112 protein-coding genes (1 of these 112 only partly in view) are annotated in these 115,343 nt (G+C 37.3%); 48 read left to right on the top strand and 64 right to left on the bottom strand.

What is annotated here, in order from left to right:
- Positions 1–252, top strand: partial view of a DUF2813 domain-containing protein gene (locus BTN98_RS14550; protein WP_060997895.1) — the 3' end only. It extends 1,419 nt beyond the left edge of the window; 252 of the gene's 1,671 nt are visible here — the last part of the coding sequence; its start codon lies off the left edge, out of view; its stop codon occupies positions 250–252.
- A gap of 171 nt (positions 253–423) precedes the next feature.
- A complete protein-coding gene (locus BTN98_RS14545; protein WP_060997896.1) occupies positions 424–1,419 on the top strand; it encodes a sensor domain-containing diguanylate cyclase in 996 nt (331 codons plus the stop codon).
- Between the two features lie 35 nt (positions 1,420–1,454).
- Here the strand turns inward: BTN98_RS14545 and BTN98_RS14540 are convergent, their stop codons facing one another.
- The 12 genes from BTN98_RS14540 to rlmF all read right to left on the bottom strand — a co-directional run bounded on the left by BTN98_RS14540 (position 1,455) and on the right by rlmF (position 12,253).
- Positions 1,455–2,027, bottom strand: a complete 573-nt coding sequence (locus BTN98_RS14540; protein WP_231730679.1) for a DUF3833 domain-containing protein — start codon at positions 2,025–2,027, stop codon at positions 1,455–1,457.
- A 43-nt stretch (positions 2,028–2,070) separates the two neighbouring features.
- Entirely contained in the window at positions 2,071–2,568 is a 498-nt protein-coding gene (locus tag BTN98_RS14535) for a chalcone isomerase family protein (protein WP_231730680.1), read from the bottom strand.
- On the bottom strand, positions 2,565–3,080 hold the full coding sequence (locus BTN98_RS14530) for a DUF2878 family protein (protein WP_060997898.1): 516 nt from the start codon (positions 3,078–3,080) through the stop codon (positions 2,565–2,567). The genes BTN98_RS14535 and BTN98_RS14530 overlap by 4 nt, the downstream gene beginning before the upstream one ends.
- A 2-nt stretch (positions 3,081–3,082) precedes the next feature.
- Positions 3,083–4,318 carry an SAM-dependent methyltransferase gene (locus BTN98_RS14525; protein ID WP_060997899.1) on the bottom strand — a complete coding sequence of 412 codons (1,236 nt, stop codon included), beginning with the start codon at positions 4,316–4,318 and terminating at the stop codon, positions 3,083–3,085.
- A 14-nt stretch (positions 4,319–4,332) separates the two neighbouring features.
- Positions 4,333–5,151 carry a DUF1365 domain-containing protein gene (locus BTN98_RS14520; RefSeq protein WP_060997900.1) on the bottom strand — a complete coding sequence of 273 codons (819 nt, stop codon included), beginning with the start codon at positions 5,149–5,151 and terminating at the stop codon, positions 4,333–4,335.
- On the bottom strand, positions 5,138–6,481 hold the full coding sequence (locus BTN98_RS14515; RefSeq protein ID WP_082732141.1) for an NAD(P)/FAD-dependent oxidoreductase: 1,344 nt from the start codon (positions 6,479–6,481) through the stop codon (positions 5,138–5,140). Before BTN98_RS14515 ends, BTN98_RS14520 begins: the two co-directional genes overlap by 14 nt.
- Positions 6,478–7,224: an SDR family NAD(P)-dependent oxidoreductase gene (locus BTN98_RS14510; RefSeq protein WP_060997901.1), complete on the bottom strand. Its 747-nt coding sequence runs from the start codon at positions 7,222–7,224 to the stop codon at positions 6,478–6,480. Before BTN98_RS14510 ends, BTN98_RS14515 begins: the two co-directional genes overlap by 4 nt.
- Positions 7,221–7,658 (bottom strand): nuclear transport factor 2 family protein, encoded by a 438-nt coding sequence (locus BTN98_RS14505; protein WP_060997902.1) that lies wholly within the window; start codon positions 7,656–7,658, stop codon positions 7,221–7,223. The genes BTN98_RS14510 and BTN98_RS14505 overlap by 4 nt, the downstream gene beginning before the upstream one ends.
- Before the next feature lie 38 nt (positions 7,659–7,696).
- Positions 7,697–9,172 (bottom strand): deoxyribodipyrimidine photo-lyase, encoded by a 1,476-nt coding sequence (gene phrB, locus BTN98_RS14500; RefSeq protein WP_060997903.1) that lies wholly within the window; start codon positions 9,170–9,172, stop codon positions 7,697–7,699.
- A 48-nt stretch (positions 9,173–9,220) separates the two neighbouring features.
- The gene (locus tag BTN98_RS14495; RefSeq protein ID WP_060997904.1) at positions 9,221–10,018 is read right to left on the bottom strand and encodes a MerR family transcriptional regulator; all 798 of its coding nucleotides are present in this window, start codon (positions 10,016–10,018) and stop codon (positions 9,221–9,223) included.
- 48 nt (positions 10,019–10,066) lie between these two features.
- Positions 10,067–11,014: a YbgA family protein gene (locus BTN98_RS14490; protein ID WP_060997905.1), complete on the bottom strand. Its 948-nt coding sequence runs from the start codon at positions 11,012–11,014 to the stop codon at positions 10,067–10,069.
- A 216-nt stretch (positions 11,015–11,230) separates the two neighbouring features.
- Positions 11,231–12,253: a 23S rRNA (adenine(1618)-N(6))-methyltransferase RlmF gene (gene rlmF / locus BTN98_RS14485; protein WP_060997906.1), complete on the bottom strand. Its 1,023-nt coding sequence runs from the start codon at positions 12,251–12,253 to the stop codon at positions 11,231–11,233.
- Positions 12,254–12,488: 235 nt separating this feature from the next.
- Here rlmF and BTN98_RS14480 point away from each other — a divergent pair, with 235 nt between their 5' ends.
- On the top strand, positions 12,489–13,622 hold the full coding sequence (locus BTN98_RS14480) for a transporter substrate-binding domain-containing protein (protein WP_060997907.1): 1,134 nt from the start codon (positions 12,489–12,491) through the stop codon (positions 13,620–13,622).
- 43 nt (positions 13,623–13,665) lie between these two features.
- Here the strand turns inward: BTN98_RS14480 and viaA are convergent, their stop codons facing one another.
- Both viaA and BTN98_RS14470 read right to left on the bottom strand, forming a co-directional pair.
- Positions 13,666–15,123: an ATPase RavA stimulator ViaA gene (gene viaA, locus BTN98_RS14475; protein WP_060997908.1), complete on the bottom strand. Its 1,458-nt coding sequence runs from the start codon at positions 15,121–15,123 to the stop codon at positions 13,666–13,668.
- A 58-nt stretch (positions 15,124–15,181) separates the two neighbouring features.
- On the bottom strand, positions 15,182–16,837 hold the full coding sequence (locus BTN98_RS14470; protein WP_060997909.1) for an ATPase RavA domain-containing protein: 1,656 nt from the start codon (positions 16,835–16,837) through the stop codon (positions 15,182–15,184).
- 399 nt (positions 16,838–17,236) lie between these two features.
- On the opposite strand from BTN98_RS14470, the gene BTN98_RS14465 reads away from it, so the two are divergent.
- Complete coding sequence (locus tag BTN98_RS14465) at positions 17,237–18,058, top strand: phosphate ABC transporter substrate-binding protein (RefSeq protein ID WP_060997910.1); 822 nt, start codon at positions 17,237–17,239, stop codon at positions 18,056–18,058.
- Positions 18,059–18,164: 106 nt separating this feature from the next.
- On the opposite strand, the gene BTN98_RS14460 is transcribed toward BTN98_RS14465, so the two are convergent.
- Genes BTN98_RS14460 through BTN98_RS14450 form a run of 3 tightly spaced genes read right to left on the bottom strand, consistent with a single transcriptional unit; the run spans position 18,165 to position 20,473 of the window.
- Positions 18,165–19,022: a sulfurtransferase gene (locus BTN98_RS14460; RefSeq protein ID WP_060997911.1), complete on the bottom strand. Its 858-nt coding sequence runs from the start codon at positions 19,020–19,022 to the stop codon at positions 18,165–18,167.
- Between the two features lie 16 nt (positions 19,023–19,038).
- Positions 19,039–19,593: a nucleotidyltransferase family protein gene (locus BTN98_RS14455; protein WP_060997912.1), complete on the bottom strand. Its 555-nt coding sequence runs from the start codon at positions 19,591–19,593 to the stop codon at positions 19,039–19,041.
- A 31-nt stretch (positions 19,594–19,624) separates the two neighbouring features.
- On the bottom strand, positions 19,625–20,473 hold the full coding sequence (locus tag BTN98_RS14450) for a DUF5718 family protein (RefSeq protein WP_412779401.1): 849 nt from the start codon (positions 20,471–20,473) through the stop codon (positions 19,625–19,627).
- A gap of 182 nt (positions 20,474–20,655) precedes the next feature.
- Between BTN98_RS14450 and BTN98_RS14445 the strand changes: the two genes are divergently transcribed.
- Entirely contained in the window at positions 20,656–21,765 is a 1,110-nt protein-coding gene (locus BTN98_RS14445) for a serine protease (protein ID WP_060997914.1), read from the top strand.
- A gap of 115 nt (positions 21,766–21,880) precedes the next feature.
- Complete coding sequence (locus tag BTN98_RS14440; protein ID WP_060997915.1) at positions 21,881–22,822, top strand: precorrin-2 dehydrogenase/sirohydrochlorin ferrochelatase family protein; 942 nt, start codon at positions 21,881–21,883, stop codon at positions 22,820–22,822.
- A gap of 89 nt (positions 22,823–22,911) precedes the next feature.
- On the opposite strand, the gene BTN98_RS14435 is transcribed toward BTN98_RS14440, so the two are convergent.
- A complete protein-coding gene (locus tag BTN98_RS14435) occupies positions 22,912–23,373 on the bottom strand; it encodes a DUF1097 domain-containing protein (protein ID WP_060997916.1) in 462 nt (153 codons plus the stop codon).
- Between the two features lie 239 nt (positions 23,374–23,612).
- On the opposite strand from BTN98_RS14435, the gene nagZ reads away from it, so the two are divergent.
- Positions 23,613–24,617: a beta-N-acetylhexosaminidase gene (gene nagZ, locus BTN98_RS14430; RefSeq protein WP_060997917.1), complete on the top strand. Its 1,005-nt coding sequence runs from the start codon at positions 23,613–23,615 to the stop codon at positions 24,615–24,617.
- 55 nt (positions 24,618–24,672) lie between these two features.
- Here nagZ and BTN98_RS14425 read toward each other — a convergent pair whose 3' ends face one another.
- The 5 genes from BTN98_RS14425 to BTN98_RS14405 all read right to left on the bottom strand — a co-directional run bounded on the left by BTN98_RS14425 (position 24,673) and on the right by BTN98_RS14405 (position 30,268).
- Positions 24,673–26,181, bottom strand: coding sequence for an EAL domain-containing protein (locus tag BTN98_RS14425; protein ID WP_167390206.1), 1,509 nt, complete (start codon positions 26,179–26,181; stop codon positions 24,673–24,675).
- A 606-nt stretch (positions 26,182–26,787) separates the two neighbouring features.
- Positions 26,788–27,702 carry a cation diffusion facilitator family transporter gene (locus BTN98_RS14420; protein WP_060997919.1) on the bottom strand — a complete coding sequence of 305 codons (915 nt, stop codon included), beginning with the start codon at positions 27,700–27,702 and terminating at the stop codon, positions 26,788–26,790.
- 227 nt (positions 27,703–27,929) lie between these two features.
- Positions 27,930–28,412 carry a hypothetical protein gene (locus tag BTN98_RS14415; RefSeq protein ID WP_060997920.1) on the bottom strand — a complete coding sequence of 161 codons (483 nt, stop codon included), beginning with the start codon at positions 28,410–28,412 and terminating at the stop codon, positions 27,930–27,932.
- Positions 28,413–28,571: 159 nt separating this feature from the next.
- Complete coding sequence (locus BTN98_RS14410) at positions 28,572–29,258, bottom strand: VC0807 family protein (protein ID WP_060997921.1); 687 nt, start codon at positions 29,256–29,258, stop codon at positions 28,572–28,574.
- Between the two features lie 245 nt (positions 29,259–29,503).
- Positions 29,504–30,268 carry a hypothetical protein gene (locus BTN98_RS14405; protein WP_060997922.1) on the bottom strand — a complete coding sequence of 255 codons (765 nt, stop codon included), beginning with the start codon at positions 30,266–30,268 and terminating at the stop codon, positions 29,504–29,506.
- Between the two features lie 558 nt (positions 30,269–30,826).
- Here BTN98_RS14405 and nagA point away from each other — a divergent pair.
- A complete protein-coding gene (gene nagA / locus BTN98_RS14400) occupies positions 30,827–31,960 on the top strand; it encodes an N-acetylglucosamine-6-phosphate deacetylase (RefSeq protein WP_060997923.1) in 1,134 nt (377 codons plus the stop codon).
- A 104-nt stretch (positions 31,961–32,064) separates the two neighbouring features.
- On the opposite strand, the gene BTN98_RS14395 is transcribed toward nagA, so the two are convergent.
- Positions 32,065–32,484: a hypothetical protein gene (locus BTN98_RS14395; RefSeq protein ID WP_060997924.1), complete on the bottom strand. Its 420-nt coding sequence runs from the start codon at positions 32,482–32,484 to the stop codon at positions 32,065–32,067.
- A gap of 888 nt (positions 32,485–33,372) precedes the next feature.
- Between BTN98_RS14395 and BTN98_RS14390 the strand changes: the two genes are divergently transcribed.
- The 4 genes from BTN98_RS14390 (at position 33,373) to BTN98_RS14375 (ending at position 36,609) form a co-directional block, all read left to right on the top strand.
- Positions 33,373–33,996 carry a hypothetical protein gene (locus tag BTN98_RS14390; protein ID WP_060997925.1) on the top strand — a complete coding sequence of 208 codons (624 nt, stop codon included), beginning with the start codon at positions 33,373–33,375 and terminating at the stop codon, positions 33,994–33,996.
- A gap of 200 nt (positions 33,997–34,196) precedes the next feature.
- Entirely contained in the window at positions 34,197–35,117 is a 921-nt protein-coding gene (locus tag BTN98_RS14385; protein ID WP_060997926.1) for a polyprenyl-phosphate transporter, read from the top strand.
- Between the two features lie 175 nt (positions 35,118–35,292).
- The gene (locus BTN98_RS14380; protein ID WP_060997927.1) at positions 35,293–35,910 is read left to right on the top strand and encodes an SCO family protein; all 618 of its coding nucleotides are present in this window, start codon (positions 35,293–35,295) and stop codon (positions 35,908–35,910) included.
- 435 nt (positions 35,911–36,345) lie between these two features.
- The gene (locus BTN98_RS14375; RefSeq protein WP_060997928.1) at positions 36,346–36,609 is read left to right on the top strand and encodes an Lpp/OprI family alanine-zipper lipoprotein; all 264 of its coding nucleotides are present in this window, start codon (positions 36,346–36,348) and stop codon (positions 36,607–36,609) included.
- A gap of 272 nt (positions 36,610–36,881) precedes the next feature.
- On the opposite strand, the gene BTN98_RS14370 is transcribed toward BTN98_RS14375, so the two are convergent.
- The 3 genes from BTN98_RS14370 to BTN98_RS14360 form a co-directional block, all read right to left on the bottom strand.
- Positions 36,882–37,787: a L,D-transpeptidase family protein gene (locus BTN98_RS14370; RefSeq protein WP_060997929.1), complete on the bottom strand. Its 906-nt coding sequence runs from the start codon at positions 37,785–37,787 to the stop codon at positions 36,882–36,884.
- Between the two features lie 289 nt (positions 37,788–38,076).
- Complete coding sequence (locus BTN98_RS14365; RefSeq protein WP_060997930.1) at positions 38,077–39,210, bottom strand: acyl-CoA desaturase; 1,134 nt, start codon at positions 39,208–39,210, stop codon at positions 38,077–38,079.
- Between the two features lie 89 nt (positions 39,211–39,299).
- Entirely contained in the window at positions 39,300–39,785 is a 486-nt protein-coding gene (locus BTN98_RS14360; protein ID WP_060997931.1) for a hypothetical protein, read from the bottom strand.
- 191 nt (positions 39,786–39,976) lie between these two features.
- Between BTN98_RS14360 and msrP the strand changes: the two genes are divergently transcribed.
- From msrP to BTN98_RS14345, 3 genes are all read left to right on the top strand, one after another.
- Positions 39,977–40,990, top strand: a complete 1,014-nt coding sequence (msrP, locus tag BTN98_RS14355; RefSeq protein WP_060997932.1) for a protein-methionine-sulfoxide reductase catalytic subunit MsrP — start codon at positions 39,977–39,979, stop codon at positions 40,988–40,990.
- Entirely contained in the window at positions 40,990–41,661 is a 672-nt protein-coding gene (gene msrQ, locus BTN98_RS14350) for a protein-methionine-sulfoxide reductase heme-binding subunit MsrQ (protein WP_060997933.1), read from the top strand. Before msrP ends, msrQ begins: the two co-directional genes overlap by 1 nt.
- Positions 41,662–41,863: 202 nt before the next feature.
- A complete protein-coding gene (locus tag BTN98_RS14345) occupies positions 41,864–43,195 on the top strand; it encodes an MATE family efflux transporter (protein WP_060997934.1) in 1,332 nt (443 codons plus the stop codon).
- 299 nt (positions 43,196–43,494) lie between these two features.
- Here the strand turns inward: BTN98_RS14345 and BTN98_RS14340 are convergent, their stop codons facing one another.
- The gene (locus BTN98_RS14340; protein WP_231730682.1) at positions 43,495–45,063 is read right to left on the bottom strand and encodes a phospholipase D family protein; all 1,569 of its coding nucleotides are present in this window, start codon (positions 45,061–45,063) and stop codon (positions 43,495–43,497) included.
- 381 nt (positions 45,064–45,444) lie between these two features.
- Here BTN98_RS14340 and pflB point away from each other — a divergent pair, with 381 nt between their 5' ends.
- Both pflB and BTN98_RS14330 read left to right on the top strand, forming a co-directional pair.
- The gene (gene pflB / locus BTN98_RS14335; RefSeq protein WP_060997936.1) at positions 45,445–47,742 is read left to right on the top strand and encodes a formate C-acetyltransferase; all 2,298 of its coding nucleotides are present in this window, start codon (positions 45,445–45,447) and stop codon (positions 47,740–47,742) included.
- A gap of 267 nt (positions 47,743–48,009) precedes the next feature.
- Positions 48,010–49,485 carry a DASS family sodium-coupled anion symporter gene (locus BTN98_RS14330; RefSeq protein ID WP_060997937.1) on the top strand — a complete coding sequence of 492 codons (1,476 nt, stop codon included), beginning with the start codon at positions 48,010–48,012 and terminating at the stop codon, positions 49,483–49,485.
- Between the two features lie 78 nt (positions 49,486–49,563).
- On the opposite strand, the gene BTN98_RS14325 is transcribed toward BTN98_RS14330, so the two are convergent.
- Positions 49,564–50,577: a methylenetetrahydrofolate reductase gene (locus BTN98_RS14325; protein ID WP_060997938.1), complete on the bottom strand. Its 1,014-nt coding sequence runs from the start codon at positions 50,575–50,577 to the stop codon at positions 49,564–49,566.
- Between the two features lie 347 nt (positions 50,578–50,924).
- Complete coding sequence (locus BTN98_RS14320) at positions 50,925–51,269, bottom strand: hypothetical protein (RefSeq protein WP_060997939.1); 345 nt, start codon at positions 51,267–51,269, stop codon at positions 50,925–50,927.
- Positions 51,270–51,422: 153 nt separating this feature from the next.
- Between BTN98_RS14320 and BTN98_RS14315 the strand changes: the two genes are divergently transcribed.
- Both BTN98_RS14315 and BTN98_RS14310 read left to right on the top strand, forming a co-directional pair.
- A complete protein-coding gene (locus tag BTN98_RS14315) occupies positions 51,423–51,779 on the top strand; it encodes a YibL family ribosome-associated protein (RefSeq protein WP_060997940.1) in 357 nt (118 codons plus the stop codon).
- Positions 51,780–51,940: 161 nt separating this feature from the next.
- A complete protein-coding gene (locus tag BTN98_RS14310; protein ID WP_065190246.1) occupies positions 51,941–52,048 on the top strand; it encodes a 3-ketoacyl-ACP reductase in 108 nt (35 codons plus the stop codon).
- Here BTN98_RS14310 and BTN98_RS14305 read toward each other — a convergent pair whose 3' ends face one another.
- The 3 genes from BTN98_RS14305 to BTN98_RS14295 form a co-directional block, all read right to left on the bottom strand.
- Positions 52,049–52,807 carry an SDR family oxidoreductase gene (locus BTN98_RS14305; protein WP_060997942.1) on the bottom strand — a complete coding sequence of 253 codons (759 nt, stop codon included), beginning with the start codon at positions 52,805–52,807 and terminating at the stop codon, positions 52,049–52,051. It lies immediately after the preceding gene.
- Positions 52,808–52,912: 105 nt separating this feature from the next.
- Positions 52,913–54,112 carry an enoyl-CoA hydratase/isomerase family protein gene (locus BTN98_RS14300; protein WP_060997943.1) on the bottom strand — a complete coding sequence of 400 codons (1,200 nt, stop codon included), beginning with the start codon at positions 54,110–54,112 and terminating at the stop codon, positions 52,913–52,915.
- A 164-nt stretch (positions 54,113–54,276) separates the two neighbouring features.
- On the bottom strand, positions 54,277–54,558 hold the full coding sequence (locus BTN98_RS14295) for a hypothetical protein (protein WP_060997944.1): 282 nt from the start codon (positions 54,556–54,558) through the stop codon (positions 54,277–54,279).
- Between the two features lie 255 nt (positions 54,559–54,813).
- Between BTN98_RS14295 and BTN98_RS14290 the strand changes: the two genes are divergently transcribed.
- Positions 54,814–55,950 carry a hypothetical protein gene (locus BTN98_RS14290; protein ID WP_231730683.1) on the top strand — a complete coding sequence of 379 codons (1,137 nt, stop codon included), beginning with the start codon at positions 54,814–54,816 and terminating at the stop codon, positions 55,948–55,950.
- 69 nt (positions 55,951–56,019) lie between these two features.
- Here the strand turns inward: BTN98_RS14290 and BTN98_RS14285 are convergent, their stop codons facing one another.
- The 3 genes from BTN98_RS14285 to ppiC form a co-directional block, all read right to left on the bottom strand.
- Positions 56,020–56,367: a hypothetical protein gene (locus BTN98_RS14285; protein WP_060997945.1), complete on the bottom strand. Its 348-nt coding sequence runs from the start codon at positions 56,365–56,367 to the stop codon at positions 56,020–56,022.
- 123 nt (positions 56,368–56,490) lie between these two features.
- Positions 56,491–56,961, bottom strand: a complete 471-nt coding sequence (locus tag BTN98_RS14280; protein ID WP_060997946.1) for a hypothetical protein — start codon at positions 56,959–56,961, stop codon at positions 56,491–56,493.
- A gap of 140 nt (positions 56,962–57,101) precedes the next feature.
- Positions 57,102–57,383 (bottom strand): peptidylprolyl isomerase PpiC, encoded by a 282-nt coding sequence (ppiC, locus tag BTN98_RS14275; RefSeq protein WP_060997947.1) that lies wholly within the window; start codon positions 57,381–57,383, stop codon positions 57,102–57,104.
- A gap of 772 nt (positions 57,384–58,155) precedes the next feature.
- On the opposite strand from ppiC, the gene BTN98_RS14270 reads away from it, so the two are divergent.
- The 3 genes from BTN98_RS14270 to BTN98_RS14260 are packed head-to-tail and all read left to right on the top strand — an operon-like array spanning position 58,156 to position 60,489.
- Complete coding sequence (locus BTN98_RS14270; RefSeq protein WP_060997948.1) at positions 58,156–58,506, top strand: PepSY domain-containing protein; 351 nt, start codon at positions 58,156–58,158, stop codon at positions 58,504–58,506.
- Positions 58,503–59,162, top strand: coding sequence for a response regulator transcription factor (locus BTN98_RS14265; protein WP_060997949.1), 660 nt, complete (start codon positions 58,503–58,505; stop codon positions 59,160–59,162). Before BTN98_RS14270 ends, BTN98_RS14265 begins: the two co-directional genes overlap by 4 nt.
- Positions 59,152–60,489 (top strand): ATP-binding protein, encoded by a 1,338-nt coding sequence (locus tag BTN98_RS14260; RefSeq protein WP_060997950.1) that lies wholly within the window; start codon positions 59,152–59,154, stop codon positions 60,487–60,489. Before BTN98_RS14265 ends, BTN98_RS14260 begins: the two co-directional genes overlap by 11 nt.
- Positions 60,490–60,580: 91 nt before the next feature.
- Here BTN98_RS14260 and BTN98_RS14255 read toward each other — a convergent pair whose 3' ends face one another.
- The gene (locus tag BTN98_RS14255) at positions 60,581–60,874 is read right to left on the bottom strand and encodes a hypothetical protein (RefSeq protein ID WP_060997951.1); all 294 of its coding nucleotides are present in this window, start codon (positions 60,872–60,874) and stop codon (positions 60,581–60,583) included.
- Between the two features lie 250 nt (positions 60,875–61,124).
- Here BTN98_RS14255 and ltaE point away from each other — a divergent pair, with 250 nt between their 5' ends.
- Both ltaE and BTN98_RS14245 read left to right on the top strand, forming a co-directional pair.
- Positions 61,125–62,129 carry a low-specificity L-threonine aldolase gene (gene ltaE, locus BTN98_RS14250; protein ID WP_060998002.1) on the top strand — a complete coding sequence of 335 codons (1,005 nt, stop codon included), beginning with the start codon at positions 61,125–61,127 and terminating at the stop codon, positions 62,127–62,129.
- A 206-nt stretch (positions 62,130–62,335) separates the two neighbouring features.
- Positions 62,336–62,797 (top strand): hypothetical protein, encoded by a 462-nt coding sequence (locus BTN98_RS14245; RefSeq protein ID WP_060997952.1) that lies wholly within the window; start codon positions 62,336–62,338, stop codon positions 62,795–62,797.
- A gap of 10 nt (positions 62,798–62,807) precedes the next feature.
- Here BTN98_RS14245 and BTN98_RS14240 read toward each other — a convergent pair whose 3' ends face one another.
- The 3 genes from BTN98_RS14240 to BTN98_RS14235 form a co-directional block, all read right to left on the bottom strand.
- Complete coding sequence (locus BTN98_RS14240) at positions 62,808–64,514, bottom strand: SgrR family transcriptional regulator (protein WP_060997953.1); 1,707 nt, start codon at positions 64,512–64,514, stop codon at positions 62,808–62,810.
- Positions 64,515–65,050: 536 nt separating this feature from the next.
- Complete coding sequence (locus BTN98_RS20500; RefSeq protein ID WP_197432876.1) at positions 65,051–65,431, bottom strand: hypothetical protein; 381 nt, start codon at positions 65,429–65,431, stop codon at positions 65,051–65,053.
- On the bottom strand, positions 65,400–66,059 hold the full coding sequence (locus BTN98_RS14235) for a transposase (protein WP_197432877.1): 660 nt from the start codon (positions 66,057–66,059) through the stop codon (positions 65,400–65,402). Before BTN98_RS14235 ends, BTN98_RS20500 begins: the two co-directional genes overlap by 32 nt.
- A gap of 186 nt (positions 66,060–66,245) precedes the next feature.
- Between BTN98_RS14235 and BTN98_RS14230 the strand changes: the two genes are divergently transcribed.
- From BTN98_RS14230 to BTN98_RS14220, 3 genes are all read left to right on the top strand, one after another.
- Positions 66,246–67,037, top strand: a complete 792-nt coding sequence (locus BTN98_RS14230) for a nitroreductase family protein (RefSeq protein WP_060997954.1) — start codon at positions 66,246–66,248, stop codon at positions 67,035–67,037.
- Positions 67,038–67,224: 187 nt separating this feature from the next.
- Positions 67,225–68,397 (top strand): MerR family transcriptional regulator, encoded by a 1,173-nt coding sequence (locus BTN98_RS14225; RefSeq protein ID WP_060997955.1) that lies wholly within the window; start codon positions 67,225–67,227, stop codon positions 68,395–68,397.
- 3 nt (positions 68,398–68,400) lie between these two features.
- On the top strand, positions 68,401–68,910 hold the full coding sequence (locus BTN98_RS14220) for a GNAT family N-acetyltransferase (protein ID WP_060997956.1): 510 nt from the start codon (positions 68,401–68,403) through the stop codon (positions 68,908–68,910).
- A gap of 97 nt (positions 68,911–69,007) precedes the next feature.
- Here the strand turns inward: BTN98_RS14220 and BTN98_RS14215 are convergent, their stop codons facing one another.
- Positions 69,008–72,328 carry an Ig-like domain-containing protein gene (locus BTN98_RS14215; RefSeq protein WP_162271155.1) on the bottom strand — a complete coding sequence of 1,107 codons (3,321 nt, stop codon included), beginning with the start codon at positions 72,326–72,328 and terminating at the stop codon, positions 69,008–69,010.
- A gap of 319 nt (positions 72,329–72,647) precedes the next feature.
- Entirely contained in the window at positions 72,648–73,079 is a 432-nt protein-coding gene (locus tag BTN98_RS14210) for an Ivy family c-type lysozyme inhibitor (RefSeq protein ID WP_060997957.1), read from the bottom strand.
- Between the two features lie 240 nt (positions 73,080–73,319).
- Here BTN98_RS14210 and BTN98_RS14205 point away from each other — a divergent pair, with 240 nt between their 5' ends.
- The 3 genes from BTN98_RS14205 (at position 73,320) to BTN98_RS14195 (ending at position 76,292) form a co-directional block, all read left to right on the top strand.
- Positions 73,320–73,841, top strand: a complete 522-nt coding sequence (locus BTN98_RS14205; RefSeq protein ID WP_060997958.1) for a hypothetical protein — start codon at positions 73,320–73,322, stop codon at positions 73,839–73,841.
- A 175-nt stretch (positions 73,842–74,016) separates the two neighbouring features.
- A complete protein-coding gene (locus tag BTN98_RS14200) occupies positions 74,017–74,556 on the top strand; it encodes a heme NO-binding domain-containing protein (RefSeq protein ID WP_060997959.1) in 540 nt (179 codons plus the stop codon).
- A gap of 2 nt (positions 74,557–74,558) precedes the next feature.
- Positions 74,559–76,292 carry an ATP-binding protein gene (locus BTN98_RS14195; RefSeq protein ID WP_065190245.1) on the top strand — a complete coding sequence of 578 codons (1,734 nt, stop codon included), beginning with the start codon at positions 74,559–74,561 and terminating at the stop codon, positions 76,290–76,292.
- Between the two features lie 39 nt (positions 76,293–76,331).
- Here the strand turns inward: BTN98_RS14195 and mrdA are convergent, their stop codons facing one another.
- Entirely contained in the window at positions 76,332–78,383 is a 2,052-nt protein-coding gene (mrdA, locus tag BTN98_RS14190; RefSeq protein ID WP_065190244.1) for a penicillin-binding protein 2, read from the bottom strand.
- Positions 78,384–78,616: 233 nt separating this feature from the next.
- Between mrdA and BTN98_RS14185 the strand changes: the two genes are divergently transcribed.
- Together BTN98_RS14185 and BTN98_RS14180 are read left to right on the top strand one after the other, a co-directional pair.
- Positions 78,617–79,231: a 3'-5' exonuclease gene (locus tag BTN98_RS14185; RefSeq protein ID WP_060997961.1), complete on the top strand. Its 615-nt coding sequence runs from the start codon at positions 78,617–78,619 to the stop codon at positions 79,229–79,231.
- 129 nt (positions 79,232–79,360) lie between these two features.
- On the top strand, positions 79,361–80,407 hold the full coding sequence (locus BTN98_RS14180; protein ID WP_231730685.1) for an endonuclease/exonuclease/phosphatase family protein: 1,047 nt from the start codon (positions 79,361–79,363) through the stop codon (positions 80,405–80,407).
- Positions 80,408–80,509: 102 nt separating this feature from the next.
- Here the strand turns inward: BTN98_RS14180 and BTN98_RS14175 are convergent, their stop codons facing one another.
- Both BTN98_RS14175 and BTN98_RS14170 read right to left on the bottom strand, forming a co-directional pair.
- Positions 80,510–81,961: a DEAD/DEAH box helicase gene (locus BTN98_RS14175; RefSeq protein WP_060997962.1), complete on the bottom strand. Its 1,452-nt coding sequence runs from the start codon at positions 81,959–81,961 to the stop codon at positions 80,510–80,512.
- 165 nt (positions 81,962–82,126) lie between these two features.
- Positions 82,127–82,330: a DUF2986 domain-containing protein gene (locus tag BTN98_RS14170; RefSeq protein WP_060997963.1), complete on the bottom strand. Its 204-nt coding sequence runs from the start codon at positions 82,328–82,330 to the stop codon at positions 82,127–82,129.
- 184 nt (positions 82,331–82,514) lie between these two features.
- Between BTN98_RS14170 and BTN98_RS14165 the strand changes: the two genes are divergently transcribed.
- Positions 82,515–83,132 carry a DJ-1/PfpI family protein gene (locus tag BTN98_RS14165; RefSeq protein WP_060997964.1) on the top strand — a complete coding sequence of 206 codons (618 nt, stop codon included), beginning with the start codon at positions 82,515–82,517 and terminating at the stop codon, positions 83,130–83,132.
- 11 nt (positions 83,133–83,143) lie between these two features.
- Here BTN98_RS14165 and BTN98_RS14160 read toward each other — a convergent pair whose 3' ends face one another.
- Positions 83,144–83,464 carry a DUF1840 domain-containing protein gene (locus tag BTN98_RS14160; RefSeq protein ID WP_060997965.1) on the bottom strand — a complete coding sequence of 107 codons (321 nt, stop codon included), beginning with the start codon at positions 83,462–83,464 and terminating at the stop codon, positions 83,144–83,146.
- Between the two features lie 145 nt (positions 83,465–83,609).
- Here BTN98_RS14160 and BTN98_RS14155 point away from each other — a divergent pair, with 145 nt between their 5' ends.
- Positions 83,610–85,082 (top strand): hypothetical protein, encoded by a 1,473-nt coding sequence (locus BTN98_RS14155; protein ID WP_146107028.1) that lies wholly within the window; start codon positions 83,610–83,612, stop codon positions 85,080–85,082.
- A gap of 12 nt (positions 85,083–85,094) precedes the next feature.
- On the opposite strand, the gene BTN98_RS14150 is transcribed toward BTN98_RS14155, so the two are convergent.
- Positions 85,095–85,523, bottom strand: coding sequence for a hypothetical protein (locus BTN98_RS14150; protein ID WP_146107027.1), 429 nt, complete (start codon positions 85,521–85,523; stop codon positions 85,095–85,097).
- A gap of 565 nt (positions 85,524–86,088) precedes the next feature.
- Positions 86,089–87,144 carry a 3-deoxy-7-phosphoheptulonate synthase AroG gene (aroG, locus tag BTN98_RS14140; RefSeq protein WP_174545308.1) on the bottom strand — a complete coding sequence of 352 codons (1,056 nt, stop codon included), beginning with the start codon at positions 87,142–87,144 and terminating at the stop codon, positions 86,089–86,091.
- Positions 87,145–87,595: 451 nt separating this feature from the next.
- Here aroG and BTN98_RS14135 point away from each other — a divergent pair, with 451 nt between their 5' ends.
- The 6 genes from BTN98_RS14135 (at position 87,596) to BTN98_RS14110 (ending at position 93,061) form a co-directional block, all read left to right on the top strand.
- On the top strand, positions 87,596–88,333 hold the full coding sequence (locus tag BTN98_RS14135; protein WP_060997970.1) for an amino acid ABC transporter ATP-binding protein: 738 nt from the start codon (positions 87,596–87,598) through the stop codon (positions 88,331–88,333).
- A 7-nt stretch (positions 88,334–88,340) separates the two neighbouring features.
- The gene (locus BTN98_RS14130; RefSeq protein ID WP_082732143.1) at positions 88,341–89,144 is read left to right on the top strand and encodes an amino acid ABC transporter permease; all 804 of its coding nucleotides are present in this window, start codon (positions 88,341–88,343) and stop codon (positions 89,142–89,144) included.
- Between the two features lie 52 nt (positions 89,145–89,196).
- A complete protein-coding gene (locus BTN98_RS14125) occupies positions 89,197–90,012 on the top strand; it encodes a transporter substrate-binding domain-containing protein (RefSeq protein WP_060997971.1) in 816 nt (271 codons plus the stop codon).
- Between the two features lie 2 nt (positions 90,013–90,014).
- Positions 90,015–90,953 carry an amino acid ABC transporter permease gene (locus BTN98_RS14120; RefSeq protein WP_060997972.1) on the top strand — a complete coding sequence of 313 codons (939 nt, stop codon included), beginning with the start codon at positions 90,015–90,017 and terminating at the stop codon, positions 90,951–90,953.
- A gap of 394 nt (positions 90,954–91,347) precedes the next feature.
- The gene (locus BTN98_RS14115) at positions 91,348–92,163 is read left to right on the top strand and encodes a hypothetical protein (protein ID WP_105030025.1); all 816 of its coding nucleotides are present in this window, start codon (positions 91,348–91,350) and stop codon (positions 92,161–92,163) included.
- A gap of 85 nt (positions 92,164–92,248) precedes the next feature.
- Entirely contained in the window at positions 92,249–93,061 is an 813-nt protein-coding gene (locus BTN98_RS14110) for a DUF2797 domain-containing protein (RefSeq protein ID WP_060997974.1), read from the top strand.
- 81 nt (positions 93,062–93,142) lie between these two features.
- Here BTN98_RS14110 and BTN98_RS14105 read toward each other — a convergent pair whose 3' ends face one another.
- Together BTN98_RS14105 and BTN98_RS14100 are read right to left on the bottom strand one after the other, a co-directional pair.
- Positions 93,143–93,844, bottom strand: coding sequence for a RimK/LysX family protein (locus BTN98_RS14105; protein WP_060997975.1), 702 nt, complete (start codon positions 93,842–93,844; stop codon positions 93,143–93,145).
- A 96-nt stretch (positions 93,845–93,940) separates the two neighbouring features.
- Complete coding sequence (locus BTN98_RS14100; RefSeq protein WP_060997976.1) at positions 93,941–94,831, bottom strand: phosphotransferase; 891 nt, start codon at positions 94,829–94,831, stop codon at positions 93,941–93,943.
- A gap of 595 nt (positions 94,832–95,426) precedes the next feature.
- Between BTN98_RS14100 and BTN98_RS14095 the strand changes: the two genes are divergently transcribed.
- The gene (locus BTN98_RS14095; RefSeq protein WP_060998006.1) at positions 95,427–97,073 is read left to right on the top strand and encodes an ABC-ATPase domain-containing protein; all 1,647 of its coding nucleotides are present in this window, start codon (positions 95,427–95,429) and stop codon (positions 97,071–97,073) included.
- 194 nt (positions 97,074–97,267) lie between these two features.
- Positions 97,268–98,566: a DEAD/DEAH box helicase gene (locus tag BTN98_RS14090; RefSeq protein ID WP_060997977.1), complete on the top strand. Its 1,299-nt coding sequence runs from the start codon at positions 97,268–97,270 to the stop codon at positions 98,564–98,566.
- Positions 98,567–98,686: 120 nt separating this feature from the next.
- On the opposite strand, the gene BTN98_RS14085 is transcribed toward BTN98_RS14090, so the two are convergent.
- Both BTN98_RS14085 and BTN98_RS14080 read right to left on the bottom strand, forming a co-directional pair.
- A complete protein-coding gene (locus BTN98_RS14085; RefSeq protein ID WP_231730686.1) occupies positions 98,687–99,706 on the bottom strand; it encodes an HAD family hydrolase in 1,020 nt (339 codons plus the stop codon).
- A 78-nt stretch (positions 99,707–99,784) separates the two neighbouring features.
- Positions 99,785–101,635 carry a beta-ketoacyl synthase gene (locus tag BTN98_RS14080; RefSeq protein ID WP_060997979.1) on the bottom strand — a complete coding sequence of 617 codons (1,851 nt, stop codon included), beginning with the start codon at positions 101,633–101,635 and terminating at the stop codon, positions 99,785–99,787.
- Positions 101,636–101,799: 164 nt separating this feature from the next.
- Here BTN98_RS14080 and BTN98_RS14075 point away from each other — a divergent pair, with 164 nt between their 5' ends.
- Positions 101,800–102,780, top strand: a complete 981-nt coding sequence (locus tag BTN98_RS14075) for a GlxA family transcriptional regulator (RefSeq protein ID WP_060997980.1) — start codon at positions 101,800–101,802, stop codon at positions 102,778–102,780.
- A gap of 78 nt (positions 102,781–102,858) precedes the next feature.
- Here BTN98_RS14075 and BTN98_RS14070 read toward each other — a convergent pair whose 3' ends face one another.
- Positions 102,859–103,140, bottom strand: a complete 282-nt coding sequence (locus tag BTN98_RS14070) for a hypothetical protein (protein ID WP_060997981.1) — start codon at positions 103,138–103,140, stop codon at positions 102,859–102,861.
- A 259-nt stretch (positions 103,141–103,399) separates the two neighbouring features.
- A complete protein-coding gene (locus tag BTN98_RS14065; RefSeq protein WP_060997982.1) occupies positions 103,400–104,014 on the bottom strand; it encodes a histidine phosphatase family protein in 615 nt (204 codons plus the stop codon).
- Positions 104,015–104,460: 446 nt separating this feature from the next.
- Between BTN98_RS14065 and BTN98_RS14060 the strand changes: the two genes are divergently transcribed.
- Positions 104,461–106,347 (top strand): FAD-dependent oxidoreductase, encoded by a 1,887-nt coding sequence (locus BTN98_RS14060; RefSeq protein WP_060997983.1) that lies wholly within the window; start codon positions 104,461–104,463, stop codon positions 106,345–106,347.
- Positions 106,348–106,460: 113 nt separating this feature from the next.
- Here the strand turns inward: BTN98_RS14060 and BTN98_RS14055 are convergent, their stop codons facing one another.
- The 3 genes from BTN98_RS14055 to BTN98_RS14045 form a co-directional block, all read right to left on the bottom strand.
- The gene (locus tag BTN98_RS14055) at positions 106,461–106,751 is read right to left on the bottom strand and encodes a putative quinol monooxygenase (protein ID WP_060997984.1); all 291 of its coding nucleotides are present in this window, start codon (positions 106,749–106,751) and stop codon (positions 106,461–106,463) included.
- 3 nt (positions 106,752–106,754) lie between these two features.
- Positions 106,755–107,408, bottom strand: coding sequence for an oxygen-insensitive NAD(P)H nitroreductase (gene nfsB, locus BTN98_RS14050; RefSeq protein WP_060997985.1), 654 nt, complete (start codon positions 107,406–107,408; stop codon positions 106,755–106,757).
- A 134-nt stretch (positions 107,409–107,542) separates the two neighbouring features.
- Positions 107,543–108,388, bottom strand: a complete 846-nt coding sequence (locus BTN98_RS14045) for a patatin-like phospholipase family protein (RefSeq protein WP_060997986.1) — start codon at positions 108,386–108,388, stop codon at positions 107,543–107,545.
- 284 nt (positions 108,389–108,672) lie between these two features.
- On the opposite strand from BTN98_RS14045, the gene BTN98_RS20365 reads away from it, so the two are divergent.
- Together BTN98_RS20365 and BTN98_RS20860 are read left to right on the top strand one after the other, a co-directional pair.
- Positions 108,673–108,885, top strand: coding sequence for a hypothetical protein (locus BTN98_RS20365; protein WP_060997987.1), 213 nt, complete (start codon positions 108,673–108,675; stop codon positions 108,883–108,885).
- Positions 108,886–108,905: 20 nt separating this feature from the next.
- Positions 108,906–109,136, top strand: coding sequence for a DmsC/YnfH family molybdoenzyme membrane anchor subunit (locus BTN98_RS20860; protein ID WP_412779400.1), 231 nt, complete (start codon positions 108,906–108,908; stop codon positions 109,134–109,136).
- A gap of 74 nt (positions 109,137–109,210) precedes the next feature.
- Here BTN98_RS20860 and BTN98_RS14035 read toward each other — a convergent pair whose 3' ends face one another.
- From BTN98_RS14035 to BTN98_RS20360, 5 genes are all read right to left on the bottom strand, one after another.
- A complete protein-coding gene (locus BTN98_RS14035; RefSeq protein WP_146107026.1) occupies positions 109,211–109,510 on the bottom strand; it encodes a hypothetical protein in 300 nt (99 codons plus the stop codon).
- Between the two features lie 82 nt (positions 109,511–109,592).
- Entirely contained in the window at positions 109,593–109,853 is a 261-nt protein-coding gene (locus tag BTN98_RS14030; protein ID WP_060997990.1) for a hypothetical protein, read from the bottom strand.
- A gap of 336 nt (positions 109,854–110,189) precedes the next feature.
- Positions 110,190–110,822 carry a hypothetical protein gene (locus BTN98_RS14025; RefSeq protein ID WP_146107025.1) on the bottom strand — a complete coding sequence of 211 codons (633 nt, stop codon included), beginning with the start codon at positions 110,820–110,822 and terminating at the stop codon, positions 110,190–110,192.
- Positions 110,823–111,025: 203 nt separating this feature from the next.
- Positions 111,026–111,652, bottom strand: coding sequence for a YoaK family protein (locus BTN98_RS14020; protein ID WP_060997992.1), 627 nt, complete (start codon positions 111,650–111,652; stop codon positions 111,026–111,028).
- 149 nt (positions 111,653–111,801) lie between these two features.
- On the bottom strand, positions 111,802–111,945 hold the full coding sequence (locus BTN98_RS20360) for a hypothetical protein (protein WP_156451833.1): 144 nt from the start codon (positions 111,943–111,945) through the stop codon (positions 111,802–111,804).
- Positions 111,946–112,084: 139 nt separating this feature from the next.
- Here BTN98_RS20360 and BTN98_RS14015 point away from each other — a divergent pair, with 139 nt between their 5' ends.
- The gene (locus BTN98_RS14015) at positions 112,085–112,930 is read left to right on the top strand and encodes a cysteine hydrolase family protein (RefSeq protein ID WP_060997993.1); all 846 of its coding nucleotides are present in this window, start codon (positions 112,085–112,087) and stop codon (positions 112,928–112,930) included.
- 132 nt (positions 112,931–113,062) lie between these two features.
- On the opposite strand, the gene BTN98_RS14010 is transcribed toward BTN98_RS14015, so the two are convergent.
- Complete coding sequence (locus tag BTN98_RS14010; RefSeq protein ID WP_060997994.1) at positions 113,063–114,091, bottom strand: ion channel; 1,029 nt, start codon at positions 114,089–114,091, stop codon at positions 113,063–113,065.
- Positions 114,092–114,721: 630 nt separating this feature from the next.
- Entirely contained in the window at positions 114,722–115,156 is a 435-nt protein-coding gene (locus BTN98_RS14005) for a hypothetical protein (RefSeq protein WP_105030024.1), read from the bottom strand.
- Positions 115,157–115,343: the final 187 nt, after the last annotated feature.

Here is a 115,343-nt window from a genome sequence, read left to right as displayed (position 1 = left end):
CCCGCTAAAGATATCGAACACTTCTTATTTAAAAAAGGCTATGAACCCTTATTTCGCCAACTTGCCAATATTTCAGAAAATGATCATATGCCTATTCGTAAAATTATCTATCGTGCTTTAAAAAAACACGCTAAACCTGATATTGCACTCGCGATTGTAAAATATACTCAAGAATCAGAGTCAGATAAAATGCCGTTATTAATTCGCTGGGTGTTAAAACGAGTGATAATAATGGCAAGAGGTATAATTTAAATGAATATGTTTATTTATTTAAATTATAAATAATGCAAAAAAGCATTATAGATCACTTATTAAAACCAATAATCAATAAAGAAAACTTCTATTGTTTTAAATTATTAGTATAGTATGTCACTAGAAAGCAACTTAGTTTTAACGTGTCATTTATACTATTAGGAATACAATATGTCCGGTGCAGTAATTACAGCATACCGTTCGTTTAATAAAATATTAAAACATTTACCTGTAGAAGGATCACTACCTGAAATGTTATTACGTGTTATTGAATTAACAGAGACTACTTTTAATGGCCGACAAACATCAATTCTACTTTTTGATAAAAACAAAAATAAGTTCATGCCGTTCACTAATAAGAACAGTAATAAAACATGTCGTGAAAGGTTTATGATCAACCCCGCTAAAATTCATTTTGAAAACGTGTGTTCAAAAAAGAAAATAATAATTTCTGAACACATAACCACCAACAATGAATATCGGGAGTATTATAGCCTAAAAACAATTAATCATTTCAATTCTTGCTATGGATTACCGATTATATCCTCAAGAAACAATGTCTTAGGTATTATTTATTCGCATTGCTCACAGAACTCCATGCTGTCTGATGATGAGTATGAGTTACTTGAAATGGCAGCGACAGTATGCTCAATTGCTATTGAAAACAATATTAAACAACAAGAACTTAACCACTTTGCGTCGTATGACTGCTTAACTAATATTTGGAACCGCCGCGCTTTTTATCGACATATAAATAAGGCTATTAAAAATATAAAACTTAAAAATGAATATATTGCCCTATTCTATATAGACATCAACAATTTCAAAAAGATAAATGATCAATATGGGCATCGATTTGGTGATCGTGTTTTAAAAAAATATGCTTCTAAATTACAAAAACTAACTAATGAAAAAACGGGTGTAGCACGTCTAGGTGGTGATGAGTTTATTATCTATAGTGAGGTTCACACACAAATAGAAGCTAACATAAAAAAAATGACTATATTATCTGAATTAAACCATATAGAAATTGATGATATTATTATTACCGCATCGATTGGTACATATTATATTCACGCCAGTAATATTAAGGATGAAAATATTGATTGCATGATTAACCATGCAGATATGAGTATGTATAAAGAAAAGCATTTATTACATTCCTAATAAACCTTTATCATGGAAAACCATTTGATTTTCACTCATGATTTTTGAAAAAATAACGTTACTGTACCAACAGTAAAACCCCATTTTTTCATTTTAGCAATATTGAATAACTGGTTATCATTTTGATAGAACATCCAATCATCAAAATTAATATGGTATGTAGAACCATTAACATCCATTGCTAATACATATTGCCAATTAAGTGCATTACCTTTTTCATAACCTACTGCTTCACCAATAACATCATCAGCAGTACCAAGGTAATGACCATCTGCTTGCTTGGTGATTGTCCAGATTCGTTGTTGCTTTTGGTTATCATCAAAAACAAAATCTTCAGTAAGAACGAGCTGATTGTCAGTAATAACCCCATTAAGTTCAACATTAAATCGGCGTATTTGTTGACCCTTATAATCTTGAACTATTCCCCATGCCTGAGTTTTACCCTCAAAAAATTTAAACAAATCAAACTTAGGTTTAGCATTCTGGTAATCATCAATGGAAGTTGTACAACCATTTAATAACAATACCATCCAGATCATCAGTAACCAATATAAAGGCATATGCATTTTTTGATTACTATTATTGATGTGAGTATGAGGAATATACATAGTATCTCCGTTTGCTGCTTAATCGTAACAAGGGTAATGGCCGCTATTGACCAATGAGTTGTAACCGCAATTTAGGGTATTCAGTATTCGTTGATAACCAAATACTAATAAAGGCATTGCTCAATGCTTTTGAAAGTGGTTTTCCCAATGGTTTTCCATGTTGATAAAATCGCCCTTCTATCGCGTTGGTGACAAAGACTAATCTATCGCCCTGTTTTACACTCGGCCATTGATGTGCTAGTTGGTTCAACCATTGCTGTCGCTGTTGTGATGTAAAACCTAAGTGTTGCCACTGATCATCGGTTGCTTTTAGCAGATCTTGTTTATCAATATCACGCAAATAACGAATAATCAGTGCTAAATCATTTGCATCATTAGCATCATATTTACCCGTCGGTGTTTTAAGTTGCGCGGTATATATCTTCCACCAGCCCCATTTTAATGTTGATTCACCCACGGTTTGCCATGTAACCCATGACGAAGCCTGTACTGGTAAACTCACCGTCATCATTAAAACCAATAGTATCGAATATGTCTTCACGTGGTTCTCCTTTGGGTCATTCGATGTAATAACCACCATAAATAGCCACTGTACCCCCCCCAGACAACGACGATAGCTATAAAGGTTATAACTTCACCATAAGGCCACATCACGGCCTCTAAGGTTAATCCAGTCCAGTAGCTTAATGCGCCACCAAGGCTACCGCCAATGATCACCCCCCATAGTGGTAACCTTTGAATTTGGTCACGCATGATCCATACCATAGAAGTAAACCCTAGCCACAATAAGATTAACCACAGCGGTATTACCGTGCTAAAAGGAGCAAACAATGGATCCGTCGGTAATGGAAACTGCATAACCCCCAGTTTAAACAATATATAATCGCCGCAGATCCCCACAACACTAGCGGTGACAGCAAACGTAAAACTACGGCGGTAAAACAACCAGCAACCGATTAAAAGTGATATCAATATACCTATATACTGATATTGACCCCATACTGCTAACAACCAAAACAGATTAAAGCCAAGTCCTATCGCGACAAATTTCATGATTAACGCCACTGGGGACGACTAGCCAATAATTGAATAGTGCTAATGGTTCGCTCTAAGAATCCGCCTTCGCAATAACAGAAATAATAACGCCACATTCGCATAAAACGTTCGTCATAACCGTATTGGTTTAACGCTTCACTATTACGATTAAACGCCACATGCCAATCAGCGAGAGTTTTGGCGTAATCTATACCGATATCTTTAATATCACGTGTAACAAAATCACTGTGAGCAGTTAAGTATGATTGTAAAACACTGATTGACGGTAAAAATCCACCAGGAAAGATATGCTTTTGAATAAAATCAACATCTTTACTGTAACTTTCATAACGTTGATCAGCGATGGTGATTGCTTGAATCGCAAATAACCCATTGGGTTTCAGTAATGATTGGCATTTTTTGATATAGGTAGGCAAGTACTGTTTACCGACAGCTTCAATCATTTCAATCGATACTAATTTGTCGTATTGGCCGGTTAAATCACGATAGTCTTGCAGTAATAAAGTGATCTTATCCTCTAAGCCTGCTTGTTTTACTTTCTCTTGCGCCCATTGGTATTGCTGTTGAGATATGGTGGTCGTGGTAACATGGCAACCATAATGCTGAGCCGCATAAATTGCCATTCCGCCCCAACCAGTACCTATTTCTAATAAGTGATCTTGCTCGGTAAGTTGTAATTGTTGACACAATCGTGCCATTTTGTTGATTTGCGCCTGAGCTAGCGTATCGGAATCAGATAAATACACACCCGCAGAATAGAGCATATTGTCATCTAGAAAGTGACGATATAAATCATTACCCAAGTCATAATGTGCTGAAATATTATCTTTGGCATTTTGATGGTTATTTCGATGCGAAAAGTGGCTTAATTGCTTTGCTAGTTTGGTTATCCAACCGACTTTCGCTTCAATTTTATCAAGCGTTGTCAGGTTTCGAGCCAAAATGCGCACCACATTGGTTAAATCAGGGCTATCCCACCAGCCATCAATATACGCTTCACCTGCACCAATACTGCCATCAGTTAATAAACGTTTATAAAAATGAGGATTAATAACAGTAAGACTGGCTTGTAAACTGGCTTGCTTATCACCAAAGAAATGGGTATCTCCGCCATGCTCAGACAGCGTTAAGCCAACATTTGATAACTGCTGCAATAAGGTAAAGATAATACGTCGTGACCGCTCATGGTTTAATAATCGAGTTGATGTTACAGGCTCTAATTCACTTCTAAGCATAGTATCTTCCTTTACTATTTATGGTGTTGATTCGGATGATCGTAAATCGGTGCCCCCTTACGCCACAGTTTAAACGCTTGCCAATATATGCCGACCACAACTTTAATGGTCATAATGGGTGTTATTAACAACTGCCGTAATAAGGTTTTAGTGGTAAAGGGCTGTTTCTGCATTGCTAACGTAGCATCAAAGGTTTTGGGTGTAACACTGCCGTTAAGATGGCTTTTCTCGTCAATGTCATTTTTACCCTCTCGATGAATGCTATCTTTTTTTGCGTGAACCTCTAAGTGAATATTTATAATGCCATCAGGCTGAGAAAGCTGCCATACATAGTCTTGATCCATTGGGTTAAACGGTGAAACATGAAACGCTTTATCATCAATATAATGCTTATGTGACCAATATTGCTTGGCTGGTATCGCATAATAATGACGCTGATTCCAAGGCGTATTACTCACTTCTGCGAGCACATATTGCCAAACACCTTGCTGATCAAAAACGTAATACATATTTAATGGGCTAAAATACAATCCACAATATCGCAAATGACACAACATGCTGACCTTGCCAGTAATACGCTTTCCCGTCAGTTGGTGAATTTTATCAGTTACCGCTTGGTTAATATCATCAGCACCAGCGATGTAATCTTGACGACGAAACCGAGCAAAATGGAACCATTTACGCCCAAAACCCGTTACACTGTCACATAGAGTATTAATTTCATCTACATCGAGATACACCATAAACATCGAATAACGAAAACGATGTAATACCGGTGTAAAACGACGATGACGTACATCGCCACTATAAATACCACTATTAATAATGCGCATAATCTTGGCCACTATTACCTACCATCTTGATTGATTCATTGCTGTCAGTAACATGCTTTAATACTGAATGACGAATAGGATCGGTATGTGTAATCGCTTCAATGACATCAAGTGCACTTCTTACGCCATCTTCATGAAAACCGTTATACCAATAAGCACCACAGAACCAGGTGTTATTGATACCATTAATTAACTGTCGCTGTTGTTGAGCATTAATACTGGCACGATTAAACATTGGGTGCGCATAGGTAAATTTACGTAAAATCTTATTGGGATCGATATTTTGAGTTTGATTTAAAGTGACACAAAATGTTTCAGGTGCGTCGATACCTTGTAAAATATTCATGTTATAGGTTAAGGCAGGTAACTGATGCTGTGAGTCACCGTTGATAAGCGGTAAATGGTAATTCCATGCCGCCCACGCTGCTTTGGCATCTGGCAAAATACTGTCATCGGTGTGTAGCACCACTTCGTTATCTTGATATGCCATTGCAGATAACACCTGCTGCTCATCGGCACTACTATCAGCCAGTAACGCCAAGGCTTGATCACTGTGGCATGCAAAAATCACATGATCAAAAACACTCACCGTATCATTAACTGTAATATAAACATGCTCATTTAAACGACTGACCTGCTGTACTGGCGAGTTTAATTGAATCAACTGGCCTATTTGTAATTGCATGCGTTTTACATATTCACGGGATCCACCAGGGATCACATACCACTGCGGCCGATTTACGATATCAAGCAAACCATGATTTAAGAAAAATCGTAAAAAGAAATCTAACGGTATATTACGAATATCTTCTAATGAGGATGACCAGATAGCCGCCCCCATTGGTAAAATGTAATTATCGGTAAAATAATCACTAAGCTGATGCTGGTGTAAAAAATCCCCAAGTGTTTGTTGATCTATCGCAGTATTAGCTGTTTGTTTTGCGAGTCGATTAAATTTGGTAATTTCATATAAGAAGTGAAAAAACTGCGGCTTAAATAGATTCTTTTTTTGAGCAAATAGCGACGCGACATCATGACCATTATATTCCAACCCGTTATTATCATTATGAACACTAAAACTCATTTCACTGGCTTGGCCTTCAATTTCAAGTTCTTTTAATAACTGCTCAAAATTGGGATAGGTACGATCATTAAAAACAATAAACCCAGTATCAATTGCATATTGACCACTGTTAACTTCAACATCGACAGTGGCTGTATGTCCACCAGCATAATCATTGGCTTCAAACACAGTAACCTGATGTTGATGGCGTAAATACCAAGCCGAGGTTAATCCCGATATACCTGATCCTATAATGGCTATTTTCATGATGCTTTCCTTGTCATTCGGTAAATAATTGCCTGTTGAGCAGCGACAGGTAATAAGGCAATTGCTTTTAATAATAAGGTGAATTTTTGGGGAAAATGTATTTCTGACTTTTGCGCAATGATCCCGCGGCGTATTCTTTCTGAGGCGTATTCACAACTAACAATCATAGGCATTGGAAAATCGTTTTTATTGGTCAAGGGTGTAGCAACAAACCCAGGACTAACTAAGGTAACGGCTTTTACTTTTTGTTTTAAATCAACCGCTAAACCATTTGAAAGATATGAAACAGCCGCTTTTGAAGCACCGTACGCTTCTGCGCGAGGCAATGCGGTATAAGCTGCCGATGAACTAATAATCACCAAATGGGTTGCAGCAGTAAAACGATCTTGCATCGCCTCTAAACAATGAATAATGCCAAAAAAGTTAACCTCAAACACACGCTTAAATAAACCACTATCAATCACACCATCATCGATATATTCACATGTGCCTGCATTTAAAATAATCAGCTCAGGCAAAACATCTAATTGTGATAACACCTGCTGAGTTTGGTTTGCATCAGTGACATCAAATATCAATGGCGTAATGTTTCCAGCAGCGGTAGCTACAACATCGATAGCTAACTGCTGTAGCCGTTGTTGGTTTTGGCCGCAGGCATACACTTGCCACCCCTCGTTGGCATAATCCAGTGCCAATTGCTGACCAATACCCGAACTTGCGCCAGTGATAAGTGCTGTTTTCATTGGCCTAACCTCGTTTTAATGTGTTTGATAACACTACCAATGACAGGCAATCCTTCGTATAACATCGCACCCAAATCAAAAAAGTCACGATGATAAATGATCCGTTGCTGCTCAATGGTTAGCTGAGTACATCCAACTAATATTCTCTGCCTACCTTGTTGTAATCGTGGATGTGAAAAGGTCATTGTCCATTGTAGAAAAGCATGCTCATTTTCAACAACAGCCTGATTAATTACAAAAGTACAGCTATTAATGTTGCAATACAGAGCCTTAAAATATTGCTGTAGTGCGTCAATGCCTGCGATATGATGCGCTGGATCTTCAAATACAATATCAGGATGATAAACACTATTGAGTAGCGCTAAATTGTGCTTATCTAGCTGGCTATAAACCTCAATAAAGGTATTAATTACCGTATTATTTGTGTTCACCATAATAATGTCCTTGTTATTGTATTGACTTAAAGCTGATGTTAACTGTCATGCAATGTTTTGGCTTGCTTATAACTATCAATAGCTAGTAATCGCATTTGCTTATGATCAACAATTGGTAATGGATAATTTACCCCGCCAAAACCCGACCATAATGAAGGCGCATGAATATATTTATCAGGAACTGATTCTAGCTCTGGTATCCATTGGCGAATAAACTCACCGTCAGCATCAAAACGCTCACTTTGAGTGGTGGGATTAAAAATACGAAAATACGGTTGCGCATCAGTCCCTGTCGATGCAGCCCATTGCCAACCGCCATTATTAGATGCTAATTCACCATCAATAAGCTGCTGCATAAACCACTGCTCACCGATACGCCAATCACACAGCAAATCTTTTACTAAAAAACTGGCACTGATCATCCGTAGCCGATTATGCATCCACCCCGTTGCCGCAAGTTGGCGCATCGCTGCATCGACAATCGGATAACCGGTTTGTCCTTGCTGCCATGCTCGTACATGGTCACTGTTTTCTAACCACTGAATATTATGGGTATATAGCTGAAATGGCTGGTGTTTACTTAAACGATTATAACTATCAAGTAAATGGTTATAAAACTCACGCCATACCACTTCACTGAGCCACACAAAAGCGCCGTTGTGGCTATTTATTTCGACACACTGCGGCTGTGTTTCAATTAAAGCCGCTAAACACTGGCGCGCAGATAATGCGCCGATAGCTAAATAAGGAGAAAGACAACTGGTGCCATCGATAGCAGGAAAATCTCGTTGTTGCTGATAATATTCAGCTTTGGTTTCACAAAACATTTGCAACCGTTGCTGAATGGCTTGTTCATCAACGGGCCATAATAAGCTGTCTTGTTTACTGTAATTAAAAGGCTGAAAAGAAGCGTTATCGTCAAGATTATCGTTGATTAAACTCAAGCAATGCTGACTAAACGTTACCTTGTCACTATTTGTAGTCGGTTGATAATTATGTTGTAAAAACTGTTTTAACCATGCCGTACGAAATGGCGTAAACACTTTGTACATTTGTTGTTGCAGTGTTACTACTTGACCTGGCGGTACAACACAATAATCATCACTGCAGTACCAGTGTTTATTGTCAGTAATTAATGCTTGTTTAACAGCGATATCACGTTGTTTTTCATTCCATCCATGCTGACGATTGCAATAAACTGCGCTAATTTGATGCTGCTGACACAACTGTATAATAGTCTCAGGTACGGTAGAAAAATCGTCACACTCAAGCACTAATAAAGGAATATTAATATCGTTAAGCTGTTGTTTAACAATTTTTAATCGTCGTTCGATAAGATCAACTTGTCGACCTGAAATATGATGCTGATACCACTGCATAGGCGTTGAGATATAAATCGCAATTACAGGTAAACCCGATTCGATAGCGCAATTTAAAGCTGTATTATCACTAATGCGTAAATCAGCTCGTAACCATAACAGCGCATGGTTTGTAGATTGAGGCTCAGAATTCATCATTATCCCCTTGTTAATACGACTTTAACGCGCTTTAAACTTACTTGGTTACTGCCCATGAATAGTTTTAATACTGCCGACAAAATGTAATTTCACTCCCGTTTCTTGCGCTATCATTTCAATATCTGCTAATTGACGGCGACTTAACTTTGTCTCACCTACCACGACCATATTTTGAATATCACTATCGCGAACAAAAGCTGAAATGCCGGTTAAGCGACCTGATAGATTATCCATAATAGTGACACCGTCACCTTTGTAGCACCACGCCAATGCTTGCTGCCAAATGTTATAATTTTTGTGCTTATCAAAGCTAAGTAGTAAACAATTGAGTTTTTTTTCATTATTAATTTTAGTAATAATATTTATAAAACTTATAGTTAGAGTTGTTGACCATAGACTTTTTTGAATAACAGATAACGGATTGTCTTGGTGCTCAATAACAAGATTAACTTCGGGTAATAATCGTTGTTGGATCACCTTATAAGGGTAAATTTTCAATGCTTCATTGATCAGTCGCTCTAATTTAAATCCATTAAGATCATGGATTGCCGTCAGTATTTCAGCAGTAATATCTAAGGTTTGTTGTGGCTCTAAGATTGGATCACAATTACCGGCTAATAACGGTTTCACCTTACCAATAGATACACCTTTGGATAGCCAATCGAGAATTAATTGAATTTTGACAATATCGGCTTGAGTATATAGACGGTGACCTTTCGGTGTTCGTTGTGGCACAAGTAATCCATAACGACGCTGCCAAGCTCTTAATGTTACCGAGTTAACCCCAGTAATTTCAGAAACCTCACTGATTGCAAACAATTGATTTTCAGTAAGATGACTCATAAAACCCCTTTAGCATTAATGATTAAACATCTATAGTAATTAATGTTTTTATAACGAGTAACGTAACTTGAGACTTTCTGGATAAAGCTCTAGATAGGTTTGATCGGCTAAATAACTATCTGGATGTACTTTTAAATGGTGATTTATCAAGGTTAATGGTGCTATTAACGGTAAATTTCCTTCGCGATAACGCATAATCACATCACGCAGTTCCGCTTTTTGTGATTTGTCTAAATCCCGCTTAAAGTAGCCCTGAATATGCATTAATACGTTGGTATTATTTTTGCGGCTAGCTCTGTTCTTCAATGCATCCATAAATGACTGACGGTATTCAATAAAGAATGCATCCAAATCATCCCATTGATGAATATCAGAAACAAAACGGCCTAAGTCACGATAAGCTTGCTGATCATGCGCCATCAGACATAATTTATAACGCGAGTGAAATTTGATAATACTGTCACGGCTTACGCCATCAGCTACCGAGCGATATAAATCATCTAATGCGTAAATGCGGAAAATAAAATTCTCGCGTAATACTGGATCTTGTAAGCGGCCATCTTCTTCAATCGGTAGCCATGGCATTTTATCCATTAACCGTTGAGTAAAAATACCGACAGAGCCCCCCGGTACTGAATTACCATTGTCTAAGTATAATTTAACCCGTTCCATGCCACAGCTTGGCGACTTAGCACACACAATATATCCACGCAGATTCTCGAAGCTCGGTAATTGATTATCAGTAAATGCGATCATTTTATCTGTGTAATCAATACTATTATCTTTACTATCAACAAGACGAACATCAATGGTGTTATCAAGTAAACGAATAACTGGACGCGGTATCGTCATTCCAATACCGACTTCAGGACATACAGGTTTGAAGTCAAAATGTTCGCTTAATTCTTCATCAGCAAAACGATTTCGTTTATGACCACCATCAAAGCGAACTTTCTGCCCTAATACACAAGCGCTGATACCTACTGGAATCCCCATATTGCCTCCAAATCACACTCTAAAGTTGTACAATTGTTAAATGTTGTACAGTAAATGTAGCGAAGATATTTTCGTTGTACAACTTTTTTTTTGTATAACCCAGTAATGGGTTTATCAATAAAGATAAGCTCAAATCGCAGCCATAAAAAAAGCGACCATGATGGCCGCTTTAAGGAAATGTATGTAACGATTGAAAAGTTACAAAATATTAGGCAGTTACGCCCAACGCTCTGCTTGCCACTCTGCTTGCTGTTCTTCGTTTAAGAATGTCCACGCCACAACACGTGAGATTTTCTGTCCTTGTGACATTTCAATGGTTTTTACTTGGAATGCGCTAACTTTTTCAAGCTGCTTATAAATCACACCAAGATTTTCTTTCTTAGAAACCAGTGTAGTAAACCAGAAACACTGTGTTGCTTTAGTCGCACTTTGGTTGATCATCTTTTTAATAAAGCCAACTTCGCCACCTGTACACCACAACTCGGCTCTCTGACCACCAAAGTTAAGCACTGGCGTTGTAGATTCTGATTTGGCATTAAATGCCGAAAGCTTATTACTACGACCATGTGCTTGGCACTTTTTGCTTGAGTTAGAGGCAAGGTTACGCACTTTGCGTTCTGAACCTGCCATTGCTTCCGCTTCTGAACCGTGGAATGGCGGATTACACATGGTGAAATCAAACACTTCTTCTTCATTGATCATATCCGTAAAGATATTATCAACATTATTTTGCAGACGAATCTGAATCGCACCCTTTAAGCGAGGGTTATTTGCCGCAATGAATTTCGCCGATTTAACCGCTAATTTATCAATTTCAGAGCCAACAAACTGCCAGCCGTAAACACGATGACCAATGATCGGATAAACACAGTTAGCACCGATACCGATATCTAAACCACGAACACCTTTACCTTGAGGCACAGCACCGCCATTAGATTGCGCCAATAAATCGGCAATGTAATGAATGTAATCAGCACGGCCAGGGATTGGTGGGCACAAAAAGCCTGCTGGAATATCCCAGTAATCAACTTGATAAAAATGCTTTAACAGCGCTTTATTTAAGGTTTTTACTGCGAGAGGATCAGAGAAGTTTACGGAAAGATCACCATAAGCATTTTCACTAACATATTGTGCCAACTCAGGTGTAGATTGGGTTAGTGTCGCAAAATCATAACGCGCACGGTGTGGGTTACGTGGATGTAGGCCTTGTTTAGGCTGTGCGGCTTTCTTTTGGGTCATCTTTGCTACTCGCAGGAATCAAATACAATTGAGCGCAGCATTGTACATGCTAAACCCAGATAACCTTAGCACCTTAATAGTCAAATGCGCAATAAACACACAATTGGCATCAAAAACTGATCTCTTAGTTTTAAAAACTTGCCACATCATCCAATAAACAGCTCATTGTAATATCTATTATTGTTAAAGAAGCACTTATACTTAAATATTAATCAATCTTATTTGGAGTGATATTATGCCAATTAACTCCCTATCGTCTGCGCCTTATCTAGTACGTTATTGTTGGTTATTATCTATTATCGCTATGTGGGTGTTGATCGCACCTTATTCTGCTAATACTCATGCTGAGGCTAACATCAGCAATAAAACACTGCGCGTCGGCACCTATTCTTGCCCTCCCTTTGTAATGATTGATGATGAAAATAGCTATCAAGGCTTAAGCTTTTTACTGTGGAATAATATTGCGACCAATCTTAACCTTAACTATTCGGTTCAAGTTCTGCCACTCAAAGAGCTACTGGATGGTGTTGCTAATGGCAGCCTTGATATTGGCTTATCGTGTATATCTATCACCCCTGAACGCGAAGAAATATTGGATTTTTCACATTCTTTTTACGAGACCAATCTAGCCATCGCAGTTAAACAAAAAAGTCATTGGCAAACGTTTAGTCATATTATTTTTAATAAAAAACTGTTGCAGATCCTAGCCATTATATTGATAACCGCAGCGACGGTTGGTGGTATTTATTATCTACTTGAGCACCGTGTTAACCGTAAACTTTATTCTATGAAATCACCTCTAGCTCGATTAGTTGAAGGATTTATATTAGGGCTATTATTTATCACCAAAGGCCCGTTTAATTATTATGAATTTAAAACGTTAACTGGGCGAGTGCTCACGGTGTTATTAGCGGTTGTTACAACCTTATTTATAGCCAGTATCACTGCGGTTTTAGCAAGTTCATTTACTTTAGGTCTGATTAATAGTGATATAAAAAGCCCCAATGATTTAGATAATGTGCTCACTGGTGCCAAGCAATCATCAACCGCCTCAAATTTTTTAACGAACCACAGCATTAGTCATAAAACTTACCCGACCGTTGCCGCAATGCTGGTGGCTTTGAATAACGGCGAAATCAATGCACTTGTCGATGATGATGCTATTTTAAGGTATCAAATTAAAAAGGCGAAAAGCCAAGGTGATTACCAACGATTACAAGTACTTCCATATCAATTTGAAAAACAAAATTATGGTATCGTGCTGGCAGAAAATAGCCCTTATGATGAAATCATTAATCGTGAATTATTACAGTTTCGTAAAAGTAACCAATGGAAAAAGGCACTGACTGAGTATTTCAAAATAAAATAAAGGAGCCTCAAACGTGCTCCTTAAATCACAGCGTAAATAGCCGTTAACGCAATTTAAACAGCCGTCCAAGATGACTTAACGTTGACGGATGATAAGACCAACAATGATCAAATAATTCCAGTAATTCAGGATTACCATATTTTGATAAATTGACAGCATGAAACCGGTTTTTTTGCTGTTTTAGCTTTTGTACTCGTGACTGCATCGCGTCTGGCTGACTCGGCGCAATAAAATCTGATAGCACCACCAAATCAGCATTTTTGTATTTCCCTTCAGCCATAAGATCGATTGATTGATCCAATACTGGCCCTAAATCCGTTCCACCATGAAATGAGTATGACAAAAAGTTAACCACTTCATGTAATCCATCTTGTTTGGTTAATTCATAAGTGATTTGTTGGGTTGAGAACATGATCACAAAACAATCTCGCTCTTCAACGAGCGCTATTTGCATTAACCCATATGCAAGTGCTTTGGCACAATTTTCAGGAAAACCAGACATTGAGCCAGACGCATCAATACAAACAATAAATGGTCCTTTTGGCTGATCAACCTGTTTAGTTTGACGCTGAAAAGCCTTTACCTTGCGTAACTTTCGCTGTGTGCCTTGCATGCGATAATTCATTAACTGCTTATCAGCTAAGTGTTTATAAAAGATCACTTCAAGTTCAGGGTACGCTAAAAACATCGCTTCATTGGGTAATAACTTCGTCAAATCATCACTTTCATGGATACCAACAATATCATCGGTGACATTGTCACTAATTTCTTCCACCAGCTTCATTTGCTCAGCTTTTACACGCTCTTTATTAGGATCATCAACTTCATTTGCCATTCGACCTAATTTTTCAGCGATATCTTGCAGGCCATTATTCTTTTTTAAGAACGCTGCGATTTTTTTCATGACATCAACATCTGTTTTAGTCAATTTCGCTTGCGCCATATCCCATAAACGCCCCGCTTTACTTGCATCACCAGCATCTGTCACTGTCGCCATTTTTTTCATGGTTTCAATGCGTTGATAGAGATCTTGCAACAATTTGTCTTTTTGATCTTCTACTTCAGACTCTTGAGCTTCACGCAAAGCATGAGCAAGGTAGTCATACCATTTATCACAGAAGAAACGTTGAAACATAGGATTATGCTGATTTTGTTCTTTTGCAAATAAGCTTTTAGCTTTGAAATAAAATGCCGATTGGCCTTCTAATCGCTTAACGATCTGCTCAGAATGAGCAATAAAGTATTCTTGATTCCAAGTGCAAACCTGTTGGTAAAAATTGATCTCATCACTGAATTGTTCAACAACCGTTCCTTTTGCTGTCTTCTTTAGCATTTGACCACGCCATTTCATGATTTGATTCTTCATGGCGGTTTTCACTCCAGGACTCGCTTCAGCTGCCATTAACAATTGTGGCCGTACCATGACTTCATGTACAGCCGAATCAATAACACCCGACTCTGCAAGCATCAAAGCAAAATTTAACCCTTCAGATACTGGCATAGGCATCTATCCTTACTGTCTTTTTCATTATCTATAGCAATGTTGCTTACTATCTCAATCACTGTTGCGAAAAATATTCATCCATGTGAGTAATTCTAAAAGCACTTTTTTCAGCGACGAGTTTGACTTCTGCGACCTCTTCAACACAATCACTCAAACTTTGCTCGATCATTGCAGGAAAATCACCACTAATAAAATTATGTGGTAATGCGCCATGAAACGAAGTTCGCGCTTTAATTATATTATGTTCAGACTCAGTAATTTTCGCCATTGCCTGATCAACATCTTGTTGCCACTGTTGCTGTTGTGAGGCCTTTAAGCCTTTATTACCAGTCACACCCACAAGCACTGGTCGATTGGCAATATCTTTAATCACTAATCGATTTTCGGCATCTATTTCAAACTGTAGTCGACATAGATGAGTATTTTTATTTACGAAGCCATAAATATCGCATTTTCCAGTACGAATTTTTTTATCAAACTCATCCCCATCAATATAAACCCAGCGGCTATCACCTAGTTCTTGTTCTGACACCGAAGTATTTTGCTGCAACATCACGAGTTTGATCATGCGTGGATTATTATTAATATTAAACCGCGTTGCTGTGGCAAAGTTATATTTAAACCACTCTTTGCGCATTGTGCTCTCACGCGTAAAAGTTAACGCAAGCTGAGTACATATATCCTGATTAATGGCATCAATCAGCACCAAGGTTTGTTTGGCATCAGCAACGGCATCTTTCTGATCAAACGCATATTTTGTCGCAAATTCTTGCATAATAGTAACAATAACATTGCGTGATTCAGGGCTGTGCCATAAACAATCTTGAAGTAGTAGTAAATCAAGTGGATTAATTTGATCTCGTCCATTAAAGAATGCACTTGCTTTCAATAACCGTACTGACTTTTTCCAGCGTCGATCTGAAATATACAACTCGCTCTCTGCTGCATGTTCGGTAATTTCACCTGAACGTGCTTCTATCATTGACTTTAACTGATAAATTTTTTCAAAAAGGGTGTCAGTTAGAGTGACATCTTCAATATGCTGTTGCCAGTTTTGATACTCATCATCTTTGATGGTTAATGCTGGATCTATTGAAGTTAGCCCGCAACCATCCCCCATTAACATTGACTTAAAGTTGCTTTTTTCTTGAATGCGATTAACAAATACTCGTACTAACATACGATCATACAATGCATCTAACCCGCTATCTGCATCTGGTAATTCATTAGACGCAGTAATCAATAGTCGCATCGGTATTGGCAGAATATCCTGACCATTTTTAAATGTACGTTCATTAACAACAGTTAATAATGTATTTAGAATAGCTGGACCTGCTTTCCAAATTTCATCAAGAAAAACCACTTGAGCGGTTGGTAAATAACCATCAATTAAACGGACATATTTGCCATTGTCTTTTAGTTCTTGAATAGACAATGGACCAAATACTTCTTCAGGAGTCGAAAAACGGGTCATTAAATAATCAAAGAATTTACTATCATCAAAAGCTTGGATTAATCGTTTAGCAATTAGGCTTTTAGCAATACCTGGAGGTCCTAATAAAAATACACTTTCCCCTGCCAATGCGGCTAAGAGGCATAACTTGATCGTTTCTTCACGTTCATAAACGCCATTAGATAACCCACTAATCAGTTTTTGAATACGTTCTGATAAAATAGCTTTATTCGGTGCTGCTGTTGCGACTGTAAGCATATATCCAACCTTGAATTCTTTTCCTACCCTATATTGGTGTTTCGCATACTACTTGTTATGCGTAAAGTCATACCAATACGTTACTGCTTTGTTACAGTTATAGCATGATTTTATATCTGATACATCTTATACACTTGTTTAATAATAAGGATTAATTGAAGGTTGATAAACAAAATAACAGCAGCTCTGTAAATATAGCCGATATAAATGCAGTGAAAGCTAATAATATAATAAATCAGATAGTTGTAAGTCAGTCTAAGATTATAGAGCTCTTTTAAGACTCGGTTACGCATAGATTATCACGTTATTAAGTTCATAAAATCGTGGTTTAAGTTTCACATTAACGTCATGTTAGCGTAATAACATATTTACTTATCATTAAATTAATGGAGTAAATAAATGCTAACCAAGGCAACTACTTTATGCGTGCTCTGCACAACACTCGCATTTAGCGCTCAAGCTAACGATACCGTCACTGTTGCCGGTTCAACCTCTGTCAGTCATATTATGGATATTCTTGCTGAACACTATTCAGTCAAACATCCTGACACTAAAATCAATGTGCAAGGGATAAGCTCATCGGCAGGGATCGTCGCCCTTAAAACAGGTACCGCTGAAATTGGCATGAGCTCGCGCTTTATAAATTCAACGGAGCTTGATAATAATTATACGATCACCCCTATCGCTCATGACGGTATTGCGCTGGTGGTAAACCCTAACAATCCTGTTAATAATATTACCCGCTTACAAGTGGATAATATTTATCATGGTGTCACTAAAAACTGGCAACAGGTAGGGGGGAATAATAATCCAATAGCGGTTGTCAGCCGTGAAAATGCATCAGGTTCACGTTTTTCATTTGAACACTTTATGAAACTGACTAAAGATATAGCGGGTTTTACGGTATCAGACATTAACCCTGAAGTTTTGATCGTAAGCACCAATGGTATGGTAAAAAGTTTAATTGCTCGCAATCAACAAGCTATTGGCTATTTATCTTTTGGCTCTGTTGATAGTTCAATAAAGCCGTTATCTTATAATGGTGTATCTCCAAGTATTAAAAATATTCAATCTGGTGAATATAAAATGGCACGTCCATTTTTGATTATGTATAAGAAGCAAGGTTTATCAGCTAACGCAAAACAATTTATCCAATTTTTAAACTCTGATAACGCCAAGAAAATCATTAACGATAATGGCTATATTGCCGAGCAATCTTAATCACGGTTGATTTTCAGAGTAACAGCCACTCGTGATAAGTAGTACGTTTTAACAAAAAAGGTAAAAAGGCTTTTAGTTAGTAAATCTCGCTAAAAGCCTAAGTTGATTATTTAACTACTGGATAGTTTTCGTTGGCGCCCCATTCTGTCCATGAGCCATCGTAAACAGTGATGTTGTCACGCCCAGCTTGCTGTGCTGCAAGTGCTAAAATACAAGCCGTTACACCAGAACCACAACTAAAGATCAACCGTTGCTGATTATTACTTAACGCATCAAACTGTTGTTTTAATAGCTCTGTCGCTAGAAAATGACCATTGACTAATAAATTACCAAACGGTAAATTTTTAGCGTTTGGCATATGACCACTACGTATTCCCGCCCGCGGCTCTTTTACTGTAGCTAAAAAGCGAGCACTTGGACGTGCATCGATAATTTGAATCTGTTTATCATCCAGTTTTTGACACAATCTATCAGCATCAATCACCCAATTAGGACGAAATTTAGCACAAAAATCACCGCTTTCAATTGCAGCTGGCTCACCCGTTTGGGTTGCATAACCTGCTGCTAACCATGCCGGTAATCCACCATCAAGTACTGAAACGTTATCATGCCCCATTACTTTAAACATCCACCATCCACGCGGCGCTGAAAACATGCCTTGGCTATCATAAATTACGACATGGCTAGTATTATTGACGCCTAATTTTGCGACTTCAGTCGTGAATAAATCCGCTGGCGGCAACATATGCGGTAAATCAGTGTTTGGCGCCGCTATTTGGTGATTAAAATCAAAAAATTGTGCCGTTGGAATGCGAACATCAATAAATTCTTGCTTAGGATCACGAGGAACATCAGGCATAAAAGCACTGGCATCCAACACCACAATTGATGCAGCTAACACAGCATCAGATAATTGTTGATTGAGCCATGCAGCAGAAACGATATTATTAGCAGGCGATATCATAAAACAGTCCTTAGGATTAATCCGCAGTCATAATCATTAAATTAGGCCACAATACCTGCCAATTTTTGTCTTGAATACGCTGTTGATAAATGGCAGGTCTTGGGTAATGTGGATTGATGCTAACATGTAATGACCAGTTATGCTCTAACCCATAGGCTGCAGTAAAAATTAAGCTATTATCTGCTATTAAGCGAACGCCAACACAGGTTGGAATTTCAACCCAGCGTGAAATAGCGTCGGCACTATTTTGGTAAGCTTGGTGCTGATGCTTAATGTGCATTCGCGCTTGGTTTTTCACTTCCCAATTAAAATGCGGTAATTGCTGTTGTAACAATGCCGCGTAATGCGCTTCTGTGGCTAATGAACAATCATGAGGATCAAAATAAACCACATCAATATCATTTAAAGGTGTCATCGGTAGATCGTGTAGATGATCCCATATGGCATTACGGACAAACCCAGCAGCAATAAACCAATCAGGTAAATTAAGCTCACGTACTGCCCGTAAACATGCCATTCTGATTGAATCTCTCTCGATGACAGCAGCGGTCTCAAAAACTAAATCGGTCATCGTATTTCAATCTCTTACGGTTAATAGCACACTACAATGGATTAACTTGCTGAATTAATACAGACATACTATCGTCAGTTAAATCGTTGGTGGTTGCCATCTGCATAATTTCGTCAGCACTATAACGTCGACCATCATAAACAACCACGATACTCGTATCACCATTTTGCAAGAAATGGGTTTCACCATATGGCGTATAACGTGTTGCACCAATACTGATCACAGCTTGTGTTGGGTACTGACTTTGCTGTAGAAGTTGAGCAATATTTTCTGTTGGGCCAAGATCTTGCTGATGATTCATGCGCTCAACAATCCAATCTAATAGTGTATTATGAAAGTAACTATAACCGACGACTGCACTGTCTTCACCATAACGATGAATATCCCCATCACGGTAATGAAAACTCGCAATCCGATGATGATCTAAAATACCGCCTTCAGCAAAGTGATCAATAGCAATAAGATTGTCACTGATACCTTTACTATTGATACCCCAATTTTTCTTTTCACTGATCTTTTTTGCATGAGGTTTACGAATAGAACAATCGTTATAAGCACTAAAATAACGCGGCACTAACGCAGCGACGGTTTGGGTTACACCATCGGCATCAAGGTTATATACCACATCACAAATCAATGCGACTTCAGGCTCAATTTGCAGATTATCGGCATCATTTGGTGGTGTAATAGTAGTTGACGATAGCGGGTAAACGGCTAATTGCCCACTTTCAAGATTGGGTAAATAAAAAGGGAAAATAGCTTTGGGTTGGATAGCTTCTTTCACTTCAACAGTAATAAAATCAGCAGCCTCACCAGCTTGTTCCAAGTGCCCTGCAAAATTACCAGCAACACCAAAACCAATATCTTGATTAAACACAATTTATCCCAAAATACTCATAAAAAATAGGTCGCTATAATAACCATTAATATGACTATTTTCCGTTATCAAGTTAACAATTATTGGCCACCATCGCATAACATTCTTATTTTTGATTCAAGCCTGATCACAATTTAGTCATACGGTAACTACCCTTAAAATAACAGTAGTAATAAGGGATTATCATGCCGTTACTTCATTTAAAGCGTACAATGCGTCATTTGCTATTATTAGTTGTCATTGCTACTGGCCATATTTCACAGCATGCTAATGCCGCGCAAGCAATTCCTAAAGCAATTAACAGTAATCCAGCCTCTCTTTACGCGCCATTATTATTGCCTTGGCAAGCGGCATTGACCTCATCAAATACAACCGATGTCTACTGCGGCGCTGTTGTCATTAGTGACCACTGGCTGATAACAGCTGCCCACTGCAATAATAATTATATTCATCATGTGATTGCAGGGGTGTCATCTATTCCACAGTTCGGCTCTCAGTCACTCCCTGGGCAGTATAAATTCAATATTACTCATCGAGTTAGTCACCCTTATTACGATGAGACAATTTTTGCTAATGATATCGCGTTAATTCGAGTTGATCGTTCATTACTCACTGTAGCAAAACCGATACTTATCACCTCTCTTGCGGAACAACAAACAGCTGACAATATTTTTGCTAATCAATGGGTAACGCATCAAAACTCAAAAGCAAACCTTATTGCTTCAGGTTGGGGAAAAACCAATATAGATTCAACATTTAGTTATCCGGCACAATTACAACTGATTACATTAGCCGGCGTACCTGATGATCTTTGTAGCGGCTTACGCACTGATAATTCCAATATTATTTGTGCTGATTCCAACATTGATGGCTTAATTAAAGATGTTTGTAGTGGTGATTCTGGTGGGCCTTTAATTTGGCAGGATTCGCAAAAAAAAGCGGATAATGATTTTGGACTACGCGTTATTGGCATCACAAGTAATGGCGAACAATGTCAAGATCGTCTAAATGATCCGACTCACCAATACCAACAACTTCCAGGTCAATACACAGAATTAGCCCCTCTGAGAGCATGGTTAGAGTCTTATATTAAACAATACGATCAGTTAACCGACTTTTCGCTTTCCACACACAATTCTGCCCCTAATTACAATCAAGATCCATTCGTCGTTGCTAACGACTACCCTCAAGATTACCAATTGGTAGAAACACATTCCTCATCAGCAGGTAGTATTCCGTTAAGCATTTTTATTATGCTCTTAGCGATAGCTTTATTTCGAATAAGGAATAAATGATAATAATAAATAACAATTAACACACTATTTTTAGATAATAAAAAATACAATATTGCCATCAAGCTTTATTAAGTAATAATAGAGAAATATTGATACTTATAATGGATATTATAAAATGGATTTCTTCCCAGTATTTCTAAAAGTAAATCATAAACAAATTATCGTCATTGGTGGTGGTGAAGTTGCCTGTCGAAAAGTAGACTTATTATTAAAAGCACATGCCAATGTTACAGTGGTATCACCGCAACTGCACCCTCACTTACAAACGTTACTTGAGCAACAGCTAATTGTGCACATTAATCAGCCTTATCAATCTTCACAATTAGTCGGGGCAGATCAAGTTTGGGCAACAACAGACTCATCGACACTTAATCACCAAATTTATCATGATGCTAATGCATTAAAAATTTGGACCAATGTGGTTGATGACCCTGCATTTTGTGATTTCATTACACCGTCAATGGTCGATCGCACTCCAATCCAAGTCGCGATATCGAGTGGCGGAGCTTCTCCGGTTTTAGTGCGCTATTTACGAGAACGCTTAGAGACCTATTTACCACAAAATTTAAGCTTATTGGCAACTTTTTCAGGTAATCAACGTCAACGTATTAAGCAGCACTTCAACACCGTAGATGAAAGACGCAAGTTTTGGGAACAATTCTTTCGCTTGAGCGCTGTAGAACATGCACGAACAGATGAAGCATTAGAAGAAGCTTTTCAGCAATTATTAACCGAAAAAAGTAATCACAATGGTGGCAATGTTTATTTAATTGAAACTGGCCATGATCCTGAATTATTAAGCCTTAAAGCCCTACGCTTAATGCAACAGTCAGAACATGTGCTTTACCATGATGATGTCGCAGAGGTGTTTGTAGATTTATGTCGACGAGATGCTGATCGTGAACGCTGTGATTATAACAATGTTCAAACACTTACAGATAAATTGGTGCAACAAGGTGTTCGTGTATGCGTATTAGCAACCAAAGATAATCATCGCCCAGCAATTAAGAATTATTGCACCCATAATAAAGGAATTTTCGTGCCTATTTTAGGTTAAGCTAGCCCCTCTTTTAACCAAACAGCTTTAAACAAAAACGCAGAACAAAAGTTCTGCGTTTTTATTATCACTATTTACGAAACACGACTTTATTCATAATGCGGTGACATTTTTGCATGCAACCAGATACCGGTTGTTTTCATTAAATAGCCAAAGATCACACCAACAATAAGCGACGGAATAACTAATTGCCAATTACCTGCTGCTGCAAATGTTGCACATGAACCAATAAATGTACCAGGAATAAAGCTCAACCAACGCTTTTTAGCTTGAGCACACATCATAAATGCAACTAAAGCCGTGATAATATAGCCAACAATCTCCAAATTAATGATTGAAGATAATTTAATAATTACCATTGCCCAAAATACACCACTAAGGTTAGTTGCAATACTTAATCCTACCCCTTTGATGCCATCACGTTGTAAAGCAAAATATGTTGTACATCCTAAAAAGCCGCCCCAACTAAGCAAACCAAGAGAAACAGCAACCCAACCCCAAATACCAGAAAGAATACCTGTCGTTAAGGCGATAGCGATAAGCAAAGACATTATTGATCCCACGTCAGTTTTTTAACAATGCGTAGTCTATAGGAAGCTTCATCGTACTTAAAACGATTTAGATCACATATGGACAAATAAACTTACATTCGGTTACCTTTTTTCGCGACAAGTCTCACGTGATCATTTGCCACTAATACGGCACAAACTAAATAAAATAGAGATTAGAAATTGCGGTTACAGCAAACTGTGATAATTTATTCGCTCTATTTGTTTGCCGGAGTACCTTCATGGGACCTTTAATGCTTGATGTTTCAAGCTATGAACTTGATGCAGAAGAACGTGAAATTATTCAACACCCTACAGTGGGTGGCATTATTTTCTTTGCCCGTAACTATGATAATCGCGATCAACTTCGAGCACTGATAAAAGATATTCGCCAGACAGCAAAACGTCCACTAATTATTGGTGTTGATCAAGAAGGTGGCCGCGTGCAACGTTTCAGGGAACAATTTACTATACTCCCTCCTGCACGTGCATTTGCTGAATCTGACAATGGCTTAGCATTAGCTACCACTGGCGGATGGTTAATGGCTGCTGAATTATTAGCCATGGATATTGATATTAGCTTTGCACCTGTTTTAGATTTAGGCTTTGCTTGTAAAGCAATTGGTGATCGTGCTTTTTCAAATAATCCAGCTGATATTATTCGCTATGCATCAGCCTTTATTGATGGAATGACAACAGCAGGTATGGCTGCTACAGGTAAACATTTTCCTGGTCATGGTGGTGTTATTGCAGACTCACACCTCGAAACACCTTACGATTCTCGTGATAATATCAAACAACATGATATGTCGGTGTTTAGCCATTTAATCAGTAACAATAAACTTCAAGGGATTATGCCAGCCCATGTCGTGTTTGATGCCTATGATGAGCGTCCAGCAAGTGGTTCTGAATATTGGCTTAAACAAGTACTTCGACAAGAGCTCGGCTTTAATGGTGTTATCTTTTCTGATGATCTTAATATGAAAGGTGCAGATGTATTGGGCAGCTATAGTGAACGCGCTATTGCTGCTCAGCAATCGGGCTGTGATATGGTGATGTTATGTAATAACCGCGAAGGCGCAGTACAAGCTCTCGATGGGTTACCCCAAACACAAGTACCTATTCTTAATAGCTTATTAAAACAACCGACTGCTGAGTTTAAGGCATTAATGCAAACTCGCGAATGGAAACAAGCTCAACAAGCTATTTCCGTTCTAGTTGATAAGTGGCATAACAAAAACAGTTAATTTAATTATATTTACAACAACACCTTATGCTTTGCACATAAGGTGTTGTTAAATATTACCTTTGGTCTTCTTTAAAATAACGACTAAACTGCTCAAATTTAAGCGGCTCTGAAAAATAAAAACCTTGCTGTAAATAGACACCATGTTGTAATAAGTAATCAGATTGTTGTTTTGTTTCAACACCTTCCGCAATCATCTCCATTCCTGCCTTTTTACCAAAAGCAATGATTGAATCTAATACAAATAGTTTATGATCATGTGTACCAATCATATCAACAAACATCTTATCTATTTTCAAACTTTGTAAATTTAAGTTTTGTATGTAACTAAAGCTTCCATAGCCTGTACCAGCGTCATCTAGCTTAACATTAATACCTTGCGCTTTTAAATAATCAATCACACTTGCAGCTTTATCTAAATCAGTAAAAGACATTCTTTCTGTAATTTCAAATGCAATTTGTTTCGGTAAAATAGTAGATTTAATAATTAAATCAACAACTTTCCTCATACTCTGTTTATTTTCTAATTGTTCAGGTACTAAATTTATACTAATAATAGCTGAACTCTTTTGCCAATTTAATGAACTTAATTGTATTAATGTTTTCTCAATTAAAACATTAGTAATATCTATAATTAAACTACTTTTTTCTGCATAAGGAATAAAATCATCAGGTGATATCAACTCTTTTTTATTAAACCACCACCTTACTAATACTTCACAACCATACATTTTATTATTATTAACATTTATAATAGGCTGGTAGTAAGGAATAAACTCTTTGCGTGTTATTCCTTTTTCAATTAACGAATGTAATGATAACTTTCTTTTAATATGGAAATTAATAACTAAAAAAACAAACAAACCCAATATTCCACCAATAATAAATAACAATGGTTTCAAATCCATTGAAATAATTGATAGTAATTTAGGATCAACATAATTACTTAATATTAAACCATTACTAAATACTATACTTGTGATTGGTTGTAATTTTAATAAACTTTTTTTATCTTGATGGGAGTATATTTTTTTTTCTGTATTTTCGACTGTCGAGATCACACTCAAAATACAATTATCACAATATTTATTGTGTATAACATTCGAAATAATTGGCTCAAAACGGATAACAACTTGGCCTAGTTTACCTTTCCATATCAATGAAAGTATAGATTGTTGATTAACACTATTTACAGTAGCCCATAGAGAAAGATTCTTATCTAGCTTTTTTATAAATACTGACGTCGAATTAAGCTCAGCTTTATTATCAAAGCTTGAACAATACTTATTATTATTCGTTTCAATATCAATATTCCTAATATAATAATTATCATATGTTATTTTTTCTATGTAATTTTTATCATGACTTCCACAATCAAATCTAATATTTTTGACAATTGGTTTTATAAAAGATTGATAATCTCCTATCGTCGTGGTGTAATTATCAATTAGATCACTGGATATTGTATTCAGCGTAGAAGATAGTTGTACTCTGGCAAAATAATGAGAAAATAACGTAAAACACACAGCCATAATAATAACAATTATAATAGCAACTAAGCTCATAGTTGTAGAGTACTTAGCTATTAACTGCGTTTTAAGCCATGATTTCACTTTATATATTACACTCATTATATTAATAATATTAATCTTCTACTGAAATTTTCTTATGATGGATAGAATCTTAACTGAAATATTTAATTACAACAATAATAATATTCATAAGTTTTAAAGACAATCAGAAGCAAATTAATTAATAGATTTAATATAATAACATTTGTACATTATTAATACATAAAAGTACCTCTCGGCACTTTTATTATATCATTCAGTAATAATAACTATAATACTTAATTATATAACTAATACTATAAACTATCTTTTGAATAATTAACGGACTTCGAGCATTTCTTTTTCTCTTTCAAGATAATATAAAATGCACCAACAATAAACGCTATAGTGAGTAAAATCTCCATAATTAACCTTTATATCTATAATAACAAATTTTAACTGAATAACTTCAGATAATAACTAATTGTGATTTGACTGTATTGCCACCAAATTCTCTATCAATTTACATGATCGTACTAGTAATGCATCAATTAAGTTATAAAGTTGTGATAATTCGCGGTTAAAATTTAGGGGGGCGCAAAAAGTTGCACACAAAACAGGCTACAACCACCGTTCTTGTGCTGTAAAGCTCACCGACAGCCATGTTTCACCCAGTTCATCAGAGAGTCGATCCCATAGTTGCTGACGAATATGATCTTGTCGTTTGGTTGGCCATTTGTAATCATCTTTTACCAAAATATTTATTTCTAAATCGTACTGTCGCCCTATTTTTGCAAAATGGTGGGTATAATCATCAAATCCATACTCTTTAGACAATGCTTCAATAACTTGATCAACATGTCGTTGAGCACCATCCTGAGGAGCAACAAGCAACACCTCTTTCAGATTTCGACGTAAAACATTAATTGGTAAGATAGAGGCGAATAGAGCTAATGTGGTAACTAAAATAGGATCAATATAGGCGTTCCATTTACTGTAGCCTAACCAATCACAAATCATCACAGAGATAAAACCAATTAAAATAGCGGCACTTAAAATGCCATCAATTAACCATTCTTGAGAGTCGACTCGTACTAATTCTGAGTCAACACTTGATGCAATGTGCTTTTCAATTACATAAATACTAAAACAGCTAATGGTTGATAACACAGCATAAATAAGTGCATCTTTCAGTATAATATTATGACCACCATCCATAATTGTAAGAATACCTGTAATAAAAGCAAACACACAAGTAACTAAAATCATTATGCCATTAACAACATTAATTAATGGTTCTAAATGTGCGTAACCAAACTGAAATTGTGCATCATCGGGTTTACTGACCAAATAAGCGGTATATAAACTTAACCCTGTCATCCCCATACTGAGCAATGAAAACATACCATCAAGTAAAATTGCATTAGATCCAACATAAAACCCGTAGCTAATACCAAGTATTGACACAAAAATAGTACCAGCTAACGATAATTTAAGTGCTGCACGTTCTTTACTAACTTTACGGTAAGTAACCATAATGTCCTCCCAAAAGACAATATCCTTATTATTTTTAAGGTTGTATATTATTGTTACGCCGTAAATATAGTTAAAATGGATAACGACGATATAATGACTGTTGTATTAAATATAGTATTTAATACAAATTAAGTATTGTCGTTGATAAGAATTTATAATCTAACAAAAAACAAAAAAGTCATTACTAATCATAATTTTAATTAATATTCACTATAAAAGAAAAGCTGCTATTTTTGTCGAATTAACTCTAGACGCTCAACATCTGCATAAAATGTTACCATTTTAACGCGACTAATAGCATATTCAAAACTGCTTCTCTGACACATTATTTGCGATGAAGAAGAGATTCGATTCCGAGGCTTTCGCTCAATATGACGATTATATTGCTGTTCTAATGCGGTACAATTCGCATGACGTTGGCAAGCATCATAACGTGCCTCTTTCAACGTCAACCAATAGGCTTCAAATTGATATAATGCTTTGTGTAACTCATTCATATTATCTTTAGTTATCTCTCCTTCTAATGCATTAACTTGTTGTAGCTGTATCGCGATAAAGTCATTAAAATAATCATGTTTTTGAGACGAAAAATAATTATCACAATGAACATCTCCATTACTGACACTAATATTTTTATTTAATTCTGCAACATCTGCAGATGAGCATGCTATTGTCAGCAACAATGTGCAGAGTAATGGAAATGGCTTCATATTACCCTCCAATAATAAATAATAATATCATTATGGCGCACTCGTTATAGCACCGCATTAATTCTACAAAATATCTTATAATTGAGATTTTACAGATATAAAAAAGCCAATAGTGTTTAATAACATTATTGGCTATATTTTACTTTAAAACACTATCCTTTATTGTGTTTTAAAAATTTGTACTGTTTCAAGTTTAGTCATTTTGCGGATTTGACGCCAAACAAAATAAAATATCCCCATCATCATCAACATTGATGGAATAGCAATCACGGGATAACTCAATAACGTCATTCGCCCTAACTCTTCGTTAAATGCTTCAGTTCCTGCCGGGCTCGTAACAATCACGGTAGCAAGGATGTAATTCATTATTGATGAGAAAGCGAAAGTACTCGCAAATAAATAATTAGATTGAACTAAGCAACGATCAAAAGCTTGCTGCTGGTTAGATTCCATTAATTTTTGTTTAATCAGACCTAAATTTAAAATACTATCGTTAAAAATCATTTTAGTAACAATAGGATATTTAGTAAACGTAGAACCAAGAACAACAATACCAATAATACCAGGAATTAACGCCTCTTTAACAGCAAGCCATTGGGTATCAAGTTCTAACACGCCAATACCGCCAGTAAGTAACACGCTCACGATACCAAGTATCGCAATAAAATTGAATTTCTTCTTCTTGAGTAACTCATAGCCACCAAATACGACAGGGAAAGCTAAAGCAACCAGCAATGCCCCTACCGAACCAAGACGATCATCACCGCTCATTTTCATTAAGATGATGGATGGAACAACGACGTTAAAAATAATTTCATTTAACGGATTGGTTTTCTTTTCAGCCATAATTCCTAATAATTTCCTTTATTCATAATTATGTCACTTTGCACTTAACACACTAACAATATCTATTAATACTAAACAATACTTCCAAACTTATTGCTCTTATCATAGTAATTCTAGTAAAAGCTTAAAGTCTGTTATTTCCCTACTTTGATTGTTTCGTTTATCAATATAACTGTAAAGAACAATATCGTTACAAACCATTAAAAACATAATCATCATATTGATAAAACAATGACTAACAATAACTAAAAACTACCACTTACGGTTAAGCTTGCTATAAGTGCTAAAGTACATGCGCATGCTAACATCGCCAACACTGGCTTGGTTTTTGTAAATAATGCCATTAACCATAGTCCTGTTGCGATTAGCAGGCAGCCAATACTGATCACACGCCAGATAAACGGCAATAAAATATCATGATGTGTTTGTCCAATAATCGTTTCTACATCTAAACTTGCAACAATCAGTACTACAACAGCGATAAAAGCACCAAAGATAGGCAAAGTGATATTTAGTGGATCAACTTTATGCTGCGCTTTCACTAGCATTGCATGTGCTAATAAAGTACCACCAAAACCAACACTAAATATAATGGTTGTTACATTACCAACATTACCGTAATTAGCACTAAAACTTAAGATGTTGATAATATAAGCGACACTCCATAGCAACATAATAACAACAATGCTTTTTCGTGTGCTTTCTTTACCAAGCAGACGATTTTCACATAAGCTATAAATTAATGTTAACGCGACAAACACTAACACAAACACAACTGCACCAGAGTTTGCTACATTAATAGTTGATTGCATTATCATCAATGTGGCTTCACGAATTAATAACGAAGCAATTAATAGCCAACTGATTAAAGGTAAGAGCTTCATTACACGATCATGTTGCCCAAAGCATAATTTACCCGACAGCATTACCCCACCAATAATGATAAATGCACCTATCGCAAATTGTGCTAGAACATCTGATAATACTATTGGCCAATCATTCCACTGCATTTTGACTCCTAATACAGTCTTACTCTAAATACCATTATTGACAGAACCAATCCAATTCAAAATGCCATAATGGAGTTTAATAAATGGTTATTTTGCCTAATTGTAAGAATGAGTGCAAAATTCTTGACATAAAAACATAAATTCAGACGCAAAAAAATCACTTTGAGAATCAATTAGACCTACAAAGTAAAATTTCACGATATATTTCCTCTGGGAGTATATATTGGAGTATTAATTAGTAAATAATATCATTAATAAAAGCTACAATTAGCTTTTGTATGACATATCGATAAAAAAAAGCGATAATCATACAAATTTTACTAATTAATCAGATAAAAGATTGACGAAGGATGATTGAAACAGGTATCTTATTTTTCATAGTGAAATAAGATTTTATACTCAGTGTTAAATCTTATTTCAAACCAATTATTCGGTACTCTATATATCATTTACACCGTGTCGCTCTCATCTGAATGAGGTCCCACTCGACATAGAGTAAAGTCACTACTTTGTCTGCTGATTAATGATCAGACTATAAAAATTAAAGTGAGTAATCATATGTTTGCAATTATTAACACTAACGTATTTGATGGTAAAACTATCCAAGAAAACCAAGCCATCTTTATTGAAAATGATATTATTTCACGCATTGTTCCAATGTCAGATGTTTCAGCAACTGAGTTACCAGCAGAAACATTTGATGCTAAAGGTTTATTAGCATCAGCAGGCTTTATTGATGTACAGCTAAATGGTTGTGGTGGTGTTTTACTGAATACTGCTATTAGCAAAGAAACATTAGATATCATGAATCAAGCAAACCTAAAGAGTGGCACAACACAGTTTTTGCCTACTTTTATTACTAGTGATGCAGAATCAATGGTTGAAGTGCTTAACATGGTTGATGCTATTGACGATCCAGCACAACAAGGTGTTCTTGGTTTACATCTAGAAGGCCCTTTCATCAGCACAGAAAAGAAAGGTGCACACCGTGAAGAGTTTATTCGTGAATTAGACCTAAAAACGGCGCAATATTTAGCTGATAATGCAGATAAAATCTGTGTACTAACAGTAGCACCAGAAAATACTGCACAAGAAGTTATCGATATTGTGAGTAATGCTGGCATCACAGTGTCATTAGGCCACACAAATGCAACTTATGACCAAGTTGCAGAAAAAGAAGGTCTAACTATGGCAACTCACCTTTATAATGCCATGACACCACTTGGCTCTCGTGAACCAGGCGTTGTAGGTTACATCTTCGATAAAAAACCACACGCTGGTATCATCGTTGACGGTATCCATGCTTCTTTCCCATCAGTTCGTATCGCCCATGAAATGTTAGGTGAACAACTATTTATGGTAACAGATGCTGTAGCGCCAGCAGGTACAGATATGACTGAGTTTGATATGGCTGGTTTACAAGCTTACGTAACTGATGGTAAATGTCATTACAAAGATGGCACTATCGCAGGTTCTGCCGTTACTATGATTCAAGGTCTAAATAACTTGATTGATCATGTTGGTCTTAGCCGTGAAGAAGCACTACGTATGGCAACATTATATCCAGCGAAAGCAATTAAAGTTGATAACGAATACGGTCTATTAAAAGCAGGTTATAAAGCAAACATTACTTTGCTTTCAGATGATAACCAAGTTAAGCACGTTTACCAAATGGGTAAAAAAGCATTCTAATTTAGGTTAACTCTCTAATAATAAATGTAATATAAAAGGCTGCCTTCGTGTGAACGGCAGTCTTTTTAATACTATTTTATTTTATGTTATCCGTATAATCTTACTTAAATCTTCGCGGTCATCGCTGATGTAACAACTGTTGATGAAGGCTGAATTGACGTAGAAAATACAACAGTATTACGTTTTGCTACTACAGACATTTGATATTCACGTAATTTAAAGTAAGCGTAACTCACCACGATAGAAAAAAACAGATAAGACAATGAGAACACAAATGGTGAACTGAGTATGCCAGCTTTAACTACCCACACTACTCCCATAACTGTAATCGCTAATTTTGCTGCCATCGCAACAAGCAGCATCAATAGTGCGAGTTGTGGATGACGTGTTGTACGAAAAGCTAACCAATAAGCTGTTCCTATCGCAACAGCTGCAATACCAAAACCTGCCATAAATGAATGAAAATGCTCACCTGACAGTATACCTGCTACTACGGATAACAACATAATCAACCCAAATATCATATTCATCCTCTCTATAATACTATCTACAAAATGTTTAAAAATAGTCTCTGAAGGTATTTTCTCATCTAAAAGCCGCATTGTATATATGGAGTAAAAGATTCCACTTATGAAAGTGGTGTCTCAGATAATGAAAAATAATAACCTAATGCATTGTTATTAAATAATTATAGTTAAAATATTGAGTGATAGAACAGTTAATAGTAATAAATCTCACTACCTAAAAAAAACATGCTTTATAGCAATTAATCCTGAAAAATAGCTGTAATAGGTGTTTTATATATCCTCTCCTCACGAATAACACCAAGTAATCACTATTTGATCGGGAGTTTAGCCATTATCGCAATTTATTTCTAAATATAAAAAACCACTACAAGCATTATCTACTTATAGTGGTTTAAGAAACTAATGAATAACGGTAAGCATAAAGATACTGACAGCAAGTACTATCGCCCCCACCGTCAACAATAATTCAAAGATATGTTTTGGCATATTACACCACTGATTCAGCTACGCTGTAACTTATTGCAGTTAATAAATACCATCTGCTTTCATAATAAGTCTGAGGAATTAAGTCTTTGTTTCTATGACAATAGTATAACTATAAATACTAAATATTAGCTGAACAACATACTGCTGAATATTGAATATGATATAGATATTCACCCAATAGGTTGATGTATCTATTTTAAAATTTACGAGTCATAGTTTGTTAACGATGTTATGGAACCGTAGTAACGACATTGTAATTCAATCGCTATCACATAATGACTGAATAAAATTGTAATTTATTTCGATAATTCACATACTTAACACTTTATTACTTATATTATAAGTTATATGCATTTATTTTTTTTAGGTTGTTTTGTTATTACTACAACGAGCTTAATAATGTCGGTAGCGGTAGCTGCACCGTTAAAAGCTATCATTAAATTATCACCCGAACCTATAACTCAGCAAACGGTTGATCTTCCTCTTAATGAGTATCATGCATTAAAAATTTTGGCTTTAAACAACGTAAGTAGTAGTCAGGCTCCTCGACCTTTCGACACATCTTCACATTCAGCACCATCACTAATATCTGATTACGATATCGGCATTGATATTAATAATAACAATATAAGGGATGACTATGAACGCCGCTTGCTCTATCAATACCAACGCCCTGAATATGTAGCGATGGGTATATTAGCAGCAGCACATTGGGACAGATTAACAGCGAGTTATTATCAAGATGATCGTATACCATCCATAACTGCAATCGCCTTACTTACTAATAATATAGCGATTAATCAATGCTATTACTCATTACAGCAGATAGATAACGCATTAGTTTCACCGATCTTCGATTACTTCAATACCGAGCACCGACTAGCGATAAAACAACATGCTGAAGATAAATTATTAGATATTATCGCCACATCGGCTTTTACGGTGCATTTTGATCCACAACCTTGCCAACGTTTTGTCCTATTAGCAGAGTCGATGTTGCAAACAACCTTAACCGTAGATTAACTAACACACTAATCTGACATAAATAAAACACCATTATTTATACGTTATGGCACCATAATAAATTAAATACTATCCACTATTCATATATTTCTATTGTCAGTCATAAGTAAATACTATACTTATGATTTTATAGTGGTTTTTAATCGTTCGCTGTATAATGCACAACCTAAATTATTCAGCTATCACTGTTACGGAATCCAATGAGTAAAATATCAACCTTCTTAAAAGGCATGGCAATGGGCGCAGCTGATGTTGTTCCTGGAGTGTCAGGTGGCACTATCGCCTTCATTACTGGCATTTACGATACGTTGCTTGAAAGTATTCGTCGTATCAACCCAAGTTTAATCGGGGTGATCCGCAAAGGTGGCATTAAAGCTGCCTTTGAGCACGTTAATGGCACGTTTTTAATCTGTCTCTTTGGTGGTATTTTAACGAGTGTCTTTACCCTCGCTAAATTTATCACTTGGATGCTACATACCCACCCAATTCCATTATGGTCGTTCTTCTTTGGCTTAATCATAATATCTGTGATTCACATGCTTAAACAAGTCGAAAAATTGAACATTGGGCGCATTATTTCAATTGCCATCGGTGTTGGCTTTGCTTACGGTATTACCGTTCTTCACCCTGTTGCAATGGATCCTACACCATTAAATCTTCTTATTGCTGGTGCGATTGCGATTTGTGCAATGATTCTTCCAGGCATATCTGGTAGCTTTATTTTACTACTACTTGGTATGTACGCGCCTATTCTAGCAGCAGCAAAGTCAGTCGATGTCGTGACTCTAGGTATCTTTGCTATCGGCTGTGTACTAGGACTACTAACATTTTCTCATGTATTATCATGGGTATTACGTAACTACCGTGATATCGCGCTTACTTTCCTTACTGGTTTAATGGTCGGTACTTTAAGTAAAATTTGGCCGTGGAAAGAAGTTATTTCGTGGCGTACAAACTCACATGGCGAGCAAGTACCACTTATTGAGCATAATCTTTCACCATTAAACTATGAGCATGTTACAGGCCATCCTGCGTTATTAGGCTATGCCATCTTTGCGATGATTTTAGGCCTTGCTGTAGTATGGGGTCTTGAAAAATACGCTGAACGTAACAACGACTAATTTTCCTTTCAAACGACCTATTAAAGCAGCCTTCGTGGCTGCTTTTTTTTGTTGTTTTTTACTATCAATGTAGCTACATCACAAAAAATTACTTCGTGCCTACCTTTTATAGACATCTCTATTCATAATTAGCTTATCCCAACGAAATTATTAGGGAATATATAAGGATGAATAAATGAAATACCAATGGATTATTCTTGCTCTTGCTTTAGTTGCAGGACTATTTACCAGTTACATGATGGACAGTAACGATCCTGATGTAGCTCGTGAACCTTATTATCCCATGAATTTTTTAGAATCAGGTACAGAAGCTATCGATTTATTTAACCCTGAGGATAAGCGTATACGTTTAGTCTATTTTGGTTACACGCAATGTCCTGATGTATGCCCGACATCATTAGCTGTATTATCTGCGGCTTTAAAAGCGCTTCCGCAACAACAGCGAGATCAATTATGGCCAGTTTTTATCTCACTTGATCCAAACCGTGATACCGCCATGATAAGTGCTCAATATGCAGCTCATTTTGATAATACAATTACCGGAGCAACCGGCACAGAGCAACAAATTAAAGCTTTAGCTGATACATATGGTGTACTTTATATTAAAAACACCTTAGAGAATTCAAAAATAAAATACGTTATAGATCACAACTCTTATTTTTATTTTTTAAAACCAAATGGAGATCTAATTAAAAAAATACCTCACTTGGCTAATCCCTCTCAATTAATTGCAACAATACCAACAATAACCGCTGAAATGACGAACAACGGAATAATAGAGAGGAACGAATAGTTAAAAAAATATATTATATATGATGCATATTGGCGGTATTTAATAATTAAGGTTCCTTTTCTCTTTACTATTAGTAATAAGTTATCAAATATTTTCACTATCGCTTTTTTAGTTTATTTTTTAACCAATTGTGTTATTTATTTGAGTATTGGCAAAATTTTACATTGCCCTGACTTTATCTATCATTAAAAACAAGAAATTACTTATAAGTCCTTATATTAAGCGGGTTTATGCTCCTTCATAATTAAATATAAATTCAAAAAAATGGTTAATTATGTAGTTTTTTTATTCAAAAACGAGATATTAATCAGATTTTTTTTCTTAGCTAAAAAAAATTAATGAGCAATTATAATAAGTTATGCCATAATGAATTTGCCAACTCAAACTTTTATTCAACAGTTGTAGTGGCTAAATCAATATGGAGATTATATAAAAATGAAACGTACTGTATCTATCTTAGCTGGTGTTTTACTAAGTGCTTCACTTGTAGGTTGTTCTAGCTCTAATGAAGTAAGTCAAATGCAGCAACTAACCAACAAAGTTGACACGCTATCTCAACAAGTTAGTGCACTACAAGGTCAACAAGACCAAATCGTAGGCGCAGTAAATGACTCTCGCGCAGCATCTGACGCAGCATACCAAGAAGCAATGCGTGCTAATAAGCGTATTGATCACATCGCTGGTTCATACACTAAGTAATCTATATTTAGTCGTAAAATACCTAAAGAGATGGCCTAGGCCGTCTCTTTTTATTTATAGTTATTTCTATTACTGCCCCAGTTTATACTTCTATTATTAAATACCTACTATATTATATCGAATAAAAAACAACGACAGTTCACAACTTATACCTTCGATACAAATACACTTTTATAATAATTGTATTTGTATTTATTATAATACTAAATACAAACAAATAAACGAGATAGTTATATCTCGTTTATTATTAATAGTTACACTCTAAGACTTAGTTATGATTTGATAATAACAGGTAAACCCGATTGCTTATCTAATTCAGCATTTAGTCTTTGTGTTGCCTTAGTATCACCTGCAATGTCATCAAGTAATGCTTTTGGTGCCTCTACATTCTGCTTAACACCAACTTGAGACTCATCTTTAGATAATGGTGCATGCACTTCAACAATCAACTCACCATCTGCAACACGGGATGTCTTTACTGGCTGATTAATAATTTGAACTTGCGTACCAAGGGGAACTTGTGGGAACAACCATTCAACATCCCAAGGGTTCATACGAATACACCCTCCACTAACACGCATACCAATACCAAAGTCTTTATTGGTACCATGAATAAGGTATTCGCCATGACCATAAGCTAGTCGCATTTTATAGTCACCCAATGGATTATCAGGACCCGCAGGCACAACCGCAGGTAAAATATCACCTTTTGCAGCATGCTCTTTACGAATTGATGCTGGTGGTGTCCAGGTTGGGTTTTTTACTTTTTCATTGATGGTTGTCGTCATATTGGGTGTGTCACGACCCACTCGACCAATACCAATAGGAAAAACATAAACAATGGAGGCATCATTTTTAGGGAAATAGTATAGACGTAACTCAGCAAGATTCACCACAATACCTTTATGGGCGACATCTGGCAGTATAACTTGGGTCGGTATTTGTAATAGCTTTCCAGGTTTAGGTAAAAATGGATCTACGCCTTTATTAGCAGCCATCATACCAAGAAAACCTACGTTATATTTATTTGCAATATCAGAAAGGCTATCATCTTGTTTTACTTCGTAATATTCGGTTGTACCAACGATGTTACTACCATCGCTAGGCAGTTTATATTCAATTGCATGCGCTGCGGATGAGGCTAAACATGTGAGTGACAAAAGTAATGCGCGGTACACGACAATATCTCCGGTTAAGATTTACAAACATACAATCATGGATGTAAAACGCTATAATTAATTATGCACATAGTAACTATATTTAATGATTACATGTACTTTTAAGCTTTACAGCCATACTACTTGATATCATTTTAATCTACTAGCTTATCGCTAACAGTAAATCTACAATAATATAAATAGTAACATGCTAACTAAAAGCATAATGACGCTATATAATTATAACTGTTAATAAAAAGAGCTGTTAAATCTTAGTAAGATCTAACAGCTCAATAACGATTATTTACTATTAAACGGTATATTGTTGTACTAAATATTTCCAATCACGACGTTGTTGGTTTAATTTCTGTTTAATCGTTTCATATTGTTGCATAAATTCAAAATTCTCATAATCATTGGCCAATTTCTGTTGCCGCAAATCGATCAGGCGTTTCTTCACTTGATAATAATCAGAAATTTTACTGATCAGGGCTTCATACTCGTATTGTAATTGCAATAAACGCGCACTGTTATTTGGCAATGCTTTAAATTGATATTGCAACCGCATAAACTCCATTTTCGCACGTGTTTTCTCAATTCTATCGGCAGAAGTAATTTTTAGATTTGTCGTCCATCCTAACCATGAGCAACTCTTGATCAACCATTTAGTTGGATCAAACTGCCACCAGCGAATACCGTTGCGATAATCATTCTCAAAAATATGGTGATAATTATGATATCCCTCACCAAATGTTAGCCATGCAATTACGCCATTATCACGGGCTGTATTCCTATCGGTATAAGGCTGAGAACCCCATTTATGCGCTAACGAGTTAATAAAAAATGTCGTATGGTGGCTTAACACCAACCGTAATACGCCTATAAACAATAATGCTCCCAAAACATTACCAAGTAGCAATCCGATAATGACTGGTACACCAATATTCATCATTGCCGCTAGTAGGAAGTAATATTTATGCTGCCAAACAACAATAGGATCATTTTGTAAATCAGAACAATTTGAATAATCGTGATAACGACTAGCTTGATAGTGTCGTAGCATCCAGCCAATATGACTATAAAAGAATCCCATTTTAGCTGAATAGGGATCTTTAAGATTATTATCTACATGGCGATGGTGTACACGATGATCAGAACACCAATGTAAAATGCTATTTTGCAACGCAAATGCACCACCAAGGGCAAATACCAATCGCAAAAAGCGGTTTGCTTGATAGCTTTGATGCGCCCATAAACGATGATATCCGGCAGTAATTGACATACCGCAGTAACAAAATGCCACCACTGTCATTACGATAAGCGCAACATCAAGGTGATAAAAATAGAGGTAGAGTGGAACACCAATAACTGCAATGGCAAATGTCAGTGTAAATAGACTCACATTCAACCAAATAATTGGCGGTTTTTGCTGTTGAGGTATCATCCTTTTTCACCTTATTTCAGCGTACACATGTAAGCTTGATTATACTGAGCACTTAGGGTGATTCAACCAACCAACAATATAAACCGTTATTACAACATCAATAATGTGATTCCAGCCGCATCAAAGCGTGCATTAACACAACGGTAATCGTTATGTAATGGTTGATAGTAACTTACTGGCATCGTCTCTTTTACCCCAGCTTTTATTAATGCATGGTGTTCATCCCGTGTCATGATGACGTATTCAAGATGATCATCAATAATAGTTTTAATGCTTTCAATCGTCACTTCATCATCGCGTACTAGTGTTTTGAAATGCCCTATAATCACTAACAATGGCATCATCATCTCTCTAACAAGCAATTTTCGTTCCTGAATATGCGCAGCAGCAACGGTTCGTTTACCTACATTAAAAATTTGTATCCAATCGGGTTTCCCTTGTTGAGTCACTAACCCATGTTGGTAACAATAATAAGCTTCTAAAAATATCCGTAAATGGCTATAACGCTCAGAATACACTTCGAGGTAAATATGCTGTAATTCAATACCTGCATTAAATTGATTAACTGCGTTCATGTAAATTATTACCTTTAAAATTAAAACTTAAACCTATTTACATTGGTACAAATCACCATTTAAGTTATTGTTTTATAAATACACAAATAAAAAAACAACTAAACATTATCAACTATTGAAATTTTAATCATCAACTTACGGTCTACTTAGGTAGTCGTTATTATTGATTTAAATATCGCAATAGGCACCTTATGCAAATAAAAATACGTCCTCGTTGGTCATTATTAGAAAACCAAGCTACTCCAGAATCGGTGTATCACCAACGCCGAGATATTTTGAAAAAATTAGGTATTGCCGCTGTCGGATTGCCACTATCAGCCAATGCTCATGCGGGATTATTTGATTTTATCTCATCATCACAACAAGAGTCTGTCGATCTCCGCCGCCAACTTAGTGGCTCACCGTCATCACTCTCTAACTCAACATTGTCACTGACACCTGAAGATAAAGTGCTTCACTACAATAATTTTTACGAATTTGGTACCGATAAGTCATCCCCTGCTATAAGGGCTGAGAAGTTTATCACTGATCCGTGGAAGGTCACTATTGATGGAATGGTAAATAAACCATTTAGTCTTGATTACGATGACTTATTTAACCAATTTACCTTAGAAGAACATATATATCGCCTCCGTTGTGTTGAAGCGTGGTCAATGAATATTCCATGGATTGGTTTTAGTTTACGCGACATCATTAAAAAAGCAGATCCGCAGCAACGAGCCAAATATGTTGCTTTTGAAACCTTATACGATCCTAAACAAATGCCAGGCCAAGCATCATCGCGTCTTGGCGGGGGTATTGAATACCCTTACGTAGAAGGCCTACGTATTGATGAAGCAATGCATCCACTGACGATGATCTCAGTAGGTTTATATGGCAAGACATTAGCCCCACAAAACGGTGCACCGTTACGCTTGGTTGTGCCTTGGAAATACGGTTTCAAAAGTATTAAATCTATTGTGCGAATTCACTTAACCGATCAACAGCCACCAACAACATGGAACCGCCTTGCTGCTAGTGAATATGGGTTTTATGCCAATGTTAATCCTAACGTTGATCATCCTCGTTGGAGCCAAGCAAGTGAACGCTTTATCGGTCAAGGCAATATCTTTAGTAGTCGCCGTCAACCGACACTGATGTTTAATGGTTATGCAGAAGAAGTGGCTTCGCTATACCAAGGCATGGATTTAAAAAGGAACTATTAATGCTCACTCGAAATGTTCAATCATACCGTCTTACGCCTACACGTATTTTGATAATTAAGGTCGTTATTCATGCGATTTCATTATTGTTTGTTGCGCTGTTGGTTTATAACACACTTAACGGTGGCTTTGGTGCAGATCCCATTAAAGGTATTGAACATTTCACAGGCAAAGCAGGATTAAATACGCTAATTCTAACCTTACTATTATCACCACTGGCGAAACGATATAAGCAAGGCGGATTAATTCGTCTCAGACGACTACTCGGGCTATACACGTTCTTTTGGGTTGCATTGCACCTTGGCGCCTATCTTGTGCTCGACCTTAATTTTGATTGGGCACTATTAGGTAGTGAAATTGTTAAACGTCCTTATCTTGCGATTGGTGCGGTAAGTTGGATCATTTTGTTATTGCTTGCGTTAACATCCCCAAAGTCAGCACAACGCCGTTTAGGTAAATCTTGGCAAAAACTGCATAATTGGGTTTATCTTACGTTGTTATTAAGTCCAATTCATTACTATTGGTCGGTTAAATCAGGCCTTGTTGAACCTACTTTTTACCTGTTTATTTGTCTCTTTTTACTCTATTGCCGTAAGCAAAAACTAACAACCTGGCTTACTAAAAAAAATATCCTATCCCCAGCTAGACCGATCTCAAAAACTTCTCACCGCTAACCCTCACTAGTATTACAGCAAATATACGAGCTTAATTTGTTGTAATCGATTGCTTAAGGATCGACCATCATCATAATTGATACTCAAATCGCGTGATCTCGACACCATAAATACAGATTGTTAGATTGACTAAGCTACTGAATCCACAGACAATGCGCACAATTTTTATATCTACTTCTGCGGTTTACATGGAATTTCTCCGATGACAGTATCAACAACTCAGCCATTATCCTTACGTGATGATTCGATTTTTCGCCTTTTTTTGCGTTATACCTTACCCACTATTGCGGCGATGCTTATTACTGGCATCTATGTTGCCGTTGACGGAATGTTTGTTGGTCACTTTATCGGTGAAGATGGTCTTGCTGCAATCATACTTGGATACCCTATCGGCTCTATTTTATATGCCGTTGGTGCCATGATAGGTATGGGAGCATCTGCACTTGTTTCGATAAAAATGGGTGAAGACAATATTCAACAAGCTCGCCAAATAGTTGGAAATGCACTAACACTGTGCATTATTGCTGCTATTATTTTTTGTAGTTTCGGCTTGGTCTTTGGAAAAGATATTCTGATTTGGATTGGCGCAAAAGATCATATCTTAACCATGGCCACAGACTACCTATTTTGGTACTTCACCATGGGTAGCTTTGCTATTGTTTCAATGGCATTTTCTGCACTACTGCGAAATGATGGTCAGCCTAACCGTGTTACCTTGATTATGATTTTAGGCGGCGTACTTAACATCTTTTTAGATTGGTTATTCATTGTTGTTATTCCGTGGGGATTAACCGGAGCTGCTATTGCAACAATGTTATCGCAAGCGGTGACCTGCCTACTGTGTTTACAGCATTTCTTTTCTGATAAGACTCAATTACGTATTGGCTGGGATAGCCTTAAAATTAAACTTGATACTGTGTTACAAATCCTCAAATTAGGTACTTCAAGTTTATTAATGTACATGTACCTGTCAGTAGTATTAATTCTTCATAACAAAGCATTTTTGTTGGTTGGAAAACCGATCCATGTTGCAGCTTATAGTATTGTGAGTTACACCGAAGCTCTGTTTTATTTAGTTTTTGAAGGTATAGCTTTAGGTACTCAGCCTTTAATTAGTTTTAATACCGGTGCTGGTCTTAAAGATAGAGTTAACAAGCTTCGTAATCTTGCTTTTATAACCACCCTATTAATTGCGGCAATTGGCGTGATCACTTTATACAGTATTCCAGAAATCGTGGTGCATATGTTTGCAGGTGATAATCCAGTACTCCAGCCTGTAGCAATTAACGGCATGTCACTGTATTTTTGGGGACTTCCTTTTGAAGGAGTATTGCTGGTTGGAGCAACTTACTTTCAGGCAATCAATATGCCAAAAGAAGCCTCACTGCTCACTGGTGGTAAGTTATTTTTGATCTCAATTGCCATTTTTGTATTGGCTTATAGCGTGGGAGTTAATGGCGTTTGGCTAGCATTACCACTTTGTAGCGCTGCGCTTACGTTATGGATGGTTTATCGATTAAAAAAACTCGCATAAACAGCTTCGATTAACAACAACCAACACCACGAAACGTAATAAAGAAAACCGATAGTCTGTCTTAATAACAAATACAGCTATCGGTTTTTTATTGCTAATCAGCTGTAGCGAATATATTAAACTTCTGCGATAACCGCTTCTTTCTTTTCAACAAGATGACCTTCTGCGCCATGCATCCACTGAAATACACAACTCACCTAAGGTATGGAAGAAATAGGAAGCCAATTGCGAGGAATAACAATGCAAATACAAACTTTTAGGAATAAAAACAGCGGCTATTAGTGTAGAAGGACAATCAATTATAATAAAAAATTAAACATCCATGACGGCAACCACATATATTTCATCTTGGTAAGATCAGGATCTCCAGCACCGTAAACATTAACTTTATTACCTTCATGATCGGTTGCTTCATTCTCGGCAACAATTTTATAGCCTTGCTGAGCTCGTGAGAGCATACTTCTTTCCACTGCTTGAACCAGTTCATCATTACCCTTACAAAATAACCCCATTTCAGTATTATAATGATTAGAGCGGTTATCTATATTATACGTACCCACCATCACCTCATTGCCAAGGCTGCGTTTATAAACCTGAGTTTTTGCGTGCATGCCCCATCTAGCTTGTTTTGTTTTAGGATAAACCACATCCGTTTCAGCGATCCACTCACCTGCATGCACATAAGTTGTAATACCTAATTTCTGCCAATCATAAACATGGTGATACAATTGCCCTGCGACATAGGAGGCGTCTGTCGATGACAATGAATTGGTATAAAGAATGAGTTTAACCTGCTTATCTAACATAGTTTGCATGAGATGCTCAGACTTACGGTTATTGAGCAAGTAAGGCGATGCCAAAATAAGTTCTTGATCAACTGACATCACTTTGTCAAAAATAGTCTTACGTAAAAATCGGTAATTATCACTGTATGGTTCTTTAAAACGCGTCCAAAATGAGCCACCGGGAGCATCGGTTGTAAAGGTAATTTCTGGGCATAAATAGCGTTTTTTTTGTAATAATAGTGGCCGTGCAATCGCTTCTATTTTAATTCGAGCAGCTTGCTCAGCCTCATTAGGCGCTAAAAAATCAGCGACTTGTACTAATCGTCGTTCATATTTTTGTAATTCAACCCTAAAAGTCGGTTTTTGGGGTGATTGGAAACGTTCACTTATACTGTGTTCATAAAAAGCATCAAACGAATCCGCCATTGCAGTAACAATAGAGCCTTCAACATATAAATCCCGATCAAGAAAATTATAATGCGTAGATAAATCAAAATAATCGTTTTCTATATTGCGCCCACCAGTAATCGCTTCTCGATCATCAACCACCAACAATTTGCGATGATTTCGAAAATTAATCGTTGAAATATAATAAATGGGTGCCGCATTGTAATAACGCACCTCAATATTATATTGCTGCAACGCCTGTGCATAAAACTCATCAAATTCAAATACCGTCGCTGACTTATCAATTAATATTCGAACATTAACACCGCGTTTAGCTGCTGCCACCAACTCACGAACGATAATCTTGCCACTTAAATCAGGCGAAAATATAAAATATTCGACATCAATACTTTGTTGTGCTCGACGAATCATATCAATGCGTATTTGTAGTGCTACAACACCACTGTTTAATACTTGGATTTCATTTCGATAAAGATCGGTATTTGGATCGTAAATATCCACTTGATGGTAAGGATAAGGATTCGTTTTTGATAAGTCGTGATAACTATCAAAGTCTTCATCCCAATAGACAAGATTACACCCAGCCAGTCCACTAGCAGCGGCGATCACAGGCAAATACATTAACCGATAATACCATCGACACTTGGTACGATTACTGCTCTGGTTCCAATTCACGTGCCCTCCTTACTTGCTGTCATAAAAACGTATCGCTACATCAACTTGTTATAATTATAAACCCCTCTTATTTTATAACACTCCATCAACAAACAGGCGATATTGCCAACATATGCATATTACGCATTAGAAAAATGAAAAGCATTCATTTTACTCATACAGATATTAGTCATATTATGAACTCAGGCAAATAGGCAGCATATTACGCCTCAGTTAGGTTTGATTTTGCAGCAATAAAAAAAGCCAGCTTATTAATATATAAAGTAATAATCAGCACCTCGATTCAACACTTACAAGGTTGAATGAACCGTAATCAATCATATAGCGATCAGTTATAACTGCTGATCACTGCATTCAAATTTTTAGTTAGAGGTAAGTATTATGACAATCCCAACAACTGATATGCTTGAAGCATGGCGTGGTTTTAGTAAAGGTGAATGGCAGACTAGCGTTAATACGCGTGATTTCATTCAAACTAACTACACCCCATACGAAGGCGATGAGTCTTTCTTAGCCGATGTAACAGATGCAACAACATCATTATGGAATGATGTAATGGAAGGCATCAAGCAAGAGAGCAGCACTCACGCTCCGGTTGACTTTGACACAGACTTGCCTTCAACTGTTACCTCTCATGGTGCAGGCTATATCAACCAAGATCTTGAAAAAATTGTTGGTCTACAAACTGATAAGCCACTAAAACGTGCAATTATCGCCAATGGCGGTATTCGCATGGTGAAAAACTCATGTGAAGTTTACGGTCGCGAATTAGACCCAATGGTTGAAAAAATCTTTACTGATTACCGTAAAACACATAACAAAGCATGTTTTGACTTATACACTAAAGAAATTTTAGCTTGTCGTCGTTCAGGTATTATCACAGGTTTACCTGATGCGTATGGTCGTGGCCGTATTATTGGTGATTACCGTCGTTTAGCACTATACGGTATTGATTTCCTTAAAGCGGATAAATTAGAGCAATATAATTCGACGCAATCTTTCCTTGAGCAAGGCCAAGATTTAGAAAAAACCATGCGCCTACGTGAAGAACTTGCTGATCAAGTTCAAGCACTAGAAGACATTCGCACAATGGGTCTTGCATACGGCATTGATATGTCTATGCCAGCTAAAACAGCACAACAAGCGATTCAGTTTACCTACTTTGGTTACCTTGCTGCGGTTAAATCACAAAATGGCGCTGCAATGTCGCTTGGTCGTACGTCAACATTTATTGATGTCTTTGTTGAGCGTGATATTGCTAACGGTTTAATCACCGAACAACAAGCGCAAGAAATGGTTGACCATTTCATTATGAAACTGCGTATGGTGCGTTTCCTACGTACACCTGAATATGATTCATTATTCTCTGGTGACCCAATCTGGGCAACAGAAGCAATGGCAGGTATGGGTGTTGATGGCCGTACTTTAGTCACTAAGACCACATTCCGCTACTTGCATACATTGCATACAATGGGTCCTGCGCCTGAGCCAAACATGACGATTCTTTGGTCAGAGCAACTGCCTATCGCTTTCAAACAATACGCTGCTAAAGTATCAATTGAAACATCATCTGTTCAATACGAGAACGATGATCTAATGCGCCCAGATTTCGACAACGATGATTACGCTATCGCATGTTGTGTGAGCCCACAAATTGTTGGTAAGCACATGCAGTTCTTTGGTGCACGTGCCAACCTTGCTAAAGCGCTACTGTATACCATCAATGGTGGTGTAGATGAGAAATCACAAGTACAAGTAGGTCCTCAGGTTGCAAAAATCACTGATGCAGTACTTGATTTTGATACCCTGATGCCTCGTTATGATGCCATGCTTGATTGGTTAGCGACTCAATATGTGACAGCACTAAACATTATTCACTACTCACATGACCGTTACAGCTATGAAGCATCACTTATGGCATTAATGGATCGCGATGTACGCCGTACTATGGCATGTGGTATTGCAGGTCTTTCTGTTGTCGCTGACTCATTAGCAGCCATCAAGTTTGCTAAAGTAACACCGATTCGTGATGAAAATGGCGTTGCTATCGACTTCAACATCGAAGGTGATTACCCTAAATTTGGTAACAATGATGCACGTGTAGATGACATTGCTTGTGATCTAGTTGAACGCTTCATGAAGAAGATTCAAACTATGCACATGTACCGTGAAGCGATTCCAACCCAGTCAATTTTGACAATAACATCAAACGTTGTATATGGTAAAAAGACCGGTAATACACCAGATGGCCGTCGTGCTGGTATGCCATTTGGTCCAGGTGCTAACCCAATGCACGGTCGTGATGAAAACGGGGCGGTTGCATCACTAACATCAGTATCAAAACTACCATTTGCTTATGCGAAAGACGGTATTTCTTATACTTTCTCTATTGTTCCAAATGCATTAGGTAAAGATGAAAATACACAAAAGCAAAACCTTGCGGCATTAATGGATGGTTACTTCCACCACGAAGCAGCAGGTGCAGCAGACGGTATTGAAGGTGGCCAGCACCTAAACGTGAACGTATTAAATCGTGACACATTATTGGATGCTGTTGAACACCCAGAGAAATACCCACAGCTAACCATTCGTGTTTCTGGTTACGCAGTGCGCTTTAACTCACTGACTCGTGAACAGCAACAAGATGTAATTACACGTACATTTACTAGCAAGATATAAAGACGATAATAAGAACGCTAACTACCAGCAAACAATAACAACCAAACAAAATGGCATGACTACCTAATTTTGTTTGTGCTTTCAACGCCACTTAATCTGTCTCTTTCTCTTTGAAAGTATTTAAGTGGCGTTTTTTTATCATAAAACACACTATTTTTGATATGGGATAGACATTCACTGATTAATATAAAATTCAAATAATTTTACAGTGAGAATTATTTGAATTTTATATACCATAAAGACATATAAAACCTTACTAAGAACCCAATGAGCGCTATATCCCCTAATAAAACAGTTTCATCTGCCAAAGCCCCCCTGTTTGCTATCAAAGTTATTCCTACAATCTTTATTATATTGCTGAGTGCGCTTTGTTGGCGTTATATCACCATACCTATAGAATTAAATATTGCTGCATTTCATACTGCGATTATTTTTATTGCAACGATTGTCGCTATTGTAACTAATGTATTGCCCACAGGTGCGGTTGCCGTTATCGGTGTTTCTGCCTATGCATTACTCCATGCAGGTGGCGAAACATCCGCTAAAGCCGCTATCATGGCTGCGACCAGTAATTTTAATAACGTTCTGATTTGGCTCATTGTGATTGCATTTATGATTGCACGTGCCTTTGCTAAAACAGGATTAGGCAAACGAATCGCTCTCATTCTATTGAGTTGGTTTGGTCAGTCATCATTACGCATTGCTTATTGTTTGGGCATTGCTGATTTTCTTATCGCTCCAGCAACCCCCAGTAACACTGCTCGTTCAGCAATTATCTCCCCTATTGCCGATTCACTCGCGAAAGTCATTAATAAAGATGATCGTAAGTTGGGTCAATACCTTATTTCTTCGGTAAGTGCAATGAACGATGCTTCAGCTGTAGGTTTTCAAACAGGCTTTGCTGGTAACCTTGCTTTAGTCGGGATTGCCGCTTCGGTTGCTGATATTAATATAACATTCAGTCACTGGGCGCTTTATTTGCTAATGCCTGCTGTCATTTTACTATTAACCATCCCTTTTATTCTGTTTAAGTTTATCAATCCAGACACTAAACATACGCCACAAGCACCAACTTATGCAAAACAGGCTTTAATGCTTTTAGGTCCTGTCAGTGTTGCAGAATGGAAGCTAATCGCAGTCTTTATTGGATTAATTATAATGTGGGTTGGCGGACAATCGCTCCATTTACATGCAACCACTGCGGCATTTATTGGCTTGTCAGCCCTGTTGATATTAGGAGTATTAACCTGGGATGATGTTAAATCAGAAAAAGGGGCTTGGGATACACTGATTTGGTTTGCCGTATTGATGGGAATGGCGAGTCAACTGAAGACTCTCGGCTTCACTACATGGGTCGGCCATGGTGTATCAGATTTAATCAGCCAACATATGGGCCATGCAAGTCCAACTGTTATTTTAATTGTTATGATGATTTTCTATCTGATCACTGCCTACTTTTTTGCGTCAGGTACCGCCAAGGTTGTTGCACTGGGGCCAGTAATCATTGGCTCATTAATCGCGTTAGGAGTTAATCCACTTATTTCAATTTTAGCGGTTGCGGGTATTACCAACATAGGCTGTAACCTCACCACCTATAGCCATGCGCGTAATCCATTATTAATGGGTTACCAATATCATAATGATAAACAATGGATGTCAATTGGTTTGATTATCTCTGGTGGTGGCGCAATTATCTTTATGACCACAGGAATTATTTGGTGGTCTATTTTAGGCTTAATGTAATTATATAGAATACTTCAATAAATCAAATCAGCCGCTGCAAATACCACTTGCAGCGGCTGGTTAATTTTAGCTTGTTAATTATACAGAAGTCAGTTTATTGCGCTGTAAAGTACGAAATTCATGCTTAGCTAGATGACTGTCCATCGAAGCACGTAACAACTTATACAGTAAAATTGAACCATCTATTTCTTCTTTACGGTTAGTCAAACTTTCAATGTTTAATCCTAACGGAAGATCATATTCAACCACTGCATCTAAAATCTGATTAAGACTATTACAGCACATTTTAATTGATTCATGTAATGGGTTCGATGCATTAAGAATACGCAAACTGGTTGCTTCTGGCACGCTCACACCAAGCCACTCAATAAACTCTAGTGTCTTTGCACTGCCACATGGCGAAAACGTCAATAAAATACGCTGTGGTTTGATACCATCTTGTTTACATTCAATCGCATAACGCGTCAGAATATCAATAGTTGCTTGAGTATCGTAAATCGCTTGAGAAATAAAGAAATTACAGCCTTGCTGATATTTTTCTATTAAACGGGCATGTTCATTACCTTTTTTAGCATGGCGTTCTGCAATCATTATGCCGCCAGTAAAAAAGTTATTATTATTTTCAGCCAACGTTTGATAAGCAGCAGATAAGGGTAACGATACCTCATTTTTGGCCGATGGACTGCCCACCAGCACAATGTCACGCACTTGGTACTCATGCCAAGCTTCATTTAACCACTCATCAAATGCATCGGTTTCTGATTGAACAACACTTTTATAAGTAATAACAGGTCGGCCTGTTTTCTTATTTAATAATGATGAGTAATAACGTGGATCATGCGTTGATTTAAATGGGAATGGGCGTGGTTTTTGAGTACGCGAAACTTCATCCTGAATGTCGTAAACAATCAGGCCATCAATCGCAAGATCTTTAATACGATTCACTAGACGATCTGCAATGCCCTCGACTTCCTCTAAAGGAGTACTCGTCTTAGGTGGTGTTGTTCCAATAAAATACACGCCACGGGTAATATCGTTATAGCGTACCCGTAGTTCTGATTCTGCTTGTGTCGTTTGATCTAAATTTACCATTAATAATCACTTCCATGTGTTGTAGTAGACGGTAAGCAAAGCCTTTATTGATATCCCGCCGACTATGACAAATACTGCTTAACAGTTGCTAAATAACACCGACAACCGCTACATCCTTAGGTTAAAACGATAACAACATTCAACCAACTGTTAATTATGTTGGCAGCAAATTGGCTATTTTTTTATAAAAGATTATTTACTTGTACCTAATCAGCACTCAGAAATCAAAATATATTAACTATATTTTCAATAATATAATCTTGCCAGCAGACTTAGTTTATCCATACTAAACACGCTGTTGGGTTATTATAGAATTAATGACCATTACTAATTAATCATGATAGTTTTCATCTACCAGCCTTCATCATCTTTAACCAAAACTGTTGCTGGCAGCGATTATAAAATGATTTTTTAGATAATGTGATTGCTTCAACAGGATCAGTAATAACGTGGTAATTGATCCAACATTCCGGACAAACATTGTCATCGATAGTTACATCATCATATTCAATGACATACCTAATTGTCACACCATCAGTAAAGTCATAGTCTGTTTGCTTTCGAATAACATCAAGATTGTCATCAGAATAGGAACAATCAACTGTCGAATAGCAATGAATAGTTGTACCAGTGTTACCACTTTGTTGATGGTGTTCGATAGCCGCTATATATTTAAATAGTGAATGTGGCATATATGTCCATAAAAATGTAATTTATAACAAAAATAGTTGCTGGATAGCGATCCAGTTAGCAAAAATATAATGTATACTAGCGGCAACTCAATACCTATTCATCGTAAACACTACGATTTAGTGTATTGCGAGTGTAAATACAAAGGTAATGACATGAATTTAAACCAAGAGCTTCAAAATCTTAACAACCGTATGGACAAGTGCCAGCGTAAACTTGCTGCTGCTATTCAACGTGATGATAAAGTTATCATCAAGCAGTTTAAAGATGAGCTTCTTAGCCTAAACAAAAAAGCGCAAAACGTTAAACACCGTAAGTCATCAGAAGTGAGTGGCAAAAGTAAAGATGTTAAATCTCTTGCTTTCAATCGCGTGTTAACTAAAGCAGAACAAGCAGATATGGGTAAACTGAAAAAATCAGTAAAAGACCTTGTCGTTGTTCACCCAATGACGGCATTAGGCCGTAGCATGGGCATTAAAGCTGTTACGGGCTACGCACCAAAAGCATTCTAATTATTGCTTAGTCACATTATTGACTAAACAATAATGGCCGAATCGGCATAAAAAGATCGTCTAATGGCGATCTTTTTTTATGTAAAAAAAAACAGAAAACCTCAACATTAGCGCTAATGTTGAGGTAAAATCTATTCTTTAATTGCTACTTGGACTTACCAATGGAAAAATTAATGCCGTATATGGCAAAATTCGCGTTTGGCTTATCAATGCTCATGTTTGCCGTTGGTGGCGTTTTAGCATTAATTGCATTATATAACCACGCTTGATTACAACCGTAACCCACCATCAATTTCAAGTACCCTGCCGGTGAAATAATCATTTTCAATAATATATCTCACCGAATGGGCAATTTCGGTTGGCTCGCCCAAACGTGCTAATGGCACCATAGATAACATTTTCTCAAGCTTGTCATCATTAATTTGCATTGCCATTGGCGTATCAATAAGACCAGGTGCAATAGCGGCTACACGAATACCGTATTGGCCTAATTCTCTTGCCCAGCCAACCGCCATAGTAGTTACAGCAGCTTTAGATGCTGCATAGTTTGTTTGACCGATATTTCCGGCACGAGCAGTACTTGAAATATTAATAATAACGCCTTTGGTTTCATTCTCAATCATCCACTTAGCTGCTTCTCTACCGCATAAGAATGTACCTGTTACATTAACATCCATAACTGTTTGAAACTGCTCTAAAGACATTTTACTGATGCCTGGTTGGCTTTTTTGCACTAGCAAACCATCATCAAGGATCCCTGCATTATTAATTAGCGTATCAATATGCTCAAAATCCTCAATAATATTCAAAAAAGCTTGTTCAATTTCTGCTTCATTAGTGACATCAGCCTCATAAATACGTGCCATGCTATTTAGCATATGGCATTGATCTTGTGTTTTCCGTAACCCTGCCGTATTCACATCAATTAAAGCAAGTTGTGCTCCCATCTGCGCAAGCGTTACAGCCATCATTTGGCCTAGCCCTTGACCGGCTCCTGTAATGACAACAACACTATTCTCAATGTTCACGTTAATTTGCTCCTAAACCTGTTTATAAAATATTCTAAAGACACTGATTAACATTAATAACGACAAAAACAGAGAAAACACAACACCGTTTAATTCTGATTGTAATTAGACTAAATCAGCTAATGGATTTTGTTGCTGGTGCCATAAAGGTGTAAATAAACAATCGACAAGACGTGTATCTACATTCGAAAGCGTTTTATATAACCACTTAGGCTGATTATCTTTCTCTATGAGTCGTGCTCTAACACCCTCTTTAAATTCTCCCAACAAACCACAGCGAACAGACAGCGATAACTCCATTAAAAAGCAGTCAGCCAAACTGACTTGTTGATAGTGCTGCATTTGGTGGAAACAAATATGGGCAGATAATGGACTGCCTTCAATCAATGTTTGTTTAGCATTTTCAAGCCAAGATCCCATGCCAGAAATAGCCTCAATTTGTCCATAAACAATATCAAGTGTTGGCGCAACACACGCCGCTTGAATTTGAGGGAAATACGGGATCATTTGACTTGGCGGACGTTGTTTTTCTGAATCAGTTGCTATAGCTGTCAGAATTTCAGTAATAACAGTGCCAATACGCTCTTCTGCAATATTCTGCCAAGGATAATGTTTTAACTGTTTAATTAAACGTTCACGATCATTATCAACAATTAGATGATCTGCCATTGCAAGATCTAACGCATCACTGGCATTAACATCGGCAGCTGTTAAACCAAGAAATAAACCGATTCCAGCGGGCAACTGATTTAAAAACCATGTCGCACCAACATCCGGATAAAGACCAATTTTTATTTCGGGCATAGCTAGGGAAGCAGAAGGCGTCACAACTCGATGACTTGCTCCGATAAATAATCCTAACCCTCCCCCCATAATTAAGCCACTCCCCCAAGCAATAATAGGCTTAGGGTAATTATGAATTAAATAATCACAGCTATATTCAAGTGTAAAATAATCAATTAAAAATGGCTTAGCTAAATAACTTTGTTCATTATTAGTTTGATGAATATAACCATCCATTGTCGCAGCAACACTCTGATTAATAGCTGTTACTGCAGGATCATTTTCTAATGCATAATAAAGCGCGCGAATATCAGCACCAGAACAAAACGCCTTTTCACCAACAGCTTGAATAATGACACTCACTATATTTTCATCATGTTGCCAATGTAATAGCTGCTGCTGAATCGTTTTTAGCATCGTCAAGGTTAATGCATTGAGTGATGATGTATTATCTAACTCCAATACACCTATTGCATGCCCACTACCACAACGAATTTCAAATATATTTACTGTTCCAGTCATCCATAAACCTCTCGATAAGAATCCATTTATTTAGCAATAATATGCTCTTTATAGCCTCTCGCTTACTGATTGTTAATAAAAAGTGTTGAAAACAGAGTTTTCAGTTTTATAACAATGACATTGATTACTAACATATCGCTTCTATAAATCTGTCATGATACATATTAACAATCACTATCATGGCGAAGACGAACCTCTGCCTCAAGTTCAGTTACCGCATCCCATAACGATTTTTCACGTATTCGTTGACGCTCTAAATTAGTATTAATACCATCAATAGTATTTTGCTCCATCGGGCCTAAATAATTATCTGCAGTATCAGCAATAATAACGCGAAACTCTTCCATCGTAGGTAAACGATTATTTGACTCTTCAAAATCATCAAAGATAGCATTCACTTTTCCTGACATTTCTTGTTTGATTTTTTTAAATTCTGAATTATCCATATCACCCTCCAACAAATTCACAATAATGATAGTCAAAAATGATGTTTAAAAAGCGATTGTTCTGTATTATTTATTGTATTAACATCTCAAAAACAAACTACAAATATAAAATATTATTCTTATCAATTAACACAATAAATATAACAATCTTCATCTACACTGTAGCTAATAATCGTTAACTTCTTAATTAGTATAGTTGCCATACATGATATAAAAATTAAAATTCAGCGACAAAAGTAAGGATATAAGACTACATTGAATACTTTTAATAACATTATTCTCTCTTTCCTTTTTTTGCCATTATGCTTTTGCTATACGGCGACGATTGATGCTGCAACGATTACTCAGCAAGATGCAGGTACGCCTAAACACCCCAAGAAAAGTGACGGCGTAACACATACATTATCGCATACCCTACCAACTGCCAATAACAACACTTACAGTGGCTCACAAACAATACAGCAATGGGTAGATCATTCTCAACAATCCATTTGTGACTCAGTACATGATATTGGAAAGTATATCGATCACAGTCTAACCAAAGAAGATGATCGAGCTAAACTAACCAACCGCAGCTACCTACGTATTCGTCATCGATCAGTTTACTCACATCGAGGAAAACTAGAAAATGACTTCAAGGTCTACTTTAAGCTCGATTTACCGCATGTTAAACGTGATTGGAAATTGATCCTCGACTCAGAACCAAGTGATTACGATAGTCTTGAAAGTAAACAGCGTGGTATTGCATCTGGTAGTAAAACTCAAACAGGCGATACAATTGGCGGATTTAGGTTACAAGATGCACAGTTTGGCAACTGGACATCTGATTTTGATATTGGTATCAAAATAAAACTCCCGCTTGATCCTTTTACCAAAGCTCGCCTTTCTCGTGTTGATAGCATTAGTCAAAATTGGACCACCCAATTTGACCAAGAAGTCTTCTATTATCATTCAAAAGGGCTTGGAACACTTACTCAAATGAGTGGCTTTTATGCTCTAACGCCTAATCAAAAAAACATTTTTAGAGCCACAACCAGTGCGCAATATTTACAACAAGATAATAAATGGGAACTAGTACAACAATTCAATATTTATCAACGTGTAGCTGATAAAGATTTATTTGAATATTCAATAGGAATAAGTGCAGATACCGATGAAATAAAAGAAGTGACTAACTATTGGATTTCCGCAGAATGGAAACGTCGAGTATATAAAAACTGGCTTTATCTTGCAGCTCGACCACAACTTGAATTTCCACGAGATTACAATTATCACGCAAATCTTGGCATTATGCTTGAGCTTGAAATATTCTTCTCTAAAAACCGTAAAATTGATGAATTAGGCCGTTATATTCCAAAACCTGTAAAGCAACGGACCCAAACTCATCAATAATACATAATATCCTAAGACATAGCGTTTACGAGACGCTATGTCTTAACAACAAAACCATTGCCACTTAGGTTACTTTTGTTGATGTGAAATTGGCATTGTATCGTTGATTTTTACTGGCCCTAAGCCAACAACACAACGCTTATAGCCTTGCTTCCAACCTTCAACATACCGCATTTTCTCAACGCCTCTCATGTCATCAAGGATCATTTTTGACGGCTGCCATTGATTATTCACAGCATCTTTACAACCATCATTATAACCATGCTGAATAAATTGCTCAGTGAGAGTTAGTGGCTTGGTGGTTTGGATTGACGTTGGTTTTTGCGCTGGTGTTGTAGAAGGTGTAGAGGTTAAAGATGCAGTACTACACCCCGATAAAAGTGCAACTACACCAACCATCATTAATGCGTAACGCATACCTTTCCTTAAACATAAATTTCAATAATTAAGGTTAAGCATACCCTTATATCGCTCAATGGAATATTAATATTGGTTGCGACACGCTGCCACAACCAATTTGACTCGTATCAAGCGCGAGCTTTACGCGGTTTTTACTTTATCGACAATAAGGTTATTTACCCACATCACCACAAATAAAATTATCAATGTGCCGATAAACGTTGTCACTCCGTACTGCAAAGATAGCGTACTAAGGTCAGTCAAGGTTGATGAAATCAGCGAACCTGAAGCAAACTCTGATAAAACAATCATGTTAATCACACTTAAACCTGAAAATAAGCTCAGCATGCACAATGTCATCATTGATTGTCTTTTAATGGTAAATAGCTTATTGCTACGGCTACCTTCATACAACAGTTTTTGCCCTAAAGAATACGATACAAACAATAATAAGGTGCTATATCCAAGCGAAAACATAAAAATAGAAATCGGATACAACGCTTTACTTGAGCCTAATAAAAAAACAAATTTTGCCGCTTCTAAGGCACTGAAAAAAACAATTGCCGCGAGAGTGTAAAAGACTGCTCCACGAATAAGTCGATCTTTGTTCATTTTAATAACCCTACCAAAACATCACCATAAAACTGGTTGACTAAATGCGTTAATTTAACCTAACCATACTCTACTAACCGCAGCTACAAAAAAGCGCCGAATCATCAGCGCCTTGTTAAACATTATCACAATCTTATCGATTAGGTGCGGTATAACACTTTGATAATATGGTAACCGAATTTAGTCTTAACTGGACCGATTGGCTCTAGCACTTTACCGCTAAATACCGCTTTATCAAACGCTGGCACCATCGCGCCTTTTTTAAATTCACCTAAATCACCACCTCTTTTACCTGATGGGCAAGTTGAATACTTTTTAGCAAGCGTCTGAAATTTAGCACCTTTTTTAAGCTGCGCAAGAATATCGTCTGCTTGTTCTTTATGTTTTACTAAAATATGAAGTGCTGCTGCTGTTGAAGCCATGCTAATCAACCTATTATCGCTATACTATGAAGGTTTAACTTATGCGGTGATTATCGCATTAGTTATTATAAAACGCTAATGACGAACATTATATTGTAACTGTCGCTGAAAGCATAACGAGCCCTAACGACCTCATTATAATCAATTAGTTAATAAACTCGTGAAAACATAAGATATTCTAATTCTATTCTCATGTTAAAAGTTAGCGGATAGTTCATTAGCTCAGTTAAGGTACGACAGAATCGCTTGGTGATCACAGTGAGTCGGCCGTGCCGCAAGCACGAAGCTGGACAGAAATGACTTAGAGTATTAACCCCAAGACATTCTCTTTGGATACCCCCTGTTTGGGCAAAGCGAGAAACATGGAACAACCATATTTTTATAAGGACTATCCGTAAACTATTTAGCCCATGTTTGAGCATTAAAGAAGCCAGCGAAAATAGCTCTACAACGCGCGGATGGTAGATTCCCTATCGCTCTCGCGGGCATTCACTGTAGGGAATGACGGAATTTGGACGCGGGCATGTGTTGTAGGAAGAGACAGAGTGTAGACTCGGGTATATGCAGTGGATTAATCAACTTTAGTATTGCTAACTTAACGTGTAATAAAACGACTAAACTTAGTCTAGGCATCTTAAAAAGACACTTTTATGCTTTCAGCGACAAGTGACTTTAAAAAGCTGAAAAAATTTAAAGGCTTACAAAACAAATAATCTATCTATAATAAGGCCATTCATTTTCCATTCATGGCTAGTTAGTTACAGTTATAAATATGAAAAAACATTACAAATATTTATATCTTATTGGATTTATCAGCATCCTTAGTTTTCAGGTGGTTGCCGCGCCGACGACGGATATTGATGAACATCATGATAATGTCATGGATGCTGTTGCCCAAGGACTTATTCAACCTTTTTCTGCATTGCAACATCGAGTCCACCAGCAGCTATTAGCCCGTATTATTCGTGTCGAATTAGATAAAAATGATAATGAATGGATCTACGAATTAAAGCTTATTGATGCTAACAATAATATTATAAAAGTCGAGTATGAAGCCCGTACTCTTAAAATGATAGAAATAAAAGGACGCCACCTTGAAAGTGTCCTTAAGGTTCCAAAATGAAAATTTTAGTCGTTGAAGATGATGTTACATTAGGTGAGCAAATTGTCACCGGTTTAGAGCAAAATGGTTGGGTTGCAGAGCACTCTGCCGATGGTATTGATGCACTTTATCGTGCGACATCTGAACCCTGGGATGCGATAGTGCTTGATTTAGGCCTACCCAAGCTTGATGGTATCACTGTTTTAAAAGGCATTCGTGAAGAAAACGTTAATTGCCCAGTCGTGATCCTCAGCGCACGTAATGAGCTGACTCAGCGTGTTGATGGTTTAAACGCAGGTGCCGATGATTACCTCACTAAACCTTTTCAAATGGTTGAATTAATTGCGCGTGTCCGTGCTCAATTACGCCGCGCAACAGGCAATGTTTCACCAATCATTCAAGCTGGAGAATTGAGTTTAGATACTCGAACGTCAAAAGTAACTTGGCAAGATCAGGTGGTTGATTTAACGGCTCTTGAGTTTAAAGTATTGTCATATTTAATGCACAATACCGACAAAGTTATCTCTCGAACTGAATTAGTTGAACACATTTATAAGCAAGATTTCGATCGCGATTCTAATACTATTGAAGTATTTATTGGTCGTATTCGTCGCAAAATTGGAAATGATGTAATCAAGACTGTACGTGGTCTTGGATATCGTATCAATGCTAACTAACCCAATAAAAAATCGCCGACCAAGTATTCGTAACCGACTGCTGATTGCTGCAGCAGTTTGGTTATTGGCGATTACACTATCTGCAGGTTACCTTGTTCCCTCTTTTATTAAAACCTACTTAATTGAACAAGAAAAATCACAGCTATACCTCTACATGGATCAAATTACTGCTCAGGTAGATATTGATAAACACGGTCAACTTTTTGTTGATGGCCGATTATCAAACCCTCGCTTTAATTTCCCATACAGTGGCTTATATTGGTCATTAAAACTTAATAAACAAGTTTTACGATCACGCTCATTATGGGATACCACCATAAAAGGCAATGACAAAAAAGGATTTGAAGGCCCAGATAATCAATCACTTATTGTTGTTAAGCGTAAATTTAGCTTGCCCGATAGCGATTATCCTATCGAATTATCGGTGGCGGTTAATCAAGATAAACTGTTAAAAACGCTGCAGCAATTAACCCATGGATTGTGGGTAATTCTGACCATTATGGCGATTGGTATTTTAGCGTTAACAACATTACAAGTGAGTTGGTCTTTGTGGCCACTGCGTAAACTGCGTAAAAATCTGATTGAAGTACGTGAAGGTCATTCAACCGAACTAACAGGCCTTTATCCGGTTGAGATCCAGCCCGTTATTGATGACCTAAACGCACTGTTATTTCATTATCAAGAGTTGTTATTGCGCGCGAGAAACCACTCAGGGAATTTATCCCATGCGTTAAAAACACCGATTGCAATCCTTAATAATGAAGTGTCGTTATTAGATCCAGCCACACAGGCTAAACTCGCACCGGCATTACAACAATTGCAGCAACATATTGACTATCATTTAGGTCGTGCTCGCATGGCTGGCGCGATGAATATTCTTGCGACCAAAACAGCGCTATCACACCGTATTGATGCAATCTCATTGGCGATGGATAAAGTCTATGCCCATCGCGGCGTAGTGCTGGTGAATGAACTTGATAGTGATGTAGTAATTGCGGTAGAAAAAAGTGATTTAGACGAAATGATCGGTAACTTGATTGAAAATAGCTATAAATGGGCCAATAGCCTCATTCGCGTTTATCAAGAACCTATTGTTGATGGTCATATTGCATTAATAATTGAAGATGATGGCCCCGGTATCGCTACTGAAAAATGTAAGCAAGTACTAAAACGTGGGGTTCGGTTAGATGAAAATACGCCAGGTACTGGACTTGGGCTCAATATTGTCAATGAACTTGCACATAGTTACCGTGGTGATTTAGTCTTAACTCGCAGTACGCTAGGTGGCTTAAAAGCTATGCTTTACCTTCCGATTCCACGAAACTAACATCTGAAATATAACCATAAATAAAAGCCCTACAAAGTACGACATTTGTAGGGCTTAATTCGATAACATCAACATATTATTGTCCTAGAACCTACAACGCACGCATCAAAATTTCAAACTCTTCTTGTGCTGATTCAATTAACGATTCAAGCTCTTTGGCATCCTTATTAGTGAGATCTAATTGCCAACAGACTTGCTCTGCTTCACGACATACTAACAATGTTTTCATTCCCGCCTTGTTAAACCACAATTGTGAAAATTCTGCCTCACATAAAGAATCATCGTCAGCAATAATAACCTCTAACTTCCCTGTTGGAATCACTCTTATACAAGCATTACCTTGTTTGTTACCACATAACGTAAAATTTCGTTGTTCCACTAACATTACGGATCTCTCCCTGTTTCTTATAAAATCGAGTGTTATGCACCCAGTCATATAGCTTTAATAAGTGTAGATTCATATATTGATATTAGAGGGATTTTTATGATTATTAATCACTTTTTTTATTTCATTAGATTGCTTATTCATGCATGGTTAGGGCCATAAAAAGTCAAGATCGCTATAGATTATTCAAATGACAGAATGATATATTAAAAATATTATGGAAATCCAAATAGGAAGATAACAATAAATGATAGATTTTCGCTCAGATACAGTAACCCGCCCATCAGAAAAAATGCGTCAATTAATGGCATCTGCTGCAGTTGGTGATGATGTTTATGGTGATGACGCAACAGTTAATGATCTTGAACTGTGGGCAGCTGAACGTCATGGTTTTGAAGCGGCAATTTATTGTAGTTCAGGAACACAAGCTAACTTACTTGCATTGATGGCACATTGTGAGCGTGGTGATGAATACCTTTGTGGCCAACAAGCACACAACTATAAATTTGAAGGTGGCGGTGCCGCTATCTTGGGTTCAATCCAACCTCAACCTTTAGAAAATGATCCTGACGGTAGCATTCCATTTACAAAACTCACTGCCGCCATTAAACCACTCGATCCTCACTTTGCACGCACTAAGCTACTTAGCCTTGAAAATACCATTAATGGTAAAGTGTTACCGCTTACGTATATTCAACAAGCACGTGAGTTTGTTGATCAACACGGCTTGCAACTGCACCTTGATGGCGCACGTGTCTATAATGCTGCAGTAGCAATGGATGTTGATATTACAGAAATCGTTAAATACTTCGATTCATTTACGATTTGTTTATCAAAAGGTTTAGGCGCACCTATCGGCTCTTTATTATTAGGCGATAAAACCTTAATCGCTAAAGCGCGTCGCTGGCGTAAAGTGCTGGGTGGTGGTATGCGTCAAGCTGGCATTATTGCAGCCGCTGGTAAACTTGCATTAACAGAAAATGTTGAACGTCTTGCTGATGATCACCGTAATGCGCGTTATTTAGCAGAGCAGCTAAACACTGTTGAAGGCTTTAGCGTAAACCTTGATCATATTCTAACCAATATGGCATTTGCCAAAGTAGATCAGCATATCGATCAAGCTCAATTAATCGATACCTTAAAGCAACAAGGTATTTTAATTAGTGGTGGTAATCCAATGCGTTTCGTTACTCACTTAGATGTTACAACAAACGATATTGATACTTTTATCGCTGCATTAAAAAGTGCGTTATAACTGATTAAGACTCACTTATTAGCCCATATATCATTCACTCATATATATGGGCTTTTATGGCAAAGATTGATATTCATCACAACCTAATAAATAAAATCTCTTTTTAGCCCCCAATAGGCGCAGATAAACTACGCTTATAGTTAATCAAGATATTAGATATACGAGTCTATAACATAGGTGTTAGCACCATCGACAAGGATGATGATATGGATGATATTCAATTATGGTTAGCCACAATTAAAGCATGGTATCGTGACGATAATCCCAATAATATACCCCCTCTTACCGCTATTATTGCCACCACACCAACAGCGTTATTTACAACATCTGAACACAATAACACTGCCGTTAATCAACAAGAAGAAGCCCTAGCATATTGGCTTGATGGCTGCCAAAAAATCTGTCAGTTTTATCACCACCAACAGCCGCAACTTGCCTTTACTTATATTCAACTCCCCTATGCAAAATTACAGGCTTTAGTCTGCGACCCACACCAAAACGCTACCACTAAACGCTGGGGATTAAAAAAACTCGATACCGTTATCGTCACATTACTTGAGTTTTGCCAATGTCAGCCACAACCAGAATGGCTGCAACAAAGCCAAGATTTAATTGATTTGCATGTCACCTTTATGGCAGCGCAACAACATCTTAATCTTAGATATTAAATGGTAACAGTTAGGCATTTTGCTGTTTACTCCACACCGATTTAAAGTCAAACCAACCGAGTAAATTCGATTCCATCCCTTGCAACTGGACACTATCATTCACACCTAGCCAGTTATGAAACAACGGGATCGTTTGTCCTGTTTGCGACAAGGTTTGGCCGATAATATCACTTGGAAATGCCCTTTTTGGTGTTGAGCGCCACTCACTGATCACCAACTGTAACTGTTTAAACTCATTGGTAGGCATAACACGTTGAATATGATCAAAATTATGCAGCCATGACAAGATAGCATCACTACGGGTACTGCCAAGGCTCATACCATTTAGCCAAATATCAATTTTTTCAACCTGCTTACCAAGAATAATATCCTCATAGCTCAATTCTATAATTTTTAATCGTATGCCATCTTTAGCTAACAATTTTTCAATCAAAGCAGCAATATAAGGATAAATAGGATGCTCTTGCTGATAAGCCAATGTCACCAGCCTTTTATTTGGAATAACTACAAGCTCAGGTAATTGTTGAGTGTGGATCCAACCGGGCAATAATCCATAAGCATTGAATAATTTAAAATCCCCGACTTGAGTTAAATCCATTTCACGCATCACATTAAGACTATACAAACGTGACTGAAAATAACTCAACCAATCAGCCTGTTGTGCCAAACCTGAAATTCGATTTAATAATAAAAATGTACAACCTTGATCCATCGATAGTCGTGATGAAATATGGACATTGTGTTCTAATGTGTCGCTACTTGTAGGCTGTAAATAGCAGGCAGCAAAACTGTTTAAGATCCACACTTCGACTACATCAGTTAATGCTCTAAAACCAAAGTATTGCTCAAAGGCTTCTAATTTAAAGCGCTGTTTATCATTTACCACCACTTTATAAGGCCCTGTACCAATAGGAAAAGTCTCATAATCGGTCAATGATGCATGGTTAGCAGGTTGGATCATGGCATTTATATTGGCGAGTAAATCAGGAAAATGATAATCATCTTGCGATAAATGAAAATCAATAATATTACTAAACGGTGAAGTAACTTCATCAATATGAGCAAACAACGATAATTGCTTCACCTTAGCAAAAGTTGCAAAAATGTCGTGACTATCTAACAAATGCCCATCATGAAAGCGAATTGCAGGTCGAAGGTAAAATCGCCAATGACGTGGTGTAATAGGTTCCCATGTGTGAGCGATATCACCAACAACAGTTCCTTCTTCCCCTTTTTCCTCATTTAGCTGTGTTAATCCGCTAAAAATTTGTCTTACCAAGTGTTGCTCTGAACGACGTAATGGCTTTAATGGGGTAATATTTTCAAAGCTGCGATAATAAGGTAAACGAACAATTTGCTTACCTTGATGATGTGAAATACCGAGTTGTTCTTGAATTAATTGAACCAGTTTTTCAGCATTATGTTCTAAAGTAACTAAGGCCGGTTCCAGTTTACCTTCAGCCACTAGTTTTCGAGCATAATTTAACTGTAACTCACTGTCTGTATTATTAAAAATAAGTCGAGATTGTTTACCTCTCCCCACTGCTGGTTGCCAATCAATCCAACCTTCAGACACCATTTTATTGATCACCATTCGTACGTTGCGTCGAGTACAAAATAGGACTTCTGCAATATCTTGTAGATTAGTCTCAATGCTATCGCCGCCGAAGTGATTATAAAGACGCTGAAATTGCAATTTAAGCCGTTGACCACTCATAAAAGGGGAACCTTATTTATTAATTTATGCTCTTTTAACTTTTCTACTTTAACTTAAAATAGGTAGGGTCAAAACAAAAACGTACGACTACAGAGTAAAAATACACATGCTTACTCTACGGCGTTAATGTACTGACAAGGTTAATGAACATTGTCTTTAATAAGTTCCCCCAACATATTATGACTCCTGAGTGATCATTAATAACGCTGGCTGATGTAATACTCATATTATATCAGCCAGTTTTCCTCTTTTTAGAATCAACATCACCCACATTGCGATCTGAACTGATTATTTAAGTCACATACAGATAATAAAGAGAACTTTAAAGAACTTTGGACAGCCATATATTTTATTATTAAATCAAGTCCCTAAAAAATTAATCTATTTCGCCAACAGCAGATGCTTTCACTGTAAAAGTTACCGCTTATTATTTAATTTATTAGTAAAATAACCGCTATTATCATATTTCACGATCGACAATACCCACAATCCTAACGGCTATTGCGGCATTTTCATCCTACACTAAAAATCTATATCTATTTGGGATGCAACTGGTGACTCGCTGATTTTCCTTTGCACCAATGCCCACCTGCATGTTGTTTAAAGGCACACATTCTGGACCATTTACCGCTTACATAAGCGTAACGTTCCATAAATTGCTCGCTATGCTCAAGCCAAGCGTCTGGCATTATTCCCAATTGCTGTAAAATCTTAGGTTGATTCGATGATATAAACCCTTGTTTATCTTCACGAATACAACGACCTGTCCAATCTATAAGTTCAAGATAGTCGGCAAAAGCAAAGTTTATTCCCGCCGTTTTAGCCTGATGCTCAGCGCCAACAAAAGGTAATAATTGAAAATGACCTTTATTTGATGGTGATTGTTTAGTGGGGGGTTCTAGGCTGCTGATATTCACGGATCCGTTGCTGAATCGAGGTGAAGTCTGATTTTTCTAGTGACGGTGTAACGCCTGCCCTGATCGGGTTTAAATCAACATACATCATGCACGATAGTAATGCTTTTTCATCCAATAATGCTTGAGACTTAAATCGCCCTTCCCAAAATGCGCCTTTACATTGGTCTTCTTTATTGGATTTTCGTGCTATTTCCTCATTAAGGCAGCGCATAAACCAGCTAATACTGCCTAATCGTTGCTGCCATTCAATGACTAAATTTGATAACGCCTGCTGTTTATCTGCGCCTATTTGACCTTCTTTTAAGAAATCGACCGCAATAGGATGACCATTAAATAACTGCAACCAACGCGATATTACCGCTTTCGGCGTTAGCTTTTGTTGCTGTTCGGTATCTATTTTTAGCACCAAATGGTAATGGTTACTCATTACCGCATAAGCGCAAACATCGATACAAAACACAGCGGCTAATTGTTTGATTTTATTTACTATCCAACCTCGACGATGGTGATAGTTTTTGCCGTTATATGGATCGTCGCCACACAAATATGCACGCCGCACACAGCGATTAATCACATGATAAAAAGGCGTGATTTGAGGCTCGATCAACTTGCGTCTTGAGATTGTCATTGGTTTCACCATAAGCAACTTAAAGCTTAAGTGTAGTCACTGATGGTTGATGTGCAATATTATGGCTGTCCTGTGCTCTCTCTAGAGCAATATGCGACTTAGTAAACCGTCACAAACTTGCTTAACAAGCCAATTACAGGTAGAAATATGAGCAATTATTTTTATCGATAAATAGGTTGTTTTGCCATGATAGAAACACCAGAGCAACAGCAGTCCAAGCCTGTTGAACCTACTCCACGTCCAAATGAAGTTTCCAAAGCTGAACAATATGCAGCATTAGTCCATAGCCGTCGTTCAGTGCGTAAGTATGACGCTGATAGTGCTTTTGATCATGATGCTGTACAACGTGCACTTGAATTAGCGGTGCTTTCGCCTAACAGTTCCAACATGCAGCTATGGCAATTTCATCGAGTGATTAATAGCGATAAACGCCAGCAATTAGCTAAGCTATGCATGGGTCAAAATGCTGCCAAAACTGCACACGAGCTAATTGTTATCACTACCACGCCTTATAAGTGGAAACAGCGTACTAAAATGAATGCGGCGCAAGTACGACAGGCGTTTGAAGGCCGTGAAGATGCCACCTCAAAACGAGCACTTAAATATTATGAAAAGCTGATCCCGTTCTTATATCGTAATGATCGCTTTGGTCTTTTTGGTATCGCTCGTAAGGTAATTGTGGCGTATTTAGGCCGTAACAAGCCGATGGTGCGCGAAGTCAGTAAAGCAGATTTACGGGTATGTTTACATAAAAGTACCTCTCTTGCGGCAATGACGTTTATGACCGCAATGCGTGCTGAAAGTTACGACACCTGCCCTATGGAAGGTTTTGATTCTAAACGGATAAAACAACTGCTAGACTTAAACGCTCAAGATGAAATCACCATGATCATTGGTTGTGGCCCTCGTGCGCAAGATGGTATTTATGCTGAGCGCCACCGCGTGAACAATGCAGAAACCATCATTACTCATGTTTGATAACAGCTCTTTATAATACATGGCGGATATCAATCTGCTCTCCGCCAATGTTTAACACATCATTTTTCTCTTCACTATCTCCTATTACACTCATTCTGATAGATAAAATGGCCTTATTATTCATTGGGGCTTGACCTGTCTAAAGCTTTATAGTTTATGATGCCGCATCTGTTGAGAGGACTCCTTTATGTACCATATTTCTGAATTAGCCCAGCACGTAAATTTAAGTCGCTCAACACTGCTTTATTACGAAAAACTTGGGTTAATTAAGGCTAAAAGACAAACCAACGGCTATCGGTATTATTCTAATAACGATCTCCAGCGCATTAGATTATTGCAGCAATTACAAGCAGGTGGACTCACCCTTAAAGAATGCCAGTCTTGTCTTGACGGTAAAATAAACCGCGACATGTTAATGGATAGGTTGCAAGTACTTGAGCAAGAAATAGCAACGAAACAGCACGCTAAACAATTGCTCTCATCAATGCTGGGAATGAACGCATCATGTAATTGGCACGAAACCATTGAACGTACTGCTCCTTTAGCGCATTTAGAGTGGCTAAAACAACAAGGATTCAATGAAAAAGAAGCATTAAGACTCAAATGGTTATCAAAAAACATCAATGAGCACGAGCAGTATATGGCTGATTTTGAAAGTATTTTTTATAGGCTAGATCGACTAGGCCCTAGCGACGATGATGACTCGCTGCAAGCCCTACATGCCTTACCTATTAACACTGGCAACGCATTAGACGTTGGTTGTGGCAAGGGGCTCACAACCTGCCTACTAGCACACCATTCTGGTTTTAGTCTAACGGCACTGGATAACGATGAATATCACTTAAGCTGTTTAAAAGAAAAGATAAAACATCAGCCAATTAACGAACGTATTACAACCAGTTGTAGCAGCATGATGGCAATGCCATTTGAAGAACAACAGTTTGATGTGATTTGGGCTGAAGGCAGTGCTTATATCATGGGAGTCAATAATGCACTGAAACAATGGCAGCGATTTCTCAAACCGCATGGCTACGTAGTCATAAGTGACTTGGTATGGTTGACCGAGACTCCTAGCATTGAAGCATATGAGTTTTGGCAGAAAAATTATCCCGACATGACCTCAAAACAACAAAGAACGACTGACATCATAAATGCAGGCTATGAGGTCATCACCAGTTTTACCCAAAGCGAGAAATCATGGCTGAATTATTTAGTTCCACTAAAACAAAAACTTAATGACATTGGTGATAACGATTATAAATCAAACGCAGTTAATGATTTACGTCAAGAGATCCACATTCACGATCAATACTTAGGTGAATACGGATACCACTTATTTGTATTAAAAAGCAAAAGGTAACGCATGGAAATTAGAGCAGAAAAAGCATCAGATAAAGAAAACATTACCGCATTAACGTATTGTGCATTTGAAAACCATCCCCACCATGAACCAGGGGCAAAACCAACCGAGCATTTGATTGTTGATAAACTACGGAAAGCCAACATGCTGGCACTTTCTTTAGTTTGCGAAGATAAAAATAACATTATCGGTCATATTGCTTTTTCTCCGATCTTGATCAACGGCGAGCAATCATCATGGTATGGATTAGGTCCACTATCAGTCACACCTGAACGCCAAGGAGAAGGTATTGGTAGTGCGCTAATTCGTTTCGGATTATCGCAACTAAAAACACAAGGCATTGAAGGCGTGGTATTACTTGGTGAGCCACAATATTATGCGCGTTTTGGGTTTGAGTCACAGCCAAATTTAACATTAGCAGGTGTCCATGCTGAGTATTTTATGGCGAAAGCACTCGCAAATAGCATTCCTACAGGTGAGATTGGCTTCCACTCGGCATTTTTTGAAAGCTAACAACAAAAAAGAACCCTACTTTAACAGCAGGGTTCTTGATTATTTACAGCTTATGTTTACCAATAATTGAGTGTAAACCAGAGCTATTAGTTAATCTTTATTGTGGATTAAGACCTAACTTCTGAAGTACTAACTTAAAGTTCTCTTGACGCTCTTTAACGTTATGTACATCCCCCGTTGAACAAGTTGAATCAGGACAACCACGGTTTACAATACCTGATACATCATCAATGAACTCTGTGCCAGTTAAACCACCATCAACATACTTTTTCAGTTCGTTGTAGTAATTCCAACCTTCGTATGGACCACCCTCATTTGAGTAGGCTTGTACTGATGTTACCCAGTAGAATAAGCCTGCAATCCACTTAATTTCTTTGTTCTCTTCTGAGCTACAGATCAAGCCTGGGTTTGAACAGAAATCAAGATCGGCATACAGAGGGTTCGCCGGTGGTGCTTCAACAGTTACCCCATCAATAGTTTTACCAATTGTCGATGGATCAACGTGTGAACGACCTAAATAATGGTTAAGGGTACCGAAGTTCTGACGACCTGTGGTTTGGATTACACCACGTCCCCACCAACCACAACCTTCAACGCTGTCTTTACTGCTGCCATCCCATAAGAATGTACCTGCTTTTTGACCAACGTAAACCTTACATTCACCACGTTCCCACACTTGCTTAGAGGTATCGACACTTTCTGGCTCTTCATTACAGTGACCATTGTTCGTCCAGCGACCAACATGTCCGTTCACTAGCAGGCCGCGCTCTTCTAAAACAGCATCAGGTGCAGCAAAGACTGGCGCTGGTGCACCGTACCACTTCGCATGCGTTAGAGCACTGACTTCCATCTTATTATCACGAGGACAAGAGTAAGCGTAATCTAAACCAGATACTGGGTTAACACCGTAATCTGCATATTTCTGCCCTAGCTGACCACAGCTTGCCGTCATCGGATAATCCGTTGGCGCGCCATATTTCACTTCAGACCAGTTATTTTCATCACAGGCGTTATAACGAATCGTCTCTTGCATACTTTGGGCTAAGAATGCTGCAATCGCAACTTTAGCGTAGATAATATTAGTCGCATCATCCGCTTCATCGGTCAGTAACCAGAACTTATTACCAGCAACACCAATGTTGTGCATTGCATTTAAGCCATCAAGGAAATCATTCCACTTATACACAGTTGATGGTACCCACTGTGATTGCGGTGTTTCGTATAAGAAAGCTTCATTATCCATTACATCAGCAGCATTAGATAACTGTTGATTCAACGCTTCAATACGGGTTAGTGAGCCTTTTTCTAGCTCTTCACCAACATAATATAATGGTACTTTGGCAGCTTGATAAGCTTCAATCTTAGCGGTTAAGTTAGCGTTATTATCATCAAACAAAATCGCAAAAATATTACTGTGTGCCGCTTTACGGATTTTCTGCTCAGCGGTTGTGTTACCCATAAAGTAGTTTGCAGCTTGAGATGTTGGAATATTAGCTAGCATCGCTGGCGTATTCACATAATCACTAACTTGCTTTACATACTCTAGCGCATTATGCCATTGATCAGCGGATAATGCCGCAGTAGCACTCGATTTCGTAAAGCTAATAAAATCAGCTTTAGTGGTACTATCAGCTTTATACAGTGTAAATGTCTTTAATAAATCAGCAGTGTAACTAGATGCAGCATTCCATACTGACTGACGACCAGAATGGGTATCAAACGCAAACTCACCCATCGATAATGACCAACCAAATGGTGCTTGTGGAGCAACAGTTGATACAATCAAATTGTGTGCTTGCGCCCAACCTTTAACATCATTACTTAACGCATTAACCGCGGTAATATCAATCTTACTACCTGTGATATCAATGGCATTGGTTAATGCTTGTTTTACTTCAATCGAGCCTAATGCTAAACCTTTATCACGCGTTGCTTGATCAAGTACATCACTATTAATGATAATCGATGCTTTATTTGCTTTATTTGCCAGCTCAATAACAGTAACAAATGCAGCAGTTAACTTATTAACGTCGGCGAGATCAGCACTGTTCGCTGTCGCAATGGTGATGGTTTCAGGTGCAGCTGTTGATGGGCTTGCTACTACAAAGGTATTTGGCCAACCTGCTACTTCTAGACGAACCGGATCCATTGGATTCGGTAATGAAAGAACGGGAGCTGTACCCGGTTCTGAACCATCACAATTTAAGTGCAGAGCCCATGAACTATCACTTCCCGGTAAAGTTTGTGTCCAATAAATCGCAGAATATGCAATATTATTATGAACCATAACATCACCACCTGTTGCATGGTCGCCACGCGTCCAATCCGGGTAAACATTAAACTCTTCACACAACCCGCCAACCGGTGGTGTTACTGGTGGCTCAACGATATCTTCTTTAATGGTGATATTTAATGACGTTGAAGAAGACAGATTTTGCGCGTCTGTCGCAACAGCATTAAGGGTTACAGTACCGGTTTGGGTTGGTTTCCAATCGCAGCTAAATGCATCGACAGCAGCGGCATCAAAATTACAAATTTGTTGGTTATTCGCCTTAACAACTACAGAAGTTAAATCATTATCAGCATCTGATGCACTAACAGAAATAGACACGGTATCAGTTTCGTTAACCGTTGCACCATTGGTAGGAGCCATAAAGTTAACCACTGGAGCAGTAAAGTCTGTTCCACCAGCAAGCTCTACTGTTACTGCAACAGATTGTTGTTTGATTGATTGATTATTTTTATCAAGCACAACCACCTTAATTGCAGCATTACCTGTATCTGTAGGTGTCCATGTTTGTGAATATAGAGTATTGCTTGAATCAACGGCTTTTTGAGCTAACTTGATATTATTTGCCCAAAACTCAACGCTTGATGCCAGTTGTCCTTCAATACGAGTTTGAATAACAAAAGGTTTATCAACTGTTAGAATTTGGTTTGCTGTTGGTGAAACAATTGCGACCTCTGTCACTCCTGGCTCAGGTTCACCTGCACACTCTGTTAATTCCCAAAACCATGAACTTGTACTTGGAGCTTCCCAAAGCCCAGGGCTATTTTGCGCAATAAAGCACTGACCTTCATAAGAAACAATATCGCCATTATTAACTTTTGTCTTTCCTGGTACAAATGGAATAATACTAGATGAATCAGGCAGTGGATCAGGGACGGGATCTGGATTAGGTGTTGGCTGTTCTGAACACTCCGCAGCCTCCCAAAACCATGAGTTTACTTTTGGTGACTCCCATATTCCTGGGTTATTTTTTGCAACAAAGCATTCACCATTATAAGAAACTACATCGCCATTATTAACTTTTGTTTCTCCTGGCACAAAAGCAATAATTTCTGCGTTAGCAGCATATATATTACCGCTAAACATCACGCTAAATAGCGCTAATGTTATTTTGTTTATATTTTTCACAATAAGATCCCTTCCATTGCCACGCACTCAATAACCAAACATTGATTATTGATACCTGAACTCCACACAACTCATTTGAGTTATAATATTGTTAACACATGTAAAAACACGTCACAATATTGCTTTTATTCTCAGCGCGAAATATGGTGGATTGCTCTAAGAATATGTAAGTAAAATAAGTATGGTGAATGTATGAAATGAGATATTACTCAAACATAAGTAGCAGAGGTTATAAGGACGATTATTAGTGAATAAAGAGTGTTCACTACCACTAAACACTCTTTTATTTAACAATTAGTTACTGATAATAATTGCTACTTTATTGCCAATTCGGATTTTGGCTCAGTGCTTGGGTAAACACACTTTTCACTTGTTGATCAGGATCACCAATATATTGATAAGTAGCATAAATACTCGGAGTATTCAGTGCATCGGGTACATCTTTTACATGTACAATCATCGAATATTTTTTATTATTATCAGCAGTTAAGGTGATCATAAAATCACTAGCACAATCATGAGGCTTACAATAAGAAACGGCATCATAGGTATGCCCGCCCATAACAATCGCCTCTAATGGAGAGGTGACTGTATTATCTTTAATCCAATCTGGAAGCTGTTTCTCAACACTCGCTATCGATTGTACAGGATTCGCAGCAGCATTATTATTTGTCTGAGATGGTGTCGAGTGAGAGCTATTACATCCAACCAACATCAAGCTGATACCAGCTATTAGCCACATTTTTTTCATTTTAACTCTTTTTTCCAAAGTTAGGTTTATCATTAAAATTTAAGTAATCAACATGATATAGTGATCCCATACTTAATAACCATTATTTTATTCGCTAAGTGTAAGTGGCATTTTAGATGGGAATACGTTATCTATTAGTGATATAAATATCGAATGATTTAATCAAAAACAACCAAATAGCATACCTTCTTATGTGAATTTAGGTTATGGTGTCGATAATTGAATAAAAGAAGTGATGATATGCCACTAATTACAGAAAAACTGATTACTTTAAAAAACGCGTGGATGGCTAGCCATATTACTGATGCTGAATTTCCAACCCCATTAAGTGAAAAAGGTTTACATCTGTATCAACTCGCACATTCTGAATTATCAACGCAAGTTGTTGACTCAGTCATCTCTCCTAGTGAATCATCGTTAACTTTCTACCCTGTCGATTGTCATCCTCTGACTATTCGCTATGCATTAGTATATTCAAGCTACTGGCAACAAGAAGAACAACAACAAGCACTCGTAGAGTATCTCACGCAAATAATGTTTGAAGCGGGTGCAAATGCACAACTTTATGTCGGTTTCTATAAAGGTAAACCTGCTGCAACAGGTATGATTTATACCGATCTCGATGAAGGTAAAAAAGTATCCTTAATCAGTGATATACATGCACTGCCGTTACCTAATCAAACTCAGCTTATGCAGGATATGGAACATTATCTATTAGCTCTTGCTCATCAAGTCTCAGCAACGATTATACTGCAAAAATAGTATATGTTATCAAGGTACAATCACATTGTATCTTGATATTTTTATTACCTATATCTCAAAAATACAACCTTGTTAGTACTCCGTTTTGACGCATTAATAAACTCTGCCATAATTAGTAATACAACTTCATGAATAGTGGTTAATTGCATAACAAATTAATCGAATAAGGACTGATATGAAAGGGATTATTTTTACTGAGTTTATTTCGATTGTTGAGCAAAACTTTGGTTTAGACATTAGTCAGCAAATGTTTGATGATGCTAACGATAGTGGTATCTATACTGCCGTCGGAAGTTATGATCATCGCCAACTCATTAAATTGATTATCAGTTTAAGCAACATCACAGGTATTTCTCCATCGCAGCTTCAGCAAACTTATGGCCGACTGGTTTTTCCTTCACTATTAAAAGCACTCCCTATTCCAAATATTGAAGCGGATGATACCTTGAGTTTTATTAGAAAAGTCGAGCAACATATACATCTAGAAGTTAAAAAGCTCTATCCTGATGCAACACCGCCTAAATTTATCTTTAATAATCAAACACAATCGACCATGACGATGGATTATCATTCCTCACGTTGTATGGGACATGTTTGTATGGGACTTCTTGAAGGCTGTGCGCATTATTTTAATCAGTCACTCACCATTATCATGCAACCCATGAATGACTCTCAAAACCACGTAAGATTTTCATTAACACTCACTGGTAACTAATTATGGATGCCAAGCGTCAGATTATGTTATTAGAGCGAAAGTTAGAACGAGAACATGCTTCTCGAGTAATGGCTGAAAAATTATTAGAAATAAAAAGTCGTGAGCTTTTCACAACCAATAAGATTTTAGAAGCATCATTAGCAAAACTACGGTTGCAAGCTGAATTAGACTCAGAACAACTCGCCTACCAAACCAAAATTGAAAATTTGCTGTTAACTTATGCTCGGCTGTTTTTAAAGCAAGCCCCTTCCCAACAAAACATTCAACAATTGATCGATAGTTTAGTTGATGGCCGCTATATTAGTGCCTGCCATATCTCTATTATACCGATTGAAAATATTGCTATCAGTGGCCACTATAGCAGTGGACGACAACAAGTTTGGCAACCACCAGCAGACCTCAATAATAAGGTCTCATTTTGGGATACTAATACTTGTCTTTATTGGATCCCTCTTATTAAGAGTCGTGGTACTGTCGGCTATTTTGCAGCTAAAATCTCAAGCCCAAAAATCAATATTATAGCGATCCAACAACGTTTAGCTTTATTTTGTGAGTTATTCCGCTCCGCAATAGGCCGTCAAATTACATTGAGCCAAGCCATTCATGCGCGCAAACGTGCAGAAGATTCCGAACAATCAACCCGTGATTTTTTAGCGATGATCAATCATGAATTACGTACACCACTCAATGGCTTATTAGGCTCTGCTGAGTTATTACAAGATACACCATTAGATACCAACCAAACTAAATTGCTCACCACACTAAACCATTCAGGGGAGTTACTACGGGCGATTATTAATGATTTACTTGATTACAGTAAAATAAATGCGGGCATGTTAGAGTTAATTGAAAAACCGTTTGATAGTCATCTATTGGTCATTAATCTTAGGGATGTATTTTCTCACCGTGCACTAGAGAAACAGTTAGATTTTAAGATTGAATATAGCACTAATATTCCACGATCTATTCGTGGCGATGAAGATCGTCTTAAACAGATTTATGTCAACCTTATTGCCAATGCGATAAAATTTACTCAGCAAGGATTTGTTCATGCTAAATTTGATTGGGTCGACGATTGTCTCATCTTCACCATTAAAGACAGTGGTTGCGGTATAGAACAACAACTGCAACATAAATTATTTAAGCCCTTTAGTCAGATCGATATTTCAAGTAAACGTAGCCATGAAGGAACAGGGTTAGGGCTCGCAATTTGTAAGCAGTTATGCGAACAGATGAACGGCAATATAACCTTAACCAGTGAGCCCGATCTTGGTTCCACATTTTCAGTATCAATCCCCTTAGCAATTAGCGCCACTGAAAATACGCAGCCTAATCACTCTCCTGCATCGCATAAGGCATTACAGCAGTTGAAAATTTTGGTTGTAGAAGATTTAAAGACTAACCAAATGATCATTGAACTGATGCTAAAAAAGTATCAAATTGGTATCACTATTGTTGATAATGGCCAAGCTGCTTTAAATATTATCGACAAACACGATTTTGATATTGTGTTAATGGACTGTCGAATGCCCATCATGGATGGTTATAGTGCAACTAAAGCACTGCGTAAACAGCATTTCAATATGCCTATTATTGCGTTAACAGCAGGCACCACAACCGCTGAGCGTGATGCTTGTGTTAATGCTGGCATGGACGATATTTTGTGTAAACCTTACATGGCTTCTGAATTACTGGCGATACTTCATTTATGGTCAAATACCAGCTCTGATCACTAGCCCAACCGCAAACACTACACCACAGCATTCACATTGGTACTAATGTGTTTTCATCACTGTCGAGACTGTCGACGCCGTCAAAGGTACAGCAGTATGTTTAGTATCAGCCTTGTTATCTACCTTTGTGGTAACGACACCTGTTAATCTCGCCAATGATGGCGATGGTTGCTGCACTAGTTCATTTGGCTGTGGGCTTAATGTCGGTTTAACTAATACATACTCCATAATATCACGTGCAAATGGCGCAGCATGCCACCCCCAACCACCATGTTCTAATACAACGGAGACTAAAATACTCGGATCATTAGCAGGAGCAAAACCGGTAAATAAAGCATGATCTTTAAAATGCTCAGCGACTTCATTAGCATCATAATGCTGAGTATCTTTTAATGAATACACCTGACTAGTACCGGTTTTACCTGCAACTTGAAACGGCATATTTTTGAACATTTGACTGGCAGTTCCTTTTTCAACCACTAGCTCCATGCCTTTTTTAATGATCGCCCAATCTTTTTGAGGCACCGATGTCAACGGTTTAAAATCAGCAAAGGTCACTGGCTGTTGAATTTTACCGTCGATAATGTCTTTCAACAAATGTGGCCGATGTTCAACGCCATCTTCAGCAATCACAGAAGTTGCTTTGGCTATTTGTATTGGTGTTGCCGTCCAATACCCTTGCCCAATACCAAGCGGGATGGTATCGCCCTGCATCCATGGTCGATGAAAACGTGCCATTTTCCAAGCGCGAGTCGGCATAGTACCGGTAGAATCTTCATCGATATCAATTCCCGAATGTTGCCCATAACCAAATTTTGTCATCCATGCCGATAACCGATCAATACCTAAACCATAAGCAACTTGATAAAAATAAGTGTTTACAGAATCTTCAATCGCTTTATAGATATCAACATTCGCAAATCCTTGTACTCTATCGTCCCTAAACTTACGACTTTTACTATTAGGAATTCGCCACCAACCGTGGTTGTTACGTATAGTGTGAACAGTAATAACCCCTGTGGTTAAACCAGCAGCCGCCAGTTCAGGTTTTACTGTCGAACCCGGTGGGTATAAACCCAATGTGTCGCGATTGATCAATGGATGCGCAGGATCATTTAATAATGCCGCATAAGCTTTAGATGAAATCCCATTCACAAACAAATTAGGGTTATAACTTGGACTTGATACCATGGCTAAAATAGCCCCATTTTTAGGGTTCATTGCCACAATTGCACCACGACGAACTTTGGTAACCATTAAGCCTGTAGTGGGATCTTTTTGTTGTAACGTCAGCAGTTTCTGCGCATACAGTTGTAAATTAATATCAATGGTTAATTTAATATCTTTACCTGCAACAGGCGGCACATAAGATAGCGTTCGCACTACACGACCATGGCTATTTACTTCAACGGTTTCATAGCCTGTTTTACCGTGCAGCATATCTTCATAATAATGTTCAATACCTAACTTACCAATGCTACGAGAAGCTTTATAGTTATCGTATTTACCGCTCTTTTTTAACGCCGCAATATCACTATCATTAATTTTGCCAACATAACCTAATAAATGGGTTAATGATGCGCCGTAAGGGTAATAACGCTCAAGATGGGCATCAATATTAACGCCTGGATACTCAAATTCATTAACTGAAAATACTGCGACCTGCTTATTATTCATATGCGCAATAAGCACAACAGGTTTAAAGGATGGTGTTTGTTGTTTCGCTTTATTAAACGCCGCTATATCTTGATCAGAGATACCTAATAGCTGTTGCAGTTTAAGCAGCACTTGCGGCAAGTTTTTAACTTGATCGGCAATAATCTCTAATGAACAAACAGGAATATTATCCGCTAATATCACTCCATTACGATCATAAATACGGCCTCGATTAGGCGCAACGGGAATCAACTTAATACTATTATTATTAGCGCGCGCTTTATATTCACTGTAATCTTGAACTTGTAAATGATAAAGATTACCAATTAACACACAAGTTAAAATAATAATAGCAATGAAGGCTTGAATAGCTCGACGTATAAATAATGCTTTTTCTTGCTTATGATCGCGGATTTGATGACGGATGTGTTTTTTCATAGAACGATTGATAAGCTCATAATCAAGAGGGTAAGTACATTAGGCATCAAATAATAACACTGTAACGATTCCCTCAGGGAATAAAAAACGCAAATATGATTTAAAAGACAGTAATTTTGCATGTATTTGTTGTAAATTTAACCATTACAAGTCAAATAAAATTAACCAACTATGATTTACAACTTCATCGATAGCGCTACAATACTGCCCTTCTTATAGCTAAAGATTTAAAAATGATAAGTTCTCGTTCTGCAAATAGCGTTATCGTGCTCGACTTTGAGACCACTGGCTTGTCACCAACACAAGGTGATCGTGCAATAGAAATTGGTGCGGTAAAACTTGAAGATGGTCATGTTGTGGCGCATTTTCAACAATTAATGAATCCTGGTTTTCGTATTAGTCATTTTATCGAAAACTACACCGGCATTAGTAATAACATGCTTCGTACAGCTCCTTGCTGTGAAGATGTTATGGCTGAATTTGCGGATTTTATTGGTGATGCCAATCTTGTTGCCCATAACGCTTCTTTTGACCAACGCTTTCTCAATGCCGAGCTGGAATTGATCAACCGCAAATACAGCGACCAATTTGCCTGTTCAATGCTCATCGCTCGACGTTTATATCAGCATGCCCCTAATCATAAACTGGGTACGTTAGTCGAATATAAACATATTCATCATGATGGTGTATTTCACCGTGCATTAGCCGATTCTGAAATGACTGCTCGGTTATGGCTTACTATGATCGATGACATCAAACAGCAATATGGTATTAACGACGTTCCCTTTTCATTAATGCAAAAATTAGCTAAAACGCCCAAAGCCAATATCAGTAAACTGTTTCGATAACCTACCATTATGGTTATCTACAACCATCACTGTTATTAAGCTGTCACTCTGGTATGCTACTTATCAATAATGTAGCGTAATCCTAAAGCCGAAGTTATGCACTTTGGCTATATTTACTGAGAGTGTAGTGTGCCAAACATCAATAAACCCTCTTATGAAGTGCCTGTATCTACCGTTAAAATTGCCAGTTTTAACTTATTAAATTATCTTGAGCCACCAATGGCTTATTATGATTTTCAGAATATTTACACCACTGAACAATGGCATAAAAAGCAGGCGTGGATCACTCGTTTTGTCACTAAAAACCAACCTGATATTATTGGTTTTCAAGAAGTATTCAGTAGTGATAGCCTGCAAGCATTACTAAAAAATGCCGGTTATCCTTATTACGCAGTTATTGATACACCAACCGTTATTGACGATTTTATCTATCGCAGTCCTGTTGTTGCAATCGCATCAAAATATCCTATCGTAGACATTGCACCTGTAGTTGCAGATCAACAGGCAGCAGCATTACTCGGTTTAACTGACTTTAATTTCAGTCGTCAACCTTTACGCGCTACTATTGATATTCCGCATATTGGTTTAACTGATTGCTATGTTACACATTTCAAATCAAAACGTTCGTTATTTGATGATCCACTGCCCGGCACTATTGTACCAACAGATACCACATTATCGCGCTTTGTAGGTCAACGATTAGGAAGTTGGGGATCTGCCATGTTACGTGGCACAGAAGCTAACCTATTATTATTAGCGATTTTAAAACAACGTGAAGCAAGCACGCGCCCAATGTTATTAATGGGTGATTTCAATGATGAACTCTCAAGCTCATGCTTAGAACAACTGATTGCAGGCAACGTTTTTGGTATGTCTGACAGTGAGATTGAACGTTTGATTGGTTATTACCGTCTTTATGATAGTTGGAACTTGTTTATCCAGAATACTGAACAACCTGACTTACCTCGCCCACCTACTCACTATTTTGGTGCGAAAACGTCGGTACTTGATTATATTTTATTGTCTCAAGAATTTAATGCCCAATACTTAGGATCACTGTTTGAAGTTAGTGACTATCACACTGAAAATAAGCATTTAATTAACAGTAGCTTTGATGAAGATGGTTACAGTACCGATCACGCCATCCCCTGTGTGACGTTGTCACTGAGAAGCTAACGCCAAATTTACGATAAAAAAACCAGCGCGATGATTATTCGTCATCACACGCTGGTTATTTATCAGCTGATTAAACCGACCTATTAAACTATAGACACAAGATTAACTTGCTGTAGTCGCTGCTGGCTTACGGTTACGTTGAGGAGCACGACGACCATCGGTCTTTGGCTTTTCATCATTGTAACGACGTGCTGGCTTACCATCTGTTGCTATAGGCCTAGCATCCGTAGGACGCGGCTTACGGCGTGCTGGTTTGCTCTCTGAACGTGGAGCATCATCACTACGCGGCGTTGGTTTACGACGCGTTGTTGGCTTGCCGTTAGAGCGCGGACGTTTTTCACCATTCGCTGAAAATGATTGTGCTTTCTTTGGCTTTTTAGCGGCTAATGGACGAGTGTTCAATCTTGAAGCTGGTAAAGCGATCGATGGCTCAAAACCTTCAACGATTTCGCGATCTAACACTTGTTTAGTTAAACGCTCAATAGCACTCAAGTCACCAAATTCATCAGCACAAACTAATGAGATTGCTTCACCAACACAACCAGCACGGCCAGTACGACCAATACGGTGAACATAATCTTCAGCAACATGCGGTAATTCAAAGTTAACCACTTGTGGCAATTGTTCAATGTCTAAACCACGCGCTGCAATATCTGTTGCAACAAGTACGCGAACATCGCCTGATTTAAAATTCGCCAATGCTTTAGTACGTGCGCCTTGGCTCTTATTTCCATGAATAGCAGCAGATGAAATACCACGGCTTTCTAAGTGAGTAGCTAATCGGTTTGCGCCATGCTTAGTTTTAGTAAACACTAACACTTGTTTCCATTTGCGCTCATTCAACAGCTTAGTTAGTAAGTTTGCTTTTTTCTTTTGATCAACAGGGAAAATCCACTGCTTAACCGTCGGAGCAGTTTGGTTGCGTGGGTTAACATCAATCTCAACCGGATTATTTACTAATCCTTTAGCAAGCGCACGAATATCATCAGAGAATGTCGCTGAAAACAGTAAGTTTTGGCGTTTTTTAGGTAGTAACGCTAAAATTTTACGAATATCACGAATAAAGCCCATATCCAACATACGGTCAGCTTCGTCTAATACTAAAATTTCAACATCGCGAAATTTAACCGCATTCTGGCTGTGTAAATCCATTAAACGACCCGGTGTGGCAACTAAAACATCAGCACCTTGGCGCAGACGGTTGATTTGTTGATGAGCCTTTACACCACCAAAAACAACCGCTGAATTTATTGGTAAATTTTTGCTGTATTTTGCAACATTATCACCCACTTGAGCCGCAAGCTCGCGCGTTGGTGTTAGAATAAGTGCACGAATATGATTTGAACGAGCAGATTGACCACCAGACAATTTTTCTAGTAGTGGCAATGTAAAACCTGCTGTTTTGCCTGTACCCGTTTGTGCCGCCGCCATGACATCCTTGCCTTCGAGAATCGCTGGTATTGCTTGCGCTTGAATTGGGGATGGTGTTTCGTAGCCTTGCTTAGCAACAGCTTCAAGAATTGGGGCGGATAGGCCTAAAGAGGCAAAACTCATAGCATCTCTCTTGTATAAATTAAACGCATAATAGCGTAGTAGATTGCTCATCTACTGATAAGCAAGCAATCACCCTATAAATAATCATAGGCATGATGCGAAAAAACAGAAAAACGACCAAAATCATATTTCTGTTTAGATATAAAGTGGATCTTTGTTTCGCTATTATTTAGCGTCAGACTCAGTATTAACGTCGTCAATAGCATCAGAGACAACATCTGTGGTCTCAGCTACCAGTGCGGCTTCTGCATCAAGCTTGGCACGTTCTGCTTTAGAAATATAACGAGGCTTCGTGCTTTTATTAAGCTTCGCGTTCGCCTTCTTCATTTTCTTTTTTAGCGTTTCGTTAATTTTTTTCTTTCTATTCATAATCGTGTCAGCTGATATTTTGAGCCATTTTTAAACAGGGGGCTGATTGTAATCATTCACCGCTGAATAACAAGCATTATCCTCATAATGCAATTATAAAAGCTAAATTATCATCTCCAACACAACCAAACATAACTTATTAGACTATTACTAATTACATTATCTTTATTACAAGGTATATAAAATGGCTACACGACAAACTGTTACTATTTTGCTTTTTGAACAATTTGAGTTACTTGATGCATTAGGCATATTACACATGTTTGGTTTATTGCCTGAATATTACCAATTACAAATAATCACCACAGACGGTAAAAACGTTAGTAGTACGCAAGGTGTTAGCCTTCAGCCAATGCTTAGTTTTAATGACAATATTGCTGCGGGGATTCTGATTATTCCAGGCGGCGTTGGGATTCGATTTGCTACCCATAATAAGCATATTTTAAGTTGGTTAAAAAAAGTGGCCCCTCGACAACAAATTATATGTTCGACCTCAACAGGTGCTGCATTACTTGCTAATGCTGGCCTACTTAATAATTGCACCGCAACAACAACCCAAAAACACATCGACTGGGTATCTCAGTTTGGACGTAATATACAATGGCAAACATCTGCTCGCTGGGTGCATAGTAATAACATCTTTACTGCATCTGGCAGCTCAGCGAGTCTAGATATGTCACTGGCGATTATCGGTCATCAATACGGTGATGCCACTGCGCGTCGTGTTGCTGCCGATACTGAATATCTTTGGTTAAACGATCCTGACGATGACCCATTTGCACCATTACACTTAGTAAAATAAAACTTTAGATCTTATTCCCACATCACATAGCTTTTTGCTGAAATAGCTGCTTTAAGTAAATCGATAAGAGGAACGGCACGAACAGCAAGGCTAATCTGTATTTCAGTTTCGTTTTCATCCTCATTATCAATCTCTGGTACTATTTTTTCCGGCTGTTGCTGCACTATTTGTGTGAGTTTTTTTTCTAAATTTGCCAGCGCACAAGCGACATCTTCTGCTCTAATTGCCCCTGGTACATCGATTCCAACCCCCATCATCGTAATTAATGAATGAGCTACATCACCAAACATAATGACATTACCATGAGATTTAGTACTAAATGTTACTAACATTGTCACCTCCAATCTTAATATTAGATGTTGCCATATTTAACCATATAACTATTATTCATTACATGGCAACTACAGTAAACCACCAATTAACCACAAAATAAGAACAAGTATTATGCACCTTGTATATGGGAATTACATAGGTATAATGCATAACATTGACAGGGAAAAATCTAACTATTTAAAAATGAACATCTTTTCAAGCTTTTCTTTAATTTTTTTATGCATCATTACAGGGTGTGATGATTATAACCATATTGATTATTCATCTTTTAATATCGATCCTGAAATAATCACATCAAAAGAACAGCAAGGGTTCATTATTACTGATACATATAGCCCTTTTAAGGTCCCACCGGATTTTACTAACCTTAAAAATTCATCACAATTATTAATCAACTCAAATTGGTTATCTAACCCACATTATCTTGAAGATATTTATCATTTAATTTATCAATTTAATCAAACTCATATTGATAATTCAAATATTTTTGTACAATCACTTTATAACAGTGCCTTAATTTATAAAAGAAATATGATTGAAGTTAATATTTTAAAAAGACAACTTCAAACCGATATTAATAACAAACTGCATTATTACCAACAAGAAATTACATTAATCAATACACGTTTATCGATCATGGATATGAATGAAGAACAGCATATTGAAAACGTTGCGATGATAAAAAACACTATAAAAGAAAAACAACAATACTATGCGAAATTACGCCGAGAATTAAAAAAAGAGTTACACGCAATTAAACTAAATAATGATTTAATTTTCACTTTAATATCTGATCTTAAATTTAAATATAAAGCGCATAATACTATTAATTGTTCAACATATTTAGGTGATTATAAAAAACTAAATCTCGTTTCACCTTATGCTTGTATTTATTATAATCGTGATGAATTGATCACGAAAGTTCCAGTTAATCACCAAAAACAAATCAATGCTATTTTTGACTATTATGCTCCAAAACTATGGCATACAATGGTAGAACTCAATGGTCACTTTGAGCCAAATTATGATAAACAAGTTTACGACAGTTACTTACAGAAAGATTTAGCCATTGCTAACAATAACTTAGCTGAAAGACGTCTTATGAATACCAAACCGCTCCCTTGTGATGCTATTGGTTTAGAAATAAAGCAACTTAAGAAATTAAATTTGGAGATGAATGCTGACATCAATAGAGCCTTACTTGATGATAATAATCAGATAAACATATTAACACCTAGTTTCTATTCTAAATTAGCGCCATTATTTACTAATGGAAAAATAAAAGACCCTATAATTAATTTCTCATTACTCTGTGAGAATAAAAATTTAATTGAAAAATTCACTCATAAATACGCAGAAAAAATACTGAATGAATACCCTAAATCACTTACTTTTCATATAGAAAATAATGGTACTTTTACTCTACCTAAAATAAGAGCAAAGCATTATAAAATCGTTCTCAATGTTAATAAAGATTACAGTGTTATTTATAATGGTCATCGAGTATTAACACCACCAACAGATTTTACTCAAACTACGCCAAATACTACTACAGTACAATATGATCTTAATCAACTTATTAGCCAGCAGTTGTTTGAAAAATGGATCGATAGTTAATCAGCTTATTGATTAATATCCTAAACTTTGGGCTGTTTGCAACCATGCTTTCGCTATGATTGGATCTTTATTGATCATTGGTAATACTTCAATAATCTGTACGATAGTTGCATGATTCGTCGTACAATTAGCATCATAATCACTCACATCCGTATAAAAAAGCGGTTGCCGTATTTTCGAAATTACGCACCAATTATTGGTTAATTTACCCCCTCTTTTTAGACAAATATCAGCAATAAAACGCTGGTAGTTAGTTATTGCCTGTTGCTGATCATTATTACACCAAATTTGTTGATACTCCATGTAACCCAATGTTGGATGGTAGATAATATTCTGCTGCGGCTGCCGCATCTTCGTCTGATGGTTAATATAAGCCTGCGTTACTGAAATCACTGTTGGCGTAGAAATCATATTTTGAGCATAAGATAATTGAGCACACATGCTAAAAAAAACCGTGACTATTAAGCTAATATTTACTATACGTTTCGATGTTAAATTATGCATCATTTCTTCCTCGCCAATAATGACAATAAAACGCTTCCCGCACTATAAGCATACACTCTGTAAATTATTAGCAACTTTAAATTAAAAAGAAAAATCTCCTTAGTAAATAATAATAATGAATAGTGTCCTATTTACTGTACAAATTGGATGATTTATTTGCATGCCAACGTCACATCAATTGTACACTTATATAATAAACAACATTTTTTCATAATATGACTTATTAACTACCGCCTTTAGGAATCATTATGAATAAAAAAACACTTATAGCTGACACTCATGATATTTTTGATGCTTTTATCATTAATGGGCTACATCATAACTACAATATATATTGTCAATTCCCGTTTAATGAGAACCTCGTTAATCAATATCACTATGGGGAACATTTTGATATTGAATTTAATGATGGCTGTAGACTCCACCAATAAAAAAGCCCTTACTTTATATAAGCAAGAGCTGTAGTTTTGTTATGATGTTGTGTGTACTTTAAACCACTGACTTATTTTTTTTGACGACGGGCTCTAACATCACTAGCTAGTTGACGCAGAACTTTGTCGGTATCATCCCAGCCAATACACGCATCAGTAATGCTTTGACCGTATGTTGGTGTTTCACCCTCTACGATATCTTGACGACCTTCAACTAAATGACTTTCAATCATCACACCAAAAATAGCGCTATTACCATTCGCAATTTGTTGACCGACATCAGCCGAGACTACCACTTGACGTTGATATTGTTTTGAACTGTTAGCATGGCTAAAATCAATCATAAGCTTATTACGCAAACCAGCATTTACAAGCTGTTGCATAATATGATCGACATCATCAGCACCATAATTCGGTGTCTTACCGCCACGTAAAATAATGTGGCAATCTTCATTACCAGCCGTTGCTACAATCGCAGAATGGCCGTATTTGGTGACAGATAAAAAGTGATGAGGTGCGCTTGCTGAGCCAATAGCATCCGTTGCGATTTTGATATTACCATCTGTACCATTTTTAAAACCTACTGGACAAGAAAGCCCCGATGCCAGCTCACGGTGTACTTGTGATTCGGTGGTACGTGCGCCGATAGCTCCCCAACTGATAAGATCCCCCATATATTGAGGTGTGATCATATCTAAGAATTCACCAGCCGTTGGCAATCCTAAATCGGTAAGATCTGCGAGTAGCTTACGTCCAATTCGTAAACCATCATTAAGCTGAAAACTATTATCCATATACGGATCATTAATCAGCCCTTTCCAGCCAACCGTCGTACGTGGTTTTTCAAAATAGACTCGCATAACAACCTCAAGATCGCCTTTAAGTTCATCTCTTAGTTGTTTTAATTTCTTACCGTACTCTAATGCAGCCACAGGATCATGAATAGAACAAGGGCCAACAATGACCAATAACCGATCATCTTCATCATTTAAAATGTTATGAATCGCTTGGCGCGATTGGTAAACGGTTTCAGCCGCTTTACTAGATGCAGGAAACTTCTCTAACACAGCGATTGGTGGTAAAAGTTCTTTAATTTCACTGATTCGAACATCATCCGTTTTATGCATTTCCATACTTCCTATAATTCCTTTTAATACACAGTAATTAGTCGACCAAGACAAATCACCATATAATCTTTAATTTGACACATTTGTTTAACTTATCGTTTAAAAACTTAGAGTGCAAACAGTTATTTAATCAAAAACTGAATAAACGCTGACATTTTCTTATAAGCATTGCGTTATTCTGCGTACAAATGACAGTATATGAATAGAAAACATTAAAAATATAAAATAATTATTACACGGGAGAATCGAAAGACTGTAAAATATACCTATACTGACTAATTGTTGTGAAGTTTACAGTTAAAAAAAAAACATACACACACTCAATATATTTATAATATAAATATTGATAATTATTAATATATGAATTTAATAATTATGTGATTCTTTAATCATAAAAAAACATAACTAATGATGTATAAGTAGATATCAATTACATTTAAAGGATGCTGCATTGTCTGAAAACAATATAATCACATTTAATAATGTTGATAAATGGTACGGCCATTATCATGCATTAAAAAATATTAATCTTTCCATTAAAAAAGGTGAACGGTTAGTCATTTGTGGGCCTTCTGGCTCAGGAAAGTCGACCTTAATTCGCTGCATTAATGGTTTAGAGAAATATAATAATGGTGAAATAACCGTTGCTGGGCATTCATTAAACCATAAAGAGCTTCATGCAATACGAGGTCAAGTAGGCATGGTGTTTCAACACTTTAACTTATTTCCTCATATGAGCGTATTAGATAATTTAACATTAGCGCCTCGCCGTGCATTAAAAATGTCTAAAGCTGATGCTGAAAAACTTGCCCGTAACTTTTTAGAACGTGTGCATATTGGCCACCAAGCGGATAAATTTCCAGGGCAACTTTCAGGTGGGCAGCAGCAACGTGTTGCGATCGCTCGTTCCTTATGCATGAAACCTAATATATTGCTATTTGATGAGCCAACTTCTGCACTTGATCCTGAAATGATCCGCGAAGTTCTTGATGTAATGAAAGAACTTGCCGATGATGGGATTACAATGGTATGTGTTACTCATGAAATGGGATTTGCACGTCAAGTTGCTGATCGGGTTGTGTTTATGGATCAAGGCGAGATTGTTGAAATGGCGGCTCCAGCGCAACTTTTTGACCATCCTCAGCATAAACGTACACAACAATTTCTCGAAAATATTCTTAGTTATTGAGATCAAAATGATGACCCAAGATAGACGATCTCGAATCCCTCACCTCATCGGTATTGTATTACAGGTGATTTGCGTTGTTTCAATTATTATGTTTCTGCTTAATAGCGGTGCAAAAGCAATGCATTATCATTGGCAATGGTACCGTATTCCTGAACATCTTTGGTTTTATGAAGATGGCCAATGGTATCCAGGTGAATTGATTGAAGGTTTAATGGTAACGCTGAAAATATCAGGCTTCAGTTTAATCTGCACTATCGTGATCGGTTTTATTACTGCATTATTACGAATGTCGGATTCGATCGTTGGTCGCAGTCTTGCTCGTGGTTATATTGAAGTTATTCGCAGCACACCTTTACTTGTACAAATTTACTTACTGTATTTTGTCTTTGGGCCGGTATTAGGTCTCGAACGCACAACTACAGCAATCTTAGCATTATCGTTATTTCAAGGTGCATACAGCGCTGAGATTTTCCGTTCTGGTTTACAAGGAATACCTAAAGGTCAACTTGAAGCCGCAGAAAGTTTAGGTCTATCACAAATAGATAGTTATCGATTTGTTGTTATTCCGCAAATGTTTAGAAAAATTATTCCACCGCTCACAAATGAAGCAGTGTCTTTAGTAAAAAATTCTTCCATTGTCAGTATCATGGCTATATTTGATTTGACAACGGAAGGACGAAATATTGTAGCTGATACTGCGATGCCATTTGAAGTCTGGTTTACTGTCGCAGCAATTTATCTTTGTATAACATTAACATTATCAGCACTAGCAATTTGGTTAGAACATCGTTTAACTATTCCTAACCACTAATATACTAATATTCTAATATTTATATGAACCATATGAACCAATGGAGAAAGCTATGAAACGCTTCATTGCGGTATTACTTACCGTTTTTACTTGCTTATTAGGGGCTACCAATGCCTTTGCTTCAGACGATACAAATGCTTTACAGCAAATAAAAGAAAGTGGCACATTACGGGTCGGTTTATCTACATTTGTCCCTTGGGCGATGCGCGATAAACAAGGTGATTTGATCGGCTTTGAAGTTGATGTTGCAAAACGTTTAGCTGCTGATGCGGGTTTGAAAATTGAATTCGTACCTACCGCTTGGGATGGTATTATTCCAGCACTATTAGCAGGTAAGTTTGATGTTATTATTGGTGGATTAACGATTACACCAGAGCGAAATATGAGTGTTCTTTTCACCCACCCATACTCATATTCTGCCGTTCAAATGGTTGCAAACAAAAAGCTTGCATCAAAAATGACAACAATTGCTGACTATAATAAACGTAGTGTAACTATTGCTGTTCGTAGTGGTGCCTACCCTGTTCAAACGGCACGTAAATTATTTCCAAAAGCAAAATTACGTCAGTTTGATGATGAAACTCAAGCTTTCCAAGAAGTATTAAATGGCAATGCTCAAGCAGCACTAGCATCAACACCAACGCCAGAGCAAATGGTGCTTAAAAATCCAAATAGTTTATTTATGCCATTTAAGAAACCATTAACACGTTACGCAACAGGTTTTGCTATTCGTCAGGGTGACTTTAACTTACTTAACTTCCTCAATAACTGGATTCAAGTGCGCACTGAAGACGGTTGGTTAAATAGTCGTTACCAATACTGGTTTAAAACCATGAAATGGCAAGATCAGGTTAACGAGACTAAATAATAATGACTGTAACTAAAACGTCATGTAACAACGAATCACAGGCGGGTTCTCCCCCGCCTGTGAAGCGTCGTTTTAATTTTAAGCTAAATAAACTCGATGTTATTTTACTCATCATTATTAGCTGTTTTATTGGATGGTTAGCCTACCGCTCTTCGGTAGGTATCCACTATAACTGGCACTGGCATCGAGCACTTGAGCTTGTATTTACGTGTAGTCACGATGGCGGTATCCCTTACTTTATTCAAGGGATTATTAGTACAATTCGAGTAAGTATATGGGGAATGATTTTTGCGGCAACAATGGGTTTATTGCTTGCGCTTGCACATCGTTCATCATTTAAGATCATCAACTTGATTGCGAGTAGTTACATTCAAGTTGTACGTAATATACCCCCGCTTGTTTTTGTGTTTATTTTTTACTTTTTCATTTCAAATCAACTTATTCCACTACTAGGATTAAGTCATTTATTCCGCCACTACAGCGGTCAAGAAAATGTATTGCAAATAATATTATTTGGACACAGTAACTTATGGGAGAACTTATTTTCAGGTGTTTTATGTGTCGGGCTGATTGCTGCGGCTTATATTGCTGAAATTATTCGCTCTGGTATTGATACAATTAGCAAAGGTCAATGGGAAGCAGCTGATTCATTAGGATTATCTACGTACAGTCGATTTCGATTTGTGATATTCCCACAGGCATTTTCTGCTATCGTTCCCACGCTGGCTGGACAGTTTATTTCCATCGTCAAAGACTCATCAATTATATCATTGATTTCTATACAGGAAATGACATTTACCGGCTCAGAAATAGCTAACTCTTCTGGGTATATTTTTGAGATATGGCTCATTGTGGGTGCTGTTTATTTTATATTATGCTTTAGCTTATCGCTATTATTTAGAAAACTAGAAAAACACAGTTCACGTCATCTACAACGTTGATAACAACTTAGGCATCCCTAAATATTAATTATTTGGGGTGTCTATTTTCTATTTGCAGTATTACCATTAAATATATTCACTTATACAGATTATATATTTTTTTCTTACTGACTAAATCTATATATTTATTCATCCACTCTAGTATAAAAACCCTCACATTATATCACCTGTATTAATAAATTTATTAAAGTATAGTATTAATTCTGATGTTTGATATAAAGATGACGCTTTTTATATAAATAAAAGATCGAGACAAATAATACGATGTAACACACACTGTATGCATAAAGCTTTATAAGTGTAAATATTCATTATTTGTGACTAATATATATCATATATAGTATGAGTAATTTTGAATGATTAGTTGTTGTTTTAATAATGGGTAGGAATCATCATGAATAGAATCCAACGGTTTTTTATTTCATTATTTTTATCGATAAGTATCATTATTACAGAGGCGATTATACTTAGTCATATGTCAACAGGAGCTGGGATTATCATAGGATACCCCCTTTCATGCGCATTGTCTGTTATCGTATTTATCATAAGCTATAATTGGATACTTAAAACCATTAGATCCACATTACAAAAATTCTCTATTATCGTTACTATTTTTGTCTTCCAATTTTGTGTACTTTTTTTCTTTCAACCAATGGAAGTAAAAACACCTTATCGTCTAACAGCAGATGTTATAAAGGTACTTTCAAAATACAATAGTTTATCCATCGAAGACTTATTCTCAGGATCAAGTGAACAAAAAATGGTGGTAAGTTACAAATTCCAACATTTTTTACCTGGATATCTGGTTTTTTTTTATACTAAAGAAAACAACTGTCATAAAAAAGCAAACTATAACATTGCTAATATTTATATTCACAATGATAATTACTACTTTAGTGATAAACATATAAAAATAAATAAAAAAAATAACACTCTGATTATTAAAGATAATATAGTGGTAAACCTAACATTATTATCTGAGATCCCGATTAATAACAAACCGCTTGCCCTTGAGAGCATAAAACAAAGTTCCAACTGCTCTGATCACAATCCCATATTATTTGTAACTAAATTCAAGTTATATAATTCTAAAAAATATGCTCAATTAGATATGCGTAGCTTTATTTCAAAAAAAAATATTAAGCATTTTTTCTCTCCTCAAGAAAAAACACAGCCACTTCAATTAAAAGTAATATCAAAAGCAAAGTAAGTTAATACTGTAAATTATTAAGATATCTAGGGGTTAATACCAATCCCTGATACACTCATAACAAAAATAAACAGTGAGCAAGAGCATGCAAGGTACACTCAGCAAAATGAAATCATCGCTTGGAAAGGTTGTCGATTACTACCTTCCAATTGGCGATCAGCAACTTCACCTAAACCCTTTCATAGGTAAACAATTAACCCTTACTCATACTGGCAATATATTCTGCTGTTCATGCGGCAAGAAAACCAAAAAGAGTTATTCACAAGGCCATTGCTTTCCGTGTATGAAAAAACTGGCAAGTTGCGATATGTGTATCATGAAGCCAGAAACTTGCCATTATGCAAAAGGAACCTGCCGAGAACCACAATGGGGAGAGGAAAACTGCATGGTGCCTCACTATGTGTATCTTTCTAATACCTCTGCACTAAAAGTCGGTATTACTCGTCATACTCAGCTTCCGACTCGCTGGATAGATCAAGGTGCCACACAAGCACTGGCAGTATTAAAAGTAAAAACACGTCAAATCTCTGGTTTAGTGGAAGTTGCTATTGCTGAAATGGTGGCAGACAAAACCAACTGGCGCACCATGCTAAAAGGCAATAATAGCAATATCGATTTACACCAACAAGCGCAATTACTATTGCCTGAGGTAAAACAAAAACTGGCCGAGATCTGCGCAGAGTTTGGTGAAGATGCTATCGAATATTTAAATAATGATATTGTTGATATTCATTATCCTGTTGATCATTTCCCAACCAAAATAGCGTCTCACAATTTTGATAAAGAGCCTGTTGTTAGCGGTATTCTTGAGGGAATTAAAGGCCAGTATTTATTATTTGATACTGGTGTGATTAATATTCGTAAATTTAGCAGTTACGAAGTAATCATTGCAGAATAAGCATACCGGTAACAACTAAAAACGGCATTGATCTTAATTAAGAGCAATGCCGTTTCTTATGCGTTATGCTAAGAATAAAGCTTATTTCGCTTTTGGCTGTACATATTTACGTTGGCTATTTTGGATTGCGATATCACGCATAAAATTTTCACCTAACACTACACCATTGCCGCCATCTATCAATTGGTATTCAACTTCATCATTTCGATCGCCTAGCTTTGTGCGTAATAAAACAATCGGTAAACGGGCGTTATTGTCAGCTTTTGACCAGGCCTCTACAGGATATTTATATTCTTTACCTTGGAACACAAATTTAACCCAGTTATCGCCGTTACGTTCAAATTCAACCAGATTTTTAACCCCAACGCGAGATGTAGAAGATTTAGGATCAACATAAGCAGAAACATGTTTAGAACCTGGCAACATCAACACCCACTCATGATGACCTAGCACTAACATACCGTCTTTGGTTTTAGAGCTCGCTTTATGATTGACTGTAGTTAATTTCTTTGACGCCGTTGAAGCGGTGATTTTATCGGTTGTTACTTCAGTTACAGCTAAGGCCTGTTTTTTAACTCGGTGAGCTTTTTTTTCAGCAGCAATAGTTTGAGCTTTTGCAGCTGCTTGCATTTCAGCAGCGGTCACCATTGAAGCAAACACTAAAGGTTTAGCTGTTGGTTGTGACGTTGTTGAAACTGTTGGTTGTGATTGGTCTTTTAGTGATGGCTGTTGAGCACAACCAAAAAGCGACAAGGCCAATAAACCTACTGCAGTTTTCTTCATACATTCTCTCTTCTATTACATTTATACAGGCAGTAATTAACCATAATACGTGGTTTAACGTTATGCCAAATAAATCATCTGCCACCAGCGGCCTTTCTAATGTGCTGCCGCTTCATATAATGAAAATTTATTGGTTAACCATTTTTCATTATACCACCCCATATTGCGGCTATGTTTAGCATCATCCCATAGACTGAAAAAATGGCGACGTTGTTCAAAGCCATCATCTAAATGACTTTTTTCAAGATAACGCTCTGCAATATGTAAGTCACTACGGACATCAAACAGATGAATTACATCCAGTTCTCGATGTTTAAAACCACTATCGCAAGGATCTAACAAACCAGCGACTTTAAAAGTAGTAGGATCAAACAACACATTAGCAATATGACAATCATCATGAACAAATGATGATGACTCATGAGCAATCGGAGCTAATACTTTGGCTCTATCTTCCCATAGGGCGGTAAATTTATCTTTTAGAGCAGCACTAAAGGGAGAGCCTATGCTCATCAAGTAGTGATATACGCTTCCCATCCAATCATCAAATGCTGCTCCCAAGTTTTGACTAAATTCGCCATTTGAAAGCTCAAAACCTTGTGGATGCTGATGCTCATGAAGTGCCAGTAAAATATCAGTATAATCTTCTCTAAATGTCATCACCGCTTTAGAATCTTCAGGTAATTGGTGCGCAGAGACCCCTTCTAACCAATCTAAAACGATATAATCATAACCACTTTCTCGGCCAAACAAATAAATCTCAGGTACAGGGCATGACACAATTTTACGTAACTGCTCTAAACTCGCGACTTCTTTTCCTATACGACCGACTTCACGTGAAAATTTAACTACAATTTTCAACTTCCCTGAGGCCAGAAAAACGACCCAACCATAAAAGGTTTCCTGAATATCACACACGTCAGCTTTGCGACGAAACATTGCCATAAACGCATTTTCAGCAATGACTTTTAGCTGGGGTTTATTCATCTTTAGTACCTTTGATCATCATGGTCACACAACACAATCACTTATACCCTCAAGGCATAAGCGATTGTTTTTATGTGGCTTTTCGTTGTTTTATATTTTAAGAATGCATCATAACAGCAAAGATAACCAGTATTGAGAGATAGAAAAGACGAAAATAGCTTACCTTTAGTTACAATTTCATTTTTAGTAATAATAATCACTTTTTTTTGATGATAATTTAGAGTTCTAAACTAAGTAATTTTATCATATAAAAATAACTAATTTATAACATGAAAAATCAAACAAAAAATCATATAGATATTAGGTATATCTATACCATAGAGGGATATTTATATTGCGTATTGTCTTTGAGAATTGACACATTATAAAAAACACTTCGTTTTGTAACGATATAATCGAATTGTGTTTTTTATTCAATATAAAATGACTTTACATTCCTATCATTATAGTCGTTGAAATACGCCTACTTTTTAGCTGTTTTTTGTGAGCTAGCTAAAGTTTTCATGCCAAAAGCCAGTGTTTAGTGTAATATCCAGCGACCAGAGCCGACCTCATTATGCGCTCTGCATTCAATAACGAACGATATCGGGGCGATATGCAATTACTCGAAGCCAAACTCCATAAAATTGACCGTCATAACTACCGCAGCTATTCAAGTATGCGCGGTGAATATCACTTTGTTGATTTCGACTTTTTTATCGATACCGTTCAGTCGGATCCCTTTGCGCCAGCTTCTCGCGTTCGTGCTCGTCGCGCATGGTCACTCACTGACCTTGAATGGCTACGTGGAAAATCGACTGATTATCAGCGTGCAGCTCGTGATTTTATTGCACGCTTCTTTGCTGATTTATCCCAGCAAGACAACGCTGTCTTAATTGACATGCCAGGACAAACAATTCTAGATCGTACCTCTGTCGTATTTGATGATGAAGGTATTGAATTACGTTTCCGCATTAATCTGCCATCTGATGGTCGTACTATTATTGCGAAAAAAACGCTAAACCTACTGACATTCTATTTACCCAAAATGATTCGACGTGCCACTATCGCACGTGAATTACCAATGGATGAGTTACAACGTCACTGTGAGGCAGTTGAAGATCAAGTTGCGCTACGTAGCCAACTAAAACAACATAAATTATTAGCCTTTGTTGCTGATGGCAGCTTATTACCTCGTATTGCAGGTAACAGTGATTTGCCACTACCTGATGCTATTCCATTCCTAAGCCCTGATAACCTAGCGGTGGAGTTAGAAGCACCGCATAAAGGTAAGATTCGCGGTATGGGTATTCCTGAAGGTATTACGCTTATCGTTGGTGGTGGTTTCCACGGTAAGTCAACACTGCTAAGTGCTATTGAACGCTCTATCTATGATCATGTTCCTGGCGACGGCCGTGAATATGTTGTAACCAATGATGCTGCAGCTAAAATTCGTGCAGAAGATGGCCGTTGTGTTCACAATGTTGATCTATCGCCTTACATCAGCAATTTACCTATGGGTAAAGATACTACTGCGTTTAGTAGTCAAAATGCGTCAGGTTCAACCTCACAAGCATCATGGCTGCAAGAGTCCATTGAAGCTGGTGCTGAAGCTTTATTGATTGATGAAGATACCTCTGCGTCTAACTTCATGATCCGTGATGAGCGTATGCAAGCATTGATCTGTAAAGAAGATGAGCCAATTACACCATTAGTTGACCGTATCGCACTACTGCGCGATCAACACAACATTTCAGTGATGCTGGTAATGGGTGGCTCTGGTGACTATCTTGATGTCGCAGATACTGTTATTCAAATGCACAATTATGATGCTATTGATGTAACAGAAAAAGCACGTGCGGTTGTTGCTTCTCACCCAACACGTCGTAAGCAAGAAGGAACAGAGGTTATTGTTCACCCTCGCACACGACAAATAAACCGTAGTGCCTTGCAAGCAATGCTAGAAGAAGGCAAATTCCGTATTCAAGTAAAAGACAAAACATCACTACGTTTTGGTCGTGAATACATTGACCTACAAGCACTAGAACAAATTGCTCACTCAAGCCAACTGTTGGCTATTGGTTACTTGTGGTTCCAACTTGCACAAACTAAAGGTTGGGAAAAAAATCCTAGCCATGCATTTGCCAAGATGTTACACGACAATTGGGCAGATATGATGCCTAAATACGGTGAAATGGCTAAGCCTCGTGTTATCGAGGTAATGGCTGTTTTAAACCGAATGCGTAAAGCTGAATTTAAGTAAGCCTTAGGCTAAACTCGGTTATTCTCTAAACCCCGCTCAATGCGGGGTTTATGTTAACTCAGGATACAGTAGCGAAATAAGCTACAATCAACTATAATATGCGGTCATTTTATTCGCAGATTACATTCATAAGCTGAAAATAATCATTAGTTTATGAATGTAATCGGCATAGGCCGACAGTTTAGGAACACAGCATGTCATTTTTATCTCAAGGTTTTTCTCAAGATCTCGTTAAAGCATTAACTGAGATGGGTTATGAGAAATTAACCCCAATTCAGCAAAAAGCCATTCCTCAAGCACGACGTGGTGCTGATATTTTAGCTTTAGCACAAACAGGTACAGGCAAAACAGCAGCCTTCGCACTACCTATTATTCAAAAGTTGTTGGATAAACCAGCAACCAAAACCCGTTTTAACGTTCGCGCATTAATTCTTGCACCAACGCGTGAATTGGCTGAACAAATCTCAGTAAATATTAACGATTACGCAAAATATACTGACATTAATTGTGCCGCTATCTTTGGTGGTAAGAAAATGTCATCGCAAGAAAAACGCCTAGAACAAGGTGTTGATATTCTTGTAGCAACACCGGGTCGTTTAATTGAGCACATGGAACAAAATAACGTTTCATTAGCTAACTTAGAATTTTTAGTGTTTGACGAAGCTGACCGTATGCTTGATATGGGCTTTATCGGCGCTATTCGCGTTATTCTAGAAGATATTCGCACTAAGCCACAAACAATGCTGTTCTCTGCAACCTCTTCTGCACAAATGAACGCATTAGCGGCAGATATTCTACGTAAGCCACAACGTATTACTGTAACACCAGAAAACAGTACAGCGTCAACGGTTGCACACGTAGTCTATCCTGTTGATGAAGATCGCAAACGTGAAATGCTATCTGAATTGATTGGTAAGAAAAACTGGCCACAAGTGTTAGTTTTTGTAAACTACAAAGAAACCGCAAACCAACTAGTTAAAGAACTAAAGCTTGATGGTATAAAAGCGGTGCTTTGCCATGGTGATAAAGCACAAAGTGCCCGTCGTCGTGCATTAGAAGAGTTTAAAGAAGGTAAAGCACGCGTTATGGTTGCAACAGAAGTTGCTGCTCGCGGTCTAGATATTCAAAACTTACCGTATGTTGTAAACTACGACATGCCTTTCCTTGCTGAAGACTATGTACACCGTATTGGCCGTACTGGTCGTGCAGGACAAAAAGGTAATGCAATCTCATTTGTTAGCCGTGAAGAAGAACTTACTTTAGTTCAAATCGAGCGTTTGATTAATCAACGCATTCACCGCGTACAATTAGAAGGTTACGAGCCAAAGAGCCGTGAAGCATTAGTTGAGCGCATGAACACTAAAGCAGCTTATCGCGATCGTGCGGGTCGTCAAAATAATCCGACTCAGGATCAATCTGCTGCTGAGCGTCGTGCTCGTTTACGTAAAGCAATTAGCAGTAAAGCAACTAAAATCACTCGTTTAAAGAAGTAATTTAATCGAATTGTTTAAGTATCACAAAAAGCCGAGTTAAGATTGCTATCTTACTCGGCTTTTTTAGTTTTGCTTCTGTTGTACATTTTAGCTATAGCACTACATCATATAGCTAACTATCTATAATGAACGACGTTCCGCTTTGGTTGGAAAGATTCGGCACCAATCTTTTTTCATATCAACTACTTGCCACTGATGTTTTTTTGCTGCTTGCATCAATGCAGGGGTAAATTTACCTTCAAAAGAATCAGCGCCATATTGCCACTCACGTTCAGCATCGGTGTGGTGGATCAACATGCCTAAACTGGCACCTTTTTGAGATGTCGTCCATGATAGCATCGCTTTATCACCCGTTGAGTTACCAACAGCAAGAATAGGACGCTTACCGATAATCGTCGCAATATTGATCGCTTTTTGTGGGCCGTCATCAATGTAGACTAACTTATTATTTTTAATCAAAGTGCCATCTTTATAAGTGTAACCAAAGGCAGTACCAATCACGTTTTCAGCGGGAATGTGATAGATAGCTTCGCTCCACGGTTTAACAAATGCACCACCAGCACCCGTTACAATAAAGACTTTAAATTGATGTTTATGCAAATAATCAATCAACTCAATCATCGGTTGATAGACTAGATCAGTATATGGACGTTTAAAACGGGGAGACTGCGCTGTTGAGAGCCAATTTAAGATATCTTTATTATATTGCTCAGGCGTTAACCCTGCTTGAGATGTTGCAAGAATAGGTAATAATGCACCCCAGCCTTTTGCAAAAATAGCTTTGGTGTTGTTATCGAGTACCCACTTATACGGTGTTTCTGTTTTCCACTCAGGATGTTGTGCACTTTCATGCTTAATCTGACTAAAGGCAAACAAAAACTGCGTATAAGTTGGCTTTTCAGGCCACAAGGTACCATCGTTATCTAACACCGCAATACGTGCACTGGGCTTGACGTAATCGGGATTACCGACGGTTGTTACATCGTTAACAAACTGAGTAATAGCACTACGACTCGCACTGCTATTCCATAATGGTAAAACATCACCATCATGACTGCATGTTGCACTATAAGCCGATGTTGATGCCGCAAGTAACGTAGCGATACCCACCCATATTGCTACCCTTTTTTTTCTAGTCACAAAGCTAGATCCTTGTTATTCGTTTTTATGGTAATAAAAAGCAGGTCATTAATAACCTGCTTGTTGTTTTCTTTGATTCTAATTGTAATCTTCGTAAGGGTTAACACTATCAAACACAATAGCGTGTTCAAACTCAGACAATTTAATCGCATCAGGTGTAATGGTTACTGAATGCTCATCCATCACCGCTTCACCAAAGTGATAACGAATGGTTTCTTGTCCTTGGCATGCATTAGCATCATTACTGCTTGTAACAGCTTTAACAGCCTGATTGCGCGTCTGATAAACAGCCATAGCATCATTACCGTATTTAGCGGTTAGCATCGCAATAGTTTGTTGTGGTGATAACACTAAACCCGATGCATTATTGCCACCAAAACCTTTGGCGTTAAGAATAACTGCTTTGTAGTTTTGACCATACTCACCGGCATAGGTGTGATCCATTAAAATATTAAGATTAGAGCAATGCACATCATCAGCAATATGATCTATGGTATTAATCGCTGGTAACCAACCGTATTGCCATACACCAAGAGAAGCAACAAGTTGATCACCGGCAGCAGCGCTCATTGAATGACCTACATACGATTTAATTGCAGCAACAGGCCAACTTTCAATGCCAAACGTTTTAGCAACTTCGTTAAGAATATGACTTTCTGTTACGCGGTTTTGTGGTGTTCCGGTACCATGTGCTTGGACAAATGTTTGCTTCATGCCCTCTTCGCCAAGGATCGCCTTTGCTAGTGCCGCCGCTTTTGCCACAGTGACATAGTTACCTACACCTGGCGCTGAAATTGACTTTTTATTGGCATCCGCATTTACAAATACATCTGCCACAGAACCATAAATATTAGCGCCTAATTCAAGGGCTAACTCATCATCCATTAGCACCACAAATTGTGCTGACTCTGCCATTGTAAAACCAGCATTGGATGAGAATGGACGACAAGCTCGACGGTTATCGACACTGTCTATACCATCAAGCGCTTTTAATTGTTCGTCTTCAGCCAGAGCACCCATCACTCTAAAGCCTTCCATGATCTCAGGCTCTACCGGTGCTTCAGCATTACCGACAATCACAACTTTTGCTTTGCCATGCTGAATATCATGCATACCTTGGCGAAGGTTATAGAGGAAAGTTGCACATGCCCCCATATTCGTGCCTGTTGCGCCAATACTATTGATCACATAGCCGTTAATAAAATCTGCTGGCATTTCAGCAAAAGATAAAGCCATCATCTTTGAACTAACACGCCCACCAGTAAGGTGCGCAGCAATCATGCCTCCTAACGAGTTATCATCAATTTGTGCTAGCCCACTTCCAGCGTACACTGATACTTCATCCGGGCGAATATGACGTAACACTTCATTCCACTCAAAACCTAATGAATTAAGGGCATCTGAAGCGCCATATACCGTTAACGACAAGCCTCGTGGGTGAAAACGAGAGTTATATAATTTGCTTGGCTCAAAGCCAGTAGGAATATTACCGCCACTTGAAACAGGGAAAGCAACACGGCCTTCTACTAATGCGTCAAGGTTTCCCATTACGGTGATCACCGCTTTTGTTCCTTGAATATCAACTTGCCAGTTTGACGGAATATGATTAGGTAATTTAGATTTACGCAATGTAAATGTGATCTGATCATCTGCTGAATTTAAATTCGCTTTATATTGATACAGCAAATTATCAGGATCGAAAGAATGGATACGGCGCACACAGGTGCCCGCTTTAATCGCGGTAATAATATCTTCGGTAATAGCGCCATCGTCACTCAATCCCATACGATGAGCGAGATCTTGCCATGTTGATTGCATTACATCATCAGATAGTACATCAGCGATCATCAGCTTATAACTATGAAAGCCTGAACTACGACCAGCAGCATTGATGCCACCTAAACCCACAATTAGCGGTAATTTTGCCATTTTAATATCCTGAGATCGATTTAATACACCGTTGAAATCAGAATATCAGTATTAACCTATGATTCATTCTACGTTTGTGCCAAAATTACTTGTATTCCAGCCAAACTAACCAAAATATTACACTAACGTATGTTTTGTAATCAATTATCATGGAAACAAAAATAATGCGAGTAGGTTTTATTCTTTTCCATCGGGCACTTATCACTGGAATCTCATTAAGTGCAGAGATGTTAACTAGTGCTGCAAGTCTGCGTGATCGTAAAACTCAGCAACAATCGCCGTTTGAAATTAAGCTAATTGCTTCCAGTTTAGCATCGCCCATGTTAACCGCAGGTATTCGCATTCAACCCGATATTACCTTTGAAGATGAAACAAATTTTGACATTATTATTGTGCCACCGATGTGGGGAAACCCTATCTCTTCAATCGCAAAACACCCTCAAATACCCGCATGGCTAATTAAGCAATATCATAATGGTGCGCAGATAATTGCCACAGGAACAGGCGTTACATGGCTAGCTGAAACTGGATTATTAAATAACCAAACGGCCACAACTCATTGGTATTTTTATGACAAATTTTCCCAACGTTACCCACAAATAAAACTTAATCGTCAAGCATCTATTACCTCAGCTAATGGTCTTTATTGTACTGAAAGTATTAACTCACAGACAGAAATGGTGCTGTTTTTAATTTCTAAATACTATGGTCAGAAAATCGCTAATACCATCGAAACTCATTATGGCCATGAAATAAGTAAATCAGGTCATCAACCTTTTTATGAGATTGGTGGTCAAGTACAATTTGATGAATCTATCGCTCAAGCGCAAGACTGGATGCAGCGTTGTATGTCACAACCATTAACGACTCAGCAAATTGCTCAGCATTGCGGTCTACCTCTACGGAGCTTCAATCGTAAATTTAAAGATCAAGTGGGACAAGCCCCCCATCAATATCTGCAAAAAATACGAATGGAAACCGCTAAGGAGTTGTTGCGTGATTTTGGAATGTCATTGTCTGATGTATCAGAACAGGTGGGATATAAAGATCCGTATCATTTTTCAACACGGTTTCAAAAAGAATTTAATATTAGCCCTTCTCAGTATCGCAATATGGTGAAGGCAAAAGCCTACAACGTTCAATAATCAACATTTCAAAAAACCAATAAAAACGCCTAGCAATAAGGCTAAGCGTTTTTATTATGATAGGTATGTCGATGTCGATTAAAATTTTCGACTTGTTATATCTTCGCATTCGCCGTCAATCACATTTGATGCCGTTTGACGTTGTTGACGAAACACACTATTCATTGTTTCATCTTGGCCAGCAAAACCTTCAGTAAAGTTCTTTTCTTCGTATTGCATACCTTCGGCAGCAAGTTTACGTTTAATAAATGGTTTCGCAATCATCGCCGCAATACCAAGAAATAGTGCCATAATAGCAGCAAAAGAAACTGCAAATAAGCCGATTACAACAGCAAAAAAACCAGTAAGTAAATTTCTCATGGACACGCCTCTCTAAAATCATATCAATCAGGCCGTTAAGTTATCTTAACATTTATCATGTACCTGATAAGTCTGCTTATGCAAACATCAATTAAATACTTTTATTATTGTTCTAAATAATAGCGCCTTGTAAATGAACCGACCATGAACATAAGTATACATCTGTCACTTTAAGTAAGTTTTATTACACTTTATCGTAAAAGGAAAGATAAATCTTTTTTAGAAAAAAAACTGATACTTGGTTTGCTGTAATAATGATTTAAACTGTTAAACTCATGGCGCTATGAATATCACATTGAATACGGCTAATTTTATCATTTGCTAATAAAAAATAGGCATCTTGTGGTAAGTCTTGAGAGAATACCTCATCATAGGTCATGCCAGCATAGACTCCACGAAAAACAGCTCCCGTTAAACCATGTGAAATAACAATCGCATTTTCAGAAACAGAGATATCGGATAAAAAGTCTTCAATACGATCTTTAACGCCATAATATGATTCAGCGTTTGGAGCCATTAAATACCAATCTTTCTGCTCACAAAGTCGTGGGTGCATTATTTTAAGTTCAGGAATATAAGCTTGTTCCCAATCACCTAAACAAAACTCTTGTAAACGCGGATCTTGCACAATGTCACTTGGGTCAATACCGATTTGTTGAGCAACAATTTCAGCGGTTTGAACTGCGCGACCTAATGGACTTGAATAAATAGTCCATTGACTTTTATTGGCTAACTTATTTTTTAGTGATCGACCAATCGCTGATGCTTGCTGCTGCCCTAAATCCGTTAACTTAGAATTACAGTGTCCTTGTAAACGCTGTTGTGCATTAAAGACTGTTTGTCCGTGGCGTAATAAAAATATACTTTTTGACATGCTGTTCCCCCTATAAGTGGATGTTAGGTTATACCATCTGCGCATCACCAACAATAACCAAGCCAAAAACAAACTTGAATTAATAGCAATTATTCTTATTAATCCCACTCAACATCCTTATCTAAATCACGTTAAAAACCACGATACGCAAACGCTTACCTTTAATAACTATATGATTATAAAGAATTTAAATGGAAATGAAATTCAAATAAGCCCTCTTTATCCCTACAAGGTATCATGCTATTATCCCGTCCCTATTTGTACTACGAATATAAAATAGACAGTTTGCTATGGTCTAATCTCTGCTTTTTTTAAGCAATTCGTATCTTTGGCTTATACGGATATAGCCTTTTAGGTAATTCATACAATAATTAAAAATCACTGAGGCACACCAACGTTATCAAAACAACTTTGCTCTCAGTAGATGACAAGAATAGAGACTCTTAATGGTAAATATCATTATTGACGGTAAAACATTCAAGGTAAATAAAAGTCAAACCTTGCTCAAAGCTGCACAACGATGTGGCATTACAATTCCATCACTTTGTGAACTCGATGGTTTTCATCATAATTGCGACTTATGTGACGTTGAAATTGAGCACCGTGGTACAGTCAAATCCTGTCGTGTCTACCCCGCTGAAGGTATGAAAGTTACCACAACTTCTACCGCTTTGATCCAACGTCGTAAACATGCACTTGAGCACCTTTTATCTGCACCTAATATCAGTTGTAGCGTGCCACCTTGCCAAGTTGCATGCCCTGCTGATGTAGATATTCAATCCTATCTCTATTTTATTGCCACCAATCAGCCTCAAAAAGCCATTGAAGTTATCAAGAAAACCTTACCAATGCCCTTATCTATTGGTCGAGTATGCCCCGCTTTTTGTGAAGCTAAATGTCAACGTAAATTAGTCGATGGTTCGATTGCAATTCGTCAAATTAAACGCTACGCCGCAGATATAGATTTAGCTTCTTTACAAGCATATACGCCAACGAAAAAGCCAACTAAACCACAACGAATTGCTATTGTTGGTGCAGGTCCTGGTGGACTAAGTTGTGGCTACTTCCTTAGCAATGAAGGTTACAACGTCACGGTTTTTGAATCAATGCCACAAGCTGGCGGTTGGTTACGTTATGGTATTCCAGAATACCGCTTACCTAAAGATGTGTTAGATCAAGAAATTGACATTATGTGTCGTAATGGTATGACAATCGAAACCAATAAAAAATTAGGGACTGATTTTAGCTTATCGTCATTGCAACATGATTATGATGCTGTGTGCCTTGCTGTAGGTGCATCACTTGCAAGTGAAATGCGCTATGAGGGTACAGAACTTCAAGGTCATTATCTTGGTGTCGACTTTCTAAAAGATCAAATATTGGATAAGCAATACACGATTGGTAAAAAAGTGGCGGTTATAGGCGGCGGAAATACAGCAATTGACTGTGCCCGAACAGCATTACGTTTAGGTGCTCATACAACCCTTATCTATCGTCGAACGCGTGATGAAATGCCCGCTGAATTATATGAAATTGAAGAAGCTGAACATGAAGGGGTTAATTTCTTATTTTTAACCAATCCCGTTGAAAATATTGCTGATGAAACGGGCCGTATTTGCCAAGTGAAATTAGAAACGATGACACTTGGTGAACCTGATGCATCAGGTCGTTGTTCTCCTAAAGCCACTGGCGAATATATCTATGCTGAGTTTGATACCGTCATCGCGGCTGTATCACAAAAAACAGATACGCGCTTTTTAGATAGCGATACCATTGAATTGCCAATGAGCCGTTGGAACACGCTTGATACTGATGAACAGACAATGTATTCAGGTGTCGATAAGATTTTTGGTATTGGTGATTTTCGTCGTGGCCCTGCAACAGCCATCGAAGCGATTGCCGATGGCCGTAAAGCAGCGCAAGCTATCGATAACCAATTTGGTGGCAACATGGAAAAACTCTATACCGAGTCATTCCGTGAGCGCAATGTTACCCGTGGGCATTTAATTCGTCCTGATCATATTAACAAGCTCAAAGATGTGATGCGTTCATTACTCTCAGGTAATAACGCAACGGATATTGAAACAGAGCTTGAACATGCATTAAAGCAAGTCATGCGTAATAAAATGGCTGAACTTAATGTTGGTGAACGTCATTTGAGCTTTAATGAAGTCGAAAAAGGTTATGCCGATCAAGCAGCCATTGATGAAGCGAAACGTTGTCTCAGCTGTGGTTGTCACGATGGCAATAACTGTAAATTACGCCATTATGCGACTGATTATAAAGTTGATAAAAACTTAATAATTAGTGGGTTACAACCAATTACAGCATGATCACTTCTAAAGTAGCCTTAAAGAGCTAATAAAAAAGCCACTGTCGATATTTGTTATTTAAACAAATACCACCAGTGGCTTTTATTTAACGTAAATCATGAGATAACGCTAAATTACCCAACCAAGTTCATTGGACGTAATTTTACATACTCAAATAATTTATATTCATCAGCGGTAGTTAAAAAGTTGAGAAAATGCGCACTTTCTAAATGTGCATCAAGGTGAGCTTGTGACAGCCACACTTCTTGCATCACAAATAATCCTGCTTCATTTTGATCAGCAAACAACTTATAACTTTCACAACCTGCTTCTAAATGCGTTGGCGCAATAAGTGACTCTAATAGTGCTTTCGCTTTCTCGATACAATGAGAATTAGCTTTAATTTCTGCTAATAAATAAATCATTCGTTAACACTCCGTAAAAATTTGCTCATTCTGCCAACGTGACTTTGGCACCTCAACATTAAAATCATCAGCACTATGATAGCCAATAGGTACGACGACTAAACTTGTAAGGCCTTGCGCATTAAGATCAAATTCTTTATCTAAAGTCTCACGATCAAAACCTTCAAGAGGAACCGCATCAATCCCCATTGCAGCCACACCTAATAGCAACGAACCAATGTTAAGATATACCTGTTTCTGCATCCAATGATCAGCGTCACCTAATGTTTTTCGATGTAAATCAACAAAGAAGTTACGTCCATCAACCATGCGTTGCTTTGATTGTTCATTTGAGAAACGACCATCTTGCTGTTCACACGCTAATAGATCATTTAAATAATCATCATCTATGGTTGTTTTTGAACAAAAAACTAACACATGAGATGCATTTAAAATTTTAGGTTTATTAAATACATACGGTCCTTCAGCTGCTGTCGCTATACGCTGTTTCGCGTCATCTGTAGCGGCAACAATAATATGCCAAGGCTGTGAATTAACACTGGAAGCACTTAATCGAATTAACGCTTTAATTTGTTGTAATTGATCATCTGTTAACTTACGAGAAGGATCAAAAGCTTTGGTTGAATAGCGCTTTTTCGCCGCATCTACAATAGTCATATTATTTTCCTGTACCGTATAATCTTTAGTGCTATACCATACTCTTAGATGATAAAAAGGAAAACCTATACACTATATCGATTTTCCAAAACTCATTTTTACTATCAGAAACGATTATTACAATGTTGCACGCGTTACTTCATATCTTCTTCGATAGCCTTAAGTCCTGCTTGGCGTCCTAACTCATAGCCTGCATTTAATTTATTCACATCACGTGTTAAACGTTTAATTAAAAAATTTTTATTGGGAACAATGGCAGTAATACGACAATCAGCTGGCGGATTACGAATGAAATACAGCGCTTTATTATAACGCGATTCTTTCGTCAGAAATTCTTGGCCAAATACCGGTGTGGTTTTAAAAATTTTACGGGTTAACCAAGGCACCTGGTGGCTATGAACAAAGTTTGCCTGTGCATGTGATAAAACAACGGTAATATCACGTGCACCGCGACGGTAAGCTTCAATAACCGGAATAGGATCGGCAATGCCACCATCACTCATAGCAACACCATCAACCTTAGGAAAATTATGATAAACAATCGGTAATGCACAGGTTGCTGTCATTAAGCTCTGCAAATTATCACGCTTAACTTCAATATAATCAGCATCACCGGTAGCTATGTTTGTTGTGGTAGCAAAAAGAGGGATCCCTTGGCTTTCATATTTATCAACTTCAAGTGGTAAATTATCAATACTTGCAGACCATAGCCAATCTATATCGATAAGATTGCCCCCTTTTGCAAATCGAACATAGTTAATAAATGATTTACTGCGTGCATATTCCGTGATTACTTGGTAGTTACGTTTATGGTTTTTACACAAATAACCCATTAACACCATTGATCCGGCAGAAACACCAATCGTAAAATCGAATGGGTTATAATCTTTTTCAAGAAATGCATCAAGAACACCCGTAGCAAAAATACCACGCATTGCTCCACCCTCAACAACCAAAGCACGCTTAGGTGTATCATTCATAACATTTATCCTTATAAGTTATAAACTTATTGAAATCCAATCGCATATATCATCAGAGTATCAATATAAGCCGAATATTACTGTACACAATAATAGAAAAAGCATACTTTTATTGCATATTTCAGTTTAAAAACAACCACACTGCTCATATGAGGGTTATTCCACTTAATAAATATATAAGCTTTTTTTTAAACTTACAAAAATAAAACACGTAATTTCAACCATAACCATCGACTAATATTCATTCTTCAGTCATCGTTATTGCTGAAATAAAACAAGCATCAATGCACTCTAGACAACAATTATCACAAGTATTACAGATCACTAATCGAGGCTGTTTAACTGGCGGCTCTCGTTGCCCATTGCGAATGCATGTTGTTGATGGTGAGATTAAATATGTAGAAACAGATAACACCGGTGATGATATGTTTAACCATTCTCATCTAGTACGTGTCTGTTTAGTTGGGATCCATCAAGCACGCTTATCGCTCGTATGATGAACCTTTGTGGTGGCTACTTGAACCACTATGGTGACTATTCTGCGGCAAACATTGAGCGTATGAGTGAATTCAATGGCACAGTATTACTGGTGATAGCTGGAAGGTTATGGCTATTCTCTGCGTTTAAAGCACATCAAACTAAAGCAATTACAGCCATTAGTTTGCCGGCTTTTATCGTGATGTTTATTGCAGAGCTCATCGGTCGCGGCGTTTTTTACGGCTTACACTTCACCGTTGGAATCATATAATTTATTTAATATTATAAGCATAATGAAAAACGCCATACACGACCTAAAAAGCGTGGGTAGCGTTTTAATCTAAATTACTGCACCATTGCTTTAGTATTCAAATACGATTTAGCCGCTCTGAAACCAGCAGCAAACGTTAATCCTGCAGTAATGACTGGAAACACAAACATTAACGGTCTTAACGTTGTCATTATTGCGATGACTGATTCTGATGTTGGCTGATAAAGAGGAAGAAAATAAACAATGCTATAACTTAAGCATAGTGTAATCACTAAAAATACAGCAGCGACAATCACACCGAATAACCATGACTCATCGGTTAATTGTGCAAACATTTTACCATAACGTTCAGCACCAGATTTACTTATACCCACCACTAACTTCATCCTTTAAGCGCGTTAAAAAATCATTTCCAATATAATTATTAATATCTATCAGAGATAATGTCTTGTTTTACTAGTTACGGTATAACGTCACAATGTTTTTAGGTATAAAATTAACCATATCGCCCTGAACAAGCATTTCTAGTTCGATATCAGAACTCACTTCGATTACTTCGCCTTTCATAAAATCAGACTGACAATCAATAATTTTCACTTTAATGTCATGCCTATTTGAACGTAGTTTTGCGGTTTCTCCTATCTCGATAGGTTTGTAAATATCAACAGGTGCTTTACCAAAGAAAGATCTTGGACCATTTACATCATCCCACTGCATTGTCATTTCCTTATGATTAATATATCTAACCTGACTCATTCCATGTAAGTCGAGTAAATTTGGTTATTGATTGTGTAACATAACCATCACATTTTATAGTGAGTTTAATTATTTATTCAACGAAAAAAACGACAAAAAAGGTGATTAAAACCACGAATACAACCTATTTTAAGCTACTTTTATTTCGTTTATGACAACGATGTAAGGTTTTATTTCTTTAAATAACTAAACTCAATATTTTTATCTAATAAAGAAAATTAACAGACAAATGGTAATGGTAATGGTAATGGTAATGGTAATGGTAATGGTAATGGTAATGGTAATGAATATAATCTATTACAATGCATCAAAGTCAGATTCATTTTTTTCTAGTTTTACAAATTTGATGATCTTCTCCCACTTACTTGATTGGTATGTCATCATTAAATATCCTTTTTCACCAGATAAGCCTTTTAGCTCAACTATAGCTTTGCTACCATCTTTTCCATGCCAATGAGACAACCAATTACCACAATCATTAGCCTTTAAACATTGATAGAATGCGTTGTTGTCATCATCATTATTAGCCGAATAATCAGTTAGTTGGGGAGGATTGTATTTTTTAGTTAAGCTTGTTTTTACTTGACTGTACAAAGCTTTCCCTGCAACGCCAAGCGTATCACTAGAAATATTTCGACTAACGAGCATTACTTTTTGAAGCCCATGTTTATGATCGATAACTACGATATAACGCTCACCATAAGAAACTTTTTTTATCGGTTGCGTTGTTTCACACACCATTAAATGTTTTCTAGTAGAACAATCAGTTAACAACACTTTACTGCTTATTTGCTGATAAGATTGCCCCCATACAAAACCAAATGGTGCTTCAATTTCATTTGCAATCGTATTTAATGGTAATGTAATCAAAAAAAAGCCAACAAGCATTTTCATAACAAATCCTCTTGTTTCCATCGCATTCAAAGCCAAGATTCACCCTCCCGCTGAATCTCGATATTAACAGCTAACAGCCACCATATAAACTAAATTGCATATTATTATATGTTAATTATTTTCTGTAACATTCAAGTAAGAATAGATTTGTGACACTCCACTCAAAACAATCAGTAATAGGATATTTATTCCATTGAATCGATGGGTTGTTATGCTGTTTAGTCGACTTGAATAGTAAATTAATCATCATTGGTTAAATCTTTTAACCAAAAAAGTAATCCGGTAATAGATAGACACAGTACAACAGGCACAACTAAGGCGTAATTTAATGAGAGTGCCATTAAATTACTACCAACTATAGCACCAATGAAAATAGCAAGCCACAAGCTAAGTTGCTTAAAAAATAGTTGCTTATCTCCTTGACCAAGCAGTAGTAATGCCAGTTCTCGTCCTGTATTTGCGAGAAAAGCGGTTGCAAATGTTAATGGCATCGCCTTACTGATTGTGATCCTTAATGCAATGTTTTGTAGCCCCATCGCAAAAGCAAGTACAAAGTTAGTTGCCATTGGAACGGTAATTTTTTCGATAAAAATAGCGCTACATAACAATATAGAAACAGCACTCATCACCAGCCAACGATAATTTTTTTTCTGCAATACAGCAATCATCTCACCGACGGTGATCCCTGTAACAAACAGTAAGATCACTCCTATATAAGATATTGATTGTCCATATTGATGATTAGATAACAACATTGCCACGTGTGTTGTATTACCACTCATGAAGGATACAAATAAACCATTTTTAAGATGGATAAAACCAATAGCATCAACAATACCTGCGCTAAATAATAATAAGAATGGCATAGCCGAAAGAATAGTCGGTTTAATTAAAGATAGGTTCAATGGATTAAAGTATTAAATAATGATAACAATTTCGTCAGTATTACATTTATTTTGAGTATTTAACATAGGTTAAACATAGCCATAATAGTTTTGAGAATATTATGACTATGTTATTTATTACTTAATAACACCACAACCATGCGTGCACCACCACCAAGATCTTTAGGGTGATCAACCTTGCCTTTCATGTCGACATAAATGATATTTTGAGACTGATATTTTGGGACAGCCATATCTTTTTTAATACAAAACATATCGTTATCCCCTATTTGACCATTCATATAGTTATGTTATTTCTTTTCAATTACTGCTCACCCACGTATATTTACGTCGACTTTATTACCAGAAGTTGGTCAATGAGTATCTATAACTCAAAGCATAAAGGAGTATGCAATGCATCAAACAATCACATCATTACTTATTATTGATCCTCAATACGACTTTTATGATGTTCCATTACATGAGCAACTTAATGTAGCCGCACAGACAATCTCTCCCGCCCTTCCTGTTCCCCATTCATGGGAAGACGCGCAACGATTGGCTCGCTTTATTCACAATCAACAAACTAGCATCAACAATATCGTGGTAACCCTTGATAGCCACCATGAGTACGATATTGCACATTCGATTTATTGGCAAAATAAGCTTTGTCAACATCCAGCCCCATTTACGCTTATTAGTTATCAAGATATTGTTGATGGTCTGTGGCAGCCAACCGATCTAGAACAACTTAACCATGTACTTGAATATACTCAGTCTCTTGAGCAAACAGGTAAATACAGCCTCATTATTTGGCCTACACACTGTGTTATTGATTCAGTTGGTCATACTGTTGTGGCACCAATTCAAACAGCTATAGATAATTGGGAGAAGCAGAAAAACATTTCAAGTCACACCATATCTAAAGGTGAAAACCCACATACTGAACACTATGGAGGATGTGAGGCTGAATACCCACTCCATGATGATATAAAGACCCAGTTTGATCCCCAATTAACTGCATTAGTTGTACAGAGTGATCGTGTTTTTATCTCAGGACAGGCTCTATCTCACTGCGTCGCCAGCACCGTAGAACAAATGATCGACAAGCTACCGCGCGATGACATTCGTAAATTAACTCTTCTAATTGATACCACCAGCCCTGTTGCTGGCTTTGAAAAGCAAGCACAAGCCTTTGTTGAAAGAATGCTCGCTTTAGGTGTTAATATCGCTAATACAACCGATGTTAACCACCGTTAGATCTCATATTGCGCAATGTATTACTGCGCAATATAAACAGTAAGAAGAACATTGAAATTTCTCAAACTTTTTTATGATAGTACTATCATTATTTTTTAATCAAAAAAAACAATAAAAACTTTAAGTTACAACTTACCAAGTTAAATCAACAATCCGTTCATCCGCTATATAATAAACAATATCACCAGCGGTAAGTATGGTAGTTAAACTCGGATTAATCTCACATGTTTTATTTCGTTGACGCACTGCAATAATAATAGCTTCGTGATGTTTTTTGAATGTGTAATAAATTGACTCAAGTGTAATATCATCAATATGTAGTGGAACTTCAATAGAATATTGGGTCTGTCCTTTATGTGCACTCACTAATTCTGAATGAATAAAGCTTGATCCTTTATCTATTACTGACTTAGCTACTAACTCTGTTGATAATGACGATATACATTCAGAATTAGGGCAATATTTATGTAATAGATTTCGCTTAATCGAATCATCAAAATGCGCCACTAAATGTGCATCACTATTTTGCTCTGCGATAAATAAACTGATGGTTAAAGTTGCATCATCTAAGTCAGTATCAACTATCACAGCACTCGCTGTAGAAAGGCTTGCACGCTCCATCTCTATTGCGTCAGTAAATGAATTCACACGCACAAAATGTACATCGGTATCAAATGGTGATTCATCATATTCACACGATACCACTACCACCTCTCGCCGTCCTTGCTCTTCTCTTTTCAACATTTCAAGTAAATGGGGCGTACGACTACTATTTATACCAATAACGATAATATGATTTTCCAAATTCAATTTTTGCTTCCCTCTTCTATTTGCACGCCAAAAATCAGTAAAAAAAACTGCAATTTTACCTATTAACAATGCGAATAAACTCACGCCACAAGGAATAATAAATAAGGCTGCAAATAACTGTCCATATGCAGTCGTTGGACTTAAATCACCATAGCCAACGGTACTACTTGTCGTCACGATATAATAAGTAAAACTTACCATGCTTTCGGTTAAATCAGATTCCTTAGCAAGTACTAAACCTATCCAACTCAACATGACATAACCACTAACGAGCAACATTAATGTATATCTATTAATCGCCATAAAATGCTTATTAATTACTTTTTTTATGACGTTTAATAGTAAATGCATATCCCTTCCTTTTGATTTACATAACATTAACATTGTAGTCAATCATAAAACAGCTATATGCATTACATTTCAAAAATTTCGTGTCCTATCTGTGCCCTATTTGAAAAATGACGGTCGTTGAACCATTAACACTTTTATGGCTATCCTGTCTTTTTTATTCTATTTCTTACCCTGTTTTCCTCAGCCTAATGTCCGTCATCTCGGAAGTGAGACACGAACTATCCGTGATCTACTCAACGCGTGATCGAGCCTTAAAGACGCCAGTGATACACGTTAATTTCACGTAGAATCATAAAATCTATAACACTGAATAGTTGATTCCCTATTACTCACATTGAATAAATCGCCTGATACATAACTACTGAAGATCTCAAGCGATACTTAGCTCAACGGATTACAACCATTTATGGAGTACCGTCATAATTGATCAAAATGGATTACGAAAGTTATGGGTGTCCTATGTTTTGATGTTTTGATAAATCAATGCATTAAATTGATTGGTTCACGACAAGGATGACGCTCGACTTCTTTTCAGCATCACCCTTTATGATATTCGTAATATTTTGTTCGGGCTTGTCCAACACTTTGAATAAGTGTCGGCTTCGCGACACATATCCTTATTTGTTAAATTCATTTATCTATCGAACCGTAGACTGTTTCATATGCTTCAATTAGATCCAAAGTTGTTTGTCGTAGAACTAAAAAACCATGTGTAAAATCAGATATTTTATTACTTTGTCCAGTTAGGATAATAGCAAGTGTTCGGTCGGAAAAATTATCAAAGAAATTAGAATTAAAATGTTTATAGAACGAAATTTGCATATCTTTATCAAGGAAGTCTAAATAAACGGATAATGAATGTTGTAAATTAGCCGATTTTAATGGGAAATCCTCAAATAAATAAAAGTGTAAATCACGCTCATGCACAATACCGGATAAATCTATATACTGTTTTCCTTTCACTGTTGTGACAAACGTTTTATTTGCTAAAAAGCCTGATAATTCCTCTTCTGTTGGAAAAGTAGTGAACTTTTCATGTGGTTTTTCAGCTAGTACTTGAAACATTGAAACAGTTTGATTCCTAATAGATACAACAATTTTTTTTTGCTATTTCTTTTGATTTATTAATTCTATCAGCTTCAAACTTTACTGATGTCATTATATAAAAAATATAACCAGCAACGACCGACATAGCTAAGTTACTAATAATATTTGCAAACTCTGCTCCACCTTTAAAAAACTCAGGTGTATC

Origin of the sequence: Photobacterium aquimaris, from assembly GCF_002954455.1 — a bacterium.
Classification (GTDB): Bacteria; Pseudomonadota; Gammaproteobacteria; order Enterobacterales; family Vibrionaceae; genus Photobacterium; species Photobacterium aquimaris.
Note: the sequence above shows the minus strand (reverse complement) of the source record. Positions and strands in the feature narration are given on the sequence as shown.

Excerpts from the sequence above, each read along its gene's own strand:
- BTN98_RS14545 (WP_060997896.1), top strand. The coding sequence starts at position 424 with ATGTCCGGTGCAGTAATTACAGCATACCGTTCGTTTAATAAAATATTA.
- BTN98_RS14540 (WP_231730679.1), bottom strand. The coding sequence starts at position 2,027 with ATGTATATTCCTCATACTCACATCAATAATAGTAATCAAAAAATGCAT.
- BTN98_RS14530 (WP_060997898.1), bottom strand. The coding sequence starts at position 3,080 with ATGAAATTTGTCGCGATAGGACTTGGCTTTAATCTGTTTTGGTTGTTA.
- BTN98_RS14525 (WP_060997899.1), bottom strand. The coding sequence starts at position 4,318 with ATGCTTAGAAGTGAATTAGAGCCTGTAACATCAACTCGATTATTAAAC.
- BTN98_RS14520 (WP_060997900.1), bottom strand. The coding sequence starts at position 5,151 with ATGCGCATTATTAATAGTGGTATTTATAGTGGCGATGTACGTCATCGT.
- BTN98_RS14515 (WP_082732141.1), bottom strand. The coding sequence starts at position 6,481 with ATGAAAATAGCCATTATAGGATCAGGTATATCGGGATTAACCTCGGCT.
- BTN98_RS14510 (WP_060997901.1), bottom strand. The coding sequence starts at position 7,224 with ATGAAAACAGCACTTATCACTGGCGCAAGTTCGGGTATTGGTCAGCAA.
- BTN98_RS14505 (WP_060997902.1), bottom strand. The coding sequence starts at position 7,658 with ATGGTGAACACAAATAATACGGTAATTAATACCTTTATTGAGGTTTAT.
- phrB (WP_060997903.1), bottom strand. The coding sequence starts at position 9,172 with ATGAATTCTGAGCCTCAATCTACAAACCATGCGCTGTTATGGTTACGA.
- BTN98_RS14495 (WP_060997904.1), bottom strand. The coding sequence starts at position 10,018 with ATGAGTCATCTTACTGAAAATCAATTGTTTGCAATCAGTGAGGTTTCT.
- BTN98_RS14490 (WP_060997905.1), bottom strand. The coding sequence starts at position 11,014 with ATGGGGATTCCAGTAGGTATCAGCGCTTGTGTATTAGGGCAGAAAGTT.
- rlmF (WP_060997906.1), bottom strand. The coding sequence starts at position 12,253 with ATGACCCAAAAGAAAGCCGCACAGCCTAAACAAGGCCTACATCCACGT.
- BTN98_RS14480 (WP_060997907.1), top strand. The coding sequence starts at position 12,489 with ATGCCAATTAACTCCCTATCGTCTGCGCCTTATCTAGTACGTTATTGT.
- viaA (WP_060997908.1), bottom strand. The coding sequence starts at position 15,123 with ATGCCAGTATCTGAAGGGTTAAATTTTGCTTTGATGCTTGCAGAGTCG.
- BTN98_RS14470 (WP_060997909.1), bottom strand. The coding sequence starts at position 16,837 with ATGCTTACAGTCGCAACAGCAGCACCGAATAAAGCTATTTTATCAGAA.
- BTN98_RS14465 (WP_060997910.1), top strand. The coding sequence starts at position 17,237 with ATGCTAACCAAGGCAACTACTTTATGCGTGCTCTGCACAACACTCGCA.
- BTN98_RS14460 (WP_060997911.1), bottom strand. The coding sequence starts at position 19,022 with ATGATATCGCCTGCTAATAATATCGTTTCTGCTGCATGGCTCAATCAA.
- BTN98_RS14455 (WP_060997912.1), bottom strand. The coding sequence starts at position 19,593 with ATGACCGATTTAGTTTTTGAGACCGCTGCTGTCATCGAGAGAGATTCA.
- BTN98_RS14445 (WP_060997914.1), top strand. The coding sequence starts at position 20,656 with ATGCCGTTACTTCATTTAAAGCGTACAATGCGTCATTTGCTATTATTA.
- BTN98_RS14440 (WP_060997915.1), top strand. The coding sequence starts at position 21,881 with ATGGATTTCTTCCCAGTATTTCTAAAAGTAAATCATAAACAAATTATC.
- BTN98_RS14435 (WP_060997916.1), bottom strand. The coding sequence starts at position 23,373 with ATGTCTTTGCTTATCGCTATCGCCTTAACGACAGGTATTCTTTCTGGT.
- nagZ (WP_060997917.1), top strand. The coding sequence starts at position 23,613 with ATGGGACCTTTAATGCTTGATGTTTCAAGCTATGAACTTGATGCAGAA.
- BTN98_RS14425 (WP_167390206.1), bottom strand. The coding sequence starts at position 26,181 with ATGAGCTTAGTTGCTATTATAATTGTTATTATTATGGCTGTGTGTTTT.
- BTN98_RS14420 (WP_060997919.1), bottom strand. The coding sequence starts at position 27,702 with ATGGTTACTTACCGTAAAGTTAGTAAAGAACGTGCAGCACTTAAATTA.
- BTN98_RS14415 (WP_060997920.1), bottom strand. The coding sequence starts at position 28,412 with ATGAAGCCATTTCCATTACTCTGCACATTGTTGCTGACAATAGCATGC.
- BTN98_RS14410 (WP_060997921.1), bottom strand. The coding sequence starts at position 29,258 with ATGGCTGAAAAGAAAACCAATCCGTTAAATGAAATTATTTTTAACGTC.
- BTN98_RS14405 (WP_060997922.1), bottom strand. The coding sequence starts at position 30,268 with ATGCAGTGGAATGATTGGCCAATAGTATTATCAGATGTTCTAGCACAA.
- nagA (WP_060997923.1), top strand. The coding sequence starts at position 30,827 with ATGTTTGCAATTATTAACACTAACGTATTTGATGGTAAAACTATCCAA.
- BTN98_RS14395 (WP_060997924.1), bottom strand. The coding sequence starts at position 32,484 with ATGATATTTGGGTTGATTATGTTGTTATCCGTAGTAGCAGGTATACTG.
- BTN98_RS14390 (WP_060997925.1), top strand. The coding sequence starts at position 33,373 with ATGTCGGTAGCGGTAGCTGCACCGTTAAAAGCTATCATTAAATTATCA.
- BTN98_RS14385 (WP_060997926.1), top strand. The coding sequence starts at position 34,197 with ATGAGTAAAATATCAACCTTCTTAAAAGGCATGGCAATGGGCGCAGCT.
- BTN98_RS14380 (WP_060997927.1), top strand. The coding sequence starts at position 35,293 with ATGAAATACCAATGGATTATTCTTGCTCTTGCTTTAGTTGCAGGACTA.
- BTN98_RS14375 (WP_060997928.1), top strand. The coding sequence starts at position 36,346 with ATGAAACGTACTGTATCTATCTTAGCTGGTGTTTTACTAAGTGCTTCA.
- BTN98_RS14365 (WP_060997930.1), bottom strand. The coding sequence starts at position 39,210 with ATGATACCTCAACAGCAAAAACCGCCAATTATTTGGTTGAATGTGAGT.
- BTN98_RS14360 (WP_060997931.1), bottom strand. The coding sequence starts at position 39,785 with ATGAACGCAGTTAATCAATTTAATGCAGGTATTGAATTACAGCATATT.
- msrP (WP_060997932.1), top strand. The coding sequence starts at position 39,977 with ATGCAAATAAAAATACGTCCTCGTTGGTCATTATTAGAAAACCAAGCT.
- msrQ (WP_060997933.1), top strand. The coding sequence starts at position 40,990 with ATGCTCACTCGAAATGTTCAATCATACCGTCTTACGCCTACACGTATT.
- BTN98_RS14345 (WP_060997934.1), top strand. The coding sequence starts at position 41,864 with ATGACAGTATCAACAACTCAGCCATTATCCTTACGTGATGATTCGATT.
- pflB (WP_060997936.1), top strand. The coding sequence starts at position 45,445 with ATGACAATCCCAACAACTGATATGCTTGAAGCATGGCGTGGTTTTAGT.
- BTN98_RS14330 (WP_060997937.1), top strand. The coding sequence starts at position 48,010 with ATGAGCGCTATATCCCCTAATAAAACAGTTTCATCTGCCAAAGCCCCC.
- BTN98_RS14325 (WP_060997938.1), bottom strand. The coding sequence starts at position 50,577 with ATGGTAAATTTAGATCAAACGACACAAGCAGAATCAGAACTACGGGTA.
- BTN98_RS14320 (WP_060997939.1), bottom strand. The coding sequence starts at position 51,269 with ATGCCACATTCACTATTTAAATATATAGCGGCTATCGAACACCATCAA.
- BTN98_RS14315 (WP_060997940.1), top strand. The coding sequence starts at position 51,423 with ATGAATTTAAACCAAGAGCTTCAAAATCTTAACAACCGTATGGACAAG.
- BTN98_RS14310 (WP_065190246.1), top strand. The coding sequence starts at position 51,941 with ATGGAAAAATTAATGCCGTATATGGCAAAATTCGCGTTTGGCTTATCA.
- BTN98_RS14300 (WP_060997943.1), bottom strand. The coding sequence starts at position 54,112 with ATGACTGGAACAGTAAATATATTTGAAATTCGTTGTGGTAGTGGGCAT.
- BTN98_RS14295 (WP_060997944.1), bottom strand. The coding sequence starts at position 54,558 with ATGGATAATTCAGAATTTAAAAAAATCAAACAAGAAATGTCAGGAAAA.
- BTN98_RS14285 (WP_060997945.1), bottom strand. The coding sequence starts at position 56,367 with ATGCGTTACGCATTAATGATGGTTGGTGTAGTTGCACTTTTATCGGGG.
- BTN98_RS14280 (WP_060997946.1), bottom strand. The coding sequence starts at position 56,961 with ATGAACAAAGATCGACTTATTCGTGGAGCAGTCTTTTACACTCTCGCG.
- ppiC (WP_060997947.1), bottom strand. The coding sequence starts at position 57,383 with ATGGCTTCAACAGCAGCAGCACTTCATATTTTAGTAAAACATAAAGAA.
- BTN98_RS14270 (WP_060997948.1), top strand. The coding sequence starts at position 58,156 with ATGAAAAAACATTACAAATATTTATATCTTATTGGATTTATCAGCATC.
- BTN98_RS14265 (WP_060997949.1), top strand. The coding sequence starts at position 58,503 with ATGAAAATTTTAGTCGTTGAAGATGATGTTACATTAGGTGAGCAAATT.
- BTN98_RS14260 (WP_060997950.1), top strand. The coding sequence starts at position 59,152 with ATGCTAACTAACCCAATAAAAAATCGCCGACCAAGTATTCGTAACCGA.
- BTN98_RS14255 (WP_060997951.1), bottom strand. The coding sequence starts at position 60,874 with ATGTTAGTGGAACAACGAAATTTTACGTTATGTGGTAACAAACAAGGT.
- BTN98_RS14245 (WP_060997952.1), top strand. The coding sequence starts at position 62,336 with ATGGATGATATTCAATTATGGTTAGCCACAATTAAAGCATGGTATCGT.
- BTN98_RS14240 (WP_060997953.1), bottom strand. The coding sequence starts at position 64,514 with ATGAGTGGTCAACGGCTTAAATTGCAATTTCAGCGTCTTTATAATCAC.
- BTN98_RS14235 (WP_197432877.1), bottom strand. The coding sequence starts at position 66,059 with ATGACAATCTCAAGACGCAAGTTGATCGAGCCTCAAATCACGCCTTTT.
- BTN98_RS14230 (WP_060997954.1), top strand. The coding sequence starts at position 66,246 with ATGATAGAAACACCAGAGCAACAGCAGTCCAAGCCTGTTGAACCTACT.
- BTN98_RS14225 (WP_060997955.1), top strand. The coding sequence starts at position 67,225 with ATGTACCATATTTCTGAATTAGCCCAGCACGTAAATTTAAGTCGCTCA.
- BTN98_RS14220 (WP_060997956.1), top strand. The coding sequence starts at position 68,401 with ATGGAAATTAGAGCAGAAAAAGCATCAGATAAAGAAAACATTACCGCA.
- BTN98_RS14210 (WP_060997957.1), bottom strand. The coding sequence starts at position 73,079 with ATGAAAAAAATGTGGCTAATAGCTGGTATCAGCTTGATGTTGGTTGGA.
- BTN98_RS14205 (WP_060997958.1), top strand. The coding sequence starts at position 73,320 with ATGCCACTAATTACAGAAAAACTGATTACTTTAAAAAACGCGTGGATG.
- BTN98_RS14200 (WP_060997959.1), top strand. The coding sequence starts at position 74,017 with ATGAAAGGGATTATTTTTACTGAGTTTATTTCGATTGTTGAGCAAAAC.
- BTN98_RS14195 (WP_065190245.1), top strand. The coding sequence starts at position 74,559 with ATGGATGCCAAGCGTCAGATTATGTTATTAGAGCGAAAGTTAGAACGA.
- mrdA (WP_065190244.1), bottom strand. The coding sequence starts at position 78,383 with ATGAAAAAACACATCCGTCATCAAATCCGCGATCATAAGCAAGAAAAA.
- BTN98_RS14185 (WP_060997961.1), top strand. The coding sequence starts at position 78,617 with ATGATAAGTTCTCGTTCTGCAAATAGCGTTATCGTGCTCGACTTTGAG.
- BTN98_RS14175 (WP_060997962.1), bottom strand. The coding sequence starts at position 81,961 with ATGAGTTTTGCCTCTTTAGGCCTATCCGCCCCAATTCTTGAAGCTGTT.
- BTN98_RS14170 (WP_060997963.1), bottom strand. The coding sequence starts at position 82,330 with ATGAATAGAAAGAAAAAAATTAACGAAACGCTAAAAAAGAAAATGAAG.
- BTN98_RS14165 (WP_060997964.1), top strand. The coding sequence starts at position 82,515 with ATGGCTACACGACAAACTGTTACTATTTTGCTTTTTGAACAATTTGAG.
- BTN98_RS14160 (WP_060997965.1), bottom strand. The coding sequence starts at position 83,464 with ATGTTAGTAACATTTAGTACTAAATCTCATGGTAATGTCATTATGTTT.
- BTN98_RS14155 (WP_146107028.1), top strand. The coding sequence starts at position 83,610 with ATGCATAACATTGACAGGGAAAAATCTAACTATTTAAAAATGAACATC.
- BTN98_RS14150 (WP_146107027.1), bottom strand. The coding sequence starts at position 85,523 with ATGTGTGCTCAATTATCTTATGCTCAAAATATGATTTCTACGCCAACA.
- aroG (WP_174545308.1), bottom strand. The coding sequence starts at position 87,144 with ATGCATAAAACGGATGATGTTCGAATCAGTGAAATTAAAGAACTTTTA.
- BTN98_RS14130 (WP_082732143.1), top strand. The coding sequence starts at position 88,341 with ATGATGACCCAAGATAGACGATCTCGAATCCCTCACCTCATCGGTATT.
- BTN98_RS14125 (WP_060997971.1), top strand. The coding sequence starts at position 89,197 with ATGAAACGCTTCATTGCGGTATTACTTACCGTTTTTACTTGCTTATTA.
- BTN98_RS14120 (WP_060997972.1), top strand. The coding sequence starts at position 90,015 with ATGACTGTAACTAAAACGTCATGTAACAACGAATCACAGGCGGGTTCT.
- BTN98_RS14115 (WP_105030025.1), top strand. The coding sequence starts at position 91,348 with ATGAATAGAATCCAACGGTTTTTTATTTCATTATTTTTATCGATAAGT.
- BTN98_RS14110 (WP_060997974.1), top strand. The coding sequence starts at position 92,249 with ATGCAAGGTACACTCAGCAAAATGAAATCATCGCTTGGAAAGGTTGTC.
- BTN98_RS14105 (WP_060997975.1), bottom strand. The coding sequence starts at position 93,844 with ATGAAGAAAACTGCAGTAGGTTTATTGGCCTTGTCGCTTTTTGGTTGT.
- BTN98_RS14100 (WP_060997976.1), bottom strand. The coding sequence starts at position 94,831 with ATGAATAAACCCCAGCTAAAAGTCATTGCTGAAAATGCGTTTATGGCA.
- BTN98_RS14095 (WP_060998006.1), top strand. The coding sequence starts at position 95,427 with ATGCAATTACTCGAAGCCAAACTCCATAAAATTGACCGTCATAACTAC.
- BTN98_RS14090 (WP_060997977.1), top strand. The coding sequence starts at position 97,268 with ATGTCATTTTTATCTCAAGGTTTTTCTCAAGATCTCGTTAAAGCATTA.
- BTN98_RS14080 (WP_060997979.1), bottom strand. The coding sequence starts at position 101,635 with ATGGCAAAATTACCGCTAATTGTGGGTTTAGGTGGCATCAATGCTGCT.
- BTN98_RS14075 (WP_060997980.1), top strand. The coding sequence starts at position 101,800 with ATGCGAGTAGGTTTTATTCTTTTCCATCGGGCACTTATCACTGGAATC.
- BTN98_RS14070 (WP_060997981.1), bottom strand. The coding sequence starts at position 103,140 with ATGAGAAATTTACTTACTGGTTTTTTTGCTGTTGTAATCGGCTTATTT.
- BTN98_RS14065 (WP_060997982.1), bottom strand. The coding sequence starts at position 104,014 with ATGTCAAAAAGTATATTTTTATTACGCCACGGACAAACAGTCTTTAAT.
- BTN98_RS14060 (WP_060997983.1), top strand. The coding sequence starts at position 104,461 with ATGGTAAATATCATTATTGACGGTAAAACATTCAAGGTAAATAAAAGT.
- BTN98_RS14055 (WP_060997984.1), bottom strand. The coding sequence starts at position 106,751 with ATGATTTATTTATTAGCAGAAATTAAAGCTAATTCTCATTGTATCGAG.
- nfsB (WP_060997985.1), bottom strand. The coding sequence starts at position 107,408 with ATGACTATTGTAGATGCGGCGAAAAAGCGCTATTCAACCAAAGCTTTT.
- BTN98_RS14045 (WP_060997986.1), bottom strand. The coding sequence starts at position 108,388 with ATGAATGATACACCTAAGCGTGCTTTGGTTGTTGAGGGTGGAGCAATG.
- BTN98_RS20365 (WP_060997987.1), top strand. The coding sequence starts at position 108,673 with ATGCACTCTAGACAACAATTATCACAAGTATTACAGATCACTAATCGA.
- BTN98_RS14030 (WP_060997990.1), bottom strand. The coding sequence starts at position 109,853 with ATGCAGTGGGATGATGTAAATGGTCCAAGATCTTTCTTTGGTAAAGCA.
- BTN98_RS14020 (WP_060997992.1), bottom strand. The coding sequence starts at position 111,652 with ATGCCATTCTTATTATTATTTAGCGCAGGTATTGTTGATGCTATTGGT.
- BTN98_RS20360 (WP_156451833.1), bottom strand. The coding sequence starts at position 111,945 with ATGTTTTGTATTAAAAAAGATATGGCTGTCCCAAAATATCAGTCTCAA.
- BTN98_RS14015 (WP_060997993.1), top strand. The coding sequence starts at position 112,085 with ATGCATCAAACAATCACATCATTACTTATTATTGATCCTCAATACGAC.
- BTN98_RS14010 (WP_060997994.1), bottom strand. The coding sequence starts at position 114,091 with ATGCATTTACTATTAAACGTCATAAAAAAAGTAATTAATAAGCATTTT.
- BTN98_RS14005 (WP_105030024.1), bottom strand. The coding sequence starts at position 115,156 with ATGTTTCAAGTACTAGCTGAAAAACCACATGAAAAGTTCACTACTTTT.